Below are 110756 nucleotides of genomic sequence, written 5' to 3' on the forward strand. Positions count from 1 at the left end.
CATCGTGGTGCTATCGGGCAAGATGTCCGCGATCGGGGCGCTTACCGGTTTTACCCTGCCCGCATTGATCGGGAATGTGCTTGGCGGATCGGTATTCTTTACCGTTCTCACATGGGCGCAGATCAAGACCGAGCTGGAGGAGCCCAAGGAATGCCCGTGGCGCCATGAGGGGGATCCGCGCGCGAGACGGCGTAGCTGAGGGGCGCGGATGCGGAATGGAAAGGGGCCCGGCAGGGCCCCTTGACTTAATGTTATGCCGCATTTGCGGTGTCATCATAGCCGGAGCCCGCGACGCGGAACTGGGTGATTGCCTCGTTCAGCGATTTTGCCTCTTGCGAGAGGGCCAGAGAGGCTGCTGATGTTTCCTCGAACATCGCCGCGTTCTGCTGGGTCATCTGGTCAAGCTGGGCGGTCGCCGAGTTGATTTCCCGAACGGCATGGGATTGTTCCTCGACCGAGTTGGCCACGCTGGAAATATTGGTCGCAATCTCGGCAATTGAGTCGGCAATACGCTGCAGGGCGGTATCGGTCTGGCCGACAAGATCTACGCCGATCTTCACGCTATCGGAGCTTTCCGAAATCAACCCGCCAATCTCGCTCGCCGCTTCCGACGAGCGCTGTGCAAGGGCCCGGACTTCGGAGGCCACGACCGCAAAGCCGCGCCCCGCATCGCCCGCTCGCGCAGCTTCCACGCCGGCATTGAGTGCCAGAAGGTTGGTCTGGAAGGCGATATCGTCGATCACACCAATGATCCGCGTGATCCGGTTGGAGCTTTCGGCGATGGAATTCATCGCAGCGACCGCCTGTGCCATAATATCGCGTGACGCAAGGGTTTCCGATTTCGAGCTATGTACGACCTTTTCGGTCCGGCGGCTGTTATCGGCGGCGGAAGCGGTGTTGGCCGCGAGTTCCTCGACCGCGGCCGCCGTTTCCTCAAGGGTCGCCGCCGTGCTTTCGGTGCGGTGCGACAGGTCGGTCGCGGCCTGACTGACCTCGGAGGCATTGTTGAGGATGTGGCTGACGCTCGACTGGATCGAACCTACCAGATGGCTGAGCGAGTCGATACTGCGGTTGTAATCCGCGCGCAGGGCCTCGTAGCTCTCGGGGAAGCGGGTCTCGATGCGCTGGGTCAGATCGCCTTGCGAAAGACGGCCAAGGGCCTTCGCGAGGGTGGAGACAACCTGCTCCTGCTCTGCCGCGCGCTCGGCGCGCTCGGCCTCGGCCAGTTCGGCAAGGCGCTGTTTCTCGGCCGCGGCGGCGTGCTCGCGCTCCATGTGTTCGCGTTCCTCGCGGGCCTTACGTTCCATCTCTGTACGCTCTGCCTCAAGCTTGCGCTGGGCTTCCGCCTCACGCTCGGCGGCCTCACGGGCCTCGGCCTCGCGCTGCTGTTCCTCCAACTCGCGATTGGCGAGAATGTTCTGCCTGAAGATCTGGAGCGCTTCGATCATCGCCCCCAGTTCGCCCCCGCGTTTTTTCGTGCCTTCGAGCGCATCGATATTGCCCTCGGCCAGATCGCGGGTGCGTCGGGTCAGATCCCGCAACGGGCGTACCAGAACCATCTGCAGGAAGCCGATCGTTACCATGAGCACGAGAAGCGAGGCACCGATCGCAAGCTCCATATTTCTGGTCGCCTTACCGATCTGGCTATCCAGAACGCCGGCGCGAGCGCTTACGCCGTCAAGGGCTTCGCCTCCCACTGCGGCAGCGCCCGCACTGAGCTGTGTGATCTCGCTCAGCGCCGCACTCGAGGCGGCAGCCCCCGCCGCCAGCGCTTCGAGTTCGTTGCCGCGCCGTGCGATTACCCCGGTTTCGGGGTCGATCAGGTCATGCAGCATTGCGACATCGGTCTCATACCCATCGCCGAGGCTGAAGATCAGCAGTTTTGCCTGACCCTCGACAGAGGCCTTATACCGGTCCAGACCGATCAGATCCCCCTCCATCGACACCGTAACGATCTGGCGAAGCAGGGATTGCGCATCGGCGCGGGCTTGGGGCGGACCCATCAGTTCAAGTTGCGAGACGAGGATCTCGAGCTTGCTGAGATCCTGACGGACGGCTGTATGCGCAAGCGAGGCATCCTCGCGGGCCGCCGCCAGCTGCAGGAGTTGCAGCTTGAATTCGGACATGCGGTCGGCGAGATCAATGGCCTGACGCGGCGGGCGCTGGCGGGCCAGTTCGAAGAAGGCGGCAAAGCGCTGCTCCGAGGTCTTCAGGACCTCATCGATCTCGGCGGGTGTATTGGCCAGAAGCAGCGCGGTGATCAGCTCGGGCAGGCGGTTGGCGCTTACCATGATATCGCTGGTATTGCGTAGATCGGGGACATTGTCTTCGGCCAGTTCGTGCATGCTCGTCGAAAACTGTTGGAAGACAAGCCATGCAACGGTGATGGCGGCGCCGAGAATAGTAACGAGGAGGATCTGGCTGAACGCGAGGCGCGGACCGATCCCAGCGAAGAAGTTATTGAATTTCGTAAGCATTTAGGTCTCCGCCGCCGGTCAGTTCATTGCGACCGACGCATCGGCCGGTTTCACGAGTTCAAAGGGTATCCAGACTTGCGGGGGCAGGGTCTCGCCCGCCAGAAGCTGCTGCGCGGAGACGATGGCGCCACGGGCCTGCTCGGCGGCGTTTTGCAATACCGTGACGTCGAGCTTGCCTTCGGTCATTGCCTTTCGGGCGGTGGCGGTGCCGTCAATGCCGCCGATCAGGATTGTGCTGTGATCGATACCTGCCTCGTCGAGAGCGGCAATCGCCCCTAGCGCCATATCATCATTATTAGCCACGACCGCATCGGGCAGGGGCCCCTCGGCCAGCCATTTCTCCATGATGGCACGTCCACCATCCACCGACCAGTTGCCAAAAGCTTCGGCCTGGATGGTGACGCCCGAGCAATGATCGGTGGCCAGTTCACTGTAATAGGCCTTGGTCCGCTCGCGCGCTGCTTCCGACACCAGATCGCCGACAAGGATCGACACCGTGCCCGTATTGCCCAATGCATCGCAGACATAGCCTACCTCGAGGCTGCCCGATTGGGTTTCGGGCGAGCCGACATAGACCTGCGGACCCTGCAGGACCTCCCAGTTCAGGGGTTTCGCATTTACGAAGACCAGAGGAATGCGGGCCTTCTGGGCCATACGCGAGATGGTCAGGCCGGAATCGGCGCTTACGGCATTCACGATCAGAGCATCGACCTTCATGTCGATGAGCTTCTGCACCTGTTCGAGCTGCGTTTCGGTGCTGTTCTGCGCATCCATGATCTCGAGATCCGTATTGGGCATGGAGGCTGCCGCATCGGTGAAGCCGCCCTCCAAAGCCTTGATGAAGATCTGGGATCTATCGATTAACGTTACCCCGTATGTCGCGGCCGCGAGCGGACTGGCGACACATAGGAGGACCGGAAAGAGCAGGCGCGCAAACATCAACTACCTCGTGCAAAGGACTGGCCGGAAAGTGATTCCCGGGGATTGACCTTCAGGGGTAGCAGTCGCGGCCTAAGAAAGTGCTTATTTCACCAAAAGATAGCTAAAATGCGATGTTATGGCAGGAAAACGGCCTGAAATCCGCTTGCCTTGCCGGGGATCGGGCTGTGCAGCTCGAGCGTTGCCCCCGACCTCTCGGCGATCACATGGGCAATCGCGAGACCCAACCCCGTGCCGTCTCCGGCACCATCCCCGCGGGCAAACCTGTCGGAGATGCGCGCCAGCTGCTCCGGCGGCAGGGCAGGCGCATCATTGCGGACGGTAAGCCTGCCATCGGGGCTGAGGCTTATCTCTACGCCGCCCGTCCCATGTTTGCGCGCGTTCTCGATGAGATTGCGCGCAAGGATTGCGAAGGCATCAGGGTCGAGATCACTCATCACGGGGCGGTCAGGACGGTTCACGTCCAGCCCGGCCGCGATTGCCGGATCGGCGCGGCGCATATCATCGAGCAGGATGTCGAGGATCATCCGCAGATCGTTTTTTCCGTCCAGACGGAGCTGCGCCCCTTCGGCGCGCGCCATCTGCATAAGCTTCTCGGAGAGGCGCGACAGACGCTTCAGCCCGCCCTCGATCTCCAGTGCCCGCGAGATCGCGACCGGATCGCTACTCTCGGCGCGCAGCCGCTGGGCCTGTGCGATGGCACCGGCCACGGGTGTGCGCATCTCATGCGCGGCATTGGAGGCAAAGCTGCGCTCGGAGTCGAAGGCGGCCTTGAGGCGCGACAAAACGGCATTGATTCCGTCGGCGATCGGGCGCAGCTCGGAGACCATGTGCTCGCTCTCCAACGGATCGAGACGCTGCGGCCCGCGAAGAGCCAGATCGTGCTCCAATTGGCGCACAGGATTGAGTGCCCGCCGCACCGCCCAGAAGATCCCGCCCAGCCCGAGGGGCAACGCGATCAGCAGCGGTAGCGACAGCAGCAGGATCATATTGCGTCGCACCGCCTGCCGGTGGTCGAGCGGCTCTGCCACGGTGATCGACAGGCCCGCGCGGGGAGAATAATCGGTAAAAGTGCGATAGCCCGACAAGGTCAGGAAACCGGGCGTGATATCGTCGGAGATGGCGATGTCCTCGCTGCCATCGGTTTGCAACAGAACATCACCGGCCTGATTGCGCACGATGAATTCGACGGTGTCGGGCCGGTCATCCAGCCGTGCCACCGCGCGGTTTTCGGGCGGCGGCGGCGGCCAGAGGCGGTCGTTGGGCGAGCGGTCATTGCGCTGCGGGTCGGGTCGGGAGCGCGCATTTGGCGACTGGTTCTCGCGGGTGCTGTGATCACGCGTGCCCTGCTGGACCTCACCGGAGTTGCGCGCCCGCAGGCGTTGTTCGCGCAGAGCGAAAGGCAGGATGCGCTGCGCGGTATCGCTCAGTTCGCGGTCGAAGACGCGGTTCATCTCGCGGCTCATGAGCCCTGCGGTGACCACGGCGGCCGCCAGCCACAGGACCGCGACGCCCGCACCGATGAGAAGCGCGATGCGCAGTCCCAGAGAACGGGGCAGCCTCATTGTGCCACCAGTCGGTAGCCCAGCCCGCGCTCGGTCTGGATGCGGTCACGGCCCAGTTTCTTGCGAAGGTGGCTGACATGGACCTCGATCGTATTGGAGCCGATCTCGTCATCGAAACTGTAGAGAGCCTCTTCCAGCTGGGCTTTGGACAAAAGCTGGCCCGGACGGGCGAGAAACGCCTCGAACAGCGCCCATTCGCGCCCCGTCAGGGTTACGGGAAGCCCCTCGCGGGTCACCGATTTTGCAGGCAGGTCGATGCGCAGATCGGCAATATCCACCGTCGGGTTCGGATTGCCGCTATAGCGCCGTGCGACCGATCCGATGCGCGCTGATAGCTCGTCCAGATCGAAGGGCTTGACCAGATAGTCATCTGCCCCCGCATTCAGCCCCGCGATGCGGTCGCTGACCTGATCGAGGGCGGTCAGGATGATCACCGGCACCGTGGAGCCGCCCGTCCGCTGGTCTTTCAGAAACGGAATGCCGCGCCCGTCGGGCAGCATGAGGTCCAGCAGGATGAGGTCGAAACGCGAGATCTTTGTCAGATCACGCGCCTCCTCCAGCGTCTGGGCCCAGTCGAGCGAATGCCCGTCCGCGCGGATCTGGTCGCTGACGGCACTGCCGAGGCTCTGATCGTCTTCGACAAGAAGAATGCGCATGGGGGCGGGTCCTTTCGGCTACGGATCGGGGGTGGTTCAAGGGATGCCGTCTGCGCGCGTTTATTGCAAGAGCAGGCGGGCGATGGCATCGACCTGCGCACCGGCGCCTTGGGCGATCTCGGCGGGCGACTGCTCGGGCGTGCCGCTATAGCCCGCCGCTTGCAGGCGCGTCAGCAGGGCGGTGCTGTCACTGTCCAGAACCGGCGCGATCTCCGAGATCGGGGCGTCGAGCAGCTTCTGTGCAAGGGCGAATTGCGGGGGACGCCCGCCCTTGGCGGTGCTTTCCGAACTGATCGGCAGGGCGAATGCCACGGCCGCAATCAGCGAGGCCACGAGGGCAAGCAGCATCGGCGGCGCCTTGAAATAGGCTTTCAGGGGTCGCCAGTTGCGCCACAGATGCAGAACGAAGGGAATGACGAGCACCATCGACAGCCATTCATGCATGCTGTGGAACCAGCCCATCTGCCAATGGAAGAACAGGGCGACGCCCGAGACGAGGGAAACGAGGAATAATCCGGTGATGAGTGGTGTCGCATAGCGGAAAAGGGTCTGGCGCATAATAAACTCCGGAGAAAGCGGGCCTGTCTCCGGAGCGTAGCGTGCGAGTCTGATGCGAAGCTGAAGCTTACATCGATTTGTCGCTGGAATCGGCCTGACCCTTGATCCAGTAGCCTGCGGCCTTCATCCAGGGCAGGGGATGGCCGCGCTGCTCCAATGCGTCGCGGATGGCGCGCGCGACAGCGGCCTCTGCGGCGATCCAGACAAAGGTGCCCTCTGGCAGATCGAGCGAGGCGAGCCGCTCGATGAAGGGCGCAGGGTCCGTCGGATCGTCGCGATGGATCCACAGCGCCAATGTCTGCGCGGGAGAGGGCAGGGGCTGTTCGTCCTCGGGGCCCTGTACGGCAACGAGGCTGGTGGCCGGAATATCGGCGGGAAGCTCCGCAAGGCGGCGGCCGATGGCGGGCAGGGCGGTCTCGTCGCCGATCAGCAGCCAGCTGCGGATCGGGCCCGTGATAGTCTGCGATCCGCGTGGCCCGCCGATCCGCGCTTCGTCCCCGACGGACACCGATTTGGCCCAGAGCGTGGCGGGGCCTGCATCATGTAGCGCGAAATCGACGGTCAGCGTGAGGGTTTCGGGGTCGAAGACGCGGGGCGTATATTCACGCATCACCGGCTCGCCATCCGCATCGGGTACGATCAGTTTGAAATGGTCGTCGGGAGCGGTCGAGGTGAACCCCTCTAGCTCGGGCCCCGAGAAGACGAGGCGCAGCATATTGGGAGTGAGCCGGGTGATCTCGGAGACGGTCAGCGTGCGACGGACAAGCTCGTGACGCTGACGCTCAATGCGCGGTAAGGTATCTGATGTGGTCATGGGAAATCCTGGATTGCAATCTATGCGGGGGCCGGATGGCGCCTGCACATTTCCTGATTAAAAAAATCGAGAATTAGGCCCGGGTCAAGGCGTCCGGTTGCGAGGCGGTTGTGCATATGGTCACAGGTCAGCCGCGGTAGCGCTGGTTGAGAAAGATTTTGCGAGTTTCAAGTTGTGACATGCTCTAAAGGCATGACGTGTGTTCATAACCGGCATGCAAAATTGTAAAATTGCCGTGATTAAAAAAGTGAACTTTGCCTAGTGTCTTCTGCCCGAAAATTATACAGATTTGATACGGATCAGTTTTGTCAACTCACGTCTCCATGAGTTGTCACGCAGTGCAGATCAAGAAAATTTTTATTCGAAAAATCAAGTTCATCATTAAAAAAATCTCTATTTTACATCCTCTTGAGGGGGCGTGTTGCGACGTTTTTACACAGGAATGCGATCTGATTCGTTTACCTGTATTTCAACCCAAGGAATCGGCTGCAAAAATCCTGCCGGAAATTCAGCGCGTCGGAATGTCGCATAGAGATTTAACCTGTTGATGCATAATGCAGGCTCTAGTCTTGTCTTGGCCCCCTGCTCGTGGCATGTGGTCCCGACTTTTACTACAAATTGCGGCGAGGGTGCTGCATTGCATGCCCGAAGCTGCAAAGCTGCAAGAGGCACGCATTGTTGAAACACCTCAAACTCCCGCTGATGCTGTTGGCGGCAGCGTCGCTGGCGGGATGTCAGTACGAAGTTCTTTTCCCCAGCGGCTGGGTCGCTGAGCAAGAGCGCGACCTACTGGTCATCTCGACAGTCCTGATGCTGCTGATCATCATCCCTGTTGTCATCATGACGGTCTATTTCCCCTGGAAATACCGCCACGATCGCGATGACCAGAGCGATTACGAGCCCGAATTCGCGCATTCGACCAAGATCGAAGTCGTTGTCTGGGGCATTCCGGTCATCATCGTCGCCATTCTCGGCGTCATCCTGGCGATCTATACCTATCGCCTCGACCCCTATCGTCCGCTCGACCATACCGAGAACATGGGCGCACCGGTCGAAGTCGAAGCGGTCTCGCTCGACTGGAAATGGCTGTTCATCTATCCCGAGCAGGGCGTGGCTTCCGTCAATGAACTGGTGATCCCCGAGGGACGCCCGATCAATATGAAGCTCTCCGGCTCGACCGTGATGAACACGTTCTGGGTTCCGGCGCTTGCGGGTATGGTCTACTCGATGGCTGGCATGGAAACCAAACTGCATTTCATCGCGGATGAAACCGGTGATTTCCAGTCGCGTTCCGCCCATTACTCGGGTCCCGGTTTCTCGAAGATGACGTTCACCACGCATGCCGTGAACGACGCCGATTTCGACGCATGGGTCGCCAAAGCCAAGGCGGAAGGCGAGCCTCTGACCCGCGAATCCTACTTGCAGCTTGAGCAGCCCACCATCGACGCACCCGTTAGCTACTACAGCTCCGTTGTGGACGGTCTGTTCGACCGTATCGTCGGGCTGTGTGTCGAAGAGAACAAGGTCTGTATGAACGAGATGATGATGCTCGACATGCATCGTGATCAGATCGCAGGCCATGAAGGCGAGAAAGCCGAAGGCGAGGGCGGCGAGCATGCCACCATCGGCATGCCCAAGCACCTGTTCGAATATGACGACCAGCGTGCGATCGACGGTCACGGTAACCTGATCTCGCTGCCGGCAGATACCTCCGAGGAGCACATGTCCGCACTCGACGCGCGTCAGATCATGGCGCAAGCCGCGCTTGGCGCCGATGGCCTCTGCCTCCCGAACCAGGAGTATAAAACCAATGTTAACTGAAGAAGCTCGCGTGGCGCAGGAGACGATCTCCCCGATCTTCGGGCGGCTCAGTCTCTCGTCCATTCCCTATCATGAGCCGATTCTGATCGCGACCTTCGCAGGTGTTGCCGTTGCAGGCATCATCGTTCTGGCGCTCATGACCTATTTCAAGGCATGGAAACCGCTCTGGACCGATTGGGTCACCACGATCGACCACAAGAAGATCGGCATCATGTATATGGTGCTCGGTTTCATCATGTTCGTGCGCGGCTTTGCCGACGCGCTGATGATGCGCGCGCAGCAGGCAATGGCTGCGGGCGGGGCAGAGGGCTACCTTCCGCCGCACCACTATGACCAGGTCTTCACCGCTCACGGCGTGATCATGATCTTCTTCGTGGCCATGGCCTTCATCACCGGTGTGATGAACTTCGTCATGCCCGTGCAGATCGGTGCCCGCGACGTGGCCTTCCCCTTCCTGAACAACTTTTCGTTCTGGATGACGGTGGCCGGCGCGCTTCTGGTCAACATCTCGCTGTTCATCGGTGAGTTCGCACGCGTCGGCTGGCTGGCCTTCCCGCCGCTATCGGGCGCTGCCTATTCGACCGGGCCGGGGATGGATTACTATCTCTGGGCGCTGAACATCGCGGGTATCGGGACAACGCTTTCGGGCGTGAACATGTGCGCCACCATCTTCAAGATGCGTGCGCCGGGCATGTCGCTGTTCCGTATGCCGGTCTTCACCTGGACCGCGCTGTGCACGAACATCCTGATCGTGGCGGCCTTCCCGGTTCTGACCGCAACCCTCGTGATGCTGACGCTCGACCGCTACATCGGTACGCATTTCTTCACCAACGACCTTGGTGGGAACGCGATGATGTATGTCAACCTGATCTGGATCTGGGGTCACCCGGAGGTCTACATCCTCATCCTGCCCTGCTTCGGGATCTTCTCGGAAGTCGTGGCGACCTTCTCCGGCAAGCCGCTCTTCGGCTACAAGACGATGGTCTGGGCAACGATGTCGATCATGGTTCTGTCCTTCATCGTGTGGCTGCACCACTTCTTCACGATGGGGTCGGGCGCTGCCGTGAATACCTTCTTCGGTATCACGACGATGATCATCGCCGTGCCGACGGGTGTGAAGATCTTCAACTGGATCTTCACCATGTATAAAGGCCGCGTGCGGTTCGAGACCCCGATGTACTGGGTGATCGGCGGTATCGTGACCTTCACCATCGGTGGTATGACCGGCGTCATGCTGGCAATCCCGCCGGTCGACTTCCAGCTCCACAACTCGCTGTTCCTGATCGCGCACTTCCATAACGTCATCATCGGTGGTGTTGTCTGGGCGATCTATGCAGCTGTCTACTTCTGGTGGCCCAAAGCCTTCGGCTTCAAGCTGCATGACGGTCTGGGTAAAGCGTCCTTCTGGTGCTGGTTCGTGGGCTTCTACCTTGCCTTCATGCCGCTCTACCTGCTGGGCTTCATCGGCGTGACGCGCCGGATCAACTCCTATTCGGATCCGTCCTGGCAGCCCTACTTCGTCGTTGCCGCCATCGGTGCACTGTTCATCCTGGCCGGCATCCTGCTGAGCTTCGCGAACTTCGCCTACTCGATCTACAAGCGTAAAGAATTGGCTTGTGGCTCGGACCCGTGGAATGCGCGTACGCTCGACTGGGCAACCTCGTCCCCGCCGGCGAAGTACAACTTCCCGCAGGATCTCCACATCAACGGGATCGACGAATTCTGGGCGATGAAACAGCGTGGGTTCAAGTGGTCAACCGACTACCAGCCGATCCACATGCCGCATTACACGCCCGCAGGGTTTGTCATTTCGGCGCTGGCCTTCATCTTCGGCTTCGCAATGATCTGGTATATCTGGTGGCTGGCTGTCGTAAGCTTCGTCGGTGTCGTCGCCTACACGATCTACCATACCTTCAACTACAACCGTGACTACTACATCCCCGTAGAAGAGATCGCGGAAACCGAAGCAAAGGGAAATGCAGCATGACGATGCTTGATACCCCCGTCACCGGCCCCATCAAGGGGCCGGAAGGTCCGGACCATCATCAGGACCATCATCATGTGAGCCCGACGCCGATCGGTTTCTGGCTCTACCTGATGTCGGACTGCATCATCTTCGGCACGCTCTTTGCGACCTATGCCGTTCTTGGTGGCAACTATGCCGGCGGCCCGGGCCCGAAAGATCTGTTCGAACCGTCACTGGTGCTGTGGGAAACCGCGCTGCTGTTGATCTCGTCGATCACCTTCGGTGTGGCCATGCTGAATGCGACTGCCCACAAGCTTGGCGGCACGATCATGTGGCTCATCATCACGCTGGCCTTCGGTCTGGGCTTCCTCGGCATCGAACTTTACGAATTCCATCACTTCATCAGCATTGGCGCAGGCCCCGATCGTTCGGCCTTCCTGTCCGCCTTCTTCCTGCTGGTGGGGACCCATGGTCTGCACGTAACCTTCGGGTCGATCTGGCTGATCACTCTGGTCTTCCAGCTCCGTAAGCACGGTCTGATCGAGGCGAATATGCGCCGCCTGTCGACCCTGTCGATGTTCTGGCACTTCCTCGACCTGATCTGGATCGGCGTCTTCTCCTTTGTCTATCTCGTGAGGCTCGTCTAATGGCTGAACATAGCTCGCATTCGCATGGCTCCATGGGCCAGCTGATGATCGGCTTCGTCCTTGCCGTCATCCTGTCGATCATCCCCTTCTATCTGGTGATGGCCGATGTGGATATGTCGCGGACGACCATCGTCGGGATCATCATGGGTCTGGGCGCCGTCCAGATCATCGTGCACCTCGTCTACTTCCTCCATGTCAACCGTTCGGTTGAAGAGGGCTGGACGCTGGCAGCCACCGTTCTGGCGGTCATCATCCTTGTTATCGTTCTCGCAGGCTCGCTCTGGGTCATGCACAATATGAACGAAAACATGCAGCCGATGCCGACCCAGGAACAGATGATGGAAATGATGAACCTCCAGAACCAGCAGGGCTGATCTGGGCATCATGACCGAATGACGGGGCCGGGAAACTGGCCCCGTTTTGCTATCTGCTTCTCTCTAGCAATCCGGAGACCTCCTATGACTACCGAAATCCGCTGGGTCCGTTTGGGCATCGCAACCGTTCTGGCTGCCGCTTTCGTCGCGCTTTTCATGTCGCTCGGCATCTGGCAGGTGCATAGGCTGCATTGGAAGCTCGATCTCATCGCGCGGGTCGATGCGCGGGTGGCGGCAGAGCCGGTGCCGGCGCCCGGCCCCGCGGACTGGGCGGGGATCACCCGCGAGGGAGATGAATACCGCCATGTCGAGGTGGATGGCACTTTCATGAACGAGGACGAGGTGCTGATCTACACGCCCTCAATGTTCGGACCGGGCTACTGGGTGCTGACGCCGCTCAAGCGCGATGACGGCACGATCGTGATGATCAACCGTGGCGTGGTCTCGGAGGAGAAGAAATCTCCCGACAGCCGCGTGGCGCCCGAGGGCGAGCAGCACATCACCGGCCTGCTGCGGATCACCGAGGATCACGGCTATCTCTTCAGCCAGAACGACCGTCCTGAGGATGGCGTCTGGTATCGCCGTGATATCGCTTCGATCACCAAAACCAAGGGGCTCGAAAACGCGGCTCCCTATTTCATCGATCAGGATCTGACCGATCCCGAGGGTTTCCCGCGCGGGGGCCAGACGGTGGTGAAATTCCGCAATTCTCATCTGAGCTACGCCATCACATGGTTTGCTATGGCGGCACTCAGCCTTGTGGGCTGGGTCGTCGTGCTGCGGCAAGAGCTGAAAAAGCGCGGCTGAGTGCCGCAATAATGTGCAATGCGAGCAGGTTTTCGGAAAAGCCGCCCTCCGCCCCAGCCGGAATATTGCGCGCTGTGAACAAACTCTGGTAATAGGAACCATGCGGCAACGACGTCGCGTCGACTTTCTAGGATTCCGGGCGAAGCTGCCTGACCCCCTGCATATGCGGTGAGGTCTGGCGGCTTTTTTGTTTTGAGGAACATGACGATGATGGGCCTTCCTATTGCTCTTCGCGACCGCATGCGCTGGTTCGGCATCGGTCTGGGTCTGGTCGATGCGCCGGTCCGGGCCAGTAGCGGGCGATCGCTTGCCGCAGGGCAGGGTCAAGAGGCACCGCGGCGCGGACATATCTCGCTTGTGGGGGCGGGGCCGGGAGCCGCCGACCTGCTGACTCTGCGGGCTGTGGATCATATCCGGCGAGCGGATGTCGTGCTCTATGACCGGTTGATCTCGGACGAAATCCTCGACCTGATCCCAAGCGGGATCGAGACTGTCTATGTTGGCAAGGCGGTGGGCGCCTGCGCCTGGCCGCAAGACAAGATCGACGCGCTGATCGTGGAGGAGGCTCTGAAAGGTCGGCGCGTGGTGCGGCTGAAATCCGGCGACCCGTCGATTTTCGGTCGGGCCTGCGAAGAGATCGCTGCCGCCCGTGCAGCCGATATTCCGGTCGAGATTATCCCCGGGATCACGGCGGCCTCGGCGGCGGCTGCGAGTCTGACGCGTCCGCTCACCTCGCGCGGGCTAACCGATACATTCGTTCTGACGACCGGCACCTGCCGCCCCGGCGACGCGCCCTCCGACCGGACCCGTTTTGCCCGTCCCGGCACCTCGATGGCCTTCTATATGGCGGTCGAGCGGGCAGGAGAGATCCAGCGCGATCTTCTGGAGGCCGGTGTGCCGCCCGAATGCGAGATCGACGTTGTAGCTTCGGTCAGCACGCCGCATGAGCGCAAGGGGCAGATGACGCTTGGCACGCTGACGCAGGAGATCGAGGCGCAGGATCTTCATAGCCCTGCTGTGATCTTCATCCGCTACCCCAAGACGATGGCGGTATCTGAAATACCGACGCAGGCGGGCTTGCAAGCCGTCGAATAATGCGCGTGACGCATTGTTTGGGACGGATAGAAACCGGGCTCGCGCCCGGTTTTCTTTTGGGTGTATTTTTAATGTGCTGTTTATTTTGTCAATTATGCAGCTTGTTGCTTAGTTTTGGGCAAGTTTTTCAATATCTCATGGGCGCTGCCAGATTTTTACGGAACGTCCTTCAAAATGGTTTGTGGAATCGTCATTCCGCGATAATGCTGAGTTTAAGGCCTGATTAAGGCCATCTGCCGCAATGGCGCGGCTCTTCCGAAAACGCCCCTAGGGGCCTGCGGCAATGGCGCTGCATTTCGCACTGATCTTCTTCAGAATGCGGGATGATGCCTGCCCGTCTATGCAGCTTCACTCCCGAACTCACTCGCCGCGACCATCGTGTCGCATGCCATTAGGGGTTCGTTATGACCAAGCAGAAACTCGTCATCGTCGGAAATGGTATGGCTCCTGGCCGGATGCTCGAACACCTGTTCGAGACTGCGCCGGACCTGTATGATGTAACCATCTTCAACGCCGAGCCGCGCGTCAATTATGACCGTATCATGCTCTCGCCCGTGCTTGCCGGCGATAAGAGCTATGAAGATATCATCATCCATAGCGAGGACTGGTATGCCTCGCATGGTGTCACGCTCCATATGGGCGAGCGCATCATCGGGATCGACCGTGACGCGAAAACCGTCACTTCGGCCAAAGACCGTGTCGTGCATTACGACAAGCTGGTCATCGCCACCGGCTCCAACCCGTTCATCATTCCGGTTCCGGGCCATCAACTGGAGGGCGTGCTGGCTTACCGCGACCTTGATGATACGCAGAACATGATCGCGGCAGCCGCGCGTGGTGGCCGTGCCGTGGTGATCGGCGGTGGTCTTCTGGGCCTCGAGGCTGCGGCCGGTCTGAAGAACCGCGGCATGGACGTAACCGTCCTGCATATCATGCCCTCGCTGATGGAGCGTCAGCTGGACCCGGCAGCGGGCCATCTGCTGCAACAGGCACTTGAGGCGCGCGGGATCGAGGTGCGCTGCAAGGCCAATACCAAGCAGATCCTCGGCACCGAGCGTGTGGAAGGTGTCGAGCTGGAAGATGGCACCATTCTGGACGCCGATCTGGTGGTCATGGCCGTGGGCATCCGCCCCAATACCGGCCTTGCGAAAGAGGCGGGGCTCGAGGTCAATCGCGGCATCGTCACCGATGACCAGATGCGCACCTCGGATGCTGCGATCTATTCGGTCGGCGAATGCGTCGAAGTGGGCGGCATGGTCTATGGCCTTGTCGCGCCGCTCTACGATATGGCCAAGATCGCTGCGGCCAATCTTGCCGGCGCACCGATCGCGGGCTTCAAACATGTCGATACGCCCACCAAGCTGAAAGTGACGGGCTGTGACCTCTATTCGGTCGGCCAGTTCGGCGAAGGCTATGAAGAGATCGTGCTGCGCGACGCGGCTCGCGGGTCTTACAAGCGCCTGATCGTGCAGGAGAACAAGATCGTCGGCGCGGTGCTTTATGGCGATGTGGCCGATGGTGGCTGGTATAACGAGATGCTGAAATCCGGCGCCTGCATCGAAGAGATGCGCCAGACCATCATCTTCGGCCAAGCCCATCAGGGCGGCGGCAATTTCGATCCGGTCGAAGCGGCGGCCGCGATGTCAGATGATGCCGAGATCTGCGGCTGTAACGGGATCTCCAAGGGCACCATCGTCAAGGCGATCAACGAGCAGGGTCTGACGACGCTGGCCGATGTGCGCGCCCATACCAAGGCATCGGCCTCTTGCGGCAGCTGCTCTAACCTCGTGGCCTGTGTCATGAAATCCGTGCTGGGCGAGAGCTTCGTGCAGAAAGCGGTCGAGCCCGTCTGCGGCTGTACCGAGCATGGCCACGAGATCGTGCGCGCCACTATCAAGAAGGCCGGTCTGAAATCCATTCAGGCCGTTTATCAGACGCTGGAATGGAAAACTTCCGAGGGCTGCGCCAAATGCCGCCCCGCGATCAACTATTACCTTCTGTCGGAATGGCCGGGCGAGTACGAGGACGATCAGCGCTCGCGTTTCGTCAACGAGCGTCTGCACGCCAATATCCAGAAGGATGGCACCTATTCGGTGGTTCCGCGGATGTTTGGCGGCATGACCACGCCCGACGAGCTGCGCGCGATTGCCGATGTGGCCGATAAATACAACATCCCCACCGTTAAGGTGACCGGCGGCCAGCGAATCGACCTGCTAGGCGTGAAGAAAGAAGACCTGATCCCCGTCTGGGCTGATCTGAACAAGGCGGGCATGGTCTCGGGGGCCGCATATGCCAAGGGTCTGCGCACTGTCAAAACCTGTGTGGGCAAGGACTGGTGCCGCTTTGGCACGCAAGACAGCACCGGGCTCGGCATCAAGCTCGAGAAGTTCCTCTGGGGCGCATGGTCTCCGGCCAAGCTGAAACTGGCGGTCACCGGCTGCCCGCGCAACTGCGCCGAGGCGACTTGCAAGGATATCGGGGTGATCTGCGTCGATAGCGGCTACGAGATCGTCTATGGCGGCGCGGCGGGCCTGCATATCCAAGGCACCACCAAGCTGGTGAATGTGGCGACCGAGGAAGAGGTCATCGAATATACCGGCGCGTTGACGCAATGGTATCGCGAGACGGGCTTCTATCTGGAGCGGATCTATAAATGGGCCAACCGTCTTGGCTATGACCATATTCAGGACGTTCTGGTCAACGACCCCGAGCAACGCCGCGCCTATTACGACCGCTTCGTCTACTCGCAGCAATTCGCACAGATCGATCCTTGGGCCGAATTTGTCGCCGGAAAAGGCGCGTCCGAGATCGAACCGATGGCAGAAATCAAACTGGAGGCCGCAGAATGAACGCCACCGCTACCAGCCTCACTTGGGTGGCCATCGGCCCCCTCAGCGCAATCCCCCGCCTTGGCGCACGCTGCGTCATCAAGGGCGATACCAGCATTGCCGTATTCCGTCTCAATGATGACCGGCTCTTTGCACTCGAAGACCGCTGCCCCAATGATAACGGGCCGCTCAGCCAGGGGATCGTGCATGACGGCCTCGTCACTTGCCCGATCTGCAATTGGGTGATCTCGCTTGAAACCGGCGCCGCCCAAGGCGCCGATCATGGCCAGACCGCTACCTTCCCCGTCAAGCTGGATGGCGAAACCATCTATCTCGGCGTCTGAACGACCAATCATAAAACAGGGATCTCATATCATGTCGTATATCCAACCCAAGGAATTCGCGGCCAAGATGGTCGATGCCGGTGAAGGCAAGATCTTCATGTCCACCAAGGACACGCTGATCCGTGCCTATATGGCAGGGGCCATTCTGGCGCTCGCGGCGGCCTTTGCCGTGACCATCACCGTCAATACCGGACAGCCGCTCGTGGGCGCGCTTCTGTTCCCCGTGGGCTTTTGCATGCTTTACCTGCTGGGCTTTGACTTGCTGACCGGCGTGTTCACCCTTGCGCCCTTGGCAGTGCTGGCCAAGCGTCCGGGTTGCACTTGGGGCGGGGTGCTGCGCAACTGGGGTCTGGTCTTTGTCGGCAATTTCGCCGGTGCCATGACCACTGCCGTGCTGATGGCGATTGTCTTCACCATGGGCTTCTCGGCAGAACCCAATGCCGTGGGCCAGAAGATCGGCCAGATCGGTGAGGCACGGACGCTGGGCTATGCCGCAGCCGGTGGAGCGGGTATGCTGACCGTTTTCGTCCGCGCCGTGCTGTGCAACTGGATGGTCTCGACCGGTGTGGTGGCCGCAATGATGTCGAACTCGGTCTCGGGAAAGATCATGGCGATGTGGATGCCGATCCTCGTGTTCTTCTACCTCGGTTTCGAGCATTCGATCGTCAACATGTTCCTGTTCCCGTCGGGGATCATGCTGGGTGGCCAGTTCACCTGGGCCGACTACCTGCTCTATAACGAGATCCCGGTTGTTCTGGGGAACCTCGTGGGCGGTCTGACCTTTGTGGGTGGCATGATCTACATGACCCACTTCAAGGAATCGCCCAAGCGCAACGCGACCATCTCGCGCAATGGCGACGCGACCGGCGTCGCCGCCGAGTAATCCCGCCGCTACCAGAGGCCCCGCCGCAAAGGTGGGGCCTTCCGCTTTCCGGAGATCTCCATGAAACCGATGCGCGCCTCTCTCAAGGTCACTCTGGGCCAGCTGTCCGTCGCGGGTGTGAAGCCCGAAAATCAGGACCGTGCCGGCGCCATGCTGAGCGATCTGGCGGGCCACGGGATCGGCCTCGTGCTGGCCGATGGGATCTCGACCTCCACTCTGGGGGCGGAGGCGGCGGAGTTCGCCGTGACCTCTTTTCTCAACGATTATTACGCCACGCCTTCGTCATGGCCGGTGGAGACCGCCGCGCGTGGTGTCATCTCGGCGATCAATGCAGCCCTCTGGGGGCAGAACGCGGCCCTTGCCGATATCGAGCGCGGCCATGTTACAACATTCGCGGCACTGGTGGTGAAAGACCGCATCGCGCATTGCCTGCATCTGGGCGATAGCCGGATCTCGCGTGTGGAAAACGGGCGCCTGATGCCGCTCACGCGTGACCACAAGACGGGGCGTTCGCTTGATCGGGCCTTGGGGATCGGTGCCAGAGCGGAGGCGGGATATGTTGCATTGCCGGTGGCGGAGGGGGAGCTGTTGGTGCTGACCACCGACGGCGTGCACGAGCATCTGTCGCCCGAGGCGCAGGACGTCGCGCTTGCGCTCCAAGATCCCCAAGAGATTGCGCAGATGCTGGTCGATCAGGCGCTTGTGGCAGGCAGCACCGACAATCTGACAGTTCAGGTCCTGCGCGTTGATAGCCTGCCCGAGGCCGATACGCCCCTGCCGCAGGATCTGGTTCTGCCATCCTTGCCGCGGGCGGGGGAGATGCTCGAGGGCTACCGGATCATCCGGCAGGTGCAATCCACTGCGCGCAGCCATATCTATCTGGCCGAAACGCCGGAGGGCGCACGGGTCGCACTGAAGATCCCGAGCGCCGAGATGGCCGAGGACGCGACCTTCCGCACCGGTTTTCTGGCCGAGGAATGGGCCGCGCGCAGGGTGCGCTCGGACCATGTGCTGCGCGTGCCGGAGCCGCGTCCGCGCCAGCATCTGTTCACCGTCTCCGAATGGGTCGAGGGGCAGAGCCTCCGGCAATGGATGACAGACAATCCACATCCCGAACTGGCACAGGTGCGCGCGCTTTTACGCCAGATCGTGCAGGGTGTGCGGGCGCTACACCGGCGCAACATGATCCATCAGGACCTACGTCCCGAGAATATCATGATCGATACCGAGGGCACCGTGAAGGTCATCGATCTCGGCTCCGTCGCGGTGACGGGGGTCGAGCGCACGGCCGCTGGCGGCTTGGGGCCTCAGGCGGGCACCTATCAATATACCGCGCCCGAATATCTCTCGGGCGATCAGGTCAGCTGGCGGTCGGATCAATATGCGATCGGGGTGATCGCTTATGAAATGCTGACGGGCCGTCTGCCTTATGGCGCACAAGTGGCCCGCATCCGCTCGCGCAAGGATCAGGCGGCGTTACGCTATGCCTCGGCCCGCGATGACGAGAGCGGTGTGCCAGCATGGGTGGATCAGGCATTGGCCCGCGCGCTCCACCCCGATCCGAGCCGCCGCTACGACGCGCTGACCGAGTTCCTCGTGGATATGGAGCGCCCGAATCCGGCATGGCGGTCCGGAGCGCATCGACCACTGATGGAACGCAATCCGGTTCTGTTCTGGCAGGGGGTCAGTGCCGTTCTGGCGCTTCTCTGCCTTTATCTTGCCGTCCGATGACGGCCAATCAGGGAGAGTGAGATGAAAGATCTGATGACCGAGAGCCTGACCAAGGAAGACGCGACCGCGCTGATCTTGCAGGCCAAGAAGCGCAAGGGTTTGACCTGGGAAGGCATCGCCGAGGCGATCTCCATGTCACCCGTCTGGACCCATTCGGCGGCGATGGGCATGAATGCTTTCCCCGAGCCCAAGGCGCGTGAGCTGATGGCGCTTCTGGACCTGCCAGCCGAGGCCATTGATGCGCTGACCGAAAGCCCCACCAAGATCTGGGATCAGGCCGTTCCGACCGACCCCTGCATCTACCGGCTCTATGAAATCGTGGGCGTCTATGGCCCGACGGTGAAGGCGCTTATCCACGAGAAATTCGGCGATGGCATTATGTCGGCCATCGACTTCGATATGAAGATCGACAGGGTTCCGAGCGAGAAAGGCGACCGTGTAAGGATCGAGATGTCGGGCAAATACCTGCAATATAACTGCTGGTGAGCCACCTGCCGGACCCATCCGGCCAGATTTCCCGAGAGTTTACCTCTGACTGGGCCCGGAGCAAGCTCCGGGCATTTTTCTGTCTCTGGCTCAGGGTCTGGCTTCAAGGTTCGGGGTCGAAGACCTGCCCGTCGAAGAAATGGTCGGGCGACAGAATTACGCGGCCCCTCTCGGAGGGGACGGCGGTGGGTTGCGAGATCGCGCCTTCGAGCTTTTCCGATGCGCCGGGCAGATCCGCCCCCAGATCGCGCAGGTGGCGGCGATAGATATCGGTGCGGAAACAGGCCTTGCCGGTCCTGATGGCCTCCGCCTCGTCCAGCCCCAGACGGCGTGCGATCCGCATCGCGATCCAGCCCGCCTGCGAGCGCCACGGGAAGCCCACGGCCCCCTCCTGGAATGTCAGGAAATGCGGATCCTGCCGGATCTCGCCCCCGCCCGAGATGAAGAAGCTGCCATTGAGCCCGCGTTCGATCAGGTTGACGGGCAGATCCAGATAATCGGGGCGCGCCATAATCTCGGCGGCGGTAGCGCGTTTGCGCGGACGGTCGAGCCATGTGCCCGCCCGCCAGAGCGCGCGCAACAGCTTGCCCGACAGCTCGGGGTTGTCGTCGGCCCAGCCCCCGCGCACGGCCAGCACCTTTTCGATGGCCGATCGCCGGATGGCGCTAGTGGGCAGCAGAAGCGTTCCGACGCCATTCTCCACCGACAGCGAGCCCCATGGCTCGCCCACGCAGAACGCGTCGATCTCGCCTGCGGCCAGCGCATCGGCCATCAATGGCGGCGGCACGGTATTGACCGCGAGCATCGCAGGATCGCTCAGCCCGCAGCTCTCGAGCCAGTAATAGAGAAGCTCGGCATGCATAGAGAAGGGGAAGGGCACACCCACGCGCAAAGGCTTACCGAGTGCCAGAAGGGTCTCGCCCGCCATGCGCGCATCGCGGAAATCGAAACCATGGCCGCCCGCCCGCATCTGTTCGGCGATAACATTGCTCACGCCGATCACATTGCCGCCGGTATTCATCGCGGCAATCGCCTCGATCCGGCCTTCGGGCCCACTGAGCCCCAGCGCCTTGGCCACCGGCACCGGTGACAGAAGGTGGGCGGTGTCGATCAGCCCCAGCATCAGATAGTCGCGCATCACCGACCAAGAGGGCAGTTTTACGAGATCCAGATCGAGCCCTTCCTCCGCGGCAAACCCCATCTCGCGGGCGACGATCAGCGGTGCGGCATCGGTCAGCGGCAAGAATCCCGCCTTAATGGTCTGTATCATGCCAGAAGCCCCGCCGTCGTCACCAGCGCCTCGGCCACTTCGGAGACCTTGCGCCCGCGATCCATCGCCGTTTTGCGCAGGAGGGCATAGGCCTCGTCCTCCGAGATGCCGCGCGCCTTCATCAGGATACCCTTGGCGCGGTCGATCAGCTTGCGCTCCTCGAGCGCGCGCTTGGTGGTCTCCAGTTCGGTCCGCATGCGATTGAACATATTGAACCGCGTGATCGCCGCATCGAGCACGGGGCGCACGCGATGCGCTTGTAGCCCGTCGACCACATAGGCCGAAACGCCCGCCTCGATGGCGGCGCGCGTCAGGCTATCGTCGGATTTGTCGACAAATATCGCAACGGGGCGCTCCAGCGGGCCGGAGGTCGCTGCGAGATCCTCGAGAATATCGCGCGAGGGGCTCGAGAGGTTGATCAGCACCACATCGGGATTGCGCTCCGCAATATGGCGCGCAAGCCCCGCGGATTCGGAGATGACCGCGATTTTCACGGACGTGTCCTGCGAGAGAAGATCGACGATCTGCATCGCGCGATCGCGGTCGGATTCGACCAGAAGAATGGAGAGCTCGGCTTTCATGAAGGCAATCTGTGCCAGTTTCGGCATAGGCGCAAGAACTGCGTGGAAAAACTGCGGGCGGGTTCGGAAACCCGCCGGTATTACTGGTGAAATAAGAGGCGTTTCAGGCTCTTAGCTTGGGGATTTCGGCTTTTGCGAGCAGCCCTGCCAGCTCGGAGCGGCACGACCCGCAATTGGTGCCGGCCTGCAGCGCGGCCCCGATCGCCTCGACGCTCATCAGATTTTGCGAGGTGATCGCCTCGAGGATCGTGTTCATGCCGACATTGAAGCAGGCACAGATGATCGGACCCGGATCGGGACGGTCTTCGGGAGCGCGGCCCGAGAGTGCCTGAGGGGCGGATTGGCCGGGCAGGGTGGTCAGATAATCGCGCATGACCGCCACCGGCTCGCGCGAGACAAAGAGCGCCGCTTGCAGCACGCCATTCTGATGGAAGGCCATACGGATCATGCCACGCGCCTCGTCGCGCAGGATCTGGACCGGACCCTCGGGCAGCCCGAACAGCGCGCGCGCCCATGCTTCCCAATCGGCGGGGCGGCGCGATCCGGCGAGTTCGGCGCGATAACCTGCCTGTGTGGGCGCATAGGCCTGATAGTCGCACTCTGCGCGCATCGGTTTCTGCGAGATCGCGAAACCATACCAGTCCGCCTCGAACCGATCGGCCCGGACCACGGCGGCCTTGCTTTCGGGTTGGCCCGAGACGGGGTCGGTGACCGAGGCCACCAGCGCATCCACACGGGCCGAGGGCGCGGTCTCGCCCGTCCAGTGGATCGGCGCAAAGACATCGCCCTTGCGGGTGGCCTCGGTGATCAGCGCACGGAAGATGCCCTGACCGGTGGGTGAGGTCAGCCGCACCAGATCAGCCGGTTTGATGCCCTTGGCCGCGGCGTCCTCGGGATGGATCTCCACAAAGGGTTCGCCCAGATGCGCCGAGAGCCGCGCGGTCTTGCCGGTGCGTGTCATCGTATGCCACTGGTCGCGGATACGGCCCGTATTGAGCCGCAGTGGATAGCGTTTCTCGGTTTTCGCAGCCGGTGCGCGATAGGTCACGGCCAAAGCACGGGCGCGGCCATCGGGGGTGAAGAACGTGCCATCGGCAAAGAAGCGGCCGCCCTGACGGGTGGCACTCACCGGCCAGCGGGTGGGTTCGAGCGCGTCGTAATCGCTTTGGGAAAGGCTCTCGAAGCCGGAGATATCGAAATCGCGGCCAAAGCGGGCGGCCACATGCGAGAGCGCGGCATATTCGCGGAAGATTTCGGCTGGGTGCTCGTAATCGAAAGCGCGGGGCCAACCCATTCGCCGGCCCACTTCGGCGATCTGACGCCAGTCCTCGCGGGCCTCGCCGGGGATCGGCAGGGCAGGGCGCTGGCGCGAGATCGTGCGGTCCGAATTGGTGACGGTGCCGTTCTTTTCGCCCCAGCCGGCGGCGGGCAGAAGCACATGTGCCAGACGCGCGGTATCGGTGGCACGGGTCACATCGGACACGACCACAAAGTCACAGCCTTTCAGCGCCTCGGCCACGCGGTCGGCATCGGGCATCGAGACCACCGGATTGGTATGGATGATCCAGACCGCCTTAATCTTGCCCTCGCCGATCGCGCGGAACATATCCACGGCCTTCAGACCTGCCGCGACCGGCATTTCGGGCGCATCCCAGAAGCTGCGCACCGCCGCGCGATGGTCGGCATTCTCCAGATCCAGATGGCAGGCGAGCATATTGGCAAGCCCGCCCACCTCGCGCCCGCCCATCGCATTGGGTTGGCCCGTGACGGAGAACGGGCCACAACCCGGCAGGCCGATACGGCCCGTGGCCAGATGGCAGTTGAGGATCGCATTCACTTTATCGGCGCCCGCCGAGGACTGGTTCACGCCCTGGCTGAAGATGGTGACCACCTTCTGCGTGCCGATCCACAGATCATGGAAACGCGCGATTTCCTCGGGCGAAAGGCCGGTGACGGCGGGGTCGTCCATCTCGGCATTGCCCACCGCCTCGTCGAGCCCGGCGATATGGGGCTCGAATTTGGGGTCGACCGCACCGCGCCGGGCGATCTCGGCGAGAAGCGAGTTGAAGAGCGCCACATCGGTGCCGGGCTTGAGCGCCAGATGCAGTTCGGCCTGATCGCAGCTCGCGGTGCGGCGCGGGTCGATCACGATGATCTTCATCTCGGGGCGCGCGGCTTTGGCGGCCATGATGCGCTGGTAGAGGACCGGATGGCACCAGGCGAGGTTCGAGCCCGTCAGCACGATCAGATCGGCCTCTTCCAAGTCGTCATAGGTGCCGGGCACGGTATCGGTGCCGAAGGCGCGTTTATGACCCGCCACGGTTGAGGCCATGCAGAGCCTTGAATTCGTGTCGATATTGGCGGTGCCGATAAAGCCCTTGGCGAGTTTGTTCACAAGGTAATAATCCTCGGTCAGGAGCTGCCCCGAGACATAGAAGGCCACCGAATCCGGCCCATGTGCGGCGATGGTCTCCTTGAAACGGGTCGCCACCAGATCCAGCGCCTGATCCCAGTCGGCGGGGCGGCCATGGATCTCGGGCGCGAGCAAGCGGCCCTCGAGCCCGACCGTCTCGGCAAGCGCCGAGCCTTTGGAGCACAGCCGCCCCTTATTGGCCGGATGGTCGGGATCGCCCTTCACCTCGAGGCCGAGGGCCGTATTGCGCAACAGCACGCCGCAGCCCACGCCGCAATAGGCGCAGGTCGAGCGGGTCCAAGGGGTGTCATTCAGGGACAGATGGGTGTCTTTCATGACCTTGATCCTTCTTAAGGAGGGGCTTAACCGGCGAGCGAGCACCGGCTTGGCTGGGCTGTGGCATTGGCCGAAACCGGCCCGAAGATCAGCGCTTCGCGCAGATCCGATATATCGGCCCCGTCACGGATCAGTCCGTAATAGAAACCGCCATGTTCGGTATCGCCATATATCACCGCGCCGACGAGTTTCTCGCCCGCGATGACGAGGCGCTTGTAGATCCCGTCTTCCGGCGCGCTGAGCAGGATTTCCTCGCGGTCCGGCCCATCGGCAAAACAGCCCGCCGAGAAGAGATCGCACCCGGTGACCTTCAGCTTGGTCGAGGTCTCTTTCGGGATGTAGCGTGTATCGCCGCCCATCAGATTGGCGGCCAGAACCTCGGCCTGATCGTAAAGAGGCGCGACCAGCCCGAATAGCGCACCATTCAGCTCGATACATTCGCCAAGCGCGAAAATGCTCGGATCCGAGCTGCGCAGATGGTCATCCACGGTGATCCCGCGGCCGACCGCGAGCCCTGCGGCCTGCGCCAGCGCCGTAGCGGGGCGGATGCCCACCGCCATCACCAGCAGATCACAGGGCAGGAGGGTGCCATCCTTGAGACGCAGCCCCGCCACGCGGCCATCGGGGCCTGCCACGATCTCTTCCGAGGCCGTATTGCAGCGGATCTTTAGACCCCGCGCCTCCAGCGTGCGGGCCAGCATTGCCCCCGCTGCCGGGTCGAGCTGGCGCTCCATCAGATGGCCTGCAATATGGATCACGGTCACATCCATACCCCGCGCGGCCATTCCGGCCGCAGCTTCCAGCCCCAGCACTCCGCCACCGATGACAATGGCGCGGGTGCCTTTTTTCTGGCCGATCATGACTTGCGTATCGTCCCAGTCACGCCACGAGATGACGCCGGGGAGATCATGGCCGGGCATGGGGATCACGAAGGGGTTGGACCCCGTCGCGATCACCAGCCTGTCATAGGGCACTGGGCCGTGCTCGCCCATGACAGTCTTCGACGTGCGGTCGATCGAGGTGACACGCTCGCCGAAGCGGGGGGTGATCCCGTGGCGCGCATACCACTCGGCATCATGGGTCACGATCTCTTCGTAGGTTTTCTCGCCCGCCAGAACGGGGGAGAGCATCAGCCGGTTGTAATTGCCGCGGTCTTCCGCGTTGAACAGGGTAATCTCGAAGGCGTCAGGGGCGGTGTTCACCAGATGCTCCAGCATCCGCCCCGAGGCCATTCCCGCACCGATAACGACCAGACGCGTTTTCATCGGCCCTTACTCCGCCGCGATCTTTGCGGGGCGCTTGGGCTTTGCGCCATGCTCGTATTCCTCGAGGAAATCGAGCACTTCCTGACGGTAGTGATAGTAGTCGCGGTGATCGAGCAGCGCCTTGCGGGTGCGCGGGCGCGGCAGTTTCACATCGGTGATCTTGCCGATGGTCGCCTGCGGGCCATTGGTCATCATCACCACGCGGTCGGCCAGCAGGATCGCCTCGTCCACATCATGGGTGACGCAGATCGCAGTGACCTTGGTGCGCGACCAGACCTCCATCAGCACCTCCTGCAGCTCCCAGCGGGTGAGGCTGTCGAGCATACCGAAGGGCTCATCGAGCAGCAGCAGCTTGGGCGAGAGGGCGAAGGCGCGCGCAATCCCCACACGCTGCTTCATGCCGTTCGACATATCGGAGGCGGATTTGTCCATCGCATCGGCGAGGCCCACGCGCTCGAGATAATATTCCACCACATCCTGACGCTCGGCGCGGCTGGCATTGGGATAGACCTTGTCCACACCGATCGCCACGTTCTCCTTGGCGGTCAGCCAGGGGAAGAGGTTGGGCGACTGGAATACCACTGCACGCTCGGGGTCGGCGCCCTCGACATGGATACCGTCGAGCTTGATCGCGCCCTTCGAGATGCCGTTGAGCCCCGCGCACATCGTCAGCACGGTGGATTTGCCGCAGCCCGAATGGCCGATGAGGCTGATGAACTCGCCCTTCTGCACATCGAGATTGAAATCCTCGACCACGGTCAGCGGGCCTTTCGGTGTGGGGTAGATTTTGTGGAGCTGCGAGAATTGCAGGTATTTCTCGTCATTCAGGCTGCGGCCTGCCTCTTCATAGGCTTTGGGCAGCGCGTGAATCGGGGTGACATTGGGCAGGCTGCGGGTGCCGGCAGCCGCCGCCTCGATCCCCGCATCCATCAGATATTTGGTGACGCGCGCGCGCAGGGCATGGAAGCCTTCGTCATGGTTCATCTCGGTCCGGTCACGCGGACGCGGGATCTCGACGCGGAACTCCTCGCCCAAAGTGCCATCGGGATTGAGCGCGATGATCCGGTCGGCCAGCAGGATTGCCTCGTCCACATCATTGGTGATCAGCACGCAGGTCTTCTTGTCGGCATCCCAGATCTGTTCGATCTCGTCGGCCAGATTGGCGCGGGTCAGCGCATCAAGCGCCGAGAGCGGCTCGTCAAGAAGCAGCACCTCGGGGTTCATGGCGAGCGCACGGGCCACGTTCACCCGCTGGCGCATGCCCCCCGACAGCTCGGCAGGGCGGCGGGTTTTGGCATGCGAGAGCCCCACCATCTTGATGAAATGGTCGACCTTGGCCTTTTTCTGGTCCTGCGTCAGGTTCGGGAAGACAGCATCCACCGCAAGGCGCACATTGCCATCCACCGTCAGCCAGGGCATCAGCGAGTAGTTCTGGAAGATCACGCCACGCTCGGGGCCAGGGCCGGTGATTTTCTGGCCGCGGAAGGTGACCTGACCGCGGGTGGGCGTATCAAGCCCCGCCATCAGATTGATCAGGGTGGTCTTGCCGGTGCCGGAGAAGCCGAGGAGCACGAGGAACTCGCCCTCTTCGACACTCAGGTTGATATTGCGCAGGACATGGGTGGCGTTGGTGCCGTCGCCATGGCTTTTCGAGACGTTCTGGAAGTCAATGATACCCATGGCGCTCACCGGTTGTTCGAGAAGGTGAAGAGCGACTGCAGAGCGAACATCACGCGATCAAGCAGGAAGCCGATGATGCCGATGGTGAGAACTGCGACGATGATCCGGGCCAGCGATTGCGAGGAGCCGTTCTGGAACTCGTCCCAGACGAATTTGCCAAGACCGGGGTTCTGCGCCAGCATCTCGGCGGCGATCAGCACCATCCAGCCCACACCCAGGGACAGACGCAGACCGGTGAAGATCAGCGGCAGGGCGGAGGGCAGAACCAGCTTGGTGATCTTGGTATAGGTGTTCATTTTCAGAACCTTGGAGACCGAGATCAGGTCCTTGTCGATGGAGGCCACACCGAGGGCCGTGTTGATCAGTGTGGGCCAGAGCGAGCAGAGCGTCACGGTGATGGCCGACACGAGGAAGGATTTGGCAAACAGCCCGTCATTGGTGGCATAGAGCGCCGAGACGACCATGGTCACAATCGGCAGCCATGCCAGCGGCGAGACCGGCTTGAAGATCTGCACCAGCGGGTTGATGGCCGCATTGGCATAGGGCGAGAGGCCGGCGAAGATGCCCAGCGGAATGGCGATGGCCGAGCCGATCAGGAAGCCGAAGAACACGGTTTTGATCGAGGTCCAGATCTGGTCGTAATAGGAGGGCGCGCCGGTATAGGGGATGTCCCTGACCTGATCGGCCTTGCCGGCCGCAATCAGTTTCTCGTTGCGGGCCTCGACGCGCGCGTAATGGCTGTCGCGTTTCTCGGCCTTGGCGATGGCGTCGTCATTCAGCGCCACAGCCTCGCCCCAGACGGCCACAGGGCCGGGGATCGCACCGAGCGAGGTCTGCACTTTGGGCGCCAGCGTGCCCCAAGCCACGAGGAAGGCCACGATGGCCAGAACCGGCACGCCCAGAAGCTTCCAGATCTCGCGCCCCTGGGTGCGGGGGTTGTCGCCTGCCATGATTTTCAGGATCGGGGTGATCCAGGCCAGACCCAGCACCTTGAACCAGCCATCGGCGCGGTTGATGCGGGTGAACATGCGGGCGCGGCGTTCTTCGCGGGCCTTGGTATCGGTCGTTTCAAGCGATTGCGGGTCGATGGCGGTCATGATCGGATCCTTTGGGGCGATATGGCGTCTGGATGCCGGAGGAATGGGGGGAATGTCCGGCGGGCTGGCCGCCGGACGGTGCGCTTAGCCTTTGACTTCGGCGCCTTCGACGGTCTGTGCGTCTTTCAGGCCGATGGGCAGGCTGTCGATATAGGCGTTGGGCTGTTTGCCGTCATAGCCGATGCCGTCGATGACATCCGCAGCAGGGGTCGGCGCCTTGTAGCCGTCGCTATCCCAGGGGAAGTCGGCCTCGCTGGCTTTGCCTTCCTCGACCAGCATACGGGCGGCTTTCAGGTAGATCTCGGGCTTGTAGACCGATTTCGCGACCTCGTCATACCAGGTGTCGGGATGGGCTTCGGGGATCTGGCCCCAGCGGCGCATCTGCGTCAGATACCATACCGCGTCCGAATAGAAGGGATAGGTCGCGTTGTGGCGGAAGAAGGTGTTGAAATCGGGGACGTCGCGCTTGTCGCCCTTCTCATACTCGAAGGTGCCGGTCATCGAGTTGGCGATGACCTCTGCATCGGCGCCGACATATTCGGGGCGCGAGAGGATTTCCACGGCCTCGGGACGGTTGGCGTTGTCGTTCTCGTCGAGCCAGATCGCGGCGCGGATCAGCGCCTTGGTGATGGCGATCGTCGTGTTGGGGTTCTGGTCGATGAACTCGGCGGTCAGGCCGAAGACCTTCTCGGGGTTGTTCTTCCAGATCTCGTAATCGGTAACGACCGGCACGCCGATGCCCTTAAACACGGCCTGCTGGTTCCACGGCTCGCCCACGCAATAGCCCGAGATGGTGCCTGCCTCGAGGGTCGCGGGCATTTGCGGCGGCGGGGTAACGGACAGGAAGACATCCGCGTCGATCTGGCCCTTCACGTCTTCGGGCGAGTAATAGCCCGGGTTCAGGCCACCAGCCGCCAGCCAGTAGCGCAGCTCGTAGTTATGGGTCGAGACGGGGAAGACCATGCCCATGTTGAAGGGCTTGCCTGCGGCTTTGTATTTTTCAACCACCGGCTTGAGCGCCTCGGCGGAGATCGGGTGCTTGATCTTGCCATCCGCGTCTTTCGGCAGATTGGCCTTCATCTCGTTCCAGACCTCGTTCGAGACGGTGATGCCGTTGCCGTTGAGATCCATCGAGAAGGGGGTGACGATATGGGCTTTGGTGCCATAGCCGATGGTCGCGGCGATCGGCTGGCCCGCCAGCATATGCGCCCCGTCGAGCGTGCCGGAGATCACGCCATCTAGCAGCACTTTCCAGTTGGCCTGCGCCTCAAGGGTGACAAAGAGGCCCTCATCATCGAAATAGCCCTTTTCATAGGCCACGGCGAGCGGTGCCATATCGGTCAGCTTGATGAAGCCGAAGGTCAGCTGGTCTTTTTCGAGATCCAGCATTTCTGCAAAAGTCGGGCTTGCAAGAAGGGTGCTGGCGGCGAGGCCGAGGAGAATTTTCTTCATGTCACTTCCTTTGCGGGCTGCCATGCAGCAAAGCCGAAAAATAAAAAAAGCCGCCGATGACCAGGCCATGTTTCGGGCCAGTATCATCGAGCGGCTTTGCTCATAGTCCCAGTCAGCGGGACGAAATTCTGTGTCGCGGCGCCATTGCCGGGCGACACGTTCTTTGTGACAGATTCGCGGGCTGCGCGGGGAGGAAATCTTAGCAGCTAGGAACGAATTTTCTAAAAAATCGCCATACAGATCAGATTTTCATGCAGATCGACACCAATCGTTCAAAAAAATGGCGCTTTGCAAATGGCGTGCGGAGAAAAATCCTGTCGAATTTGATGGGCCTGCTTCCTTTTCGGACGGTGCCACGACATAGCTCGGTTGCTGTTTCGACGAATGGATAGGGTAAAATGCGGTTCTCGATCGTTCTGGCAATGTGTGTGATTCCGTTTGTGGGGGCCGCGCAGGAGGCCTCCCTGCCAGTGCCTTCGGCTGCGGCAAAAACCTTCCTCGACCGGCTGGAGGTCTTCGGCGGGCACAAGGGGGAGGTCTATGCCGCCTGCTGCAAGACGTGTCATGCTGGTAAGGCCTGCGGGAATAGCTGTATCAGCCGTTCCAAACAGTGCCATAAAGGAGCGGGCTGCGCCTGCGACGGCTGATCAGGGCGCCAGCGCCGCAAAGAACCGCACCAGATCCTCGCGCAGATCGGCAGGGTCCTCCATGCCGATCGACAGCCGCAGATAGAGCCGTGGGTCGGGAGGAGTGCGCCCGTCGACGCTCATCGGTGCGATCAGGCTGCGCGTGCCGCCCCAAGAGGCGCCGATCGCGAAAACCTCCAGCGTATCGAGTGCACGGGGAAGGTGAGCTGCCTGCTCCGCGGTCAGCACCACCGAGAACAGCCCTGATCCGGCGCGGAAATCGCGCGCCCAGAGGGCGTGGTCGGGATGCGAGGGGAGGGCAGGGCAGAGCACCGGATAATCATGGCTGCTTTCGATCTCGCGCGCCAGTTCGGTTGCCACACGGCCCGCATGTGCGAGCCGCACCGCCATCGTCTCCAGCCCGCGCAGCACCAGCGAGACCGCATCGGGCGCGGTATGATAGCCCAGCATTCGCATCACATCGCGCAGGGCCTGATATTGGGCACGTTCGCGTACCGCCACCGACCCCATCAGCAGGTCGGAATGCCCGCCCGCATATTTGGTCAGCGCCTGCATCGAGAAATCCACCCCATGCGCCAGCGGTTTGAAGAGCAGGGGCGTGGCCCATGTATTGTCGATGCCGGTCTGGATGCCCTTCGCGCGGGCCACCGCTGTGATCGCGGGAATGTCTTCCAGTTCCATCGTCGTCGAGCCGGGGCTCTCCATCCAGATCAACCTTGTCTCGGGGCGGATATGGGCGGCGATCCCCGCACCGATGCGTGGCGGATAGCTGGACCATGTCACCCCGCGCGGCGCCAGAAAATTACGGCACAGGCCCGCCACGGGGGGATAGGCGGCCTCGGCGATAAGCACATGATCGCCCGGTTGCAGGCAGGCCAGAAACACCACGGCAATCGCCGCCTGTCCCGAGGGCAGGATCGCGCAATACGCGGCCCCCTCCAGCGCAGCCAGCTGCGCCTGCAGGATGCGCTGGGTGGGGGTGCCGTGCAACCCGTAGGAATAGCCATCCAGATCGCGCTTTGTGCGGTTGGTATAGTCCTGCGCGGTCTCGAAGACGATGGTCGATGCGCGCTGTGTGGCAGGGCTGAGCGAGGCATAGCCGCTGTCATCAATCGCGGGATGGTGGACGGTGCGGGTTGCGTCGCGCATAGGGGCCTCATTGGTTAGACCCCACACCAAGCCCTGACGCCGGACAATCGTCAAGCCTCTCCATGTCGGCCCCGCCCGAGACTGAGGAGGAAGAAGGCGGGGCCGCTTTCCGGGAGGAAAGGTCTTAGCGTTCGGGCATGCCCTTGATACGGCCCAGACGTTTCTGGGCGGCAATGCGGAACGGAGCATTCGGGCCCCCGAAGCCGCGATAGCCGGTGGCGCGCTGGACGAGTTCGAAGAACACCCCGCCGGCCATCTGCTTGGAGAAGATCTGGAAGAACTCGCCCCGTTCGTCGCGGTCATAGAGGATATTGGCGGCCTTCATACGCTCCAGCAGCTCGGGCTGGAAATCGAAACGGGCCGCAAGATCGGCATAGTAGTTGGGCGACATAGGCAGCGCCTCGAAACCGCGCGCGGCCAGATCGTCGGCGAGCGCGAAGAGGTCTTCGGTCTCGAAGGCGATGTGCTGGACCGAAGCACCAAAGCTGCGGGCAAGGAACTCGCCTGCCAGCGTGCGCTGGGTCTCGGCGCCGTTCAACGTGAGCCGCAGCGCGCCATCGGAGGCCTCGACAATCTGGCTGCGCACCAGCCCGTCGGGGTCGATCACATCCACCATCGGCGATTTCTGCATGTCGAAGAGCGTCGAGTAGAACAGCGTCCAGCTGAGCATCTCGTCATAGGACATGGTCTGGGCGAGGTGGTCGATGCGGGTCACGCCGAGGGCCGCGGGCTTTGCCCCTGCGATCGGCTCGAACTCGACATCCCAGACGCGGTCATGGCCTTCCTCGTCGCCGATGAAATGCACGACGGAACCACCGAGGCCGCGGATTGCGGGCAAAAGGATCTCGCCCGGAGCGATAGGCTGCTCGAATGTATGCGCGCCGAGTGCGGTGGCGCGGGCCACTGCATCGGCGGCAGAGCCGACCTTCAGCCCGATATCACAGACACAGGTGCCATTGGCGACCCACGCCTTGCCGGCATGCCCCTCGGTCTCGGCATTGATGACGATGCGCACATCTCCCAGCTGCCACAGATCGAGCGCCTTGTTGCGATGCTTGGCCATGCGGGTGAAACCAAGGGTGCCCAGCAGTTTGGCCAGATCATCGCGCGCCTCGCCTTGGGCGGCAAATTCGACAAAGGCGAAGCCCTTGGTGGGCACACGCGGCGGCATCGGCACAGGCTCGAGCGCAGGCGCCAGCGCCACATCGGGTTCGGCGCGGCGGACATCATCCATTAGCGCCACCAGCGAGCGGTAGCCATCGCGGGCGATGGTGCGGGGATTGCCGCCACGGAACTGGTCGTTGAAGATCTCGAGGCTGACAGCCCCCGAATAGCCGGTGGCTGCGACCGCGCGCATGAAGCGTTCGACCTCCAGATCGCCTTCGCCCGGCATATTGCGGAAATGGCGCGACCAATACAGCAGGTCCATATCGATTTTCGGCGCATCCGCCAGCTGTACGAAGAAGATCTTGTCGCCGGGGATGGAGCGGATGCTCTCGGGGTCGATGCCGCGGCCCAGCGTGTGGAAGCTGTCGAGGATCAGGCCGATATTGTCATGGTTCGCGCGGCGCACGATTTCCCATGCGTCACGGTGGTCGTTCACATGACGGCCCCATGCCAGCGCCTCATAGCCCACGCGCACGCCCATATCCTTCGCGATCACGCCCAGCTCGGCAAAATCATCGGCGGCGCGGTCGATGCCGCCCAGACTGCGCGGATGGCAGGACGAGCAGAAGAGCACCAGATCGGTGCCCAGCTCGCGCATCAGTTCGAATTTGCGTTTGGCGCGGTCGAAGGCCTTGGAGCGTTCGGGCTCGGGCAGACATTCGAAATCGCGGAAGGGTTGGAACAGCGTGATCTCGAGACCTTTGTCGCGGATCATCCGGCCCACTTCTTTCGGACCACCGTCAAATGCGAGAAAATCCTGTTCGAAGATCTCGATGCCGGAATAGCCCGCTTCGGCGATGGCCGACAGCTTTTCGGTGAGAGAGCCGGAGATCGAAACGGTCGCAATCGAGGTCTTCATGAATAACTCCAGAGGAATTTGAGGCGTAGAGGGGCGAAAAGGAGGGCCGTAGCCCTCCTTTTCCTATTAGTAACCGAGAATGGTCGGGAGGAAAGTCACCGTTTGCGGCACGAAGGTGAGGATCGCAAGCACCAGTACCTCGACAAAGAAGAAGGGCATGATCTGCTTGATGAGCCGTGCCATTCCGACTTGGGCGACCCCTTCGGCCACGAACAGACACAGGCCAAGCGGTGGCGTGATCAGGCCGATCATCAGGTTGAAGATCACGATGATCCCGAAATGGACCGGATCGACGCCAAGGCCCACCGCGATCGGATGCAGGATCGGCACCAGAACCAGCATTGCCGCGATCCCTTCGAGGAACAGACCCACCACCAGGAAGAGGACCATGACCGCCAGCAGGAAGGCCGTTTTGCTATCGACATTGGCCAGCACCCATTCCGTTAGCATATTGGGCAGGCGGTTATAGGTAAGGAGCCAGTTGGCCGCCGAGACGGCCCCGATGATGATCAGGATGACCGAGCTGTCGCGCATCGCATCGCGGAAGATGCGGGGTAGGGCGGAGATCTTGATATTGCGGTAGACGAAGACACCCAGGAACAGCGCATAGGCCACAGCAAAGCTTGCCGCTTCGGTTGGCGTCACGATACCCAGCAGGATGGACCCCACCACGAAGACCGGCATCAGGAGCGGCGGGATCCCCTGCAGGATTGCCTGCATCGCGGGTTGCTGCGGCAGATCGTTGGCAGGGGCGTTCTTGTCGATCTTCACGGTCAGCATGACCCAGATCGACAGGAAGATCGCCAGAAGGATGCCGGGCACCACGCCTGCCATGAACAGGGCAGGCACCGAGACGCCGGAGACGATCAGCGCATAGATGATGACGGGGATCGAGGGGGGAATGATCGGGCCGATCACCGAGGACGCGGCGGTGAGGGCGGCAGCATAGGCGCGGTCATAGCCGTGTTTTTCCATTTCGGGGATGAACACGCGGCCGATCGCCGAGGTATCAGCCACAGCCGAACCCGACAGGCCTGCAAAGATCACCGAGGCCCAGATATTGACCAGCGCCAGGCCGGCGCGCAGACGGCCTACGAGCACATTCGCGAAAGCGATGATACGCGAGGTGATACCGGATTCGGTCATCACTTCGCCTGCCAGCACGAAAAGCGGGATCGCCAGCAGCGGGAAGGAGTTCATGCCCTTGAACATTTCGGTCGCCACAAGGCGCATGGCATAGGGTGCCTCGCCCGTGGCCATGAAGAACATAAGGGCGGCGATGATGGAGACGGCAATCGGAACCCCGATCAGCAAACCGACGATGAGGATGATAAAGGCCATGTCAGAGGCTCCGCAGCGTGCCAAGACGCTCGATGAATTTCAGAACGGCGGCCACGGCCAGAAGCGCGCCCCCGATGGCGATGGCATATTGCCATGTGCCGACCTTGCCGACCCAGACGAGCGCGTCGATGCCGGTATGCTCGGCCAGCCAGTTGCCGGTGGATTTCAGCCCCGAAGCGGCCAGCTTGCCGCGTTTCATCGCGAAGCTATGGCCTGCATAGGCCAGCAGCAGGCCCGAGACGAAGGTGATCACATCGACGAAGAGATACAGGGTCTCGCGGGACTTGCGCGAGATCATGTCCACGAGGATCGTGAACCGGATATGGTTGTCGTTCAGATAGGCCAGCGCAAGGCCGAACATCACCCCGTAGATGGTCAGGTAGATCGGCAGCTCTTCGCCCCATGGGACCGATTGCCCCACAAGATAACGACGTAGCGAGTTGATGAAGATGATCGCGAAGACGAGGGCCATCGACAGACCGGCAAGGAAGCCGAGAATGCGACGGGCGCCATTGATCAGCGTCTGCATGGGGAAGGCCCTTCCTGGACGACAGTGGCCGGCGCGCCCGGACGCGCCAGCCTGACTTGTTACAAACGGATTATTCTTGCGTGTCGGCTACAGCCGTCTGCAGACGGTCGATCCATTCCGCATCCGGACCCAGTTCTCCGCGCAGGTAGTCGATCACGGCGGGTTGCGCCGCATCGGCGAAGGCCTTGATCTCCTCGGTGGTCGGCGAATAGACCTGCATGCCCTCTTCCTGCACCTTCTTCACGCCATCGGCGGTCGACCATTCCTGGATCGCGCGGCCCATGGTGCCCGCGATACGGGCGGCTTTCGATACGACTTCCTGATCGGCGGGGGAGAGGCCCTCATAGAACTCGTCCGAGATCACGATGAAGTCCGCGCCATAGACGTGGCCGTCGAGGGTCATGTATTTCTGCAGCTTGTGCAGGCCGTTGTTATAGATCGTGCCAACGGGGTTTTCCTGACCGTCAACCACGCCGGTGGACAGCGCGTTGGGCAGTTCGGTCCATGCGATCGGGGTCGGCTCGCCGCCCAGCGACTTCACCATTTCCAGATAGAGCGGGATCGGCTGCACACGGAACTTCAGGCCCTTCATATCCGCCGGAGATTTGATCTCGCGGGTATTGTTGGTGAAGTTGCGGAAACCCGTCTCGCCATAGGCCAGCGTGCGCAGGCCGGTCTCGTCGAGGCAGTGCTCTGCCAGATCCTTGCCGAACTGGCCGTCCAGCACATCCCATGCAACGGGGGCCGAGGAGAAGATATAGGGGATGTCGAGAACGGAGGCTGCGGGGCAGACCTTCGACATTGCGCCGGAGACGATCGCCACCTGGGTCAGGCCTTCTTGTGCCTGTGCAACAAGTTCGTCCTCGTTGCCGAGGGCGCCTGCGGGGAACAGCTCGACCTTTAGGTCGCTCTCGCCCTCGACGATATTCTTGAAGATCTGGGCCGCAGCGCCTTTTTTCGAGGTCTGCCAGTCATCGGGGTCCACATGGGCCACGCGAATGGTGGTTTCGGCCTGAGCCGCGCCTGCGAGACCGATGGTCAGTGCGGCCAGTGCCGCGGTTGCTTTGAGATTGAAACGCATGTCATCCTCCCTAGATTGCGTTCGGGTCTCCACTCATCTCCCTGAAGAGTGAAGCTTTACTTATCGAATTCCTCGAACCGTGCCTTCATCCGCGCACCATCGGCGGTGCGGCCGGTGAACAGTTTGAAGGCATCGATGGCTTGCCCCACAGTCATTCCCGAGCCGGGCATCACGCGTGCGCCAACTGCGCGCGCTTTGGCCAGAAGCTCGGTTTCGAGCGGGAAATAGACGATATCGGCCACCCACATATCGGCGCCCAGGAAGCTCTCCGGCACCGACATGCCCGGCAGTTTGGCCATGCCCATCGGCGTGGCGTTGACCATGCCCTGCGGGCGGTTCGCACCGGTCAGCTCGTCGGTCGAGGCAACGGCCACAACTTGGGTCGCCGGGCGGTTCTTGGCGACCTGCGCGGCCAGAGCCTGCGCACGCGCGGGGTCCACATCGGTGATCGACAGGCGCTTGGCACCGCAATCGCACAGCGCATGGGCCACGGCCACGCCCGCACCACCGGCACCCACCAGCAGCACATGGTCATTTGGCGCATCGCCCAGACCGGCACGGTAGCCCGCGGCAAAACCCGTCATGTCGGTATTATGCCCGATGCGGCGGCCATCCTTGAAGACCACGGTATTCACCGCACCTACGGAACGCGCGCCCTCGGACAACTCGTCCAGAAGCGCAATCACTTCCTGCTTGTAGGGGTAGGTGATGTTGAGCCCGTCATAGCCCGCCTTCTCGGCGCCGACCAGCATCTGCTCGAGGGTCATCCCCTCGCGTAGCGGGTCGTCCATATCAAGTTTGTTATACAGACCGACCATGCCCTGCGCCTTTGCTTCGGCCATATGCATCGCGGGGGTGCGCGACTGGCCGATGCCGCGGCCGATCAGGCCTGCCAGCAGGGTATCCTTGGTCTGGATTGCGGTATTCATGTGTAATGTCCTCCCGCGTCGGGACTCCCGATCCGACGTGTTGACATAGTGATGGACCAGCGGGTTAATTTCGTCAAGAAGAATGTACCCGCCGGTCCATTGTAGAGTCTGGCGGTTATGAAGAGGGAGGAGAAAGTTATGGGTGTCGGAGGAAACCCCCGTGGCTGGAAGCAGAACCCAGAGGCTGTGAAAGCCGATATTCTGGCGGCGGCGCAGGAGGAGTTCGCGCGCCATGGTCTCTCGCGGGCGAGGCTGCAGGATATTGCCGAGAGAACGAAGACATCGAAGCGGATGATCTTCTATTACTTCAAGGATAAAGAGGCGCTTTATCAAGAGGTTCTCGAGAATGCCTATCGCAAGGTGCGCGAAGGCGAATGTGCTTTGGATGTGGACAACCTACCGCCCATCGAGGCGCTGGAGAAGCTGATCGGGTTCACATTCGACCACCATAAGGCGAACCCCGATTTTGTGCGTTTGGTTATGATTGAGAATATCCATGACGGTCGCCACATCCGCCAGATGGCCGAGATGCCGCATACCAATAAGCCAGCGGTTTTGCTTCTGGAGCGAATCTGTCAGGCGGGAATCGCGCAGGGTGTTTTCCGTGAGGATGTCGATCCGCTACGGGTTCACTGGCAGATTTCGGCGGCGAGCGTGTTCAATGTCGCCAACGAGATTACGTTTTCGGCAAATTTCGGGAATAATTTCTATACCCCCGAGGGACAGAGCTGGATGCGGGCCGAGGTGATCCGCACCATCGTGCTGTCGGTCCTGAAGGCGGGCACGCCGATTCCTTCGCCCAAGTAACCGAAAAGGCCCGCCGATGGGGCGGGCCTTTCCTTATCCGATACGATTGATCCGCTCGCAGATGGTCTGGGCGGCAGCCGTCGCGCGGCCTGTGGCCTGTGCGATCTGCGGCAGCACCATCCATTCGAGCGTCCAGGCCGTGCCCGAGCGTTCCTGTTCGTGGATCATTGCCTGATGCATGGCCGAGACCTGCACCGCGTTGAACCGTGCCAGCGTCACCAGTAGTTCGGGCAGAACGGGATTCTGCTTATGCGGCATGGCCGACGACCCGCCGCCGCCCGACATGGCGATCTCGTCAATGCCTTGCTGGGCCATCAGGCAGATGTCCTGCCCCATCTTTCCCAGAGTGCCGGTAATCAGCGCCATCAAACTGGCGGCTTCGGTCACCGAGCCGCGCATCGCATGCCATGCCCGTGGCGCATCTTCCAGATCCAGCGCCTGTGCCATATCGGCAGAGACCATCGCGGCCTTGTCTTTCAGTGCCTTACGGTCGCCAGACGCACCGCCCAGCTGCACCCGTGCAACCCGCGGCATCAGCGCGTCGATGCGTTCGATATGGGTGGCCAGCGGCATCATCCACGGCGCGATCCGGTCGGCCACGGTAATCTCGGTCGCGGCCTGCATACGGGTGCGGCCCATCAGGGGCTTGGCGCCATAGACCTGCACCAGCGTGTCCATCGCGTCCTGCAGCCTCTCGAGCCGTGCACGCAACAGGCGCAACGTATCACGCAGGCTGAGGATCATTGCGGTGTCGATAACATCCTGCGAGGTCGCGCCCTTATGGACCGCCTCCGAGGCATGGCCCGTAGCCTTTTTCAGTTCGGCCACCAATGCCGGCACCACAACGCCGTCATTTTCCTGCCCCTTGCGCAGGGCCGCCATATCGGGCGTGGCAGTCTCGATCCTGCTGGCGGCTTCATCGGCCAGATCGGCATCGAACAGTCCCGCCCGGCCCATAGCGCGGCTGAAGGCGGCCTCAAAAGCCAGCATATTCGCAAGCTGACGCTCCGGAGACCAGAGCGCCATGACTTCGGCATCGGCAAAAGAGCCCGAGAGCCATGGGTGGCCGAACACATCGGCCGCCCCGTTTTGAACCAGATCAGATGTCAAGGAACACCGTCTCCCCTTCGCCCTGAAGGCGGATGTTGAAGCGGTATTTGCCATCCGCTTCCTTTTTGGCGATCAGCGTCTCGACGCGCGGGCGCTGTTCGATGCGTTTCAAGAGCGGGTCCTCCGAGTTGTCCTCATCCTCGAAATAGATCCGTGTCTGAAGCCCGATATTGATCCCGCGGGCAACGACCCACAGCGAGATATGCGGCGCGCCAAAGCCACCGCCCCGCAGCGCCACCTTGCCCGGTTTGACCGTGCGCAGAGTGAATTCACCGGTCTCGGCATCAGCGGCAAAACGGCACCAGCCCGAGACTTTGGGGTCGGCGCCCTCCTGACCTGCAAACTTGCCGGAGGCATCGGGCTGCCAGCTCTCGATGAGCGCATCGCGCAACGTCCAGCCGGTGCCGTCAATGACTTCACCGACGATCTCGATGATCTCGCCTTCGGCGCCCTCCTCGATGGGCGAATGGCCCAGTTCGCTGTCATAGATCTGGCCGTTGCCTGTATAGCTGGGCATCAGGCCGATATGGACATAGGGGCCTGCGGTCTGCGAGGCGCTTTCCTGAAGAGTGTCGAGTTGTTGAACCATGATTACATCCCCTCGATACGGTTTTCGAACATGGTCTGGCGGCGACCGCGCAGCACGATGTCGAACTTGTAGGCAAGATAGTCCAGCGGGCGCGAATGCGCCATGTCGAGCGGAGCCACGAGACGGTCGAGCGAAGCGCGGTCCTTCACCGTTTTGGCGATCGGGCAGAGATTGATCAGCGGATCACCCTCGAAATACATCTGGGTGATCAGGCGCTGGCCGAAGCTGTGGCCGAAGACCGAGACGTGGATATGCATCGGGCGCCAGTCATTGCCGCGGTTGGGCCAGGGATAGGCGCCGGGGCGGATGGTCAGGAACTGGTAATAGCCGTTCTCGTCGGTCAGCGTGCGTCCGCAGCCGCCGAAATTGGGGTCGAGCGGCGCCAGATAGCCGTCTTTCTTGTGGCGGTAGCGGCCACCGGCATTGGCCTGCCAGATCTCGACCAGAGTGTTGCGCACCGGGCGGGCGTTTTCATCCAGCACGCGGCCATGCATCATGATCCGCTCGCCGATGGCGGGGGCGGCGCCACGGTTCCAGTTGAGGATCAGGTTGTTATCATATTGCCCGAAAGCCGAGTGGCCGAAGGTCGGACCGGTTTCCTCCGAGAGGCCCGATTCCATCGACAGAAGCGGCTGGTTCGGCGAGCGCGCCACGGAAGTCTTGTAGCCCGGATCATAGGGATCGGGATGGATCTCGCGGTTGCGCGGGATCAGCGGGCCTTGATCGGCCTGCATCTGTGCCAGCGGGTGGGTCATTTGTTGCCTTCCTCCTCCTGTTCGGCAAAGACCTGCTTTGCCAATTTGATCGCATGGTTGGCTTTCGGCACGCCTGCGTAAACCGCGACATGCAGGAAGGCTTCCATGATATCGTCACGCGACGCGCCGGTATTGGCGGTCGCGCGCACATGCATCGGGATCTCCTCGAAATTTCCCGTGGCGGCCAGAAGCGCCAGTGTCAGCATCGAGCGTTCGCGTTTGGTAATTTTATCCGACGACCAGACATTGCCCCAAGCGGTCTCGGTGATCAGCGTCTGGAAGGGCTCGTCAAACGGAGTTTTGCCCGCTTCGGCGCGGTCCACATGGGCATCGCCCAGCACGGAGCGGCGGGTTTCCATGCCTTTGTCATAGCGGAAGCTTTTCTCGGTCATGGTCAGATCCTGTTGAAGAAGGCCGCGATAAGCTCGGCCGTGTGTTTGGGGTGTTCGACGCAGGGCAGGTGGCCCGCATTATCGATCAGATGGAACTCGGCATTGCACAATGCGGCCGTCGCCCGCACCAGATCGGGCGGGGTGGAGCCATCCTGATCGCCCGCCATTGCCATCACCGGCAGGGTCAGGGCGCGGGTGCTCTCGGTGAGGTCCGCCGCCGCAATCGCCGCACAGCAGGCGGTATAGCCGAAGTCATCGGTGCGGATCAGCATGTTGCGCCATAGCGCGAACTGGTCGGTCTTGCGGAAGGCGGGCACGAACCAGCGCTCGAGGATCGCGGCCTCGAGCGACACGATCCCGTTCTCGCGGATCGCGTTGATGCGGGTGGTCCACATCTCGGGCGTGCCGATCTTGGCGGCGGTATCCATCAGCACCAGCGCGCGCATCAGATCGGGGCGGGTAGCGGCCAGTTCTTGGCCGATCATGCCGCCGATCGACAGGCCCACGAAGTTGAGATCCCTTAGCCCATAGGCGTCGCAGAGCGCCGCGATATCTTCGGCCAGCTCGGCAATCGTCAGATCGGCTGCGGGCGCATCGCTCAGGCCGTGCCCCGGTTTATCCAGACGCAGCACACGCCATTGGCCCGGAAGGGCCGCCAAAAACGCGTCCCAGACCCGGAGATCGGTGCCGAGAGAATTCGACAGCACCAGAACGGGTGCGTCTTCCGGCCCGTCAAGCCGGTAATGGACCTTGCGGCCCATACGATCAAAACTGTGCATGAATAGTCCTCCGAGCGTTGTTTTTTCATAAGCCCGCGTGTGGGGCCAATACAAAGCACGGAGGGAAATATAACAAGGGGGTTATGGTTCAAGCTGTCTTTCGCGCGGCAGCTCCAGCCCCGACAGCATGATCTGGTGACGCAAAGCCTCGGCCAGCCCGCCAATCTCGAACCTGTCCGCAGTGCTTTGCTTCATGGTCAGCCCGACCGATCCCGCAAGGAAGGGCGCTCCCAGATCTATTACCTCCAGCGTGCCGCTTTCAATCTCGCGGCGCACCACGCCGCGCGAGATGAACCACAAGAGATCCGAGGATTCGACCAGCCCCAGACCGGGTGCCAGAGAAACCGTCTCGAAGCGCATCTTCGGTTCGGTGATTCCCGCCGACAGCAGGAAGCGGTCCACTGTAGACCGGATGATGGATTTCTGCGTGGGCAGGATCAGCTCTGCCTGTTGCAGCACCTGTGCGCCGCTTGCGCCCGCCAGCGGGTGGCCTGCGCGCCCCACCAGCACGATTTCCTCGTGATAGAGGAAATCGAAACGCAATCCCGGCATGTCTTCGGGTGCAGGCATCCGGCCTACCATGAGATCGATCCGCCCGTCGCGCAGCTGGCCCAGCAGGAACCCGTGCGGTCCTGTCAGCATCGACATCCGGAGCCCCGGATGATCCTTGGCAAATTCGAGTGCGGCACGGGGGAAGATGCCGCCCGATACGGTGGGCAGAAGGCCCACATTGAGCATATCCGAAGAGGTGCCTCCCTGGGCCGCCACCACGGCGGTGTCCAGCTGCTGCAGCGCTTGCAGGGCGTGACGGCGGAAGGCGCGGCCTGCGGGCGTCAGGCCCACGCTGCGGCCCTCGCGCGACAGAAGCTCCACCTCCAGCATCGCCTCCAGCTCGGCCAATGTCTTCGACAGTGCAGGCTGTGAAATGCCCTGACCGCGCGCGGCCGCCGAAATCGAGCCTTGGTCGATCACATCCAGAAATGCCCGCACATGGCGCAGCTTGACCCCCCGATGCAGCCCCATCGCTTTTTGCCCCCTCGAAATTCCTCACGACGGACATTGTTACCATCGCGGCACAAAACACAATGCGCGCCTCCGCGCAGGCGCTGTTCCATGACGGAAATCCTAAGGACGCCGGAATTTGCAGGGGATTGGAGATGTGGAAAAGATCCGCTCCGGAAACGGATGAGCACAGCTATACTCGCTCAAATCGGTTTCTGTGAGGTGGCTTTAGTGGTGCTGCCGGAGAGATTTGAACTCTCGACCTCTCCCTTACCAAGGGAGTGCTCTACCCCTGAGCTACGGCAGCATCTTTTGTCGTCCGGTGCGGTGCTTTTCAGTGCCGCCCTTCGACCGTGAGCGGGGATTTAGAGGAGCTCGCCGCAGGGCGCAAGAGAAAAAATGACATATCTCGACAGATTTTTTTCCTGACGCTACAGAAGGCCCATGGCACATGATCCGAAGAACCCCCAGAATGGGTCGAAAGACCACAGATCGGCACGCGAAGATCGCCTGCGCGCGGCCTTGCGCGCGAATCTTCAACGCCGTAAGGCGCAGGCACGCGGTCGCAAGGCCGACCCTATAGAAACACAGACAGATGGTGCAGGGTCTCACGACGCGCCGCCACTGGACGAGCAGAACGAGAAGGACAGCTGATGGACCGCATTATCGTGCGCGGCAAGGGGCCGCTTTCGGGGCAGATCCCAATCGCGGGCGCCAAGAACGCCTGTCTGGCCCTGATGCCCGCGACACTCCTGTCGGAGGAGCCGCTGACGCTGACCAACGCGCCGCGCCTGTCCGACATCCGCACCATGACCGATCTTCTGGCCAGCCTCGGGGCGGAAGTGACCCAGCTCCAGGACGGCAAGGTTCTGGCCTCGGCGTGCCATGGCGTGATCAATCCGGTGGCGGATTACGACATCGTGCGCAAGATGCGGGCCTCGAACCTCGTGCTCGGCCCGCTTCTGGCGCGTCTGGGCCATGCGGTTGTGTCGCTGCCGGGTGGCTGTGCGATCGGCGCGCGCCCGATGGATATCCATATCGATGCGCTGACTGCGCTCGGGGCGGAGATCGAGCTGAAAGAGGGCTATCTGCATGCCAAGGTTGCCGGTGGCCGCCTGAAGGGCGCGGTGCACGAGATGCGCTTTGCCTCCGTGGGCGCGACCGAGAACTTCCTGATGGCGGCGTCGCTGGCCAAAGGCACCTCGGTGCTGAAGAACGCGGCCCGCGAGCCGGAGATTGTCGATCTGGCCGATTGTTTGCGGGCGATGGGCGCGCAGATCTCGGGTGATGGCACCTCGACCATCGAGATCCAGGGCGTGGACCGTCTGCATGGCGCGACCCATCCCGTGGTCACCGACCGGATCGAGCTGGGCACCTATATGCTGGCCCCCGCGATCTGCGGTGGCGAGGTCGAGCTGCTGGGCGGCAAGATCGCACTGGTCGAGTCCTTCTGCGAGAAGCTCGATGCGGCGGGTATCCATGTCGAGGAGACCAAGGACGGCCTCAAGGTCAAACGTCGTGGCGATATCGTCAATGCGGTGGATGTGGTCACCGAGCCCTATCCGGGCTTCCCGACCGACCTTCAGGCGCAGATGATGGCGCTTCTGTGCACCGCCGAGGGCACTTCGGTGCTGGAGGAGAAAATCTTCGAGAACCGCTTCATGCATGCGCCCGAACTGGTGCGGATGGGCGCCAATATCGAGGTCCATGGCGGTCATGCCACCGTGCATGGTGTGAAAAAGCTGAAGGGGGCGCCGGTGATGGCGACCGATCTGCGCGCCTCGGTCTCGCTGATTCTCGCGGGTCTGGCTGCCGAGGGCGAGACAGTGGTGAACCGCGTCTATCACCTTGATCGCGGTTACGAGCGTTTGGTGCGCAAGCTGAAGGCCGTGGGCGCCGATATCGAGCGCGTGTCCGAATAACTCCTCTGGACGGGCGGTGGCGCCCGTCTACCTTACCGCCAGCACAGTGTTACGGAGGCGATCATGGCAGATGCAAGATTCGAGGATGGGGCAGAGCAGGCGCTGAGCCTGCGGGCCGAGACGGCCGAGGATCTGCCGGTGATCTCGGCGCTGGTGCAGGATTGTGTGCTGCCGGTGACCGAAATCCGTTTCGACCGTGCCCGCCGCAAGCTGGCGCTTCTGGTCAACCGCTTCCGCTGGGAAGATCGCGAGGCCGCCGAGGCCGAGGGCCGTCCCTATGAGCGCGTGCAATCGCTTCTGGTGGTGTCGGAGGTTCTGTCGGTGCGCTCGCAGGGGGTGGACCGGTCGGAAAAGGATATGGTCCTGTCGATCCTCGATCTCGTCTGGACGCCTGCCGCCGATGGTGCGGGCGAGCTGGTGCTGACGCTGGCGGGGGATGGGGCGATCGCGCTTTCGGTCGAAGCCCTGGCCGTCGATCTGCGTGATGTGACCAAACCCTATCGGGCGGTCTCGGGCAAGGTGCCCTCGCATCGCGAGTAATTCCCTCTGCAAAGGTCATTCCGGCGCGTCGCTCCGGCTTTTGTGACGCTCTGCTCCGGCAGGGCGTTTTTTGTGTCATGAAAATTTCATAAGGCGAATCCCCATATTTCGTATATCCGCGAAATATGGAAAAAGAAGTTGCAGAAACCCTCGCCGTACTTGGTCACCCGCAGCGCCTTGCGCTGTTCCGGCTCTTGATGCGGCGCTATCCCGACCGGCTACCTGCAGGCGAGATCGCTCAGATATTGGGGCTGAAGCCCAGTACGCTCTCGGCCTATCTGGCCGCTCTCATGCAGGTGGGGCTGTTGGGCAAAGAGCGCGTCGGAACGTCGCTTCTCTATAGTATCGAGATGGGGGCGGTGCGGGAGACCTTCGGGTTTCTGCTCGATGACTGCTGTCGGGGCAGGGTGTCGGACTGTCTGCCGGCCCCTGCCTCCACCACTCCCCGCAGGTTCCGCGTGCTGTTTGTCTGCACCGGGAATTCAGCGCGCTCGCTGATGGCCGAGGCATTGTTACGCGCGCTGAGCGGTGACAGGTTCGAGGTCCATTCCGCAGGCACGCATCCGGCCTCCGGCCCCAACCCGCAGGCGCTTGCGCTTCTGGAGGGCCAGCAGCATGGCACGAGCGGCCTCTATTCCAAGGATTTCGGGTCGCTCGCCTCGGAGCCGCCCTTCGATTTCGTCTTTACTGTCTGTGACAGGGCCGCCAACGAGGAATGTCCCGCCTTGCCCGGTCATCCGGTCAGCGGCCATTGGGGGGTGCCCGATCCGGTTATCGAGGCGGCCCGCGCCCGCACCCCCGCTGAAGCGGCACTGGCCTTCCGCGCGGCCTATGGCGCATTGCGGAACCGTATCGAAGCCTTCGCAGCGCTTCCCTTCGAGACACTCGATCGCAGGGCGCTTCAGTCCGCCGTCGATGATATCGCCCGTTATGGAGAGAACTGAAATGGTCACTTACGCGCTGAACGGCCTTGGCCGGATGGGAAAACTCGCCTTGCAGCCGCTTCTGGCCGCAGGGGCCGAGATCGCATGGATCAATGATGCGGTGGGCAGCCCCGAGATGCAGGCGCATCTGCTGGAATTCGACACGGTGCACGGGCGGTGGAATGCCAGTTTCCGCCATGACGGGACATCGGTGACCATCGATGGTGTCAGGCTGCCCTTTATCGGGACAAAATCACTCGCGGATCTGCCGTTGGATGGTGTGGATGTGGTCATCGACTGCACCGGCAAGTTCAAGACGGACGCCGATCTGGCACCCTATTTCGCCGCTGGCGCGAAAAAGGTGGTTGTCTCCGCGCCGGTCAAGGATGGGCCGACCGCCAATATCGTCTATGGTGTGAATAACGACAGCTACGATCCCGCGCGCCATCATATCGTGACGGCAGCCAGTTGCACGACCAATTGCCTCGCACCCGTGGTGAAGGTGATCCATGAGGGGCTGGGGATCAGGCATGGCGCGATCACCACGTTGCATAACGTGACCAATACCCAGACCATCGTGGACCGCCCCGCCAAGGACCTGCGGCGCGCGCGCTCGGCGCTCAATTCGCTGATCCCCACCACCACGGGTTCGGCCACGGCTATCACGCTGATCTATCCCGAGTTGAAGGGGCGTTTGAACGGCCATGCGGTCAGGGTGCCTTTGCTCAACGGGTCGCTGACCGATTGCGTCTTCGAGGTCGAGCGAGAGACCAGCGTGGACGAGGTGAATGCCCTCCTCGAAGCGGCCTCGCAAGGCGAGCTGAAGGGGATACTGGGCTACGAGACGCGGCCCTTGGTCTCGGCCGATTACGTCAATGACAAGCGCTCCTCGATCATTGATGCGCCCTCGACCATGGTGGTCGATGGCACGCAGGTGAAGATCTATGCGTGGTATGACAATGAATATGGCTATGCGCACCGGCTGGTGGATGTGGCGCTGATGGTCGGGCAGTCGCTATGACTGCTTCGCGCATGAGGGAAGGGCTTTCCGCCTATATCGCGGTGACGGCGGCCTATTGGGCCTTCATGCTGAGCGACGGGGCCTTGCGGATGCTGGTGCTGCTGCATTTCCACGGCCTCGGGTTCTCGCCGGTGCAGCTTGCCTATCTGTTCCTCCTTTACGAGGTGGCGGGGATGGTCACCAATCTTTGCGCGGGCTGGATCGCGGCACGTTTCGGGCTGGCCTCTACGCTTTATGCGGGGCTCGGACTGCAGGTGGTGGCGCTTCTGGCGCTGACGGGGCTTGATCCCGATTGGGGTGTCACGGCCTCGGTGATCTATGTGATGGCGGTGCAGGGCGCTTCGGGCGTGGCCAAGGATCTGGCGAAGATGTCGTCCAAATCCGCAGTCAAGCTGTTGGCACCTTCGGCGCAAGGCGGGCTCTTTGCCTGGGTGGCTGTGCTGACAGGGTCCAAGAACGCGGTGAAAGGTGTGGGCTTCCTCCTCGGGGCGGGGCTTCTGGCGCTGCTGGGCTTTACGGGGTCGATCGTTGCCATGGCGCTGGTGCTGGCGGTGATTTTGGTGGCCATCGCGATCGCCATGCCCAAAGGGCTGCCGCAAGGGCGAAAGGGTACGAAATTCTCGGAAGTGTTCTCGAAATCGGCCAATGTGAACCGGCTCTCGGCGGCACGGGTGTTCCTGTTTGGCGCGCGCGATGTATGGTTTGTGGTGGGCATCCCGATCTATTTTACCGCCGTGTTCTCGGATGGTACCGAGGCGGGCGACCGCGCGGCCTTCTTTCTGATCGGTGGCTTCATGGCGGGCTGGGTCATCCTCTACGGGCTGGTGCAGGGACTTGCGCCAAAGATCCTGCGGGCCAAGACCCGCGCGCCAGAGGAGCTGGTGGCGGATGCGAAACTTTGGGCCTGGGGGCTTTGTGTGATACCTGCGGGGCTGACCATTGCCGCGCTGGGCTTGGGCGGGCAGGGGCTGACCGTGGCGCTGGTCATCGGGCTGCTGGTCTTTGGCGCGGTCTTTGCGGTGAATTCCTCGCTGCATTCCTATCTGATCCTCGCCTTCACCAAATCCGAGCGCGTCACGATGGATGTGGGGTTCTACTATATGGCCAATGCGGGCGGGCGGCTTCTGGGAACGTTGGCCTCGGGGCTGAGTTACCAGCTGGGTGGGCTGGCCCTGATGCTGGGGGTGGCAACGGTGATGGTGGGCCTCTCGGCGGTCATGGCGGGGCGTTTGTCTGCGCAGTAGTGCTTGCCCACAGGCGGCGGCTGGACTATCCCCGATCTGACTTATGGAGACTCCGATGCCGCATTTCCTGACCACGACCGCTGCCGATTTCGAGACCCGTTTCACCGCACTGATGGGCATGAAACGCGAGGATAGCCCCGATGTGGATGCGGCGGTGGGCCAGATCATCGCCGATGTGCGCGCGCGGGGCGATGCGGCGGTGCTGGAGTTGACCGCGAAATTCGACCGGCTCGAGCTGACGCCCGACAGCATGCGGTTTTCCGAAGCCGAGATCGAGGCCGAAATCGCCCGTGTGCCGGATGTCGAGCGCGAGGCGCTGGAACTGGCCGCCGAACGCATTCGCGTCTATCACGCCCGCCAGATGCCGCCCAATGCGATGTGGGAAGAGGAAAGCGGCGCGAAGCTCGGCTGGCGTTTCACACCGGTCTCGGCGGCGGGTCTCTATGTGCCGGGCGGGCTGGCCAGCTATCCGTCCTCGGTGCTGATGAATGCGATCCCTGCCAAAGTGGCGGGTGTCGGGCGTCTGGTGGTGGTCTGCCCCACGCCCGATGGTAAGGTGAACCCGCTGGTTCTGCTGGCCTGCCAGATTGCGGGCGTGGACGAGATCTACCGTATCGGCGGCGCGCAAGCGGTTGCGGCCTTGGCCTATGGCACGGATACCATCCACCCCGTGGATAAGATCACCGGTCCGGGCAATGCCTTTGTGGCCGCCGCCAAGCGTCGTGTGTTCGGCAAGGTGGGGATCGATATGATCGCCGGTCCCTCGGAAATCCTCGTGATTGCCGATGGCCAGAATGACCCCGACTGGATCGCGCTCGATCTGCTGTCGCAGGCTGAACATGACGCCTCGGCACAATCGATCCTGATCACCCCCGATGAGGGCTTTGCCAACAGGGTCGTTGCGGCGGTGGAAAAACGCCTCGAGACGCTGGAGCGCCGCGAGATCGCAGGGGCGAGCTGGCGGGATTTCGGCGCGGTGGTCATCACCCGCGATCTGGCCGAAGCGGCAGAGCTGTCGAACCGCGTAGCGCCCGAACACCTCGAACTGTGCGTAGATGACCCCGAGGCTCTGGCGCAGGAGATCACCCATGCGGGCGCGATCTTCATGGGGGCCTGGACGCCCGAGGCGATTGGCGATTACATCGGCGGGCCGAACCATGTTCTGCCCACCGCGCGCTCGGCGCGTTTCTCTTCGGGGCTGTCGGTCTTCGATTTCGTCAAGCGCACCACGCTGTCGATGATGACCCCCGAAGCGCTGCGCCGGATCGGTCCGGGGGCGGAGACACTCGCCAAATCGGAAAGCCTTGAAGCGCATGGGCTTTCTGTCCGCGCGCGTCTGGATGCCCTTAACAGGTAACGGCCAATAAATAACCATAGGTCGCAATCGCGCCCGCCTCTGTCGCGGGACGCGGTTGCGCAGGGACGAGACACCGTCTAGCCTTCTCCGACGACGCCTTGTCGGCCCGAGGGAGAAGAGTGCCATGGCCCATATCGCAAAGCTTGAAGTCGATGATTCCGGTCTGCCCGCCCCGAGCGCGGAGATCGAACAGGAACGTCGCGTCGCGATTTTCGATCTTCTCGAGGATAATCACTTCACCTTGCCGGGCAAGGGCGAGGCGCCCGGATATGAGGGGCCGTTCCATCTGTTTCTGGCGGTGCGTGACGGGCGGTTGGTGTTTGACACCCGCAACGACGCCGACGAGCCGCTGGCCGAGTTTCACCTGTCCTTCGGTCCGTTCCGGCAGGTGATCAAAGATTACTTCCAGATCTGCGAGAGCTATTTCGAGGCAGTGAAAAACATGCCGCCCAGCCAGATCGAGGCCATCGATATGGCGCGGCGCGGGATCCATAACGAGGGCGCGCGCATTCTCGAGGAACGTCTGGAGGGCAAGGCCGAGCTGGATCTAGCGACCGCAAGGCGGCTTTTCACTCTCGTCTGCGTCCTGTCGCCGGTGAAATAATGACGGATCTGCCGCAGTCGGTGCTCTTCTGTTGCGATTATAACGCCACGCGGTCCCCGATGGCCGAAGGGATGATGAAGCGTTTCTACGGTCCCGATGTCTATGTGCAGTCGGCGGGTGTGAAATCCGAACTGGATATCGACGGTTTCACGATCACGGTGATGCATGAACTGGGTGTCGATCTGGAGCGTCACCGTGTGCGCAGCTTCGAGGACATGCAGGAATGGGGCGATGATATCTCGACATTCGATCTTATTGTCGCGCTATCTCCGGCCAGCCAGCGGCAGGCGCTGGAACTGACGCGCTTCTACCATCTTGATATCGAATACTGGCCGGTGATGGACCCCACTGGCATTGGTGAGGGGCGCGAGGCCAAGTTGGCCGCCTATCGCCAGACCCGCGACCAGATCCGCGAGCGGATGATTGCCCGTTTCGGGCCGCCGCTGGACCTAGAATAACACTATCCAACAGGAAGAACCCATGTCACGCCTCGAGGCTATTGAGACCCTGAAAACCTATTACGATGCCTTCAACGCCGGTGATACCGACGGAATGGAGGCCCTGCTGGCGGATGATTTCGAGCATCACGTCAACGAGGGTACTATCCGCCGTGGAGCCGAGGCCTTCCGCGAGTTCAATGCCCATATGACGCGTTGCTACCGCGAAACGCTGACCGATATCTGTGTCATGGCCAATGACGCGGGCACGCGGGCGGCGGCGGAGTTTGTCGTGAACGGCACCTATCTGAAAACCGACGAGGGCCTGCCCGAGGCGCGGGGCCAGAGCTACCGTCTGCCCGCCGGCACGTTCTTCGACCTCAAGGATGGCAAGATCGCGCGGGTGACCACCTATTATAACCTCTCCGACTGGATCAAGCAGGTCTCCTGATGGAGGTGAGCGTATTGACGGGGGCGGCGCTCGATGCCGCCCTTGACAATGTGGCGGCGCTGCGCATCCGCGTATTCCGTGACTGGCCCTATATCTATGACGGCTCGCTGGACTATGAGCGGCGCTATCTGGAGAGCTATCGCCTTTCCGGGGATGCAGTCGTTGTGGGGGCCTTTGATGGCACGCGCCTTGTCGGGGCGGCCACCGGCACGCCGCTGGAAGACCATGCCGAGGATTTCGCGGTGCCTTTTGCGGCAACGGGACTGGCGCTGGAGGATGTCTTTTACTGCGCGGAATCGGTCCTGTTGCCGGAGTATCGCGGGCAGGGTCTGGGGCATGCCTTTTTCGACGCGCGCGAAGCCCATGCGCGCAAACTTGGGCGCGCATATAGCGCCTTCTGTTCGGTGATCCGCCAGGGTAACCATCCTTTGAAGCCCGCAGGCTACCGCCCGCTCGACGGGTTCTGGCATAAACGCGGCTATCGGCCGATGCCGGGTGTGATCGCCGATTTCCGCTGGACGGATCTGGGCGAGACTGCTGAAACGGTGAAACAATTACAATTCTGGGGGTGTGCCCTATGAGCAAGATCCAAATCGCTACGGCGGCCTATCCGCTCGATTGGCATGACAGCTGGGATGCCTATGAGGACAAGCTGACCCGCTGGGTCGAGGAGGCCGTGGCCGAGGGGGCCCAGCTTCTGGTCTTTCCCGAATATGGCGCGATGGAGCTGGCCTCCTTGGGCGGGGCCGAGGCCGCGCGCGATCTGGAGGCGGCGCTTCAGGTCGTGGCGCGCTACCGCCCCGAGATGGAGACGCTGTTTGTCGATCTGGCCTTCCGTCACCGTGTGCATATCCTCGCGCCCTCGGGGCCGGTGATCGAGACGCATAATGGCGCCGATATCCGCACCAACCGCGCTACACTGGTTGGCCCCAACGGACTGATCGGCCATCAGGACAAGGCCGTAATGACGCGGTTCGAGCGGGAGGACTGGCATATCGGCGCGGGCGAGGGGTTGCAGGTGTTCGATACCGCTCTGGGGCGGATCGGCATCACCATCTGCTATGATAGCGAATTCCCGCTTCTGGCGCGTGCGCTATGCGAGAAGGGTGCCGAGATGATCCTCGTCCCGTCCTGCACCGATACGCTCGCAGGCTATTCGCGGGTCCGGATCGGGGCGCAGGGGCGGGCGCTGGAAAACCAGTGCGTCACCGTGCAATCGCCCACCGTGGGCCCCGCTGACTGGTGCCCCGCGATTGACGAGAACCGCGGGGCGGCTGGTGTCTTCGGCCCGCCCGATACCGGCTGGCCCGAAACGGGGGTGATTGCCGAGGGCGCGCTTGATTCTCCGGGCTGGGTCTATGCGCAGGTCGATCTGGAGCAGGTGCGGCAATCGCGCCATGATGGCGGGGTTTTGCTCTTCCAGCATTGGCCCGAGAGCCTGGATCAGGCTCAAACGGTTGCGATTGTGCGCGAATCTGTCCCGCAGGGCTGACATAACGCTTGAATTTTAAGGCAAGCAGGCGCATTTAAGCGCCACGATGGCGCGTTTCTGCGCCTTTACGCAATTATGGAGTGACCATGGCCAAGGAAGAAATGCTCGAATTCCCCGGCGTCGTGAAGGAACTCCTGCCAAATGCGACGTTTCGGGTCGAGCTAGAAAACGGCCATGAAATCATCGCACATATGGCAGGGAAGATGCGCAAGAACCGCATCCGCGTTCTCGCCGGCGACAAAGTTCAAGTCGAAATGAACACTTACGACCTTTCGAAGGGTCGCATCAACTACCGCTTCAAGTAAGCCTATGAAACTGATCCTAGGCTCCGCGAGCCCGAGGCGACGCGAGCTACTGGACCAGCTAGGTCTGGTGCCCGACGCCGTGCGGGCACCCGATATCGACGAGACCCCCCGTAAGGCAGAGCGTCCCCGTGACTATGTCGCGCGGATGGCCCGCGAGAAAGCCATGGCGCTGGATCTTGCGGCGGATGAGGTTATTCTCTGTGCCGATACCACCGTCACCTGTGGCCGCCGCATTCTGGGTAAACCCGAAGATGCTGCCGAGGCCGCTGAATTCCTCTTTATGCTGTCAGGCCGCCGTCACCATGTGCTGACGGCTGTTGCCGTGCGCGGTGCCTTCGGTATCCGCGAGCGGCTGGTCGATACGGTGGTGAAATTCCGCCCGCTGTCCAATGAAGATGTGAACGCCTATCTCGCCTCGGGTGAGTGGCAGGGCAAAGCTGGCGGTTATGCCATTCAGGGTCTGGGCGGGGCGTTTGTCCCGTGGATCCAGGGGTCCTATACCGGCGTCGTCGGCCTGCCTTTGGCCGAGACCGCAACCCTACTGACATCGGCGGGCGTGACCGCCAAGGAGGCCGTATGAAGGGTCGTACTATCATTCTGGGCAGTTACAAGGAACTGGAAGCTGCCGCTCTCATGGTGGACGGACAGCTCGAGGATCTGCTGATCGACGCCTCCGATGTGCAGCCGCTTGCCCCCGGTGCGATCCTGCGCGCCAAGGTGGGCCGCCAGATGAAGGGGCAGGGCGGGGTCTTCCTCGATCTGCCCGACGGTCAGCGCGGCTTCCTGCGCGAGGTCAAAGGCCTCGCGCCCGGCCAGAATGTGATCTGCATGGTCACCGGCGGCACCGAGGCAGGCAAGGCCGTTCCGGTCTCGCTACGGGTGCTGTTCAAATCGCGCTACTGCATCGTGACGCCCGGTGCGCCCGGCATCAATATCTCGCGGCGTATCCGTGAGGAAGATGTGCGCGAGGGGCTGAAATCTCTGGCCGATGTGGTGATGGATGGCTCCGATATGGGGCTGATCCTGCGTTCTGCCGCGCCGCTGGCTGAGGATGGCGAGCTGGCCGAGGATATCAATGCCATGCGCGAGCTCGCCGAGGCGGTCATGAATGACCTCTCGGGCGAGCCCGAACTGCTGGTCGATGTGCCGGATCCGCATGAGGAGGCGTGGCGCGATTGGGCAGAGCCCGCGCCCGATGAAGTGATCGAGGGCGATTTCGAGGAGCATGGTGTGCTGGACCAGCTGGATGCGCTCATGCGCGCCCGTGTGGACCTGCCTAACGGTGCCCATATGATGATCGAGCCAACGCGTGCGCTGATCGCGGTGGATGTGAATACCGGCAATGATACGTCGCCTGCGGCCAGCCTGAAGGCCAATATCGCCGCCGCCCGCGAGCTGCCGCGTCAATTGCGTCTGCGTGGGCTTGGCGGGCAGATCGTTGTCGATTTCGCGCCCATGCCCAAGCGCGATCGCCAGCCGCTCGAGCAGCAGATGAAGACCGCGTTCAAGGGCGAGGCGGAGGCCTCGCTTGCGGGCTGGACGCCGCTTGGAAATTACGAGCTGCAACGCAAGCGCGACCGCGTCTCGCTGGAGGCGCTGGTCGGAAAGGGGGCAGCATGAGCTGTCCCGTTTGCGGTAAGGAAACCGATCCGAAATTCCGGCCTTTCTGCTCCAAACGCTGCGCCGACGTTGATTTGGCGAAATGGCTCAACGGCTCTTATGTGATTCCGGGCGACATCGCCGAGGAAGAGGAACGTGCCCCCGAAGATTGGGCACCAGACCAGAAACCTCATTGATCCAGAGGCCCTCACTGGTCTGAAAAGATAGGGAAATTCGGGAAAAATCAGGGTGTGGGAAGGAAAGTTGAAAAAACTTCAAATTCCCTCTGGACACCGCTGCCGAGCTTCTCTAAACACCGCCCTACCGAAGCAGAGAGCACCGCTCGAAGCTGAAAGTGCCCGGATAGCTCAGTTGGTAGAGCAGCGGATTGAAAATCCGCGTGTCGGTGGTTCAAATCCGCCTCCGGGCACCATTTATCTCTTTTATAATTGGTTGCCTTCTCTGTCGAATGACAGATGTATCCGCTCTGCCGCTCTGCCGCTCTGCCGCTCTGCCGCTATGGCTTGGCGGTTTTCCATGTTGGTCCGGCCGTCGCCCACCGGATGTCTTATGCCATGAAAAAGGCCCGCATCGCGCGTGGCGAAGCGGGCCTTTTGCGGAAGAGGTTGGGGGCGTCAGACCTTGGGTTCGCGCACCAGCATGATCAGCGCGCCGCTGAGCAGATAGAGCACCACGAAGGCCCACATCACACCTTCCAGACCGAAGAGCGGGCGCATGGCCGCGACCACGATCGGACCGACCCATGTGGCAGCACCGGCACCGAGGCTGACAACCGCCAGCGCACCCGCCTTGTCATGCGGCAGCACCATCGGCATCAGAGCCGAGAGAGGCACATAGCCGCCGAGCATGATCCCGTAGAAGATGGCAACCAGCGAGGCGATGGCGAAATTGCCCGGTGCCATTTGCGGCACATAGAAGACCGCGAGAATACCCAACGAGGTGCCGATGGCGCCCATCAGGGCGATGGTGTTGCGCAGCCCGATCTTCTTGCCGATATAGCCCGAGGCCAGATTGCCGACCAGATTGCCGAGGAACATGATCGTCAGGAGGCGTAGCCATTCCTCGAGCGAGAAGCCGATGGTGGTCATGAAGAAGCCCGGCATGACGATGAAGAAGGCGTATTGCGACGAGGTATTTACCGTGCGCACCAGCCCGCCGACTGTCGAGATCGGCTCACGCCACATGATCGAGATCGAGCGACCCATCGCGGCAAAGGGGCTTTCGGCGGTTTTGGTCAGCGGTTCGCCGCCTTTGGTCTTGGCCATGGCCATCAGCGATAGCGCGCCGCCCACGACCACCAGAACCAGCGAAAGCCAGAGTGTCCCCATCGTTCCGATCGCAGGGATCGCGATGGAGGCTGTCAGCGAGCCAAGCGTCGGCAGACCTGCGGCATAGGCGAACCAGAACCAGCTGGCGGCCATGCCAAGGCGCTTGGCGGGGGTGGCAGCGGCGATCCACACAAGGAAACCATAGGCGAAGAGCGGATAGCCGAAACCACGCAGCGCATAGGTCACCAGCATCAGCGGATAGTTGAGGGTAGAGATACCGAGGGTCAGGAAGGCCACTTCCAGCACCCCCCAGATCGCGAGGCCCGCCCACATGACCTTGCGGGGGCCATAGACCTGGCTCATCGGGCCCGAGAGCCATGAGGAAATGGCAACGGTGATCCCGTAGACGGTGAAGAGGAGTGCGACCTGGCCTTGGCCAAGGCCCTTGCCTTCAAGATACGGGGCCAGATATCCGAGTTCGACGCCATCGCCGATCATGAATACCAGTAGCCCGAGGAAGCCCCATTTTAGGGTGCTGGGCAGGCCGATTTTATCGAAGAAACCTAAGCGTTCAGTCTTGGAATGAGGAGAGGAAGGATTGGCGGGAGTGTTTGATATATCTGGTGTCGAGGTCACTATGCTTGCCGGTCAAAACCGGATTTTGTTACTGTTTATCTCCCTTATGTGCCTAGATCAGCCCTCCAGCAGCTTTGCTTCTCCCTGCAAAATGATCATAAGCGACATTAAAACGACCATAGTCGACCTGATGTGTGCATAATAGTAAATAACCCCCATCTGCGACATTATGTCTGTCAGTTTTTGCATAGATCGCTATTTTTGCGGGAATATTATGCATAGATGCTATATGCATGCTTATTTATTGGAATAGTGCCCGATGTTTCTGGCCAGATCTACGTTGGGCCGAGAGGAAAATAGTTCGTTTCTACGAAGTAATATGATGAACCGTTGGGCGTTCAGGCGGCGGTCGAGCGGTTTGCCCCGAGCCGTGCCTTGGCCGTTTGCGCAGTGATTCTGGCGATCTGACGCAGAAGTGGGACCATGTAGGAGCTGCGCCGCCAGACCATGCCGATCTGCCGTCCGGGGGTCGGCGTGTCAGCCAGAGGGATCAGGCTCATGCTGGTGCTTTGGGCCATCGGGCCCTCGGTTGCCAGCTGTGGCAGCAGGGTAATTCCCATGCCCGCGGCCACCATCTGCCGCAATGTCTCGAGGCTGGTGGCGCGGAAGCCCTCGATCTCGTCGAGGCCCCAGCGGTTGCAGATGCTCACCGCCTGATCGCGCAGGCAATGCCCGTCCTCCAGAAGCATCATCTCTTCGGCGCCCAGATCGGCCAGATGTAGTGGTCCGCTGCTGGCCAGACGATGGCCCCGCGGCACGGCCAGAAGAAACGGTTCCTCGAAGAGGGGGGTGGTCTGCAGGGTCGGATCCTCGATCGGCAGCGCCAGAAGCGCCGCATCCAGATCACCGCTGCGCAAAAGGCCCAGCAGGGTCTCGCTCTTCTCCTCGAAAAGCTGCAATTGCAGGTTCGGGAAGCCGCGCGCGATCTCGGGAAGGAGGGCCGGCAGGATATAGGGACCAAGCGTGGGGAAGGCACCCAGACGCAGGCGGCCGGTATCGGGGGCACGGTTGCGCTCGGCAATGGCGCGGATGTCGCGCGCCTCATCCAGCATCTTCTGCGCGCGCGCCACGATTTCCTCGCCGACGGGGGTCAGAAGAACCTGCTGTTTGCTCCGCTCGACCAATTGCACGCCCAGACTTTCCTCCAGCTTGCGCAACTGGGTCGAGAGCGTCGGCTGACTGACATTGCAGACCTCTGCCGCGCGGCGGAAGTTCCGCAGGCGGGCAAGTTCGACCAGATACTGGAGTTCGCGCAATGTCATGCGCAAAGGACTGTGCCAAATCCCTGCCTGTGTAAAGAGGGCGCGGAAGCGGGCATGAAAAAGCCGCGCCTTCGGGGCGACCCAAAGGCGCGGCGAGAGCGCGAGTGCTACCTTATTCGGCAGCAACCGCTTCTTTTTTCTCGGTCTGGACCGAGCTGCGGATCATGTAATCGAACGCCCCGAGGGCCGCCGTTGCCCCCAGACCCATCGCGATGACGATCTGCTTGTAGGGGGTGGTGGTGCAATCGCCTGCGGCAAACACGCCCTCCATCGAGGTCGCACCATGGGCATCGATCATGATCTCGCCGCGCGGGGTCAGATCCAGCGTGCCTTTCAGGAAATCGGTGTTGGGCAGCAGGCCGATCTGCACGAAGATCCCCTCGAGTTCGATATGATGGTCCTCGCCGGTGGTGCGGTCGCGGTAAGCCAGCCCGTTCACCTTTGCGCCGTCACCGGTCACTTCGGTGGTCGCCGCATTCATGATGATCGTGACATTCGGCAGGCTCTTGAGCTTGTCCTGCAGAACCTGATCGGCGCGCAGTTTCGTATCGAACTCGATCAGGGTCACATGCGACACGATACCGGCCAGATCGATCGCCGCCTCGACGCCCGAATTGCCGCCGCCGATGACTGCGGTGCGCTTGCCTTTGAACAGCGGGCCGTCACAGTGGGGGCAGTAGGCCACGCCCTTGTTCTTGTATTCGACCTCACCGGGCACACCCATCTGGCGCCAGCGGGCACCGGTCGACAGGATGACCGATTTCGATTTCAGCACGGCACCGCTTTCCAGCGTGACTTCCACCAGATCGCCCTTACGTTCAAGGCCGGTCGCGGTCTGCAGGTTCATGATATCCACGTCATATTCCTTGACGTGCTGTTCCAGCGCGGTGGCCAGTTTCGGACCTTCGGTATGGGGCACCGAGATCAGGTTCTCGATGGACATGGTGTCGAGCACCTGACCGCCGAACCGCTGGGCAGCCACACCGGTGCGGATGCCTTTGCGCGCGGCATAGACGGCGGCTGCGGCACCGGCGGGGCCACCACCGACCACGAGCACGTCGAACGCATCCTTGGCATTGATCTTGGCGGCGGCCTTATCGGCCGAGCCGGTGTCGATCTTGGCCACGATCTCGCCCAGCTCCATGCGGCCCTGGCCGAAGACCTCGCCATTCAGATAGACGGTGGGGACGCTCATCACTTCGCGGGCGTTCACCTCATCCTGAAAATCCGAGCCGTCGATGGCGACGTGCTTCACATTGGGGTTGAGCACGGCCATCAGGTTCAACGCTTGCACCACATCGGGGCAGTTCTGGCACGATTGCGAGAAATAGGTCTCGAAGACGAACTCGCCCTCGACCTCTTTCACCTGATCGATCAGCTCCTGCTCGACCTTCGGCGGATAGCCACCAACCTGCAGCAGTGCCAGCACCAGCGAGGTGAATTCGTGGCCCATCGGCAGACCCGCGAAGGTCAGCGAGATGTCCTCGCCCGGCGAGGCGATGGTGAAGGAGGGTTTGCGAGTGTCATTTCCGTCCAGAGCGACGGTAACTTTGTCGTTGAGCTCCGCGATCTCGGTCAGCAGCTCGACCATCTCGGCGGAACGGGCCGAGTCATTGGTGGAGGCGGTCAGGACGACCGGACGCACCAGCCGTTCGAGATAGGCGGAAAGTTGGGTCTTGAGCGTGCTGTCGAGCATGGGAGAACTCCGAATGTCTGGGGGGGAGGGGCCTCAATGTCCGTCACACGCGTCTGTGGCGCATTGACCGGTGTCAAATCGGGGCCGGAGGGGAGGCTCTGCGCGGGGTGCCCCGCGCAGAGAGAGGTCGGATCGCGAAAGATCAGATCTTGCCGACGAGTTCGAGCGACGGTGCGAGGGTTTTCTCGCCTTCTTTCCACTTGGCGGGGCAAACCTCGCCCGGATGCGCGCGCACGTATTGCGCGGCTTTGATCTTGCGCACGAGGTCGGAGGCGTCGCGGCCGATGCCTTCTGCGGTGATTTCCATCGCCTGGATGATCCCGTCGGGGTCGACGATGAAGGTTGCGCGATCTGCAAGGCCTTCATCTTCGCGCATCGCGTCGAAGTTACGGGTGATGGTGCCGGTCGGGTCGCCGATCATGCCGTATTGGATCTTCACGATGGTATCGGAGGATTCGTGCCATGCCTTGTGGGTGAAGTGGGTGTCGGTCGAGACGGAGAACACTTCCACGCCCATTTTCTGCAGTTCTGCATAATGGTCGGCCACATCGCCCAGTTCGGTCGGGCAGACGAAGGTGAAGTCAGCGGGATAGAAGAAGAAGATGGCCCATTTGCCGGCGATGTCGGCTTCGGTGACGTCGATGAATTTGCCTTGTTTGAATGCCGTGGCAGCGAAAGGTTTGATCTTGGTATTGATGAGAGCCATGTCGTCCTCGTCTTTCGTTTGGGGAGGCGGTTCTTGTGAACCGGTTGGGGTCTTATCCCTTGAACGTAATCTACGTCCTTCGGGGGCTTAGGTGAAATTGATTATTATACGATTTCTGATAGACGCTATCTATCACTCGGATTTCAGGAGCGGCGCCAGCTCATGCGCGGCATGGATCAGCTTGGCGTCCTCGTGTGTGGCTGCAATCAGCATCAGCCCCGTGCCCGGCGTGGGGAGCGGCAGCGAGATCGAGCAGCCATCTATCACATTGGCCATGGTGGTGTTGCGCAGCGCCAATAGATTGAGCCGGTTGAAGCTCTCGTCCTCCTCCAGTGCGCTCAGCTGCGGCGGCAGGATTGGTGCGGTCGGCAGCACGATGGCGCGTCCCAGCAGCTCGCGTTTTGCATCCCGCGCGATCGCCTCGCGCAGGAGCAGCGTGCGGGCATAATCGGGCGCGCTCGCGGTATCGGCGCGGGCCATGCGCGTGGTTACACGTGAATCAATCTGGTCCTGTCTGTCGTCGTAATCGGCCTTGTGATGGACACGCGATTCGACCGCCGAGAATTGCCAGACGGCCAGCTCCTGATAGAGGGTGAAATAGGGCAGGTCGGTCTCGATGATGCGGTAGCCCGCGTCTTTCAGGGTCTCGAGAGCCGCGTCGAAGGCCTGCGCCACCTCGGGGTCCAGCCCGTCGCGCCCGAAACTGCGCGGCAAGATCAGCTCCTGCGGGAGTTCGGTTTCCTCATAGGGCGCATCGCGCAAGACCTCCATTGCGGCCTGCACGGTCAGCACATCACGCGCCATGACGCCCACGGAATCGAGCGTATGCGAGAGGGGCACCACGCCCTCGCGCGGCACATCGGAGGCGGTGGGTTTGAACCCGATCAGCCCGCAGAAGGCCGCCGGAATGCGCAGCGAGCCGCCCGTATCGGTGCCAAGCGCGATATCGGCCACGCCGCGCGCCACGCTTGACGCCCCGCCCGAGGTCGAGCCGCCGGCAATCGCGCCCTCGATCAGCGGCGTCAGGGGCGTGCCGTAATGCGGGTTCTGGCCAAGGCCCGAATAGGCGAATTCGGTCATGTTGGTATGGCCGATGAGCCCCGCTCCGGCCTCGCGCAGCCGCGCGATGACGGTTGCGTCCTTTTCGGCCACCGGGCGGTTCGCGCGGGCCTTCGATCCGGCCCGTGTCTGGTATCCCGTCACATCAAACAGGTCCTTCACCGCTACGGTCAGCCCGTTCAGGGGGCCGTCCGAGGGACCGGGCACAGGGCCGGTAAAGACTTGGGTGAAATCGGGCGCTTTCGCGCGGGAGCGGGCAAGGCTGAGCGGATCGGTGGTCATCGGGGCACTTTCAGGCTCGGGCCATGTTGCGCATCACGACACGCGATCCGGCATGGCCCATGGATGTCGCCCCACTTTCTGAGCCAGCTTTGCAGTGAAGTCCAGACCCCCGAGGTGTTCCGTCCCATCGCTCCCTCGTCTGTTGGTCCTGGGCATGGAAAAAGGGCAGCCACGGGGCTGCCCTTCCTGTTGTTCAGACCTTGGTTTCTGCCGCGGCGGGCGGCGGGGTCGGGTCCGACCCGTAAAGATCGCCGGGCAGTTCGGGCGGCATCGCGTGGTCTGCCTCCTCGTCATTGCGGTAGACCTGATTGTGGCGATAGATCATCAGCGTATCCCAGCGCAGCGCCTTCAGAAGCCCGATCAGGATCAGGAAACAGACGACCGCGAAGGGGAAACCCGCGACCACTGCGGCTGCCTGAAGCGCGTTCAGACCGCCCGCGACCAGCAGCACCGCTGCCACACAGCCCTCGGTCACGGCCCAGAAGATCCGCTGGATCTTGGGCGGGTTCGGGTCGCCACCTGCGGTGAGCATATCGATCACGAAGGAGCCCGAATCCGAGGAGGTCACGAACCACATCACGATCAGGACCATCGCGAAACCGGAGGTCAGGTCCGACATCGGGAAATAGTCCAGAAGGCTGAACATCGCCTGTCCGTAGGCTTCCTTGGTGGCATCGACGAGCGTGCTGTCCCCGCCCATCGAGATGCTGATGGCCGTGCCACCAAAGGCGCAGAACCAGAAGAACATGATCGAGCTGGGCAGCAGCATCACGCCGAGGACGAATTCGCGGATGGTCCGACCGCGCGAGATGCGCGCGATGAACACGCCGACGAAGGGCGACCAGCTGACCCACCATGCCCAGTAGAAGATCGTCCAGCTGTTCTGCCAGGTGCTTTCCTCGTTATAGGCTTCGGTCCAAGTGGCCCAGCTGATGAAGCGCGAGATGTAATCGCCATAGCTTTGCACATAGAGATCGAGGATGAAGATGGTCGGGCCCACGATCAGCATGAACAGCAGGAAGACCATCGACAGGCCGATATTGAGGTTCGAGAGACGTTTGATCCCCGCATCGAGCCCCGCCACGACCGAGATGGTGGCCGCGAGCGTGATAAGGGCGATGATGATGACCTGAGTGACCACCGACTGCTCCCAGCCGAACAACTCGCCCAGACCCGAATTGATCTGCATCGCGCCGAGGCCCAGCGAGGTGACGATCCCGAACATCGTGCCGAACACGGCCAGAATATCCACCGCATCGCCCCATTTTCCGAAGATACGCTCACCCAGAATGGGGTAGAGCGCCGAGCGGATGGTCAGCGGCAGGCCCTTGCGGAAGTGGAAATAGGCCAGCGCCAGACCGACAACCGCATAGATCGCCCAGCCGTGGAAGCCCCAATGCAGGAAGGAGATGACCATCGCCTGTTTGGCGGCCTCCTCGGTTTCCGGTGCACCGACGGGGGGCGCGAAATAGTGGTAGAGCGGCTCGGCCACACCCCAGTAGATCAGGCCGATCCCGATGCCTGCCGAAAACAGCATGGCGGTCCAGCTGAAGAGGCCATAGGCGGGTTTCTCATTCATCCGGCCCAGCCGGATATCGCCGAAGCGCCCGAAGGCCAGATAGATCGCGGCGATGACGAAAAGATTCATCTCGATGATGATGGCCCAGCCGAGATTGGTGGCGAACCAGCTCTGGATGCCTCCGAACAGCGCATTGGCCTGTTCGTTGAAAAGCGCCCCGTAGATGATGAACCCGACGATCAGGATCGCTGAAACCGAGAAAACCCGCTTGTGGACTTTCGGAAAGAACAGCAGGCGTTCCTGCTGAAGATTATCTGCCATATCTGGCCTGTCCCCTTGTTATTCACCGGGTATGGTCCGGCGTTACAGACAAGGGAACGGGCCAGTTTCGAATAGGTTCCCGAAAAAGTCATGGAACCTCACGCGGGGGTGTCTCAGTCCCGCGCGATGTCAACGACGACCGACAGGCCCGGCACCAGTTTCTCGGCCTCGTCCTGCCCCGGATCGATGGAGATCCGCACCGGAACACGCTGGGCGATCTTGGTGAAGTTACCGGTGGCATTGGAGCTCGACAGCACCGAGAATTCGGATCCTGTGGCAGGCGAGAAGGCTTCCAGATGGCCGGTGAAGCGCTTGCCACCCAGAGCATCCACGGTAAAGCTGACCGATTGGCCGACCTGCATCCCGTTCAGCTTGGTCTCCTTGAAATTGGCGATGACCCAGGCATCGGTCCCCACAAGGCTCATGAGTGTCGTGCCCGCGCTGACATATTGCCCGCCGCGCACGCCAAGCTGGCCCAGTCGTCCGTCGATGGGCGCGGTGATGGTGGTATGCTCGAGATCGATCTTGGCAAGCTCCAGTGCCGCCTGCGCGCTTTCGACGCTGGCCTGCAGGGTCTGGCTGTCCATCTTCACCGACTTCAGATCTTCCTCGGCCACATGACGGGCCGCAATAGCCTCTTCGAGCGAGGCTTGGGCCTGTTGCAGGGCAAGCTGTGCGTCATCCGCATCCGATTGCGAGAGGTAGCTTTTGTTCTGCAGCTGCTGCGCGCGTTCCCATTCGCGCTGGGTGGTGGCGACGGACGCTTCTGCCGAATCCTGCGAGGCTTTCTTCGACTCGATCGTTGCCTCCGCCGAACGGATATCCTGCGCATTATTGGCCAGTGCCGCCTTGGCGCTGTCCAGCTCGGCCTGCGCCTGATTGACGGCCTGTACATATTGGCGATCGTCGATCTTGGCCAGCACGTCGCCTTTCTTGACGGTCTGGAAATCGTGCACCGGCACATCGGTGATAAAGCCCGAGAGCTGCGGTGCGATGGAGGTCAGACGACCGCGCACATAGGCGTCATTGGTCTGCGCCACCGAACTCTGGAAGGGAGGGATCTGCCATGCGTAGAGAATGATGCACAGGCCGATCAGCCCGAAGGCAACGGCGATGATAGAGGGGAGGAAACGTTTTACGGACATAGATGGCTCATGCGGGTTGGCTCTGAAGGCGCTCTTTGCGCTTGGTCCAGAGATAGTTGATGATCAGGCAGCTCAGAGTGAACAGGGCCAGATAGAGAAGGGCGTGGAAGGCATCGGCATAGGCCAGAACATTCGCCTGCACGCTGACATTACTGGAAAGCTGCGACAAAGCCTCGGATTTGATGACGGTCGGGTCTGCCGAGGTCGCGGCATAAAGCTGTTTGAGCTGGGCGATGGTGCTGGTGACCATTGGGTTCCCTTCCATCAGCTGGCCGTTGAGAAGCTCGGTATGGAATGTGGTGCGCAGCTGCACGGTCGAACGAAAAATTCCCGAGCCGATGACCGCACCGAGGCTCTGGCTGGCCAGAAACACGGCGATGAAGCTCAGCAGATAGTTCGGGCTACGGCGGAAGGCGTTCATGATCCCGTTGGCCATCGCGGTCGGCAGGAAGATGGTAGAGGCAAAGCCCAGCAACGCCTGACTGACATAGAATTGCTGCGGCCCCCATTGTGCATTCACGCGTGTGTCGAGCGCAAGGCCGAGTGCCATCATGGCCAGCGCGGCCATATGCATCTCCGGCATACGCTCCATCTTGAAGGTCAGCACACATACGATGCCGCCGGAGATGGTGGCGATCGTGATGATCAGGAACAAGAGCCATAGCTGGTCATAGCTATAGCCGATGGTCGAGAGCAGTCGCGGAATGCCCACGGTCTGTTCGCTCAGCAGCATCCGCATCAGGAAGAGCGCCGCCGCCAGCCGCAGGATCGGCCAGGAGACGAGCCAGCGCAGATCGATCAGCGGGCGATCGCGTTTCAGCTCGATCGCGACGAAGGCGCTCAGGCAGAGAAGCGCCAGACAGGCGACGACGCCGAGCCACATCGCATCGGTCCACCACACGGTCGTGCCCCAGAAGAACACCACCACCACCGAGCCGAAGCCTATGGCCAGCAGGCTGAAGGTGATGACATCCATCACCGAGATCACCGGCACGCGCGGCATCGGTGTCAGCGGCAGGGTATAGATCAGGCCGATCATCAGGAGCGACAGGCCGAATTCCATCTGCCGCAACGAGAGATAGTTGAAGTGATGGTAGAGGGCGGGGGAAATGGCATAGGCCAAAGGGGTGCCGACAAGGATGAAGGTCATCACGAGCGGTATCCCGAAGGTCATTTTCTTGGGCAGCGGAAGCACTTCGAGCATGTAGAGCACGGCGACCGATGCCAGAGGTGCCGAGGCACAACCCGCGAAGAACTGTACGACAATCGCGCTATGCAGGCCGTCCACCCAGAGTGTCGCGAAATTGACCAGCGCGAAACAGGCCACCGAAAGGATGGCGAAGTTCCGCAGCCCGTATTGCGTGCGCAGCTTCACCAGCATCAGGCTGAGCGAGGCCCGCGGGATCATATAGGCCGCCGTGAGCCAGAGGGATTCGGTCTGGCTCGCGCCCAGATCACCCGCGATGCGCTGCGCATTGGCCGTGGTGAAGCCCTGGCTCAGCGACATCGCGATCGCGACGACGATCGATGCAACTATGTATCCCAAGACGTGCAGGCGCGGTTTCGGCTCGAAAGGCGGCGGCGGGCGCTGCTCTTTGGGCGAAGGATCGCTCGGGTTGGGGTTCACGCCCGGAATATGTAGATGCGGTGTTTCAGGCATTTTTCGCCATATCGTCAAGGTTTACATGGAGGCGGCTGACCAGCTCGTAGAGCTGTTCGAACTCGCCGTCTGAAAGGTCATGGAAGAGTTCGTGACGCAAGGTGTTGGTATATTCCAGAATGTCCTTTGCCTTGTCCTTCGACAGGTCGGTCAGGAAAACGCGGCGTACACGACGGTCCCCCTCCACAGCACGACGCTCAATGAAGCCGGTTTGTTCCAGACTATCGAGTGTGCGGTTAAGGGTTGGTGTCTCGATCTTTAACGCTTCGGCCAGCTCGGTCTGGCTGCTGCCTTCGGTGCGCGCGATCTGCAAAAGGGCCTGCGCGCGGGCGAAGGTCAGGCCCATGGCACTGGCACGCGAATCGAAAGCCTTCCGCAAACGGCGGTTCAGGAAAATGATACTGTTCAGGACCATCCGGTCATCCAAGCGGGTCATAACACTCCTCTGCGCTTTTTATATCGCTAATTATTAGCAAGCTTATATGTGGGACATGTATATGAATTTCGAGATTTGCCAACGTAAATTTACACTATATTCTGTGCCGGCACGAACACCGCTTGCGCAATCATGACGAAATGCTACAAAAATGATCAGCTTGCGAACGAGCGGCTCGCCAGCGCCAGCCCGTCGATAACTGCGGTGAAGGCCTCGGCCTTGCGCAGTTCGGCATTCGGACAGGTCGCCTGTGCCTCCTCGGCCACCAGCCCCATCAGGCTCGAGCCGCCCACCAGCACGATGCAATCGAGCATCTGCGGGGCCATCTGAGCCTGCATCAGGGTCTGGTAGATCGCGTTGCGCAACGCCTCGCGGTGCTGCGAGAGCGCGCCGTTGAGCATACCGCGCGTCAGGCGCACTTCCAGCTTCGGCTCGACCATCCCCATCGCGATGGCAGCCTGCGCATCATCCGAATTGGCGGCGATCTTGCCACTTTCGACCGCAAAGGCCAGCTCGTGCCCGAGCTGTTCCTCGATCACATGGGCCAGCCGTCCGATCCGCTTGGGATCGGTGGCGTTGCGCTCCATATCGGCGACCAGGCGGCGGGTTTCGGGGGTGTAGACGAAGGGGATCTTCTCCCAGCGCGACAGATCCACATAGATCCCGCGCGGCACCGGCAGCAGACCGTCACCCATCTCGCGCTTCAATTCTCCGCCCAGCCCCAGTTCGGGCATGGCCTTGGCCAGTGACAGCGCATGATCGAAATCCGTGCCCCCCAGCCGGATGCCGTGACTGGCAAGGATACGGATCTCTTCGCCCTCGCGCTGGTAGACGGAGAAATCCGAGGTGCCACCGCCGATATCGACGATCAGGCCGGTCTCGCGGTTGCGCTGCGAATGGCCAGCCGCAAGGGCAGCGGCTTCGGGCTCGGGCAGGAATTCGACCGTGTCGAACCCTGCCGCATGGTAGCAGGCGCGTAGGTCGGCTTCGGCGCGGGCGTGACGTTCGGGGTTGTCATGGAAGGCCACGGGGCGGCCAGACAGGGCGGTGGGGATCTTCAGGCCGGTTTGCGCCTCGGCCTCGGCTTTCAGATGGGCGAGAAAGATGGTGATGATCTGCGCGATGCTCTGCCGCTTGCGCCCGATCCGGCGCTCTTCATGGAGCAATTCGGTGCCGAGCACGCTTTTCAGCGCCCGCATATACCGGCCCGGATCGCCCTCGATCAGCGCCTCGCCTGCCGCGCGTCCGATCAGCATCCCGCTACCATCCTCGGGGAAGAAGACCGCCGTGGGCAGGGTATCGTGATGCCCCTCTACCGAAAGCCTGCGGACCGCGCCATTTTCCAGCACGGCCATTGCGCTGTTGGAGGTTCCGAAGTCGATAGCAAGGCAAGGCATAGCGGTACTTTCGTTCAAAGAGCAGAAGGGAGCGAGCGTGCCAGCTAATGAGTTCGGATCGTGGAGGCAAGAGGCGCTGTGTCTAAAACCCTGCCTATCATGAGGCAATGGCGGGCGAGCCCGCTTCCGCGCGGCACGGTGACAAAAAGTCAGGTGCAAGGGGCTTGCATCCGGATCAGGGCTTCTGTATCCACACTGTCACAACGCGGGCGTTGTGTAATGGTAAGACCTTAGCCTTCCAAGCTAATGACGCGGGTTCGATTCCCGCCGCCCGCTCCAACCCCCCCTATCGCAAAAAACAGACGTGACCCCGCCGCGGGTGCGATCCGTGCAGGTGCTGTCCTGTCTGCGCGGGGGGCTTGCCGCCGTGGGCCCATCACGGCAGGCACCTGTCGCCGGAGCCGCGAAGCTTTGGGCGCACCGGACACCTCCACGAAAAAAGGGAACGTCTCGTGATGAGACATTCCCTATGAGACAATGGTTCTGGAAAAGGTCACTCGTGTCGGGCTGTGCCTCACTTCGTCAGGATCAGCTTGCCCGCGCGGGTGATGCGCAGCGTGTAGACCTGACCGTTGAGAAGGATGTTGGCCTGATTGCCCCCTTGGGTCAGCTCTTCGGCAGCATGAGCGGGCAGGGCTTGGGTGAAGCTGGGCGAAATGGTCATTGGTTTCTCTCAATTCTGTCTAGCATGTGGTCGATTGCGCCAGTGCGCGGGCTGAGGCCGTCGCAGAGCGCCTGCACGAGATCTGCAAGGGTGATCGGGGTCAGTTTACCCTGTCGTGCCTGCGAGGCAGGGCGGAGGGCCGGGTGGTGGGGCATGTCCATATCCTTTTTGGCAAGCAGCTGGTGGGGTCACTGGCGATGTGTGGTTAATCTGAGTGAAATTCTCGGGCTTGTAAAGCCTGATAGTTATAGTCAGGTATTAAATTCGCAATTTTCTGCCCAAAGACCGGTGCAGACAAAGCCCGCCGCAGCGTTTATGGTCATTCCATGAGCATAAACCGCGATCTTTCTGCCGATAATGCCCTGGATGCGTCGCATCCTCTGGGGCTCGAGGATTCGGCATGGACCGAGGTGCTCACGGCGATGGACCGGACCTATGCCGAACTCGTCGATTATCAGGCCCAGCTCGAGGACCAGAGCCATGCACTCGAGGAGATGCGCTCCTATCTGGGTTCTATCATGTCCTCGGTTTCGGATGCGCTGATTGTCGTCTCGCGTCAGGGACGCGTCGAGGATACCTCGCATTCGGTGGCGCATATGACCGGGCGACCCGCACGCAGTCTGGCACAGATGGATGTGCTGGATCTGGTGGCAGGCGAGTCGCGCCAGCGTCTGATCGCTGCACTGGCGGACTGCACCGGAAACCGTGCGCCGGTGACGTGCGAGCTGAGCCTTGGCGGTGTCTCGGGGGATGTCCTTCTGGAGATGTCGATCAATCCGCGTTTCGATGATCGGGGGCGTCTCACGGGGCATGTGCTGACGGGCCGTCCGGTGGGAGAGCTGCGCCGTGCCTATTCGGAGCTTGCGCAGAGCCATAACGCACTGAAATCGACGCAGGCGCTTCTGGTTCAGAACGAGAAACTGGCTTCACTGGGGCGGCTTCTGGCAGGGGTGGCACACGAGCTGAACAATCCGATCAGCTTCGTCTATGCCAATACCCACGCGATGGAGCGCTATGCCACCAAGTTCGAGACCTATTTCAACGAGGTCCAGCAGGGTGCCACGCGCGAGCGGCTGACCGCACTGCGCGAGGAGCTGCGCCTCGACCGCGAGGTGCGCAACCTGCGCGAGGCCATTGCCGGAGCGCGCGACGGCGCGGAAAGGGTGCGCGATATCGTCGAGGATCTGCGGCGCCTGTCGTCGGATGGCTCGGGCGAGAGTGTGATCTTCGATCTGGTCACCGTGGCGCGCACTGCCGCCCATTGGGTGGCCCGTGGGGCGGATCGAGGGATTGCACTCCGATTCGTGGGACTGCCCATGGTGCAGGCCATGGGCCGTGCGGGCCATATCCAGCAGATCATCATGAACCTCGTGCAGAATGCCGCCGATGCGCTCGCCGGTATCGAGGAGCCGCAGATTACCTTCCATGCCAGTCAGGAAAATGGCATCGCGCGGTTGAGCGTCTGCGATAATGGCACGGGCATTCCCGAGGAGGTGGCGCGTTCGATCTTTGATCCGTTCTTCACCACCAAGGAAGTCGGACAGGGCACGGGTCTGGGGCTTGCGATCAGCTACCGTATTGCTGCAGATCATGGCGGCAGTCTATCCTACCGGCCGAACGGAACGGGCGGGGCCTGCTTCACTCTCGATTTGCCACAAAGTAGATTACCGGACACCAAGACGACGGGGTCACACGAAGTATGAATGTTCTCTGGCTGCAATCCTCGGGCTGCGGTGGCTGCACGATGTCGCTTCTATGCGCCGAAGGTCCGACGCTTTTCGACCGTCTGGAAGGGGCGGGGATCGAGATGCTCTGGCATCCCTCGCTCAGCCTCGAAACCGGCGCCGAGGCGCGTCGCCTTCTGGAACGTGTGGAGGCGGGTGCGATCGCGCTGGATGTGCTCTGCGTCGAGGGGGCGATCGCCCGCGGACCGCGGGGCACGGGCAAGTTCCAGATCCTTGCTGGTACGGGGCGGTCGATGCTCGACTGGGTCTGTTCGCTTGCGGGCCTTGCGCGCCATGTGGTGGCGGTTGGCACCTGCGCGGCCTATGGCGGGATCACCTCGGCGGGCGAGAACCCGTCAGATGCCTGCGGGCTGCAATATGAGGGCTCGCATGAAGGGGGTGTGCTGCCCGCAAGTTTCCGCGCCAAAGGGGGGCTGCCGGTGATCAATGTGGCGGGATGCCCGACCCATCCCGACTGGGTGACCGAAACGCTGATGATGCTGGCCGAGAACCGGCTGGGCGCGGACGATCTCGATGGTCTCGGGCGGCCTTTGTTCTATACAAGCCATTTGGTCCATCACGGCTGTCCGAAAAACGAGTTTTACGAATATAAGGCCTCGGCGGTGGCGCTTTCCGATATCGGCTGCATGATGGAGAATCTGGGGTGTATCGGCACGCAAGCGGTGGGCGATTGCAATATCCGGCCTTGGAATGGCACTGGCTCCTGCACGCGGGGCAATTATCCCTGTATCAACTGCACCGCGCCCGAGTTCGAGGAGCCGCGCCACAGCTTCACCGAGACGCCGAAGATTGCCGGTATTCCGGTGGGGCTGCCGACCGATATGCCCAAGGCTTGGTTCATGGCGCTGGCCTCGCTGTCCAAGGCCGCAACCCCCGACCGGCTGGCGCGCAATGCAGTGGCCGACCGTGTGGATGTGCCGCCCACGCTACGGGTGCGGGGCCGCAAATGACCACGCTGGTGATGGGCCCGTTCAACAGGGTCGAAGGTGATCTGGAGGTGCAGCTCGATGTCGCGGAGGGCGCGGTGACGCAGGCGCGGGTGAACGCGCCGCTTTATCGCGGCTTCGAGCGGATGCTTTTGGGCAAGGCCCCGCAGGATGCGCTGACCATCACACCGCGGATCTGCGGGATCTGCTCGATCAGCCAATCGGCCGCTGCGGCGCGGGCCTTGGGCGCCGCGATGGGGCTCTCGCCCACGCCGCAGGGTGCGATGATGGCGGCGCTCATCCATGCGGTCGAGAATGTCTCGGACCATCTGACCCATTTCAACCTCTTCTTCATGCCGGATTTCACTCGCCCTGTTTATGCGGGCCGTGCCTGGCATGCGCGCGCGCTCCGGCGGTTCACGCCAATGGAGGGCTCGGCCCAGCGGGCGGCGATCGCGGCGCGGGCCGAATTGATGCATATCCTCGGGTTAATGGCCGGAAAATGGCCACATACGCTGGCGATCCAGCCGGGCGGGGTCACCCGCGCGCCGGGGCCGAGCGAGCGGATGCGGATCAGATCGGTGCTGCGCGGGTTCCGGCGCTATCTCGAGGAGGTGGTGTTTGGCGCGCCGCTCGATGAGTTCGCGGCGCTGGGCAGCCTGTCCGGTCTCATGGCATGGCGGACAGGCGATGCGGGACTGTTTCTCGAGATAGCGCAGGATCTGGATCTGGGGGCCGCGGGGCGCGGGCAGGGGCGCTATCTGAGCTTCGGGGCCTATCCGCTGGCCGAGGGGTTCGGGTTTGCACAAGGCGTCTGGGATGGGGCGCTGGCGCCTCTGGATCTGAGCGGGCTGGTGGAAGACCCCGCGCATGCATGGATGCTCGGGAATGCCAGCCATCCAGCGCATGGCGAGACCCGCCCCGACGAGATGATGCGCGAGGACGCCTATAGCTGGTGCAAGGCGCCGCGCCTTGACGGGCGGGTGTTCGAGACCGGTGCTCTGGCGCGGCAGGTCATCGACGGGCATCCTCTGGCACGGGAGGTGGCGGGCGCGGGGGTGCTGGGACGCGTAGCGGGGCGGCTTCTGGAATTGGCGCGCACGCAGGTCTTGATGGAAGCATGGGCCGAGGCCATCGACCCGCAGGCGCGGTTCATGGAGCGCGGTGAGGTGCCAAAAGAGGGCGTGGGTGTCGGTCTGGTCGAGGCCGCGCGGGGGGCTCTGGGGCACTGGCTGCGGATCGAGCGCGGGGTGATCGCGGGCTATCAGATCATCGCGCCAACGACATGGAATTTCAGCCCCCGCGATGTACAGGGTGTGCCCGGGGCACTGGAAGCCGCACTTGTAGGTGCGCCTGTGGCCGAGGGGGAGGAAACACCTGTCTCGGTGCAGCATATCGTGCGCAGTTTCGACCCCTGTATGGCCTGCACCGTCCATTGAGCGGGTTCTGAGCGCAGGTGCAGGTGTAGGGGCAAGGGGCTCTGCCCCTCTTGGGGCCTGACGGCCCCAATTCACCCCGGGATATTTAGGGACACTGGAAGATGGAGAGCGTCGAGATCCGCGTGCGGGGGCAGGTTCAGGGGGTGGGGTTCCGCCCCTTTGTCTGGCGGCTGGCGCATGATCTGGGTTTTGCGGGTCATGTCCTGAATGATGCGCAAGGGGTGGTTATCCGTGCGCGGGGTGCGCGGCTTGCGGAGTTTGTGGAGGCGCTTCGCGCGCAGGCGCCGGTTCTGGCACGGGTGGATGCGGTGGAGGTGGCGCCTTTTGCGGGCGAGTTGGGTGAGGGGTTCGAGATCGTGGCCTCGGAAGCGGGGGCCGTGCGCACGCGGGTGACGCCGGATGCCGCGACCTGTCCCGACTGTCTGGCCGAGACATTGGGCACGGGGCGCCGCGGTGGCTATGGTTTCACCAATTGCACCCATTGCGGGCCGCGCTTCTCGATCGTGACGGGGCTCCCCTATGATCGGGCGCAGACCACGATGGCAGAGTTTCCGCTTTGTGCGGATTGCAGGGGCGAGTATCTTGACCCGTCGGACCGGCGCTTCCATGCGCAGCCCGTGGCCTGTCCGATTTGTGGTCCGAGGATCTGGACTGTTCCAGAGAGTGCGGATTGGCTGAAGGAGGCTGCAGCGCGGCTCCGTGGGGGAGATATTCTTGCGATCAAGGGGTTGGGCGGGTTCCATCTGGCCTGTGATGCGGGAAATGCGGCGGCAATCGCGCGGTTGCGGGCGCGCAAGAATCGCCCGACCAAGCCGCTGGCGGTGATGGGGGATCTGGCCATGATCGGGGCCGCTTGCCATCTGGACGCGCTGGAGCGCGCGCGGCTGGCCGCGCCGGCCGCTCCGATCATCGTGCTGGCGCTGCGTGACGAGCCTGTTGAGGTCTGTGCCGGAGCGCTTGCTCCGGGACAGGACAGCTTGGGCTGGATGCTGCCCTATACGCCGTTGCACCATCTGCTGATCCGGGCTGTCGCGCGGCCTCTGGTGATGACCTCGGGCAATGGCTCGGGGCAGCCGCAGGTGATTTCCAACGAGGCGGCGCTGGCCGAGCTGGCCGAAATTGCGGACGGGTTCGTGCTGCATGATCGCGCCATTGCGCGCAGGCTCGATGACAGTGTCGAGCGGATCACTCCGCAAGGGCCAATGGTGCTACGCCATGCGCGGGGGCGGGTGCCCGATGTGCTGGATCTGCCCGCAGGCTTCGGGCAGGGACCGCAGGTGGTGGCCTATGGCGGGCAGATGAAGGGCGCGATCTGTCTGACCCGGGACGGTCAGGCGCTGCTGGGCCATCACTTGGGCGATCTGGATAATGTGGCCAATATCGAGGCGTTCGAGGCAGCGGATCGCGATTATCGGGCGTTATTCGACCATGTGCCCGAGGTTGTCGCGGTCGATCTGCATCCCGGGTTCCGGGCGACGCTGTATGGCGAGCGGGCTGCGGGCACGCGCCCCCTGATCCGTGTGCAGCATCACCATGCGCATCTGGCCGCCTGTCTGGGCGAGAATGGATGGGGTCTGGAGGACGGGCCGGTTGCGGGGATCATCCTTGACGGGCTGGGGCTCGGGGAAGATGGAACGATCTGGGGGGGCGAGTTGCTGCTGGGCGATTACCGTCATGTGGCGCGTGTGGCGCATCTGACGCCGGTGCCGATGCCCGGAGGGGATCGCGCCAGCCGCGATCCATGGCGCAATCTTCTGGCGCAGCTCGACCATGCGGGGCTTCAGGCGCAGGCGGACAGGTTGCTGGCAGGCCAGCCGGTCGGGCTTCTGCGTCAGGCGATGGCCAAGGGGATGAACGCGCCGCTGACCTCCTCGGCAGGACGCCTGTTTGATGCCTTTGCGGCTGCGGCGGGGTTTGTCGGCAGCCAGAGCTATGAGGGCGAGGCAGCGATGGGGCTGGAGTCTCTGGCCCGCAAGGCGGGGGATACAGGCGCGGGCTATCCGTTCGGGGAGGGCGCGCAGATCGATCCGGCGCCGATGTGGCGGGCATGGGCCGATGATCCGGACCCTGTAGAAGCGAAAGCGCGGCGCTTCCATCGCGGGCTGGCGCGGGCCTTTGCGGGGCGCGCGCGGGATCTGGTTGTGCAGGGCGCGGCGCGCGCCGTGGTGTTGTCGGGCGGTGTTTTGCAGAATGTCGTGTTGCAGGAGGAGTTGATGACAGCCCTCGGCGATGTGCCGGTGCTTTTGCATCACAAGGTGCCGGCCAATGACGGTGGGCTTGCCCTGGGGCAGGCGTTGGTCGCCATGGCGCGGGTCATGGGCGGACGGTGATGGCCGTATGGCTTCCAGATAACGGAAACTCTGGCAACCATCTATCCGGTCAATTCTATAGCGTTTTGTGAATTTTAGACGCAAGGCATTATTATAAAATAATAAAAACAGCCTGTGACATTTTGTCATTTTCTTCGCGCGCCGTGGGAGCCTGCTATGGCATCCAAAGGCATACCACGCGCGGACCGGGCCTATCCCGCCTCCGCAGCCAGGCAGCAGGGAGCGAAGGTCTTGTCTAATCTCGAGACATTCTACGATGTTATGCGCCGTCAGGGGATCACCCGGCGCAGCTTTATGAAATATTGCTCGCTCACTGCGGCAGCCTTGGGTCTGGGGCCGGCCTTCGTGCCGAAGATCGCCCATGCGATGGAAACCAAACCCCGCACGCCGGTCATTTGGGTGCATGGTCTGGAATGCACCTGCTGCTCGGAGAGCTTCATCCGCTCTGCCCACCCGCTGGCCAAAGACGTCGTGCTCTCGATGATCTCGCTCGATTATGACGATACGCTGATGGCCGCGGCAGGCCATGCTGCCGAAGCCGCGCTGCAGGACACGATCGAGAAATACAAGGGCAATTACATCCTCGCCGTCGAGGGCAACCCGCCGCTCAACGAGGATGGAATGTATTGCATCATCGGTGGCAAACCTTTTACCGAGCAGCTCAAACATGCCGCCGAACATGCCAAGGCCATCATCAGCTGGGGCGCCTGTGCCTCCTATGGCTGTGTGCAGGCAGCGGCCCCGAACCCGACCCGTGCCACCCCCGTGCACAAGGTCATTACCGACAAGCCGATCATCAAGGTGCCGGGCTGTCCGCCCATCGCCGAGGTCATGACCGGCGTTATCACCTATATGCTTACCTTCGATCGCCTCCCCGAGCTCGATCGTCAAGGTCGGCCGGCGATGTTTTACTCTCAGCGTATCCATGACAAGTGCTATCGCCGGCCACATTTCGATGCAGGGCAGTTCGTCGAACATTGGGATGACGAGAATGCCCGCAAGGGCTACTGCCTTTACAAGATGGGCTGTAAGGGCCCGACCACCTATAACGCCTGTTCCACCGTGCGCTGGAATGATGGGGTCAGTTTCCCGATCCAGTCGGGCCATGGCTGTATCGGCTGCTCGGAGGACGGGTTCTGGGATCAGGGCTCCTTCTATGACCGCCTGACCAATATCAAACAATTCGGGATCGAGGCCAATGCCGACAAGGTCGGTGGTGTTGCCGCAGGCGTCGTGGGGGCAAGCGTGGCCGTGCATGCCGCCGTGACCGCGCTCAAACGCGCCCAGAAGAAAAACGAGGAAGTCTGAGCATGAGCGTTCTCAATACCCCCAACGGCTATGCCATGGACAATTCGGGCAAGCGGATCGTTGTTGATCCGGTGACCCGTATCGAAGGTCATATGCGCTGCGAAGTGAATGTGGACGAGAATGGCGTGATCCGCAACGCGGTCTCGACCGGGACCATGTGGCGTGGGCTGGAGGTCATCGTAAAGGGCCGCGACCCGCGTGACGCATGGGCCTTCGTGGAGCGGATCTGCGGTGTGTGCACCGGCACCCATGCGCTGACATCGTGCCGCGCGGTGGAGGATGCGCTGGGGATCCAGATCCCCGATAACGCCAATTCCATCCGCAACCTGATGCAGCTTGCACTACAGATCCACGATCATATCGTGCATTTCTACCACCTGCATGCGCTCGATTGGGTCAACCCGATCAATGCGCTCAAGGCCGACCCCAAAGCGACCTCGGAGCTGCAGCAGATGGTGGGCCCGAACCACCCGCTCTCCAGCCCCGGCTATTTCCGCGATGTGCAGAACCGTCTGAAGAAATTTGTCGAGAGCGGGCAGCTTGGCCTCTTCAAGAACGGCTATTGGGACAATCCCGCCTATAAGCTGCCGCCCGAGGCGGATCTCATGGCGACTACCCATTATCTGGAGGCGCTGGATCTCCAGAAAGAGGTGGTGAAACTGCACACCATCTTCGGCGGTAAGAACCCGCATCCCAACTGGCTGGTGGGCGGTGTGCCATGCCCGATCAATATCGATGGCGTGGGCTCGGTCGGCGCGATCAATATGGAACGCCTGAACCTTGTGAAATCGATCATCGACAAGGGGCTGGAGTTCAACCGCAACGTCTATATCCCCGACGTGATCGCGATCGGCGGCTTCTACAAGAACTGGCTCTATGGCGGCGGTCTGTCTTCCAAGGCCTGCCTCGCCTATGGCGATATCCCCGAGAATGCCAATGATTTCTCGCCCGAACAGCTGCATCTGCCGCGCGGCGCGATCATCAATGGCAAGCTCGACGAGGTCCATGATGTCGATGTGCGCGACCCCGAGCAGGTGCAGGAATTCGTCGACCACTCCTGGTATGAATATGGCGAGCCGGGCCTCGGCCTGCATCCATGGGACGGCGAGACCAATCCGAAATTCGAGCTGGGTCCGAATGCCAAGGGCACCAAGACCAATATCGAAGAGCTCGACGAGGGCGCGAAATACAGCTGGATCAAGGCACCGCGCTGGCGTGGCCACGCGATGGAGACCGGTCCGCTGGCGCGCTATATCATCGGCTATGCCAAAGGACATGAGGATATCAAGGGGCAGGTCGATGGCCTCCTGCGCGATATGGATCTGCCCTTCGAGGGCATCTTCTCGACGCTGGGCCGGACTGCCGCACGGGCGCTTGAATCCGAATATTGCTCGCGCCTGCAGCTGCATTTCTATGACAAGCTGATCAACCGTATCAAATCGGGCGACCAGTCCACCGCCAATATCGAGAAATGGGACCCGAGCACCTGGCCGAAAGAAGCCAAGGGTGTGGGCATGACCGAGGCGCCGCGCGGCGCGCTGGGGCACTGGATCCGCATCAAGGACGGGCGTATCGACAATTACCAATGCGTGGTGCCCACGACATGGAACGCCTCGCCGCGCGATGTGCAGGGCAATATCGGGGCCTATGAGGCAAGCCTCATGAACACGCCGATGGAGCGCCCCGAGGAGCCGGTGGAGCTGCTGCGCACGCTGCATTCCTTCGATCCCTGTCTCGCGTGCTCGACCCATGTCATGTCGGATGACGGGCAGGAGCTGACCACGGTCAAGGTGCGCTAAAGGGAGGAAAGACCATGAAATATCTCGCTATACTGGCCGTTTGGGCCGCCACGCCTGCACTGGCCCATGAGGGTCACCCCACGGCTTCTGGCCCGTTCGGGCACGAGATCTCGCATCTCGTTCTGGGCGCGGTGGCGATCGGGGTGGTCTATCTGGTGGTGGAACTGGCGCGGAAGGTCTTCGGCAAGTCCAAGGAGGACTGAGCCATGGCCGAGAAGCATATCCACCAGCCTGCGGCCGACGCCTCCGAGATCATGCCGGGCGCACGGCTGACCGGAGACGCCACGGCGGCCGATATCGAATCCATCCGCCGCCAGAATTCGGTCTATGTCTACGAGGCGCCGGTCCGGCTCTGGCATTGGGTCAATGCCGCCTGCATCACGATCCTCTGCGTCACCGGCTATTTCATCGGCGCGCCGCTGCCCTCGATGCAGATCGGCGAGGCGACGGAGCAGTTTGTCATGGGGTATATCCGCTTTGCGCATTTCGCGGCGGCGATGATCGTGACGGTCGGTTTCTTCGGGCGCATCTACTGGGCGATGGTGGGCAATCATCATGCCAAGCAGATGTTCTATGTGCCGGTCTTCAACCTGCATTTCTGGAAGGAGGTGCTGTTCGAGCTGCGCTGGTATCTGTTCATCGAGAAGAAGCCAAAGAAGTATGTGGGGCATAACCCGCTCGCGCAGCTTGCGATGTTCTTTTTCATCACGATCGGGCTGACCTTCATGCTGGTCACCGGCTGGGCGCTTTATGCTGAGGGCGCGGGGCAGGGCTCGCTGCCCGATACGCTGATGGGCTGGGTGCTGGGGATCGTGCAGAACAGCCAGCGTCTGCACACGCTGCATCATCTGGGGATGTGGGCGATCATTATCTTCATGATCATCCATATCTATGTGGCGATCCGCGAGGATATCATGTCGCGCCAGTCGATGGTCTCGACGATGATCTCGGGTCACCGCACCTTCAAGGACGACGAAATAGAGTGATTTCATAAGTCATTTAAGTATGCCGCGAGGCGTCGGAGGTGGTGCTCCGGCGCCTTTTTTCGCGTCTTCGTGAGGGGGCTTTGCGGGAACGTGTCTGTCGCGCGCGCGTTGGTTGGTCAAAGGAATTTTCAGGAGATCTATCATGGCTGACCAATCCGATCTGAAGGCAGGTGTCCGTTTTGAGACGCTTGAAGAGAACCAACCGCTAACCGGCAGCTTCGGCGATCAGGAGGTCACCGTGGTCCGGCAGGGGGATCGCGCCTTCGCTGTCTCGGCACGCTGTACCCATCTGGGTGCCGATCTGGGCACTGGTATCGTGGCGGAAGGCGAGATCCGCTGCCCCTTCCACCATGCGCGGTTTGACCTCGAGACCGGCGAGGCCACCGGTGCGCCCGCCATCACGCCTCTTGGCTGTTACAAGGTCGAGATCGCGGGGGGGATCTTGCGTGTCACCGGCAAGCAGGGCCAGCCCGAAGCGCCGGATGCTTCCGGCAGCCGTGAGAGGATCGTGGTGGTGGGCGCGGGGGCCGCGGGCCATGCCGTGGCCGACCATTTCGTGACGGCAGGCGAGGGTGCGCGTGTGACGCTGATCACCGAGGATCTCGATGCGCCTTATGACCGGACCTTTGTCTCCAAACAGGTGCTTTCGGGTGCGAAAAGCCCCGAGGAGGCCGCACTCCCCTTCGGCCATCCGCACAATCCGCGCCCCACGATCCTGCGTGGGGTGAAGGCCGAGGCGATCAACCGTCAGAAAAAACAGCTGCGCCTGTCGGACGGGCAGACGCTGCCTTACGAGACGCTGGTTCTGGCCACCGGTGCCACGCCGATTACGCCCGAATTCGACGGTGCCGACCATGAGGCGGTTTTCACTCTTCGCAGCCTAGCCGATGCCCGCGCCATCCTCGGGCGCGCGGAACGGGCGAAATCGATCGTGGTGCTCGGTTCGTCCTTTATCGGGCTTGAGGCGGCAGGGGCGCTTGCCTCCGAGGATCGCAAGGTCCATGTGGTCACACAGGACAAGGTGCCGATGGAGAAGACCCTTGGCGCAGAGATCGGTCACTTCGTTCAGAGCCAGCACGAGGCGGATGGGGTCAGTTTCCATCTGGAAACGACGCTGACCAGCTATGACGGCGCACAGGTCACGCTGAAGGATGGCCGCAAGATTGACGCTGATATGGTCGTGCTGGGTGTAGGCGTGAAGCCCGATCTGGCGCTGGCCAAGGCGGCGGGGCTGGAGCTGGCCGAGAAAGAGAACGGTGTGCAGGTGGATACCTATTTCCGCACCTCCGATCCCGCGATTTACGCGATTGGCGATATCGCCAACTATCCCGCCTGTGACGGTTCGGGCCGGTTGCGCATCGAGCATTGGGCCCATGCGGGCGATCAGGGCGCACATCTTGCGGCCTTCCTTCTGGGTGAGACCGACGGGGGCTTCGACCGGATTCCGTTCTTCTGGACCAAGCAGGGCGATGCGCAGTTGCGCTATGTCGGCCACGGCTCGCCTGCGGACGGAGTGCGGATTGACGGCAAGCTCGAGGAAAAGGATTTTGCCGCCCATTTCAAGGGGAGCTTCCTGCAAGGTGCGCTCGTGACCTGCAACCGCGATGTAGAGGCACTGGAGACCGAACGCGATTGGGAGCGCTGATCCGCAAGCTGGATAGTTTGCAGCCTCTTTCCGAGTAAACTGGAAAGCTACATTCTACCTAAGTTGGGCGCAGGATGTAGCTTTTCATGTTTTATTTATGAATAACAACATCATAATTAAATAACGCGATTAATGGCGATGGGCTCCTTTTTTGGGGACCTGCTGGATATGGTCACATAACGACCGGAGGCGCAAAGCCTCTTGCCAGCGGGCGAAAGGAGGACGCCATGCCAGCCACCACCACGCAGATACCGCGTAATATCCTGGTTCTGGGAATCGGGAATGTGCTCTGGGCCGATGAGGGCTTCGGGGTGCGCTGCGTCGAGACGATGGCGCAGACCCATGCTGTGCCCGCGAATGTGCGGCTGATGGATGGCGGCACGCAGGGTCTGTATCTGCTGCCCTTCATCGAGGATTGCGACGCGCTGATCGTGTTCGATGCCGTGGATTTCGGGCTGGAGCCCGGCACGCTGGTCACGCTGCGCGACCGCGATGTGCCCGCTTTCATGGGCGCCAAGAAGATGAGCCTGCACCAGACGGGGTTTCAGGACGTGCTGGCAACGGCCGAGCTGATGGGCCATGCGCCCGATTACATCACGCTGATCGGTTGCCAGCCCGAGGAGATCGAGGATTATGGTGGCGGATTGCGGGCCGTGACCTCGGCCCAGATCCTGCCTGCCATTGACGAATGTATCCGCGAGCTGGGTCGCTGGGATATCGGCGTGACCGAAGGCCGCACCGAGAGTGGAGATCTCGCCGATATCTCCATCCAGCGCAGCGCCTATGAGGGGGGCCGCCCCGACGCGGAAGATGCCTGCCGTATCGGTGATCACCGCTTCTTTCCTCCGGCCGCCAAGGGGCGCGCCTGATGTGTGTCGGTGTGCCTTTGCAGCTGCTTGCGCGGGACGGCATCTGCGGTGATGTGATTGAGGATGGCCAGCCACAGATCATCGACCTGTCGCTGACCCCCGAGGCCGAGGCCGGTGACTGGCTTCTGGTCTTTCTGGGGGCGGCACGCGAGGTGATTTCGGCCGGCGAGGCGGCCAAGATTTCGGCGGCCCTGGATGGCCTGCGCGCGCTGATGACCGGCGGCGATCTGGGGGCGGCATTTGCCGATCTGGAAGCCCGCACCCCCGAACTTCCCCCCCATCTCGCTGCTGCTGCCGCGCAGGGCCGCAAGACCGCCTGAAGGATTATCCCATGCATGATTTCGTAATGCCCAGTGACGTGACGCCCTCGGGAGAGGTCCATCCCCTCGTGCAGCGTTTGAGTAACGAGTTCTCCTATCCCCGCCTTGCCACGATGGAGGCGGTGGCCGAGTTCACCGGCGCCGAAGGGGTGCACTGCCTCTTTGTGCCCGGGGATGCCAAGCGCAATCTGGAGACGCCCGATGCGGCGGTGGTTCTGCCCGAGCTGCGGATGACCTTCCAGAACATGTTCGACTGTGCGGTGATCGATGACGCGATCGAGGCCGAGCTACGCCAGGAGACCCGCGCGCTGAAGACCCCGGGCTTCCTGTTTTACCGCGACGGCACCTATCTGGGGGCCATCGAGAAAGTGCGTGACTGGGATGACTATATCGCCCGCACCTCGCATATCCTTGATCTGAAAGGTTGATCCCATGGTGAGTAACTTCCATCTGCCGCCTATGGGCTTTGGTCCTGGCTCTCAGGAAACCGGCGAGGAGCTGGAATATATGGAGTTGCCCTCGGGTATGCGCACCTATTCTGCGCATATGCCCGAGGTCGATGACCCCTCCGCTGTGACCCCTGCGCTGAAGACGCTGGCCGATATCGCCAAGGCCGCCGAGGCCTGTGCCAGAGGCGGTATGGCGAGCTTCGATCTGTCGGGGCTGGATGCGCCCAACCGCGCCCTGATCGCCGAGACGATGGGGCAGGGCGAAGTTTCCATGAAGATCCGTGGCATCCCTGCACTGATGGTGCAGGAGAGCGTCTTTGCCGGTGTCTGGTCGGTCGCAGGAGCGGGTGTGGACCGGATCGAGGTGGGCCCTGTGCCAGCGGTCTCGATGACCCGCGCCTTCGAGCCTTACCGCGAGGCGCAGGGGCCGCAGGCCGCGCGCCCCAATGGCGTGGTCAATGCGCCCGCGCTGGTGGCCGAGCTTTACGATAAATCCGAGACCTATCGTGGTGGGCTGCCGCATGTGGTCAATCTGACCCTGCTGCCCCATACCGAGGAGGATCTGGTCTGGCTCGACCGCGTGCTGGGCGAGGGCGCGGTTACCATCCTGTCGCGTGGCTACGGTAATTGCCGCATCACGGCCTCCGCGCTGCGCAATGTCTGGCGGGTGCAGTTCTTCAACTCGATGGATACGCTGATCCTTGATACGTTCGAGGTGACCGATATGCCCGAGGTCGCTCTGGCAGCGCCCGAGGATCTGGAAGACAGCGCCGAGCGCATCCGCGAAGTGCTGGAGGCAATTCGGTGAGCGGGTCGATGAGCGCGCCGGTGACCGGCTTCGAGGGCAGCTATATGGGCGCCTATGACCGGATTTCGGATCAGGCGCTGATGGAATGCAAGATCTGCTGGTCGACCTATGATCCGGCGATTGGCGATGATTTCCGGCAGGTTCTGCCCGGAACGCCGTTCAATGCGCTGCCCGATGACTGGAAATGCCCCAATTGCGACGCGCCCAAGGCACAGTTCATGGTCCGAGAGGATCCGGGCGCGCCGATGATGATCGAGCAGCGCCGCATCGACGAACAGGTGCGCAACCTGATCGCCGATTTCCGCGAGATCTGGAATTCGACCATGCGCGATGTGCCCTTGTCGAACAAGGCGCTCTCGGTCGAGGCGGTGGGGTTCCGCGCCCATGAGGGGCGCGGGCTCGGGGTTCTGTTCAGCCCGTGGTTCATGAATCTGGTCCTGTTGCCGGGGGCCGATGAGGATTGGTCGGGGCTGAAGGCCGGTGCCAAGGAAATGGTCGACTTCCCCTCGGGCTGCTACGAATTTATCCATAATACGCGCGCGCAGACCGGCGGATACAAGGCCTGTTCGCTCTTCTCGCCAATGGAGGAATTCCAGACGCAGATACAGGCGCGGGAGGTGGCGCAGGCCATTATGGCCGAACTGTTCAAACAGGAGAACCGTGCCGAGACAGACCGGCGCTCGGAAATCCGTTCCTCGCGCGAGGCGGAGCTTGCCGAAGCCCGCGCGAATGAGGCACACTCTCTCGAGGAGACCCCGATTGCAGAGGGTGCCGGTCTGACGATCCCGTCGCGCAGGCAGATCATCTCGGCCGGACTGGCCAGCGAGGTGATGGCCATCGAGCCTCCGGTTGCGGGGGTGGAGAGGGAAGCGGAATGAAACAGGTTCTGGGTATCGGGTTGGAACGCCATGGCGATATGATCGCGCCGAAGCTGGTTCTGCCTGCGCCCATGCCTGTGGGTGAGGTCATGCGCGGCCGCGATCCGGAGGCGGTGGCCCAGATGATGGGCCGGCTCTTCAATCTATGCGGGGCGGCGCAATCGCAGGCCGTGCGGCTGTCGCTGGGCCTGCCCGCAGATGATGACGACACCCGCCGCGAGATCCTGCGCGATCATATGGCCAAGCTGTTTCTCTTTTGGCCCAAGGCGTTGGGCCATGCGTCCCCACCCATGCCCGAGGGCTGGCAGCGGGCTCAGCCCGCGCTTCTGCGCGACCTCTGGGGGATGGGCGAGATCCGTGACCTCGACGCGTGGCTGGTTTCGGGGCAGGGGCTGTCGCCCCTGATTTCGGCGATCGACCGGCTCTTTGCGCCGCATGAGGCGGTAGCACGGGTGGCCGATCTGTTCGACCCGATGCTGAAAATGGCGCAGGAGAATTCTCCCGCCGGTCGTATGGCTTTCCACCCGCTGATGAAACAGGCCGAGGAAACTCGTGGGCGCGGGCCGCTCTGGCGTGCTCTGGGCCGGCTTCTGGATCTGACGCGGATCATCACGCGGCCTGCAGGCCCTGTCCTGCGCCCCGACAATACCGCACTCGTCGCGGCGGCCCGCGGCACCTATGCGCTGCGTGGGCATCTTGCAGGCGGGGTGGTGGAGACGCTCGAACGGGTGACGCCCACCGACCATCTTCTGGCTCCGGGCGGGGCGATGGAACTGTCGCTGGCCACATTGCCATGGCGCAAGGCGGGGCTCGCGGCGCTGGTCGTCGATATTCTCGATCCTTGCATTGCGGTCGAGATCAAGGGGGTGCCCCATGCATGAGATGGCGATTGCCGAAGGGATCCGTGGCGTGGTCGAGGACGCGGCGCGGGCCAATGACGTGCGCAAGATCACCAGGCTGCGTCTGGAGATCGGACGTTTTGCAGGCGTCGAGAAACACGCGCTGGAATTCGCCTTCGAGGTGGTGATGCGCGGCTGCCCTGCCGAAGGGGCGGTGCTGGAGATTATCGATCTTCCCGGTCGGGCGCTGTGCTACGACTGTATGGAAGAGGTGGAGATCATGGATCGTCTGGACCCATGCCCGCTTTGCGGCAGCGGCAAGCTGATGCCTCAGGGCGGAGACGAGATGCGGATCAAGGATATGGAGGTGGCGTGATGTGCACGGTATGTGGTTGCAGCGGTCATACGATCGAGGATGAATTCAAGGCCCATCTGGCAAAGCAGGGGGCGGATCTGGCGCGCGGCCAGCGCCCCTTCGAATGGCCCACGCTGGCGCCCGCCAAGGCGATGGCGCAGCCCCAGGCCCGCAAGCAGACGCAACAGCCGGTTGTCTCCGACGGGTTCGATATCCATTGCGGCCATGGCTCGGCGGGCGTCGAGGTGCCCGGTTTCTCGCAGGCCCGCCTGATCGAGATCGAGACCGGCATCCTGTCGAAAAACGATATGTTCGCGCGGGGAAACCGTGTGCGTCTGGCGCAGGACGGGATCTTTGCCACCAATCTCGTATCCTCGCCCGGTTCGGGCAAGACGACCCTTCTGTGCCGCACCATCGAGATGCTGGCGGACCAGCCTCTGGCGGTGATCGAGGGCGACCAGCAAACCACCAATGATGCCGACCGTATCCGTGCCACCGGCGCGCAGGCCATTCAGGTGAATACCGGAAAGGGCTGCCATCTGGATGGCAAGATGGTGGAAACCGCGCTCGACCGTCTGGGTCTGGGCCGCAACGCGCTTCTGTTCATCGAGAATGTCGGCAATCTGGTTTGCCCTGCAGCCTTCGATCTGGGCGAGGATGCCAAGGTCGCGATCCTCTCGGTCACCGAGGGAGAGGACAAGCCACTGAAATATCCCGATATGTTCACTGCCGCCAAGATCGCTCTGCTCAACAAGGTCGATCTGGCCCCCTATTGCGATGTCGATCTGGATCTCTACGAGGCCAATCTGCGCCGCGTGAACCCCGATCTCGCCATCCTGCGCGTCTCGGCGCGCACGGGCGAGGGGATGCAGGCCTGGCTCGACTGGCTGATGGCGGGGCTTGCCCGCAAGGCTGTCTAATGGCCCCCGCACCTCTGCCATCGGTTCTTCTGGTCGATGACGAGCCGCATTCGCTGACGGCGATGAAGCTCGCGCTGGAAGATGAGTTCGAGATTTTCACCGCCCCCGATGCGGGTGCGGCTCTGGGCGTGCTTGAAAACGAATGGATCCAGGCGATCCTGTGCGACCAGCGCATGCCGGGCCGGACGGGGGTGGATTTTCTGACCGAGGTGCGCGAGCGCTGGCCCGAGACCGTGCGTATGATGATCACCGGCTATACCGACAGCACCTCGATGGTGGCGGCGATCAACGAGGCGGGTGTGCACCAGTTCATCGCGAAACCATGGCATCCCGAGCAGCTGTTGATGGCGGTGCGCAATGCGGTAAAGCTGTTCCAGCTGGCGCGTGATAACGAGCGGATGCAGCTGGAGATGCGCTTCCTGTCCAGCACGTCGGAAAGCCGTCTGGAAAAGCGCCGCCGTGCGCTGCGCGAGGGGATGGGGTTCGAGACCATCCTGCGCAGCCCCAATTCCGCGATGAACGACACGGTGGCCATCGCGCGGCAATATGCCAGTTTTGACATCCCTGTCTTGCTTGGCGGCGAGGCGGGCACCGGCAAGGCGCAGCTGGCACGGGCGATGCATTATGGCAGCCTGCGTGCGGAAAAGCCGTTTTACGAGTTCAATCTTGCTGGCGTGCCCGAAGAGCTGGCGATGGTCGAGCTGTTCGGGGCCAAGCGTGGCGTGCTGCCGGGCGGCGTGAACCGCATCGGGCTGATGCAGAAGGCCGATCGCGGGACGCTCTATCTGGCGGGGGTCGATGAGGCATCCCCCGCGATGCAGCTGGCGCTGTTGCGGGTGCTGACCGAAGGCTCGATCACGCCTCTGGGCGGGCAGGAAACCGTGGGCACCAATCTGCGGCTGATCTGCGGGTCGAATGTGGATCTGCGCAGCAAGGTCGCCGATGGGGCCTTCCGCAGTGATCTTTATTATGCGCTGTCGGTGGGCGAGATCGGGCTTCTGCCGCTGCGTGCGCGGCGCGGCGATGTAGCGATGCTGGCCCAGCATATTCTGGCCGAGGCGGCCTCGATCCATTCGAAGCCCGTGATGGGATTTGAGGCTCCGGCGCTGGAGTTTCTGGAGAATTACGACTGGCCGGGCAATCTGCGGGAGCTGACCAACGAGGTCACGCGCATGCTGATTTTCGCGCAGGAGAATGTGCTGGGGGCCGAGCTGATCTCGCGCCATATCCTGCAGGCGGCACCCTCTGAGGAGGGCGCGGACCGTTCTGCCGAGGAAGACGCGTTGCAGGCCAATGGCCAGCTGAAGGACCGGATCGAGTTGATGGAAATGCGGATCCTGCGCGAGACGCTGACCCGCCATCGCTGGAACAAGAGCCGTGCGGCCGCCGAGCTGGGCCTTAGTCGTGTCGGGCTCAGGGCGAAGCTCGACCGGTACGGGATTATGGGCCCTCAGGCCCGCGTGGAAGAGGAGGATGACTGATGTGTTTGGGCATTCCGGGACAGATCGTCGAGATCAGTGACGAGGCGCGGATGATGGCCGTGGCCGAGGTGTCGGGGGTGCGGCGCGCGGTCAATGTGGCCTGTATCGCCGACGGGCCGCTTGACGGGCTGATCGGCGAATGGGCGCTGATCCATGTGGGTTTTGCCATGGCGCGGATCGACGAAGACGAGGCCGCGCAGACTTTGGCGGCACTCCACGAGCTGGGCGAGACGCAGGAGGCGCTTGAACAGATGGCGGCCGGTGATGCGGCTCTGGAAGGGCGGGTGTGAGATGGCGTTGAAATTTGCCTCCGAATTCCGCGATCCGAAACTGGCCCGCGCGTTGTTGCAAGCCATCGCCGAGAAGGCCGATGCCATAGGCGCTACCCGCGAAAAGCCCATCCATATCATGGAGATCTGCGGCGGTCATACGCATTCTATCTTCCGCTACGGGCTCGATAAGCTGATCCATGAGGGGGTGGAGTTCATCCACGGTCCGGGCTGTCCGGTCTGCGTTCTGCCACGTGCGCGGGTTGATGAATGTATCGAATTGGCCGAGCGTCCGGAGGTGATCTTCACCACGTTCGGGGATGCGATGCGGGTGCCTGGCTCGACCAAGTCGCTCATTCAGGCCAAGGCCGATGGGGCCGATATCCGCATGGTCTATAGCCCGCTCGATGCGCTGGAACTTGCGCGCCGCAATCCCGACCGCGAGGTGGTCTTCTTCGGGCTGGGGTTCGAGACAACCACCCCCTCGACCGCGCTGGCGATCCAGCAGGCAGCGCGCGAAGGGCTCGCAAACTTCTCGGTCTTCTGCAACCACATCACTGTGCCCGAACCGATCAAGGCGCTACTCGATGACCCCTATATGATGCTCGACGGGTTCATCGGGCCGGGCCATGTGTCGATGGTGATCGGTATCCACCCCTATGATTTCATCGCGCAAGATTATGGCAAGCCGATTGTGGTGGCAGGGTTCGAGCCGACCGATCTTCTCCAATCCGTGCTGATGGTGCTGACCCAGATCGAGGCAGGTCAGGCCCGTGTCGAGAACCAGTATGGCCGCGTGGTGCCCGAGCATGGCAATTCTGTTTCCATTGCCGCCATCAATGATGTCTACGAGAAGCGCCCTTCCTTCGAGTGGCGCGGCTTGGGCGAGATCGACGCCTCCGGCATGCGTATCCGTGATGCCTACCGCGCCTATGACGCCGAGGAGAAATTCGGGATCGGCTATGCGGTGGGTCGCCGTGAGGTGCCCGAGGTCGAAGGCTGCGCCTGCGGTCAGGTCATGACGGGGCGGATCAAGCCGACCCAGTGCCCGCAATTCGGCAAGGGCTGCACACCGGAAACCGCGCTTGGCGCACTGATGGTCAGCTCCGAGGGCGCCTGCGCGGCCTATTGGCAATATGGCGGTGCCCGCACGGCGGCTGAATAACTGAAATCATAGGCGGGATCGGAGGCGCGAGCCTCCGGCGGCGCAAGCGGGGCTCGATGCCCCGTTGCGGCGCAGCTCCCCTCAAAGGACAAGACTTATGGCACTAAGAGGCGAACGCGTCACATTGGCCCATGGTGGCGGTGGCCGGGCAATGCGCGATCTGATCGAGGAGATTTTCACCTCCGTTTTCGCACCGCCCGGCATGGAAGATCAGGCCCGCCTGATGTCGGACGCCCTGCACGACCCGGGCGCGCGGCTCGCTTTCACCACCGACGGGTTCGTGGTCACGCCAATGGAATTTCCGGGTGGTAACATCGGCAAGCTCGCCGTCTGTGGCACCGTCAATGATCTGGCCGTAGGCGGGGCAACCCCACTCTGGCTCTCGGCCGCTTTCATTATCGAGGAGGGCACCGAATTCGCCGTTCTGCGCCGGATTGTGGCCACCATGGCGCGCGAGGCCGAAGCGGCGGGCGTGCGCATCGTCACCGGCGATACCAAAGTGGTCGAGCGCGGCGCTTGCGATGGTGTCTTCATCACCACCTCGGGCATCGGGGTGATCCCTGCCTCGCGCGATATGGCGGCCTGCCATGTCCGTGCGGGCGATGTGGCCATCGTCAACGGGGTCTTGGGCGATCACGGCGCAACCATCCTTGCGGCCCGCGGCGATCTGGCGCTCTCTTCGGCGATCGAGAGCGATTGCGCAGCGCTGGGGCATCTGATGGAGGCTGCTCTGAGTGCCGCCCCCGAAGCCCGTGCCGCCCGCGACCTGACCCGAGGCGGTCTTGCCTCCGCGCTCAACGAGATTGCCGAAGAGGCGGGCTGTGGCATTGTGATCGACGAGGATGCGCTGCCGCTGAGGGCCGAGGTGGTGGGCATGTGCGAGATTCTGGGGCTCGATCCGCTCTATCTCGCCAATGAGGGGCGTTTGGTGCTGTTTGTCCCCGCAGACCAAGCCGAGGCCGCGCTGGCCGCCATGCAGGCCCTGCCCGAGGGCGAAGGCGCGGCGATCATCGGGCGGGCGGTGGCGGATCATGCGGGTCAGGTGCGGATGCGCACCGCATTCGGTGGCACCCGCATCGTTGATATGCTGGTGGGCGAACAGCTCCCCCGTATCTGTTAGGGGCGTATCTGCGAGGCTATTCGCGGATCGTCACGAACCATGCAAAGCGGGCGGTCTCGCCCGCGCCCAGGCTCATCGTATAGGGCCGGTCCTCGATTTTTGCCCCCGCCCCATGCCATGCCGCCATCCCGTGCCACGGCTCGATGCACAAAAACGGCGCGCCGGGCGGTTGCCAGAGCGCGAGGTTCGGCAGATTGGCAAAGCGGAAATCGAGGCTCGGGCCGGTTTCCCCCTGATAGCGCAGCGCCTCGCCCGTGCCTTCGGGGAAAATCGCGGCATTCTTGGCAAAAAGATCGTGGGAAAGCGTGAGGCTTCCCTGATGGAAGGGCGAGGCTTCCGTCTCGCGCGAGATCAGCCCCTTCACCACGCGGTTCATCACGGGCTCCGCGCCATTGGCCAGCTCGATCTTATGGGCACCGGTGGCATCGGGCAGCGGCCAGCGGAAGGCCGGATGAAAGCCCAGACCGAAGGGCATGGGCACGCTATCCTCATTGGTGACGGTGGCTGCGACCTCGAGCGTCGGGCCGGTTACGCGATGGGTCAGCTGCAGGCGGAACTTGTAGGGGTAGCTTTCGGTCGCCTCCGAGGGCACCAGCTCATGCGTCACATGCGCCTCGTCTTGCGCGACAACCGTAAAGGGCAGGCGGCGGGCAAGCCCGTGCTGGGGCATGTCATAGGTCTGGCCACGGATCTCGATCCTATCGTCGGGCGCACGGCCCACGATGGGAAACAGGACCGGCGAGCGCCCCGTCCACCATTCGGCATCGCCATTCCAGAGGAACTCCGCCCCACGGAAGACAAGCGACTGCATCTCGGCGCCCATATCGGAGACGGTCACGGTGAGGTCGGGGGAGGTGATGGTGGTCATGGTCTCACTCTTCGAAATAATCATCATCCAATGTTTTCAGGGTGTAAGTCTTCCCCAATCGAATACCTACATTATGCAAGATCATCAGTTCTGCAAGTCGCGCTCCGTTCAGTAGCACAACCCGCTGCTGAACCCGTGATACATAGTCGATGGCTTCTCGTGAGAAATCGGATGTCGTCACGAATACGCCTTTATTCGCGCCTTCTCCATTCAGGCTTCCGATGAATTGCTGGATTGCAGGCCGCCCGATCTTATTGTCGGGTTGATAGCGTTTCGCCTGAATATAGACGGCATCAAGGCCGAGCGCATCTTCGTTGATAACCCCATCAATGCCGCCATCACCAGTGGCTCGGGTCATTTGCGCCCGTTGTATGTCGCCGCCGCCATAGCCCATCGCACTGAGTAGATCGAGGATCAGCCGCTCGAATTTTGCGGGCGAGATTTGCAACATCGCTTCCAACAGGTCGTCTCGAAGCGCACCAAGCAAGGTAGAGTAAGCGGTTTCAATCGCGTCATCTGGCGTTCTATCTTCGGTGAGGTGATTTGGTGCGACAGCCTGATCCACCGGGGTTCGGGAAGTTTCTTTCCATTCCACGAAATCGGCAAAGTCAGAAAGTGTTTCGTTGTCGATACTGGTTGGATTTTGAGCCAGAAGCACGCGTCCTTTGGGTGTGATCTGGTGAAAATTTCGACGTGGGGAATGCAATAGACCCGCTTTACCCATGTAGACGCGTGCCCAATGAGCTCGATTATACAAGCGTGTGCTTTTGCCTGTCGGTAACAATTCTTGTGCTTCTTCATCCGAAATAGCGAAGTGTGTTTGCAACTCGGGCAGACATTCGCGCACGTTTGTCTTTCCTGCCGCAAAGAGTTTCAGCATTGGCAGCATGAAGGTCTGGTAATCGGGTATCGGCAAAGGATTATTCCTGAAAAGAAAAGCAGGCCCGAGGGCCTGCCGCTAATCACACATCCAATTCCTCAACGAACTGGGCGTTTTCGGTGATATACTGGAAGCGCAGCTCGGGTTTCTTGCCCATCAGGCGCTCCACGAGGTCGGCCGTCTCGCCGCCCAGATCGTCGTCGATGGTGACGCGGATCAGCTTGCGGGTGGCGGGGTCCATCGTGGTTTCTTTCAGGTCCTTGGCATCCATCTCGCCCAAGCCTTTGAAGCGCTGCACGTCGATCTTGCCCTTTCCACCCAGGCCCTTGGCCAGCCATTCCTCTTTCTCGGCGTCGGAGGCCACATACATGCGCTTGGCGCCTTGGGTCAGGCGGTAGAGCGGCGGGCAGGCCAGATAGAGGTGGCCTTGGTCGATCAGCGGACGCATCTGGGTGAAGAAGAAGGTCATCAGGAGGGAGGCGATATGCGCGCCATCGACATCGGCATCGGTCATGATGATGATCTTGTCGTAGCGCAGGTCTTCGACGTTGAACTTGGTGCCGAGCCCCACGCCCAATGCCTCGCACAGATCGCTGATCTCCTGATTGGTGCCGAGTTTGGACGAGGCCGCGCCCAGCACGTTCAGGATCTTGCCCTTGAGCGGCAAAAGCGCCTGCGTTTCGCGTTTGCGCGCGCCTTTGGCCGAGCCACCTGCCGAGTCGCCCTCGACGATGAAGAGTTCCGTATTGGCGCGGTTTTTTGCGGTGCAATCGGTCAGCTTGCCGGGCAGGCGCAACTTTTTGGTGGCCGATTTGCGGGCGGTTTCCTTTTCCTGACGGCGGCGCAGACGCTCCTCGGCGCGCAGCACGAGGAAATCGAGGATGGCGCCTGCGGATTTGGTGTCAGAGGCCAGCCAGTTGTCGAAATGGTCGCGCACCGCGCCCTCGACCAGACGCTGGGCTTCGGTGGTGGCCAGACGGTCCTTGGTCTGGCCCACGAATTCCGGCTCGCGGATGAAGCAGGACACCAGCGCGCAGCCGCCGGTGATGAGGTCATCGCGGGTGATGTTTGACGCTTTCTTGTTGTTGATCAGCTCGCCATAGGCCCGGATGCCCTTGAGGATCGCCGACCAGAAGCCCGCCTCATGGGTGCCGCCCTCGGGCGTGGGGACGGTGTTACAATAGGACTGGATGTAGCCATCGCGCGAGGGGGTCCAGTTGATCGCCCATTCGACCGAGCCCGGCACGTTGAACTTCTCGCGGAACTCGACTTTACCGGCGAAGGGGCGCTCGGCATAGGTCATCGCCTTGCCCAGCGTCTCCATCAGATAGTCCGAGAGGCCGCCGGGGAAGTGGAAGACCGCCTCGGTGGGCGTTTCGCCATCGTCGATCGCCGATTTCCAGCGGATCTCGACACCCGAGAAGAGATAGGCTTTTGAGCGCACCATCTTGATCAGGCGGGCGGGTTTGAAGCGGTGATGGCCGAAGATCTGCTCATCGGCATGGAAGACCACCTGCGTGCCGCGGCGGTTGGGGGCGGCGCCGATCTCGGCGACGGGGCCTTGCGGGATGCCGCGCGAGAAACGCTGCTCGTAGAGCTTCTTGTTCTTGGCGACCTGCACCACCATCAGATCGGACAGCGCATTCACCACCGACGCGCCCACCCCATGAAGGCCGCCCGAGGTCGCATAGGCATCGCCCGAGAACTTGCCGCCCGCATGGAGCGTGCACAGGATCACCTCGAGCGCCGATTTTCCGGGGAATTTGGGGTGCGGGTCGATCGGGATGCCGCGACCATTATCGCGCACGGTAATCGAGTAATCCTCGTTCAGCTCCACCTCGATGCGGCTGGCATGGCCTGCCACGGCTTCGTCCATCGAGTTGTCGAGGATTTCGGCGAGCATATGGTGCAGCGCACGTTCATCCGTGCCGCCGATATACATGCCGGGACGTTTGCGAACAGGTTCCAGACCTTCCAGCACCTCGATGGAGGAGGCGTCATATTCGGTCTCGGACTGGGTGGAGAGAAGATCGTCTGCCATCTGCTCGCTTTCTTTAGTAGGGTTGGCGTCGATCAATACATCATTTGGGACAAAATCGGCAAGCACCGAGCCGAAAGCGTCCACAGGAAGTTGCAGGTGGCGCGCTGCGGCGGCGGGCGTGAAGTTTGCGCTGCGCCTCATTTACGGGCGGGCGCTATAAAAACCGCCTATTGCAAAGCCGGAATGATCTTCGTGGATTTTCTCGAGAACACAATTCGCTACGTCAACTTGTCGGGGGTCGGTCGAGTGACAATTTGAGACCAACGATAAGAATGATAATGAAGGAGGAGGAGATGTGGGATCAGCGTTTTACGGATGCGGAATATGTCTTCGGAACGGAGCCTGCGGATTTCGTGCGCAGACAGGCGGAGCGGCTGACGCCGGGCATGCGGCTTTTGTCGATTGCCGAGGGCGAGGGGCGTAACGCCGTTTTTCTGGCTGAGAGGGGCATTAAGGTTACCGGCGTCGAGCTGTCGGCGCCTGCGCGGGAGAAGGCGCAGCGGCTGGCTCTGTCGCGCGGGGTCAGTATCGACCTTCTGGCCGAGGATCTTCGCGGTTGGGACTGGCCCGTGGGCGAATATGACGCGCTTCTGGCCTGCTTCATCCAGTTTGCCGATCCTGCCTTCCGCGAGGATATTTTTGACGGGATCCGCCGTGCGGTTGCACCGGGAGGTCTGGTGATGATCCACGGTTTCGCGCGTCGCCAGCCGCGTTACGGCACGGGCGGGCCGCAAATGGTCGAGCAGCTTTACGATCTGGATCTGCTGCGCGAGGCCTTCCCGCGCTGGAAGATCCTCCATCAGGCCGATTACGATGCCGATATCCACGAGGGCGAAGGCCATTGTGGTCGCGCGGCGCTGATCGATTTCGTGATGCAGCGACCCTCGTGATATAGCCATAACGGCTTTGTCAGATGACAGGGTGCAGCCCTTGGATGAAACTCGATCCGAGGGCTTTTGTATCGGGAGGAGGCGTCATGACCGATCAGTTCGCCGCTGCACCGGAGGAAACGGTCTTCGAGACCGTGCCGGTCTGGGATCCGTTCGTGCGGGCTTTCCACTGGGCGCTTGTGGTGCTGGTCTGCGGGGCATGGGGGCTCGGGAAATGGGGCCCTGCGGATATGAGCCTGCATTTCCTGCTGGGTTATTTTATTGGCGGGCTGGTCGTTGCGCGGGTGCTCTGGGGCTTTGTCGGCCCGCGCACGGCGCGGTTTGCCAGTTTCGTCAAAGGGCCGGGCGCGATTGCGCGCTATGGCCGCAAGCTGGTCTCGCGCAAGCCTTCCTATACGCGGGGGCACAATCCGCTGGGCGGGCTGTCGGTGGTGCTGATCCTCGGTCTGCTGGCGGTGCAGGTTGGCACGGGACTGGTCTCCGACCCGGAGGATTATCTCAATGTCGGCCCCTTTGCCGATTGGGTGGGCTATGACAGGGCGGTGCAGGCGGTGGATCTGCATGAGACGGTGGCAAATCTTCTGCTGATCCTTACGCTGGTCCACGTGGGGGCGATCCTGTGGTATCGCCTCTGGAAGCGCGAGAATCTTGTGACACCGATGATCACCGGGCGCGCGCGCCTGCCTGTCGGACCGGCTGCAGAGCCCCGCAAGTAACGTTGCGCTTTTCGGGCCGGAGGTGCCCTGAGGCTTGACGGGTCAACGGGGGCGTGGCACGGGCTGGATATTGACCACCTGATCAGGATTGTGCCATGGCCAGCCCCGTTATGACCCAGCCGGAAAAACCCGTCGATACCTCGATGGGTGTGTTCGGCCATATGCGCGCCATCCTCACGCTCGGATTGCCGCTCGTGGGCTCGAACCTCGCGGCGGCGGGGCTGGGCGTGACCGATACGGTCATGATGGGCTGGTACGGGGTGCCGGAGCTGGCCGCCGTGGTGCTGGGCAGCAATTACCTGTTCTTCTTCTTCCTCTTCGGGACCGGCTTTGCCAATGCGATCATCGGGCGCGTCTCGATGGCGCTCGGTGCCGATGACGAGACACAGGCGCGGCGCGATACGCGCATGGCGCTCTGGCTCTCGATCCTGACGGGGCTGCTGTCGATCCCCTGCATGTGGTATTCGAGCGCGGTTTTACAGGCGCTGGGGCAGAACCCCGTCACCGCCGATCTGGCGCAGGACTATCTGCGGATCGGGGGCTTCGGTATCGTGCCGATGCTGGTTGTGGCGGTGCTGCGCAGCTATCTGTCGGCCTTCGAGCGCACGCAGGTCGTGCTCTGGGTCACGCTGGGCGCGGTCGGGCTGAATATCGTGCTCAACTGGGTCTTCATCTTCGGCCATCTGGGGGTTCCCGAGATGGGCGTGCGCGGCGCAGCGCTGGCATCCGTTCTGGTGCAGCTGGCGGTCATGGGGGTGCTGATGATCTATGCCCATCGCGCCCGCGGTCTGTCGCATGTGGCACTTTGGGCGCGGTTCTGGCGGCCCGACTGGCCAGCCTTCGGAGCGGTGGCGCGGATGGGGATCCCGATCGGGCTGACCATTCTGGCCGAGGCCACCATGTTCCAGATGGCGACGCTGATGATGGGGTGGCTCGGCACGCGCGAGCTGGCGGCCAACGGGATCGTGCTGGAGATCTCGGTGCTGGCCTTCATGTTGCATATGGGGCTCGCCAATGCCGCCACGGTGCGGGCAGGGCGGGCTTATGGCGCTGGCGCGCCCGAGCATCTGCGGCGCGGGGCCTTCACCGTGATCTGCATGTCGCTGGTGGTCGTGGCGCTGACCATCACCGCTTTCCTGAGTATCCCCGAGGATATCGTGCGGCTCTTCGTGAAACCGGGCGAGGAGACAGCGCAGATCGTCCTTCTGGCCAGCGGCCTTCTGGCGCTGGCGGCCTTTTTCCAGCTCTTCGATGCGATGCAGGTTCTGGCGATGGGCCTCTTGCGCGGGTTGCAGGATACCCGCGTGCCGATGTGGATCGCGCTGGCGAGCTACTGGCTGGTGGGGATCCCCGCAGGCTATGGGCTGGCCTTCCACACCACGCTGCAATCGCACGGGGTCTGGCTGGGGCTTGCGGCGGGGCTTGCAACGGCCTCCGCGCTGCTGATGTATCGCTTCTGGGTGGTACGCGGTGGCGGACGGAACCCCGCTTAATCCTCGCCTGTCGACGGGGCTCGGCCCATCAGCCGCTCGGCCTTCTTGCGCACCAGCACGCTGCGCAGGTCATGCATCGCCAGCAGGAGCGCATCCGTCACATGCTCGAGCTGCTCGTCGGTGCCTTTGGATTGTGCCCATTGCGTGGTGAGATTGAGGTAATCCACCGCGCGGTGGATATCATCGATATCGCGCTGCGCCAGAAGGGCCACGCGTTCGGCCATCCATTGGGTGATCCGCGCCATATCGGTAGGGGTCAGCTCGCGCCCGCCCTGCGGTTTGATCTCGCCGTTCCTGATATTGACCACCGCGATCTGGTCCATCTCGATCCGCCGCTGGCGGTTCTGGGTGTCCACACGGAAGACGGCGGCACCATTCTCGCGGATACGGAAGTAATATTCGGGCAGATCAAGGCTCATCAGGCGGGGTCCGGTCGCTAGGGGCGTGTCCCGATTAACGATATCTGCGAGGCAGGATCAACCGTGCTGCGCGGCCTTGGTGCAAATATCGGAAGGGTGGGGTGCCGGAGGAGCGTCTCCGGCACCCCACGCGGTTATTTCAAGCCGGCGCAGAAGGCCTTGATGCGGTTGCAGGCCTCGGTCAGCACCTCGTCGGAGGTTGCATAGCTGATGCGGAAGTTCGGGCTCAGGCCGAAGGCTGCACCGAACACGGTGGCCACGCCAGTCTCTTCCAGAAGGGCCGTGCAGAAGGCCTCGTCATCGGTGATCGCGATGCCCGTGGCCGAGGTCTTGCCGATGCACGCCGCAATCGACGGATAGACATAGAAGGCGCCTTCGGGGGTGGGGCAGGTGATGCCCTCACAGGCGTTGAGCCCGGCCACCACCAGATCGCGGCGGCGGTGGAAGGCCTCGCGGCTCTGTGCGATGTAATCCTGCGCGCCATTCAGCGCCTCGACGGCGGCCCATTGGCTGATCGTGCAGGGGTTCGACGTCGATTGCGACTGCATCTTGCGCATCGCCGCGATCAGCTCCACCGGACCACCGGCATAGCCGATCCGCCAGCCGGTCATGGCATAGGCTTTCGATACGCCATTGACGGTCAGCGTGCGGTCATAGAGCGCGGGCTCGACCTCGGCGGGGGTGCAGAACTCGAACCCGTCGAAGACGAGATGCTCGTACATATCATCGGTCATCACCCAGACATGCGGGTGGCGCATCAATACGTCGGTCAGCGCCTTCAATTCCGCGCGCGTATAGCCCGCGCCCGAAGGGTTGGAGGGCGAGTTGAAGAGGAACCATTTGGTGTTTGGCGTGATCGCGGCCTCGAGCGCTTCGGGCGTGATCTTGTAGCCCATCTCGGGATTGCCCTGCACGAAGACGGGCGTGCCCCCGCCGATCAGCACCATATCGGGATAGCTCACCCAATAGGGCGTGGGGATGATCACCTCGTCACCGGGATTGAGCGTGGCCATGAACGCGTTGAACAGCACCTGCTTGCCGCCCGAGGACACGCTGATCTGCGCGGGCGTGTAGGTCAGCCCGTTCTCGCGGGCGAACTTGTCGCAGATGGCCTGTTTCAGCTCGGCGATCCCGTCCACGGTGGTGTATTTGGTGCGGCCCTCAGTAATTGCGCGGGCGCCCGCATCCTTGATGTTCTGCGGCGTGTCGAAATCGGGCTCGCCCGCCGAGAGGCTGATGATGTCGCGCCCTGCAGCCTTCAGCTCAGCCGCCTTGCCGGTCATGGCCACGGTGGGCGAGGGTTTCACGCGGGCGAGGCTGTCGGAGAGAAAGGCCATGAGGGGCTCCGTTCGGATGGGTTTGTAACTTGTGTGGTCATGTCTTACGCTCGGGCCAAATGGCGATCAAGAGGAGCCCTCATGGCGGATGACTGGTATGGCGAAGATGCCGCGACCTTTGGCGACAGGCTGGAGGGCGCGCGTGAGGCTGCCGGACTGAGCCAGACCGAGCTGGCCGAGAAGCTGGGGGTGCGGCTGGAAACACTGCAGGCCTGGGAAGAGGATATGGCCGATCCGCGGGCCAACAAGCTGCAGATGGTTGCCGGAGTTTTGAACGTTTCGTTGATGTGGCTGCTCAATGGCGAGGGTGCCGGTCTTGACGGGCCGCCGCAAGCGGTAGATGAGGCAGAGCGAGAGCGGGAGATCTTGCGCGAGATACGCGAGGCCCGCGCGGTGATCAAAGACCTCGATGCGCGGCTGGAACGGCTCGAGCGCAGGGTCAAAGCGGGAGAGAGCCAATGACCGGACAGGTGCAGGAAACGGCCGAGGCGCGGCTGAAGCGGATGACGATGCGCAGCTGGCGGCGCGGGATGAAAGAGATGGATATGGTGCTTGGCCCGTTCGCCGATAGCGAACTTGCCAAGATGGATCCGGCCACTCTGGACCTCTATGACGCGCTTCTGGAGGAATATGACCAGGATCTGTATCTCTGGGTCTCGGGTGCCAAACCCTGCCCCCCGGAATATCTGCAGCTCCTGCAAGTCATTGCTGCATTTGCAAAAAAGCGCCACGCAGTCGAGTGAGGTGAAGTGTGGCGGGCGGGGTGTTCTGCCTCCGTTCCGCCACGTTATCTGAAAATTCTCGTCAGATTTGCAATAGATTTAATTCGCTTAACCGAAATTTTGGCATTTTTCCGCATCCTGCATCCCGGGGCATAGATGATGCGGAGAATGAAATGAGTATAGAACCCCCTATGGGCCAGATGGGCGGCGCGGTCGCGGACCGTGCGATGCAGCAAGGGCTCATGACCGGGTATCTCGAGACGCTGGCCCTTGTGGAACGGCTTCACCGGCTGTTGCTCGATGTCATCAAGGACGAATTCGAGCGGCTGGCGATTATCGAGATCAATCCGGTTCAGGCATTGTTGTTGTTCAATGTGGGCGACAACGAGGTGACAGCGGGCGAGCTGAAAAGCCGTGGCTATTATCAGGGCTCGAATGTGAGCTACAATCTGAAGAAGCTGGTGGAAAACGGCTATATGCATCACCAGCGATGTGATGTGGACCGCCGTTCGGTCCGCGTGAAGCTGACCGATAAAGGCTGCAAGCTGCATGATGCGGTGCGCGAGTTGTTCGAACGTCATGCCGAGGGCATGGGCACGCGCGGCGTGATCGATTTCGAGCAAATGGACGAGATGAACCGGACCCTCAAGCGCATGGAGCGCTACTGGATGGACCAGATCCGGTATATCTACTGATCAAATGGGGCGGCACGGGGGTGCTGCCCTTTTTCTTTGCCGTCGCGCTTGACTTGCGCAGTCTTCGGGGCGCAGGCTGAAAGGGTGCGATGAGGGGAGGACGGGATGGAACAGGAACTATCGGTGAATGTCTTGGGCGGCCCGCTCGAGCCCTGTTCGCTCGCGCCGCTCACAGGATTTTTTCGTGACGGTCACTGCAACACATGCGCGCAGGATCGGGGCTCGCATACGGTTTGCGCCATCATGACCAAGGAATTTCTCGCGTGGTCGGCCTATATCGGCAATGACCTTTCGACCCCGCGGCCCGAATACGGCTTTGGTGGGTTGAAGCCCGGGGATCGCTGGTGCCTCTGTGCGGGGCGGTTCCTCGAGGCGCATGACGAGGGCTGCGCGCCCGAGATCGTGCTGGAGGCGACCCATCAGCGGGCGTTGGATGTGGTGCCGATCGAGGTTTTGCGCCTGCACCGGCATCTGTCGCCCTTCCAGTGAGGGGGCTTGCGGTAGTGCTGGCCCTTTGGGGGGGGTGCGGCTGCGGCGCAACCTGTGATCGATGGTCCGGTGGTGGCGGAATATCACCTCGATACCGATGGCGACGGACAGGATGAGCTGGTGACCGATGTCACCACCAGCGCGCAGGACCGTTATGTGATCCTGTCGGATGACAGCGCCGCGCCGTTGGTGATCGGGCCGCTCTGGGCCAGCCATCTGGGCGAGGCGGGGATTGCTTCGGCCAAGGCCGGAACCCTGACGATCCTCATGGGCTGTGATACCTGCGGGCGTTCTGGGCATCGGCGGGAATGGCATATTGTCTTCCGTGAGGGCGCCTATCTTCTGGCAGGGCTGACCGAGATCCAATGGGACAGGCTCTTTGCCGAGAGTGCAAGCTGTGATGCCAATCTGTTGTCCGGTCGGGCGGATATCTCGCGTGACCCCGATCTGACGGGCGCACGTGTCAAGATCGCCGAGGCGGCTCCGCCGCTTGCGGGGCTGCCGGTGACGTTTCAACCTGCCGCCTGCCGCGAGCTTATGGACGGGTTCTGGGCCGCGCGATAGGGCTCCAGAGGATATCGTCGATATGCGGCGCGCCGGTGGCCAGCATCACCAGCCGGTCAAACCCGAGCGCGATGCCCGAAGCGTCGGGCATCAGCTCCAGCGCTTGCAGGAACTCCTCATCGAGCGGATAGCGCTCGCCATAGATCCGCTCCTTCTCGTCCATCTCCGCCTCGAACCGGCGGCGTTGTTCGGCGGGGTCGGTCAGCTCGCCGAAGGCATTGGCCAGCTCTACCCCGCAGGCATAGAGCTCGAACCGCTCCGCCTCGCGTGGGTCATCGGCGCAGGGGCGGGCAAGGGCGGCCTCGGCGGTGGGATAGCGGTCGAGCACGGTGATCCGGCCATGGCCCAGATGCGGCTCGACACGGTCCACCAGCACTTTTGACACGATGTCCGACCAGCCATCATCCTCGGCAATCGCAAAGCCCACTCGCGCGCATTCGGCGGCCAATGCTGCGCGGTCGGTGGTGCCATCGGCATGGCAGCTCGCCAGCAGATCTATGCCCGCATAGGTTTGGAAGGCTTGCGCCACCGAGATCCGTTCGACCGGCGCGAAAGGATCGCAGGTCATGCCGCGATATTGCAGGTGATCCGCCCCGCAGGCCCGCGTGGCAATGGCCAGCATCGCGTGGGCATCCTCGATCAGCCGGTCATAGGGCTCGCCCGCGCGATACCATTCGAGCATGGTGAATTCGGCGCTATGGCGGGTGCCTGCCTCGCGGTTGCGCCAGACATGGGCGAAGGCGAAGATCCGTGGCTCGCCCGCCGCCAGGATCTTCTTCATCGTGAATTCGGGAGAGGTATGCAGATACATCCGGTGCGCCACCCCGTCATGGCCGAGGAGGTCGGTGGCAAAGGCATGCAGATGGGCTTCGTTTCCGGGGCTGGTCTGCAGGCAGGCTGGATCGGTCTCGAGAAAGTCCTGATCGGCAAACCACTGCCGGAGCGCTGCCTGAATCCGGTTGCGCGCCAGCAGAAGCGGGCGGCGGTCCGCATGGCGATGGGGGTGCCACCAGGGTGTTTCGGTCATCTCTTGCACTTTCGAACAGGCTTTGAACTGGAAATCCGTCTCCAGATGGTTTAGGCGACGGGGCATCCGGGCGCCAGTCTTCACGCAGTGCCTGAGCCTCATTTGCCCAAGCGGGCATTCGTTCAAAGGAAATGCAATGGTTAAAGTCATCGCCTCGCAGCTGCGCAAGGGCAATGTCGTCGAAATCGACAGCCACCTTTATGTCGTTCTGACGGCTGAAAGCTTCCACCCCGGCAAGGGCACCCCGGTGACCCAAGTCAACATGCGTCGTATTTCGGATGGCACCAAGGTCTCCGAACGCTGGAAGACCACCGAAGGCGTGGAGCGCGCGCATGTGGAAGAGCGTGAATTCGACTTCCTCTACGAGGATGGCGAAGGCTATCACTTCATGGAACCCACCACCTACGAGCAGGTTGCCGTGTCCGATGACGTGATCGGCGATGCGAAAGTGTTCCTGCGTGATGGTCTGCGCGTCTGGCTGAAAACCTATAATGATGGCGTGATCGCGATCGAACTGCCGCAGAAGGTCACCGTGGAAGTCGAGGAGACCGAGCCGGTTGTCAAAGGCCAGACCGCTTCCTCGTCCTACAAACCCTCGACCTGCACCGGTGGTATCCGTGTGATGGTGCCGCCGCATATCGGCGCAGGCACCCGCATCGTGATCAACACCGATGATCTGGCCTATCAGGAACGTGCGAAAGACTGATTTCGCTACGGTGTAAGACAGCGAGAGGCGTCCCGAACGGGGCGCCTTTTTTCATGTAGGCTGGCGAATGGCGGCGTGCAGGCAATGCGCCAGATCAAAGAGCCGGAACTGTAACGGTTCTATGACGTTCATCAGAAGACCCTTCAGGAGATCCTCTGTCATGATGTCCGACAGCCTGCACTATTTCGCAAATCGCCTGACGGACCGTCCGCTGGGTCCGTTCCATCTGCAAGACATCTACGGGCCGCAATGGGCGGCATTTTCGGCCGAGGACCGGCTGCGACTGGGGCGCGACTTTCTGGCGCATGTGCGTCAGGGGGCGATCCCGCAGGTGCATGATAGCGGTGAGTGCGACCCGCAGGGGCGGGTCTTCAGGAAGGATTGAGCAGGTGCGCCGTCACAGCTTGCGCAGACGCACCACCACATCCACCGATGCGATCTCGTAACCTTCGGGGGGCTTGGGCAGCTGGGTGATCTTCATCTCTTCCTTGGGAGCATCCGAGATACGCGCCTCGTCTTCCCAGAAGAAATGCGGGTGATCGTCCATGCGGGTGTCGAAATAGCTGCGTGTGCCATCAACGGTGACTTCGTGCATGAGCCCCGCATCACAGAACGCCCGCAGCGTATTGTAGACAGTGGCCAGAGAGACGCGCTCTCCTGCATCCTGCGCGGATGTATGCAGCATCTCGGCGGTGACATGCCGGTTCTCGCCATCGCCCACGAGCAAAGACGCCAGCGAAACCCGCTGACGGGTGGGGCGTAATCCCCCTTTGGCAAGCCATTGCTGGCCACGGTCGCGTGCGTTGGGTGCCATAGGTCGTCTATCTCCTGAGGCCCAATATGCGCCCTGAGGGCCGGAGATTCAATCGAGCTTGGCGAAAACTTCGTGAAATTCTCGGTCTTCGGCCGGGGCTTGTCTTCGGGACCGGTCGTTCTTAGCTCCATTTCACCCATGCCCGAGGGTGCGAGCAGCCTTGCGTCCGCGCCCAGACGGGTGTTAGAGGGAACGAAACTAGACCCAAGGGGGGAATGATATTCCATGGCAGGCTTTCCGACGAGCTTCGACCGGGACGAACTACTGAAATGCGCAAGGGGCGAACTGTTCGGCCCCGGCAACGCGCAATTGCCCGAACCGCCCATGCTGATGATGGACCGTATCACCGATATCTCGGGCGATGGCGGCGAATTCGGCAAGGGGCATGTTGTGGCCGAGTTCGACATCAAACCCGACCTGTGGTTCTTTGACTGCCACTTCCCCGGCAACCCGATCATGCCGGGCTGTCTGGGCCTTGACGGTTTGTGGCAGCTGACGGGCTTCAACCTCGGCTGGCGTGGCTGGCAGGGGCGCGGCTATGCGCTGGGTGTGGGCGAGGTCAAGCTGACCGGTATGGTCCGTCCCGACCGCAAAATGCTGACCTACAAGGTTGATTTCACCAAAGCCGTGCAGACCCGCCGTCTGACCATGGGTGTGGCCAACGGGATCGTCGAAGCCGATGGCGAGGTGATCTACCAGGTCAAGGATATGAAGGTCGCTCTTTCCGAGAGCTGATAGCCAGAAATTACGAGGAGGCCTGCTATGCGCCGTGTCGTTATTACCGGTCTGGGCGTTGTCAGCCCGATCGGCAACTCCGCCGAAGAAGTCACCGCGAGCCTGCGCGCAGGCAAATCGGGGATCACCTTCCAGCAAGACTATGCCGATCGCGGGTTCCGCAGTCAGGTTGCCGGTGTGCCGGAAGTGGACTTCGAGGCGCTGATCGACAAGCGCCAGCTGCGCTTCATGGGCCCGACGGCGGCCTATGCCTATATCGCCATGCAACAGGCGATTGCGGATTCGGGTCTCGCCGAAGATCAGGTCTCGAACGAGCGCACGGGTCTCGTGGCAGGCTCGGGTGGCCCGTCCACCTCGAGCGTGTTCCAGGCGCATACGATCACCGTCGAGAAGGGTAGCCCCAAACGTATGGGCCCGTTCATGGTGACCAAAGCCATGTCCTCGACCGTCTCGGCCTGTCTCGCGACGCCGTTCAAGATCAAGGGTGTGAACTACTCGATCACCTCGGCTTGCTCGACCTCGGCGCATTGCATCGGCAACGCGGCCGAGCTTATCCAGATGGGCAAGCAGGATGTCGTGTTCGCCGGTGGCGGCGAGGAGGTCGATTGGACGCTTTCGTGCCTCTTCGATGCGATGGGCGCGATGTCGTCCAAATATAACGACGCACCGGCCACCGCTGCACGCGCGTTTGATGCAACCCGTGACGGGTTTGTTATTGGCGGCGGCGGCGGCATTCTGGTGCTCGAAGAGCTGGAGCATGCCAAGGCCCGTGGCGCCAAGATCTATGCCGAAGTGACCGGCTATGGCGCGACCTCGGATGGCTACGACATGGTGGCCCCTTCGGGGGAGGGTGGCGAGCGCGCGATGCGGCTGGCGACCTCGACCCTGCCGGCAGGCCGCAAGATCACCTATATCAATGCGCATGGCACCTCGACCCCCGTGGGCGATGTGCGCGAGGTCGAAGCTGTCCGCCGCGTGCTGGGCGAAGACCATGCACCGATCTCCTCGACCAAGTCGATGACCGGCCATGCGCTCGGGGCGGCGGGCGTCAACGAGGCGATCTATTCGCTTCTGATGCTGCAGGGGGGCTTTATCGCGCCCTCGATCAACGTGACCGAGCTTGATCCCGCGCTGCGTCCCGAAGAGATCGCGACCCAGATGATCGACAATGTCGACCATGATTCTGTTCTGTCCAACAGCTTCGGCTTTGGCGGCACCAACGCATCGCTCGTCATGAGCAAGTTCCAAGAGTAAGAGGACGCCATATGGCCGAGTTGATGAAGGGCAAGCGCGGGCTTGTCATGGGGGTGGCGAATGACCGCTCCATCGCATGGGGGATCGCCAAGGCTCTGGCCGAAGAGGGGGCCGAGCTGGCCTTCTCCTATCAGGGCGATGCGTTCGGCAAGCGCGTGCAGCCCTTGGCGGAATCGCTGGGCTCTTCCTTCCTGGTCGATGTCGATGTGACCGATGATGCGTCGATGGATGCCGCTTTTGCCCGTCTGAAAGACGAGTGGGGCAGCCTTGATTTCATCGTCCATGCGATCGCCTATTCCGACAAGAACGAGCTGGCGGGCCGTTTCATCAACACCACCCGCGAGAACTTCAAGAACTCGCTCTCGATCAGCTGCTTCAGCCTGATCGATATCGGTCGCCGTGCCGAGGAACTGATGCCGAATGGCGGCTCGATCATCACGCTGACCTATGCCGGTTCCAACCGTGTGACGCCCTTCTACAACGTGATGGGTGTGGCCAAGGCCGCGCTCGAATCCTCGGTGCGCTATCTGGCCAATGATCTGGGCCCGCAGGGCATCCGCGTGAATGCGATCTCGCCCGGTCCGATGAAGACGCTGGCAGGGGCGGCCATCGGTGGCGCGCGTAAGACTTTCCGCCATACCGAAGCCAATAGCCCGCTGCGCTCCAACGCGACGCTGGAATCGATCGGCGGCACGGCAGTGTGGCTGTCGTCGGATTACGGTGCCTGCACCACCGGCGAGACCATCATGGTGGATTGCGGTTATCACGTTCTGGGTATGCCGCAGAGCGAGAACCTGTAATCGGGTAGATGGAATTGAAAAGGCCCCGAGGAAACTCGGGGCCTTTTTCATGAGGTGACGGAAACCGCAGCAACCGTTGGGAGGTTGAATTTCCCGAGGACCTGAAAAATCAGGTGGGCGCCAGGTAACAAGGCCAAGACCCTGACAGAGCCAGCTCCCTCGGAATCGGTATAGGCCACTGGAAAGACGTTCCCGTTACGAGAAGAGCAGTAACCGTCTCCCCACAGATAGGAAAGCGCGCGGGGCTTCGCAAGCCCCCTCGTTCAATCTTACGCGCTTTCGTGAGGGGGCAGGGGCTGGACTTATGTTCGCGCTTCGTTCATCCTGCAGTGCATGTCCGATATGCAGACCCTCTCCGAAATGCAGCCCGGCCAGATTCTGGCCCGTGGCATGGCGCGCGCGCTGACCGATCTGGGGCTGGCCTCGGTGCTGGAAATGCCCCTGCGCCCGCGACTGCGCGCCGATGTGATGGCGCTCTCGCGCAAGGGCGAGATCTGGATCATCGAGTGCAAATCGAGCCGTGCCGATTTCATGTCGGATCATAAATGGCAGGGCTATCTGGACTGGTGTGACCGCTATTACTGGGCCGTGGATGCCGATTTTCCGCAGGAGCTTCTTCCGGAGGAGACGGGGCTGTTCATTGCGGACGGATATGGGGCGGAAATGCTGCGCGAGGCGCCCGAGGCGCGGCTCGCGCCCGCCCGCCGGAAGGCTTTGACGCTGGATTTTGCGCGGATCGCTGCAGCGCGGCTTCAGGGCTATCGGGATCCGGCTGTGCCGGTCCTGCCCGAGGCCGCGCGCTGAGATTATTTCTTTTTCTTGCCGGATTTGCCGGAGCTGGCTTCGGAGGCGATCAGACGTGCGGCATCGGCGGCTGCGCGCAGTTCCTCGGCGATTTCCTCGGCCTCATCGGGGTCGAAATCCATCGGCAGGTCGATGCCGTCGCCTTCGAGGTAGATTCGCACCATGCCGAGATCGGTCGGGCCGATCTGGAGATTGGCACTGGTGTCGTGTTCGCTATTGATGCTCATAACGGTGCTCCGGTTGTGGCTTTGCGCGTTGCCTAGACGTGATTATTCCATGAGGCAAGGAAAATGCCAAAAACCTGTTACACCCCCCTTGCAATCCCCATTCGTAATCGGTAAATCCCGCCTCACGGTGCCGCTTTAGCTCAGTTGGTTAGAGCGCTGGATTGTGGATCCAGAGGTCCCCTGTTCAAGCCAGGGAAGCGGTACCATTTTTCAATAACTTAGCTGAAACGTCGCTCCGAGTTGTAACGGGTTGTATCCGTTTGTTGTGACGTTGTGACCGCGCCTGATTCACGTGGAACGGCGCAGTTTCACCACCTCGGCCACCGAAACATTTTTCTCTCTGATATAGCGGTCGGTCGTGCGCATGTTGGTGTGGTTCGCCTGATGTTGCAGCTGAATCGGTGTGGCGCCATGGCGCTTGGCATCGTTGATCGCACCGGCCCGCGCATCCATCATTTTCAGCTCCTTCGGCAGCCCCGCCGCCCGGGCCGCCAGCCGGAACATCCGCGCCCAGTGGTGGCGGTCGAAGGGCATCCCGTTCTTGTCGACAAAGACCGGCCCCGTGCGGTCATTGACCGGCGTCTCGTCGAGGCGCGCCCGCAGCTCGGGCACCGCGGTGAGATCGAAGACCATCGCATCCGAATCGTTGCGCTCGGTCTTGGAGGGCGTCTTGCGGATCTGGGTGAGATCCGCATCGATCATGTCCCATGTGAGCCCGTCCTGCCAGCGCCGGCCGCCGCGCATGATCCCGGTCCGCTCGTCATCCGTCGGGCGCAGATACTGCCCGCGCACATCTACCGCCCTGAGCGCGAACCACCATTGCATCATGTAGCCCGTGGCAAAGGCGCGATAGCCCAGCTCGTCGGCCTTCTCGATCACGGCGGCAATCTGCTCGGCCGTGGGCGCGATGGTGCGGGGCTTGGGGGATTTGAAGCGCGTCTTCGAGAGGATCAGCGAGAGTTTCGCCGCTCCCTCGAATTCGATCTGCACGCCGTAATTCACGAAGATCCGCAGCATGCGGAAGGAGGTGGCGATGAAATGGATGCTGCGCCCGTTCTCCTTCATCGCCTTCTCCCAGCGCCGGATCGCCGCGTAATCGGCATCCACCACCAGCATGTCGCCGATCGCGCCGCGCCAGTAATTGCCATAGTGGCGGTATTGCTCGCGGGTGTTCTGTTTCACATCGCGGATGGGCGAGATCTCGTCGCTCAGGTAGCGGGCGATGAGGTGGTGGAAGGTGCCGGGCTCGAGGCGCGTCTCGTTCTCGGCCTTCTCCATCCAGCGCACCATGTCGCGGGTCAGCTCGCGGGCGATCGTGGCGCGTTCCTCGTCGCGGTTGTCACCCGCGATCCCGGGCAGGGCAACCGGCCCCACGACATAGCCCATGCCCTGCGCGGTCTTGGTGGCGCGCCAGTAGACGCGACCTTTCGATTTGACGGTGCAGGGGGCGTAGAGCGGGTCGGACCCGTCCCAGAGCGCAGGTTTAAAACGCATTCTTTCTTTCCTTCAGTCGTTGGGCCGTTTCGGCGGGCGCCGACGCGGTCATGCCGTCGCTCACGCGGCGGCGTTTCTCGATCCATGCGATGACATCGGCCTTGATGGTGAGGCCGGTCAGCGGATCACGTTTGGGGAAGCCCTCGCGCCCGAGCTTGTCGCGATGGCTGCGGAACCAGGTGATCCGGCGGCCGAGCGTGGCCGCGACCCATTGATCCGAGCCATAGGCCGATACGGGGGCGAAGGTCGCATCCGGGGCGATGTCGGATCCGTGGAAATTGTGGTCATGTTCTCCCATCAGCGGCTTCCTTCGAATAGCAGGAGAATGGTGAGGCAGGCGGCAAAGGCCGCGCCGGCGATGATGGCGATCAGCATGCGGGGCTCAGAAGTCGATCTCGGTCGGCTCCTGCTCCTCGCGCAGCCGCCGGAGCTCCTCGGCCACGGTCCTGCGGACCATGTTGCCAAGCGCCCGCCCGCTGGGTTTCTGGGGGCTTTGCGCCTGGCGGAGGGTGGCTTGGCGCGGAGCTGTCTCCGGACGCGCGGCCAGAAGGCTCTGGGCGCTGTCCCACGGCGCGCGCGAGAGGCTCACTTGCCGTGTCGAATGTTCTGTCTTGCCCAGCCCGTCGGGGATGGTCACCGCGCGTCTGTCCTGGCGGCGCGGTTTGTCTTGTGGGGTGGCATGTGTCTGCATTGGCCGTCCTTTCGATCAAGGCAGCGGAAGCGGCGAACCGGTGAGGATATGTCGGGCAAAAGGCCGCTTGCGCCTTTCGGTCCCGCACGAGGGCGGGACGGGGTGGAGCTTGGGGCGGTGCCTCGCAGGGCGCTGGCCGAAGCCCGTAAGGGCGGGTGGTGCTGGCCCTTGTCCCGTTGCAGCACCACCCGATCTGGCCCCGTGGAAACGCCGGAAAACGCGGGGCCAAATTCTGTCAGTCCATCCCGAGT

113 protein-coding genes, 4 tRNA genes and 1 other RNA gene (2 of these 118 cut by a window edge) are annotated in these 110756 nt (G+C 62.1%); 68 read left to right on the forward strand and 50 right to left on the reverse strand.

The window, feature by feature from the left end:
* Positions 1-199 carry the final stretch of a formate/nitrite transporter family protein gene (locus ABEB22_RS08105; RefSeq protein WP_339113383.1) on the forward strand. Its footprint begins 719 nt before the window's first position, so only the last 199 of its 918 coding nucleotides appear in the window; its start codon lies beyond the left edge, outside the window; its stop codon occupies positions 197-199.
* A 52-nt stretch (positions 200-251) separates the two neighbouring features.
* Here ABEB22_RS08105 and ABEB22_RS08110 read toward each other — a convergent pair whose 3' ends face one another.
* From ABEB22_RS08110 to ABEB22_RS08135, 6 genes are all read right to left on the reverse strand, one after another.
* Complete coding sequence (locus ABEB22_RS08110) at positions 252-2477, reverse strand: methyl-accepting chemotaxis protein (protein WP_406870034.1); 2226 nt, start codon at positions 2475-2477, stop codon at positions 252-254.
* An 18-nt stretch (positions 2478-2495) separates the two neighbouring features.
* On the reverse strand, positions 2496-3416 hold the full coding sequence (locus ABEB22_RS08115; protein WP_406870035.1) for a substrate-binding domain-containing protein: 921 nt from the start codon (positions 3414-3416) through the stop codon (positions 2496-2498).
* Between the two features lie 116 nt (positions 3417-3532).
* Positions 3533-4981 (reverse strand): HAMP domain-containing sensor histidine kinase, encoded by a 1449-nt coding sequence (locus ABEB22_RS08120; protein WP_339113380.1) that lies wholly within the window; start codon positions 4979-4981, stop codon positions 3533-3535.
* Complete coding sequence (locus tag ABEB22_RS08125; RefSeq protein WP_339113379.1) at positions 4978-5637, reverse strand: response regulator transcription factor; 660 nt, start codon at positions 5635-5637, stop codon at positions 4978-4980. The genes ABEB22_RS08120 and ABEB22_RS08125 overlap by 4 nt, the downstream gene beginning before the upstream one ends.
* A 60-nt stretch (positions 5638-5697) precedes the next feature.
* On the reverse strand, positions 5698-6195 hold the full coding sequence (locus tag ABEB22_RS08130) for a DUF4405 domain-containing protein (protein ID WP_339113378.1): 498 nt from the start codon (positions 6193-6195) through the stop codon (positions 5698-5700).
* A gap of 67 nt (positions 6196-6262) precedes the next feature.
* On the reverse strand, positions 6263-7009 hold the full coding sequence (locus ABEB22_RS08135; protein ID WP_350935127.1) for a siderophore-interacting protein: 747 nt from the start codon (positions 7007-7009) through the stop codon (positions 6263-6265).
* Positions 7010-7684: 675 nt separating this feature from the next.
* Between ABEB22_RS08135 and cyoA the strand changes: the two genes are divergently transcribed.
* The 11 genes from cyoA (at position 7685) to cynS (ending at position 19991) form a co-directional block, all read left to right on the forward strand.
* Positions 7685-8830 (forward strand): ubiquinol oxidase subunit II, encoded by a 1146-nt coding sequence (gene cyoA / locus ABEB22_RS08140; RefSeq protein WP_350935129.1) that lies wholly within the window; start codon positions 7685-7687, stop codon positions 8828-8830.
* Positions 8820-10817, forward strand: a complete 1998-nt coding sequence (gene cyoB / locus ABEB22_RS08145) for a cytochrome o ubiquinol oxidase subunit I (RefSeq protein WP_339113375.1) — start codon at positions 8820-8822, stop codon at positions 10815-10817. The genes cyoA and cyoB overlap by 11 nt, the downstream gene beginning before the upstream one ends.
* A gap of 2 nt (positions 10818-10819) precedes the next feature.
* The gene (gene cyoC, locus ABEB22_RS08150; RefSeq protein WP_339114425.1) at positions 10820-11443 is read left to right on the forward strand and encodes a cytochrome o ubiquinol oxidase subunit III; all 624 of its coding nucleotides are present in this window, start codon (positions 10820-10822) and stop codon (positions 11441-11443) included.
* Positions 11443-11817 carry a cytochrome o ubiquinol oxidase subunit IV gene (gene cyoD / locus ABEB22_RS08155; protein ID WP_339113374.1) on the forward strand — a complete coding sequence of 125 codons (375 nt, stop codon included), beginning with the start codon at positions 11443-11445 and terminating at the stop codon, positions 11815-11817. Before cyoC ends, cyoD begins: the two co-directional genes overlap by 1 nt.
* An 84-nt stretch (positions 11818-11901) precedes the next feature.
* Positions 11902-12624, forward strand: coding sequence for an SURF1 family protein (locus ABEB22_RS08160; protein WP_406870036.1), 723 nt, complete (start codon positions 11902-11904; stop codon positions 12622-12624).
* A gap of 207 nt (positions 12625-12831) precedes the next feature.
* Positions 12832-13719, forward strand: coding sequence for a uroporphyrinogen-III C-methyltransferase (gene cobA, locus ABEB22_RS08165; protein WP_406870037.1), 888 nt, complete (start codon positions 12832-12834; stop codon positions 13717-13719).
* A 404-nt stretch (positions 13720-14123) separates the two neighbouring features.
* Positions 14124-16568: a nitrite reductase large subunit NirB gene (gene nirB / locus ABEB22_RS08170; RefSeq protein ID WP_406870038.1), complete on the forward strand. Its 2445-nt coding sequence runs from the start codon at positions 14124-14126 to the stop codon at positions 16566-16568.
* Positions 16565-16891 (forward strand): nitrite reductase small subunit NirD, encoded by a 327-nt coding sequence (gene nirD / locus ABEB22_RS08175; protein WP_339113370.1) that lies wholly within the window; start codon positions 16565-16567, stop codon positions 16889-16891. Before nirB ends, nirD begins: the two co-directional genes overlap by 4 nt.
* Before the next feature lie 31 nt (positions 16892-16922).
* Entirely contained in the window at positions 16923-17774 is an 852-nt protein-coding gene (locus tag ABEB22_RS08180) for a formate/nitrite transporter family protein (protein ID WP_339113369.1), read from the forward strand.
* A 60-nt stretch (positions 17775-17834) separates the two neighbouring features.
* Positions 17835-19505, forward strand: coding sequence for a protein kinase domain-containing protein (locus ABEB22_RS08185; RefSeq protein ID WP_406870039.1), 1671 nt, complete (start codon positions 17835-17837; stop codon positions 19503-19505).
* A 21-nt stretch (positions 19506-19526) separates the two neighbouring features.
* Complete coding sequence (cynS, locus tag ABEB22_RS08190; RefSeq protein ID WP_339113367.1) at positions 19527-19991, forward strand: cyanase; 465 nt, start codon at positions 19527-19529, stop codon at positions 19989-19991.
* A gap of 103 nt (positions 19992-20094) precedes the next feature.
* Here the strand turns inward: cynS and ABEB22_RS08195 are convergent, their stop codons facing one another.
* From ABEB22_RS08195 to ABEB22_RS08225, 7 genes are all read right to left on the reverse strand, one after another.
* Positions 20095-21261, reverse strand: coding sequence for an ABC transporter substrate-binding protein (locus ABEB22_RS08195; protein ID WP_406870040.1), 1167 nt, complete (start codon positions 21259-21261; stop codon positions 20095-20097).
* Entirely contained in the window at positions 21258-21842 is a 585-nt protein-coding gene (locus tag ABEB22_RS08200) for an ANTAR domain-containing protein (protein WP_339114424.1), read from the reverse strand. Before ABEB22_RS08200 ends, ABEB22_RS08195 begins: the two co-directional genes overlap by 4 nt.
* Before the next feature lie 103 nt (positions 21843-21945).
* A complete protein-coding gene (locus ABEB22_RS08205; RefSeq protein ID WP_350935148.1) occupies positions 21946-24591 on the reverse strand; it encodes a molybdopterin-dependent oxidoreductase in 2646 nt (881 codons plus the stop codon).
* A gap of 26 nt (positions 24592-24617) precedes the next feature.
* Positions 24618-25856 (reverse strand): FAD-dependent oxidoreductase, encoded by a 1239-nt coding sequence (locus ABEB22_RS08210; RefSeq protein ID WP_350935150.1) that lies wholly within the window; start codon positions 25854-25856, stop codon positions 24618-24620.
* Positions 25857-25862: 6 nt separating this feature from the next.
* Positions 25863-27536, reverse strand: a complete 1674-nt coding sequence (locus ABEB22_RS08215; RefSeq protein WP_339113363.1) for an ABC transporter ATP-binding protein — start codon at positions 27534-27536, stop codon at positions 25863-25865.
* Between the two features lie 5 nt (positions 27537-27541).
* A complete protein-coding gene (locus tag ABEB22_RS08220) occupies positions 27542-28633 on the reverse strand; it encodes an ABC transporter permease (protein WP_339113362.1) in 1092 nt (363 codons plus the stop codon).
* Between the two features lie 84 nt (positions 28634-28717).
* The gene (locus ABEB22_RS08225; protein WP_339113361.1) at positions 28718-30085 is read right to left on the reverse strand and encodes a CmpA/NrtA family ABC transporter substrate-binding protein; all 1368 of its coding nucleotides are present in this window, start codon (positions 30083-30085) and stop codon (positions 28718-28720) included.
* Positions 30086-30483: 398 nt separating this feature from the next.
* Between ABEB22_RS08225 and ABEB22_RS08230 the strand changes: the two genes are divergently transcribed.
* The gene (locus ABEB22_RS08230) at positions 30484-30732 is read left to right on the forward strand and encodes a hypothetical protein (protein ID WP_339113360.1); all 249 of its coding nucleotides are present in this window, start codon (positions 30484-30486) and stop codon (positions 30730-30732) included.
* On the opposite strand, the gene ABEB22_RS08235 is transcribed toward ABEB22_RS08230, so the two are convergent.
* From ABEB22_RS08235 to ABEB22_RS08260, 6 genes are all read right to left on the reverse strand, one after another.
* Positions 30733-31881, reverse strand: a complete 1149-nt coding sequence (locus ABEB22_RS08235; RefSeq protein WP_406870041.1) for a trans-sulfuration enzyme family protein — start codon at positions 31879-31881, stop codon at positions 30733-30735.
* A 124-nt stretch (positions 31882-32005) separates the two neighbouring features.
* Positions 32006-33907 (reverse strand): TIM barrel protein, encoded by a 1902-nt coding sequence (locus tag ABEB22_RS08240; RefSeq protein ID WP_350935157.1) that lies wholly within the window; start codon positions 33905-33907, stop codon positions 32006-32008.
* Positions 33908-33973: 66 nt separating this feature from the next.
* A complete protein-coding gene (locus ABEB22_RS08245) occupies positions 33974-35248 on the reverse strand; it encodes a TRAP transporter large permease (RefSeq protein ID WP_406870042.1) in 1275 nt (424 codons plus the stop codon).
* A 1-nt stretch (position 35249) separates the two neighbouring features.
* Positions 35250-35777: a TRAP transporter small permease gene (locus ABEB22_RS08250; protein ID WP_406870043.1), complete on the reverse strand. Its 528-nt coding sequence runs from the start codon at positions 35775-35777 to the stop codon at positions 35250-35252.
* A 70-nt stretch (positions 35778-35847) separates the two neighbouring features.
* Positions 35848-36858 carry a TRAP transporter substrate-binding protein DctP gene (dctP, locus tag ABEB22_RS08255; protein ID WP_339113355.1) on the reverse strand — a complete coding sequence of 337 codons (1011 nt, stop codon included), beginning with the start codon at positions 36856-36858 and terminating at the stop codon, positions 35848-35850.
* 56 nt (positions 36859-36914) lie between these two features.
* Entirely contained in the window at positions 36915-37787 is an 873-nt protein-coding gene (locus ABEB22_RS08260) for a shikimate dehydrogenase (RefSeq protein ID WP_339113354.1), read from the reverse strand.
* A gap of 138 nt (positions 37788-37925) precedes the next feature.
* On the opposite strand from ABEB22_RS08260, the gene ABEB22_RS08265 reads away from it, so the two are divergent.
* Entirely contained in the window at positions 37926-38594 is a 669-nt protein-coding gene (locus ABEB22_RS08265; protein ID WP_339113353.1) for a TetR/AcrR family transcriptional regulator, read from the forward strand.
* Positions 38595-38627: 33 nt separating this feature from the next.
* Here ABEB22_RS08265 and ABEB22_RS08270 read toward each other — a convergent pair whose 3' ends face one another.
* The 7 genes from ABEB22_RS08270 to ABEB22_RS08300 form a co-directional block, all read right to left on the reverse strand.
* Positions 38628-39704, reverse strand: a complete 1077-nt coding sequence (locus ABEB22_RS08270) for a 3-carboxy-cis,cis-muconate cycloisomerase (RefSeq protein ID WP_339113352.1) — start codon at positions 39702-39704, stop codon at positions 38628-38630.
* The gene (pcaG, locus tag ABEB22_RS08275; protein ID WP_406870044.1) at positions 39694-40293 is read right to left on the reverse strand and encodes a protocatechuate 3,4-dioxygenase subunit alpha; all 600 of its coding nucleotides are present in this window, start codon (positions 40291-40293) and stop codon (positions 39694-39696) included. The genes ABEB22_RS08270 and pcaG overlap by 11 nt, the downstream gene beginning before the upstream one ends.
* 2 nt (positions 40294-40295) lie before the next feature.
* Positions 40296-41048, reverse strand: coding sequence for a protocatechuate 3,4-dioxygenase subunit beta (gene pcaH / locus ABEB22_RS08280; protein ID WP_406870045.1), 753 nt, complete (start codon positions 41046-41048; stop codon positions 40296-40298).
* Entirely contained in the window at positions 41045-41440 is a 396-nt protein-coding gene (gene pcaC, locus ABEB22_RS08285) for a 4-carboxymuconolactone decarboxylase (protein WP_406870046.1), read from the reverse strand. The genes pcaH and pcaC overlap by 4 nt, the downstream gene beginning before the upstream one ends.
* Before the next feature lie 2 nt (positions 41441-41442).
* Positions 41443-42219 carry a 3-oxoadipate enol-lactonase gene (pcaD, locus tag ABEB22_RS08290; RefSeq protein WP_406870047.1) on the reverse strand — a complete coding sequence of 259 codons (777 nt, stop codon included), beginning with the start codon at positions 42217-42219 and terminating at the stop codon, positions 41443-41445.
* An 81-nt stretch (positions 42220-42300) separates the two neighbouring features.
* Positions 42301-43242 (reverse strand): LysR substrate-binding domain-containing protein, encoded by a 942-nt coding sequence (locus ABEB22_RS08295; protein WP_350935169.1) that lies wholly within the window; start codon positions 43240-43242, stop codon positions 42301-42303.
* A 211-nt stretch (positions 43243-43453) separates the two neighbouring features.
* A tRNA-Thr gene (locus ABEB22_RS08300) sits at positions 43454-43528 on the reverse strand.
* Positions 43529-43665: 137 nt separating this feature from the next.
* On the opposite strand from ABEB22_RS08300, the gene ABEB22_RS08305 reads away from it, so the two are divergent.
* The 17 genes from ABEB22_RS08305 to ABEB22_RS08385 all read left to right on the forward strand — a co-directional run bounded on the left by ABEB22_RS08305 (position 43666) and on the right by ABEB22_RS08385 (position 55549).
* Complete coding sequence (locus tag ABEB22_RS08305; RefSeq protein WP_339113346.1) at positions 43666-43875, forward strand: hypothetical protein; 210 nt, start codon at positions 43666-43668, stop codon at positions 43873-43875.
* The gene (murA, locus tag ABEB22_RS08310; protein WP_350938775.1) at positions 43875-45143 is read left to right on the forward strand and encodes a UDP-N-acetylglucosamine 1-carboxyvinyltransferase; all 1269 of its coding nucleotides are present in this window, start codon (positions 43875-43877) and stop codon (positions 45141-45143) included. The genes ABEB22_RS08305 and murA overlap by 1 nt, the downstream gene beginning before the upstream one ends.
* 63 nt (positions 45144-45206) lie before the next feature.
* Positions 45207-45683, forward strand: coding sequence for a DUF2948 family protein (locus ABEB22_RS08315; RefSeq protein ID WP_350938773.1), 477 nt, complete (start codon positions 45207-45209; stop codon positions 45681-45683).
* Between the two features lie 125 nt (positions 45684-45808).
* Entirely contained in the window at positions 45809-46627 is an 819-nt protein-coding gene (locus ABEB22_RS08320; RefSeq protein WP_406870048.1) for a helix-turn-helix domain-containing protein, read from the forward strand.
* A gap of 1 nt (position 46628) precedes the next feature.
* Complete coding sequence (locus ABEB22_RS08325; protein ID WP_406870049.1) at positions 46629-47627, forward strand: ArsJ-associated glyceraldehyde-3-phosphate dehydrogenase; 999 nt, start codon at positions 46629-46631, stop codon at positions 47625-47627.
* The gene (arsJ, locus tag ABEB22_RS08330) at positions 47624-48871 is read left to right on the forward strand and encodes an organoarsenical effux MFS transporter ArsJ (RefSeq protein ID WP_406870050.1); all 1248 of its coding nucleotides are present in this window, start codon (positions 47624-47626) and stop codon (positions 48869-48871) included. The genes ABEB22_RS08325 and arsJ overlap by 4 nt, the downstream gene beginning before the upstream one ends.
* Before the next feature lie 55 nt (positions 48872-48926).
* Positions 48927-50228 carry a histidinol dehydrogenase gene (gene hisD / locus ABEB22_RS08335; RefSeq protein WP_350938765.1) on the forward strand — a complete coding sequence of 434 codons (1302 nt, stop codon included), beginning with the start codon at positions 48927-48929 and terminating at the stop codon, positions 50226-50228.
* Positions 50229-50352: 124 nt separating this feature from the next.
* Entirely contained in the window at positions 50353-50832 is a 480-nt protein-coding gene (locus tag ABEB22_RS08340; protein ID WP_339113339.1) for a UPF0262 family protein, read from the forward strand.
* Positions 50832-51290 (forward strand): low molecular weight phosphatase family protein, encoded by a 459-nt coding sequence (locus ABEB22_RS08345; RefSeq protein ID WP_339113338.1) that lies wholly within the window; start codon positions 50832-50834, stop codon positions 51288-51290. The genes ABEB22_RS08340 and ABEB22_RS08345 overlap by 1 nt, the downstream gene beginning before the upstream one ends.
* Positions 51291-51312: 22 nt before the next feature.
* The gene (locus tag ABEB22_RS08350; RefSeq protein WP_406870051.1) at positions 51313-51720 is read left to right on the forward strand and encodes a ketosteroid isomerase-related protein; all 408 of its coding nucleotides are present in this window, start codon (positions 51313-51315) and stop codon (positions 51718-51720) included.
* Entirely contained in the window at positions 51720-52301 is a 582-nt protein-coding gene (locus ABEB22_RS08355) for a GNAT family N-acetyltransferase (RefSeq protein WP_406870052.1), read from the forward strand. The genes ABEB22_RS08350 and ABEB22_RS08355 overlap by 1 nt, the downstream gene beginning before the upstream one ends.
* 5 nt (positions 52302-52306) lie before the next feature.
* Positions 52307-53212: a carbon-nitrogen hydrolase family protein gene (locus ABEB22_RS08360; RefSeq protein WP_339114423.1), complete on the forward strand. Its 906-nt coding sequence runs from the start codon at positions 52307-52309 to the stop codon at positions 53210-53212.
* Between the two features lie 86 nt (positions 53213-53298).
* The gene (gene infA, locus ABEB22_RS08365; RefSeq protein ID WP_036636451.1) at positions 53299-53517 is read left to right on the forward strand and encodes a translation initiation factor IF-1; all 219 of its coding nucleotides are present in this window, start codon (positions 53299-53301) and stop codon (positions 53515-53517) included.
* A 4-nt stretch (positions 53518-53521) separates the two neighbouring features.
* The gene (locus tag ABEB22_RS08370; RefSeq protein ID WP_339113335.1) at positions 53522-54097 is read left to right on the forward strand and encodes a Maf family protein; all 576 of its coding nucleotides are present in this window, start codon (positions 53522-53524) and stop codon (positions 54095-54097) included.
* Positions 54094-55137: a ribonuclease E/G gene (locus ABEB22_RS08375; RefSeq protein ID WP_350938754.1), complete on the forward strand. Its 1044-nt coding sequence runs from the start codon at positions 54094-54096 to the stop codon at positions 55135-55137. Before ABEB22_RS08370 ends, ABEB22_RS08375 begins: the two co-directional genes overlap by 4 nt.
* On the forward strand, positions 55134-55313 hold the full coding sequence (locus ABEB22_RS08380; protein WP_339113333.1) for a DNA gyrase inhibitor YacG: 180 nt from the start codon (positions 55134-55136) through the stop codon (positions 55311-55313). Before ABEB22_RS08375 ends, ABEB22_RS08380 begins: the two co-directional genes overlap by 4 nt.
* A gap of 160 nt (positions 55314-55473) precedes the next feature.
* Positions 55474-55549: transfer RNA gene (locus ABEB22_RS08385), tRNA-Phe, on the forward strand.
* 202 nt (positions 55550-55751) lie between these two features.
* Here ABEB22_RS08385 and ABEB22_RS08390 read toward each other — a convergent pair.
* The 10 genes from ABEB22_RS08390 to ABEB22_RS08435 all read right to left on the reverse strand — a co-directional run bounded on the left by ABEB22_RS08390 (position 55752) and on the right by ABEB22_RS08435 (position 68524).
* Positions 55752-57041 (reverse strand): MFS transporter, encoded by a 1290-nt coding sequence (locus ABEB22_RS08390; RefSeq protein WP_406870053.1) that lies wholly within the window; start codon positions 57039-57041, stop codon positions 55752-55754.
* A gap of 338 nt (positions 57042-57379) precedes the next feature.
* Entirely contained in the window at positions 57380-58303 is a 924-nt protein-coding gene (locus tag ABEB22_RS08395; protein WP_350938743.1) for a LysR substrate-binding domain-containing protein, read from the reverse strand.
* 112 nt (positions 58304-58415) lie between these two features.
* Positions 58416-59999, reverse strand: a complete 1584-nt coding sequence (gene ahpF, locus ABEB22_RS08400; RefSeq protein ID WP_406870054.1) for an alkyl hydroperoxide reductase subunit F — start codon at positions 59997-59999, stop codon at positions 58416-58418.
* A 142-nt stretch (positions 60000-60141) separates the two neighbouring features.
* The gene (ahpC, locus tag ABEB22_RS08405; RefSeq protein WP_406870055.1) at positions 60142-60705 is read right to left on the reverse strand and encodes an alkyl hydroperoxide reductase subunit C; all 564 of its coding nucleotides are present in this window, start codon (positions 60703-60705) and stop codon (positions 60142-60144) included.
* Positions 60706-60837: 132 nt separating this feature from the next.
* On the reverse strand, positions 60838-62046 hold the full coding sequence (locus ABEB22_RS08410) for an amidase family protein (protein WP_406870056.1): 1209 nt from the start codon (positions 62044-62046) through the stop codon (positions 60838-60840).
* A 193-nt stretch (positions 62047-62239) separates the two neighbouring features.
* On the reverse strand, positions 62240-63886 hold the full coding sequence (locus ABEB22_RS08415) for a BCCT family transporter (protein WP_350938735.1): 1647 nt from the start codon (positions 63884-63886) through the stop codon (positions 62240-62242).
* A 113-nt stretch (positions 63887-63999) separates the two neighbouring features.
* Positions 64000-65031 carry an HlyD family secretion protein gene (locus tag ABEB22_RS08420; RefSeq protein WP_339113326.1) on the reverse strand — a complete coding sequence of 344 codons (1032 nt, stop codon included), beginning with the start codon at positions 65029-65031 and terminating at the stop codon, positions 64000-64002.
* 7 nt (positions 65032-65038) lie between these two features.
* Positions 65039-66691: an MFS transporter gene (locus ABEB22_RS08425; RefSeq protein ID WP_339113325.1), complete on the reverse strand. Its 1653-nt coding sequence runs from the start codon at positions 66689-66691 to the stop codon at positions 65039-65041.
* The gene (locus ABEB22_RS08430; protein ID WP_406870057.1) at positions 66684-67118 is read right to left on the reverse strand and encodes a MarR family winged helix-turn-helix transcriptional regulator; all 435 of its coding nucleotides are present in this window, start codon (positions 67116-67118) and stop codon (positions 66684-66686) included. Before ABEB22_RS08430 ends, ABEB22_RS08425 begins: the two co-directional genes overlap by 8 nt.
* 164 nt (positions 67119-67282) lie before the next feature.
* The gene (locus ABEB22_RS08435; protein WP_406870058.1) at positions 67283-68524 is read right to left on the reverse strand and encodes an Hsp70 family protein; all 1242 of its coding nucleotides are present in this window, start codon (positions 68522-68524) and stop codon (positions 67283-67285) included.
* A 205-nt stretch (positions 68525-68729) separates the two neighbouring features.
* On the opposite strand from ABEB22_RS08435, the gene ABEB22_RS08440 reads away from it, so the two are divergent.
* A tRNA-Gly gene (locus ABEB22_RS08440) sits at positions 68730-68803 on the forward strand.
* A gap of 235 nt (positions 68804-69038) precedes the next feature.
* On the opposite strand, the gene hemP is transcribed toward ABEB22_RS08440, so the two are convergent.
* Positions 69039-69188 (reverse strand): hemin uptake protein HemP, encoded by a 150-nt coding sequence (gene hemP / locus ABEB22_RS08445; RefSeq protein WP_339113322.1) that lies wholly within the window; start codon positions 69186-69188, stop codon positions 69039-69041.
* Between the two features lie 326 nt (positions 69189-69514).
* Here hemP and ABEB22_RS08450 point away from each other — a divergent pair, with 326 nt between their 5' ends.
* The 21 genes from ABEB22_RS08450 to hypE all read left to right on the forward strand — a co-directional run bounded on the left by ABEB22_RS08450 (position 69515) and on the right by hypE (position 90839).
* Complete coding sequence (locus ABEB22_RS08450; protein ID WP_350938728.1) at positions 69515-70891, forward strand: ATP-binding protein; 1377 nt, start codon at positions 69515-69517, stop codon at positions 70889-70891.
* Positions 70888-71883 carry a HupU protein gene (locus tag ABEB22_RS08455; RefSeq protein WP_339113320.1) on the forward strand — a complete coding sequence of 332 codons (996 nt, stop codon included), beginning with the start codon at positions 70888-70890 and terminating at the stop codon, positions 71881-71883. The genes ABEB22_RS08450 and ABEB22_RS08455 overlap by 4 nt, the downstream gene beginning before the upstream one ends.
* Positions 71880-73298, forward strand: coding sequence for a nickel-dependent hydrogenase large subunit (locus ABEB22_RS08460; protein WP_350938724.1), 1419 nt, complete (start codon positions 71880-71882; stop codon positions 73296-73298). The genes ABEB22_RS08455 and ABEB22_RS08460 overlap by 4 nt, the downstream gene beginning before the upstream one ends.
* Positions 73299-73399: 101 nt before the next feature.
* On the forward strand, positions 73400-75628 hold the full coding sequence (gene hypF, locus ABEB22_RS08465) for a carbamoyltransferase HypF (RefSeq protein ID WP_406870059.1): 2229 nt from the start codon (positions 73400-73402) through the stop codon (positions 75626-75628).
* A 231-nt stretch (positions 75629-75859) separates the two neighbouring features.
* The gene (locus ABEB22_RS08470) at positions 75860-76936 is read left to right on the forward strand and encodes a hydrogenase small subunit (RefSeq protein ID WP_339113317.1); all 1077 of its coding nucleotides are present in this window, start codon (positions 75860-75862) and stop codon (positions 76934-76936) included.
* A 2-nt stretch (positions 76937-76938) separates the two neighbouring features.
* Positions 76939-78735: a nickel-dependent hydrogenase large subunit gene (locus tag ABEB22_RS08475; protein WP_339113316.1), complete on the forward strand. Its 1797-nt coding sequence runs from the start codon at positions 76939-76941 to the stop codon at positions 78733-78735.
* Positions 78736-78749: 14 nt separating this feature from the next.
* Complete coding sequence (locus ABEB22_RS08480; protein ID WP_339113315.1) at positions 78750-78938, forward strand: hypothetical protein; 189 nt, start codon at positions 78750-78752, stop codon at positions 78936-78938.
* A 3-nt stretch (positions 78939-78941) separates the two neighbouring features.
* A complete protein-coding gene (gene cybH, locus ABEB22_RS08485) occupies positions 78942-79721 on the forward strand; it encodes a Ni/Fe-hydrogenase, b-type cytochrome subunit (RefSeq protein WP_406870060.1) in 780 nt (259 codons plus the stop codon).
* A 142-nt stretch (positions 79722-79863) separates the two neighbouring features.
* Positions 79864-81366 (forward strand): FAD-dependent oxidoreductase, encoded by a 1503-nt coding sequence (locus ABEB22_RS08490; RefSeq protein WP_406870061.1) that lies wholly within the window; start codon positions 79864-79866, stop codon positions 81364-81366.
* Positions 81367-81593: 227 nt separating this feature from the next.
* Entirely contained in the window at positions 81594-82235 is a 642-nt protein-coding gene (locus ABEB22_RS08495; protein ID WP_339113312.1) for a HyaD/HybD family hydrogenase maturation endopeptidase, read from the forward strand.
* A complete protein-coding gene (locus ABEB22_RS08500; RefSeq protein WP_339113311.1) occupies positions 82235-82555 on the forward strand; it encodes a HypC/HybG/HupF family hydrogenase formation chaperone in 321 nt (106 codons plus the stop codon). The genes ABEB22_RS08495 and ABEB22_RS08500 overlap by 1 nt, the downstream gene beginning before the upstream one ends.
* Positions 82556-82566: 11 nt before the next feature.
* The gene (locus ABEB22_RS08505; protein ID WP_339113310.1) at positions 82567-82983 is read left to right on the forward strand and encodes a hydrogenase accessory protein; all 417 of its coding nucleotides are present in this window, start codon (positions 82567-82569) and stop codon (positions 82981-82983) included.
* Between the two features lie 4 nt (positions 82984-82987).
* A complete protein-coding gene (locus ABEB22_RS08510) occupies positions 82988-83812 on the forward strand; it encodes a hydrogenase expression/formation protein (RefSeq protein WP_406870062.1) in 825 nt (274 codons plus the stop codon).
* Positions 83813-83832: 20 nt separating this feature from the next.
* Positions 83833-84690, forward strand: a complete 858-nt coding sequence (gene hybE, locus ABEB22_RS08515) for a [NiFe]-hydrogenase assembly chaperone HybE (protein ID WP_350938792.1) — start codon at positions 83833-83835, stop codon at positions 84688-84690.
* Complete coding sequence (locus ABEB22_RS08520) at positions 84687-85571, forward strand: HupK protein (protein ID WP_350938711.1); 885 nt, start codon at positions 84687-84689, stop codon at positions 85569-85571. The genes hybE and ABEB22_RS08520 overlap by 4 nt, the downstream gene beginning before the upstream one ends.
* Positions 85564-85905: a hydrogenase maturation nickel metallochaperone HypA gene (gene hypA / locus ABEB22_RS08525; protein ID WP_406870063.1), complete on the forward strand. Its 342-nt coding sequence runs from the start codon at positions 85564-85566 to the stop codon at positions 85903-85905. The genes ABEB22_RS08520 and hypA overlap by 8 nt, the downstream gene beginning before the upstream one ends.
* On the forward strand, positions 85905-86804 hold the full coding sequence (hypB, locus tag ABEB22_RS08530; RefSeq protein WP_339113306.1) for a hydrogenase nickel incorporation protein HypB: 900 nt from the start codon (positions 85905-85907) through the stop codon (positions 86802-86804). The genes hypA and hypB overlap by 1 nt, the downstream gene beginning before the upstream one ends.
* Positions 86804-88285, forward strand: a complete 1482-nt coding sequence (locus tag ABEB22_RS08535; protein WP_406870064.1) for a sigma-54-dependent transcriptional regulator — start codon at positions 86804-86806, stop codon at positions 88283-88285. Before hypB ends, ABEB22_RS08535 begins: the two co-directional genes overlap by 1 nt.
* The gene (hypC, locus tag ABEB22_RS08540; RefSeq protein WP_350938703.1) at positions 88285-88575 is read left to right on the forward strand and encodes a HypC/HybG/HupF family hydrogenase formation chaperone; all 291 of its coding nucleotides are present in this window, start codon (positions 88285-88287) and stop codon (positions 88573-88575) included. Before ABEB22_RS08535 ends, hypC begins: the two co-directional genes overlap by 1 nt.
* 7 nt (positions 88576-88582) lie before the next feature.
* Positions 88583-89719 carry a hydrogenase formation protein HypD gene (gene hypD / locus ABEB22_RS08545; RefSeq protein WP_406871137.1) on the forward strand — a complete coding sequence of 379 codons (1137 nt, stop codon included), beginning with the start codon at positions 88583-88585 and terminating at the stop codon, positions 89717-89719.
* A 97-nt stretch (positions 89720-89816) separates the two neighbouring features.
* Positions 89817-90839 (forward strand): hydrogenase expression/formation protein HypE, encoded by a 1023-nt coding sequence (hypE, locus tag ABEB22_RS08550; protein WP_406870065.1) that lies wholly within the window; start codon positions 89817-89819, stop codon positions 90837-90839.
* A gap of 16 nt (positions 90840-90855) precedes the next feature.
* Here hypE and ABEB22_RS08555 read toward each other — a convergent pair whose 3' ends face one another.
* The 3 genes from ABEB22_RS08555 to parE are packed head-to-tail and all read right to left on the reverse strand — an operon-like array spanning position 90856 to position 94628.
* Positions 90856-91707: an aldose 1-epimerase family protein gene (locus tag ABEB22_RS08555; protein WP_406870066.1), complete on the reverse strand. Its 852-nt coding sequence runs from the start codon at positions 91705-91707 to the stop codon at positions 90856-90858.
* 4 nt (positions 91708-91711) lie between these two features.
* Positions 91712-92623 (reverse strand): restriction endonuclease, encoded by a 912-nt coding sequence (locus ABEB22_RS08560; RefSeq protein ID WP_339113301.1) that lies wholly within the window; start codon positions 92621-92623, stop codon positions 91712-91714.
* 46 nt (positions 92624-92669) lie between these two features.
* Entirely contained in the window at positions 92670-94628 is a 1959-nt protein-coding gene (parE, locus tag ABEB22_RS08565) for a DNA topoisomerase IV subunit B (RefSeq protein ID WP_339113300.1), read from the reverse strand.
* 293 nt (positions 94629-94921) lie between these two features.
* Here parE and ABEB22_RS08570 point away from each other — a divergent pair, with 293 nt between their 5' ends.
* The 3 genes from ABEB22_RS08570 to ABEB22_RS08580 all read left to right on the forward strand — a co-directional run bounded on the left by ABEB22_RS08570 (position 94922) and on the right by ABEB22_RS08580 (position 97727).
* Positions 94922-95518: a class I SAM-dependent methyltransferase gene (locus ABEB22_RS08570; protein WP_339113299.1), complete on the forward strand. Its 597-nt coding sequence runs from the start codon at positions 94922-94924 to the stop codon at positions 95516-95518.
* 86 nt (positions 95519-95604) lie between these two features.
* The gene (locus ABEB22_RS08575; protein ID WP_406870067.1) at positions 95605-96234 is read left to right on the forward strand and encodes a cytochrome b/b6 domain-containing protein; all 630 of its coding nucleotides are present in this window, start codon (positions 95605-95607) and stop codon (positions 96232-96234) included.
* A 110-nt stretch (positions 96235-96344) separates the two neighbouring features.
* Positions 96345-97727: an MATE family efflux transporter gene (locus tag ABEB22_RS08580; protein WP_406871138.1), complete on the forward strand. Its 1383-nt coding sequence runs from the start codon at positions 96345-96347 to the stop codon at positions 97725-97727.
* Here ABEB22_RS08580 and ABEB22_RS08585 read toward each other — a convergent pair.
* Both ABEB22_RS08585 and ABEB22_RS08590 read right to left on the reverse strand, forming a co-directional pair.
* Positions 97724-98146: a hypothetical protein gene (locus tag ABEB22_RS08585; protein WP_339113297.1), complete on the reverse strand. Its 423-nt coding sequence runs from the start codon at positions 98144-98146 to the stop codon at positions 97724-97726. The two genes, ABEB22_RS08580 and ABEB22_RS08585, sit on opposite strands and share 4 nt — an antisense overlap.
* A 134-nt stretch (positions 98147-98280) precedes the next feature.
* Positions 98281-99483, reverse strand: a complete 1203-nt coding sequence (locus ABEB22_RS08590; protein WP_406870068.1) for a pyridoxal phosphate-dependent aminotransferase — start codon at positions 99481-99483, stop codon at positions 98281-98283.
* An 81-nt stretch (positions 99484-99564) separates the two neighbouring features.
* Between ABEB22_RS08590 and ABEB22_RS08595 the strand changes: the two genes are divergently transcribed.
* The 5 genes from ABEB22_RS08595 (at position 99565) to ABEB22_RS08615 (ending at position 101953) form a co-directional block, all read left to right on the forward strand.
* Complete coding sequence (locus ABEB22_RS08595; RefSeq protein ID WP_339113295.1) at positions 99565-99945, forward strand: helix-turn-helix transcriptional regulator; 381 nt, start codon at positions 99565-99567, stop codon at positions 99943-99945.
* A complete protein-coding gene (locus ABEB22_RS08600; protein ID WP_406870069.1) occupies positions 99942-100226 on the forward strand; it encodes a succinate dehydrogenase assembly factor 2 in 285 nt (94 codons plus the stop codon). Before ABEB22_RS08595 ends, ABEB22_RS08600 begins: the two co-directional genes overlap by 4 nt.
* Before the next feature lie 152 nt (positions 100227-100378).
* Positions 100379-100900, forward strand: coding sequence for a MarR family winged helix-turn-helix transcriptional regulator (locus ABEB22_RS08605; protein WP_406870070.1), 522 nt, complete (start codon positions 100379-100381; stop codon positions 100898-100900).
* 105 nt (positions 100901-101005) lie between these two features.
* Complete coding sequence (locus ABEB22_RS08610) at positions 101006-101389, forward strand: DUF2237 domain-containing protein (RefSeq protein ID WP_339113294.1); 384 nt, start codon at positions 101006-101008, stop codon at positions 101387-101389.
* Positions 101390-101443: 54 nt separating this feature from the next.
* Entirely contained in the window at positions 101444-101953 is a 510-nt protein-coding gene (locus tag ABEB22_RS08615) for a hypothetical protein (protein WP_406870071.1), read from the forward strand.
* On the opposite strand, the gene epmA is transcribed toward ABEB22_RS08615, so the two are convergent.
* On the reverse strand, positions 101925-102980 hold the full coding sequence (epmA, locus tag ABEB22_RS08620) for an EF-P lysine aminoacylase EpmA (RefSeq protein ID WP_406871139.1): 1056 nt from the start codon (positions 102978-102980) through the stop codon (positions 101925-101927). The two genes, ABEB22_RS08615 and epmA, sit on opposite strands and share 29 nt — an antisense overlap.
* A gap of 136 nt (positions 102981-103116) precedes the next feature.
* Between epmA and efp the strand changes: the two genes are divergently transcribed.
* Entirely contained in the window at positions 103117-103686 is a 570-nt protein-coding gene (gene efp / locus ABEB22_RS08625) for an elongation factor P (RefSeq protein ID WP_339113292.1), read from the forward strand.
* Between the two features lie 160 nt (positions 103687-103846).
* Complete coding sequence (locus ABEB22_RS08630; protein WP_339113291.1) at positions 103847-104071, forward strand: DUF1413 domain-containing protein; 225 nt, start codon at positions 103847-103849, stop codon at positions 104069-104071.
* A gap of 12 nt (positions 104072-104083) precedes the next feature.
* On the opposite strand, the gene irr is transcribed toward ABEB22_RS08630, so the two are convergent.
* Positions 104084-104500 carry a Fur family transcriptional regulator Irr gene (gene irr, locus ABEB22_RS08635; protein WP_339113290.1) on the reverse strand — a complete coding sequence of 139 codons (417 nt, stop codon included), beginning with the start codon at positions 104498-104500 and terminating at the stop codon, positions 104084-104086.
* A 225-nt stretch (positions 104501-104725) separates the two neighbouring features.
* Here irr and fabA point away from each other — a divergent pair, with 225 nt between their 5' ends.
* The 3 genes from fabA to ABEB22_RS08650 are packed head-to-tail and all read left to right on the forward strand — an operon-like array spanning position 104726 to position 107289.
* Positions 104726-105235: a bifunctional 3-hydroxydecanoyl-ACP dehydratase/trans-2-decenoyl-ACP isomerase gene (fabA, locus tag ABEB22_RS08640; protein ID WP_339113289.1), complete on the forward strand. Its 510-nt coding sequence runs from the start codon at positions 104726-104728 to the stop codon at positions 105233-105235.
* A gap of 27 nt (positions 105236-105262) precedes the next feature.
* Positions 105263-106489 carry a beta-ketoacyl-ACP synthase I gene (fabB, locus tag ABEB22_RS08645; RefSeq protein WP_339113288.1) on the forward strand — a complete coding sequence of 409 codons (1227 nt, stop codon included), beginning with the start codon at positions 105263-105265 and terminating at the stop codon, positions 106487-106489.
* A gap of 11 nt (positions 106490-106500) precedes the next feature.
* Positions 106501-107289 carry an enoyl-ACP reductase gene (locus ABEB22_RS08650; RefSeq protein WP_406870072.1) on the forward strand — a complete coding sequence of 263 codons (789 nt, stop codon included), beginning with the start codon at positions 106501-106503 and terminating at the stop codon, positions 107287-107289.
* Between the two features lie 57 nt (positions 107290-107346).
* Here ABEB22_RS08650 and ssrS read toward each other — a convergent pair.
* Positions 107347-107505: non-coding RNA, 6S RNA (ssrS, locus tag ABEB22_RS08655), on the reverse strand.
* A gap of 117 nt (positions 107506-107622) precedes the next feature.
* Here ssrS and ABEB22_RS08660 point away from each other — a divergent pair.
* Positions 107623-108093 carry an MmcB family DNA repair protein gene (locus ABEB22_RS08660; protein ID WP_406870073.1) on the forward strand — a complete coding sequence of 157 codons (471 nt, stop codon included), beginning with the start codon at positions 107623-107625 and terminating at the stop codon, positions 108091-108093.
* A gap of 2 nt (positions 108094-108095) precedes the next feature.
* Here ABEB22_RS08660 and ABEB22_RS08665 read toward each other — a convergent pair whose 3' ends face one another.
* Entirely contained in the window at positions 108096-108320 is a 225-nt protein-coding gene (locus ABEB22_RS08665) for a DUF6324 family protein (protein WP_339113285.1), read from the reverse strand.
* A 129-nt stretch (positions 108321-108449) separates the two neighbouring features.
* Here ABEB22_RS08665 and ABEB22_RS08670 point away from each other — a divergent pair.
* Positions 108450-108526 (forward strand) — tRNA-His (locus ABEB22_RS08670).
* 82 nt (positions 108527-108608) lie between these two features.
* On the opposite strand, the gene ABEB22_RS08675 is transcribed toward ABEB22_RS08670, so the two are convergent.
* The 4 genes from ABEB22_RS08675 to ABEB22_RS08690 all read right to left on the reverse strand — a co-directional run.
* Entirely contained in the window at positions 108609-109814 is a 1206-nt protein-coding gene (locus ABEB22_RS08675) for a tyrosine-type recombinase/integrase (RefSeq protein WP_406870074.1), read from the reverse strand.
* Positions 109804-110112 carry a hypothetical protein gene (locus ABEB22_RS08680; RefSeq protein ID WP_406870075.1) on the reverse strand — a complete coding sequence of 103 codons (309 nt, stop codon included), beginning with the start codon at positions 110110-110112 and terminating at the stop codon, positions 109804-109806. The genes ABEB22_RS08675 and ABEB22_RS08680 overlap by 11 nt, the downstream gene beginning before the upstream one ends.
* A gap of 84 nt (positions 110113-110196) precedes the next feature.
* The gene (locus ABEB22_RS08685; protein ID WP_406870076.1) at positions 110197-110505 is read right to left on the reverse strand and encodes a hypothetical protein; all 309 of its coding nucleotides are present in this window, start codon (positions 110503-110505) and stop codon (positions 110197-110199) included.
* A gap of 235 nt (positions 110506-110740) precedes the next feature.
* A protein-coding gene (locus ABEB22_RS08690; RefSeq protein WP_406871140.1) for a DUF2312 domain-containing protein crosses the window boundary here: on the reverse strand, positions 110741-110756 show its 3' portion. Its footprint extends 290 nt past the window's final position; only the last 16 of its 306 coding nucleotides appear in the window; its start codon lies off the right edge, out of view — the gene reads right to left on this strand; the stop codon is at positions 110741-110743.

The sequence above is a fragment of the Thioclava sp. 'Guangxiensis' genome, from assembly GCF_045348365.1.
In the GTDB taxonomy this organism is placed as follows: Bacteria; Pseudomonadota; Alphaproteobacteria; order Rhodobacterales; family Rhodobacteraceae; genus Thioclava; species Thioclava kandeliae.

Bases quoted from the DNA above. Each gene is read 5' to 3' on its own strand.
- ABEB22_RS08110 (WP_406870034.1), bottom strand. From the start codon at position 2,477: ATGCTTACGAAATTCAATAACTTCTTCGCTGGGATCGGTCCGCGCCTC.
- ABEB22_RS08115 (WP_406870035.1), bottom strand. From the start codon at position 3,416: ATGTTTGCGCGCCTGCTCTTTCCGGTCCTCCTATGTGTCGCCAGTCCG.
- ABEB22_RS08120 (WP_339113380.1), bottom strand. From the start codon at position 4,981: ATGAGGCTGCCCCGTTCTCTGGGACTGCGCATCGCGCTTCTCATCGGT.
- ABEB22_RS08125 (WP_339113379.1), bottom strand. From the start codon at position 5,637: ATGCGCATTCTTCTTGTCGAAGACGATCAGAGCCTCGGCAGTGCCGTC.
- ABEB22_RS08130 (WP_339113378.1), bottom strand. From the start codon at position 6,195: ATGCGCCAGACCCTTTTCCGCTATGCGACACCACTCATCACCGGATTA.
- ABEB22_RS08135 (WP_350935127.1), bottom strand. From the start codon at position 7,009: ATGACCACATCAGATACCTTACCGCGCATTGAGCGTCAGCGTCACGAG.
- cyoB (WP_339113375.1), top strand. From the start codon at position 8,820: ATGTTAACTGAAGAAGCTCGCGTGGCGCAGGAGACGATCTCCCCGATC.
- cyoC (WP_339114425.1), top strand. From the start codon at position 10,820: ATGCTTGATACCCCCGTCACCGGCCCCATCAAGGGGCCGGAAGGTCCG.
- cyoD (WP_339113374.1), top strand. From the start codon at position 11,443: ATGGCTGAACATAGCTCGCATTCGCATGGCTCCATGGGCCAGCTGATG.
- ABEB22_RS08160 (WP_406870036.1), top strand. From the start codon at position 11,902: ATGACTACCGAAATCCGCTGGGTCCGTTTGGGCATCGCAACCGTTCTG.
- cobA (WP_406870037.1), top strand. From the start codon at position 12,832: ATGATGGGCCTTCCTATTGCTCTTCGCGACCGCATGCGCTGGTTCGGC.
- nirB (WP_406870038.1), top strand. From the start codon at position 14,124: ATGACCAAGCAGAAACTCGTCATCGTCGGAAATGGTATGGCTCCTGGC.
- nirD (WP_339113370.1), top strand. From the start codon at position 16,565: ATGAACGCCACCGCTACCAGCCTCACTTGGGTGGCCATCGGCCCCCTC.
- ABEB22_RS08180 (WP_339113369.1), top strand. From the start codon at position 16,923: ATGTCGTATATCCAACCCAAGGAATTCGCGGCCAAGATGGTCGATGCC.
- ABEB22_RS08185 (WP_406870039.1), top strand. From the start codon at position 17,835: ATGAAACCGATGCGCGCCTCTCTCAAGGTCACTCTGGGCCAGCTGTCC.
- cynS (WP_339113367.1), top strand. From the start codon at position 19,527: ATGAAAGATCTGATGACCGAGAGCCTGACCAAGGAAGACGCGACCGCG.
- ABEB22_RS08195 (WP_406870040.1), bottom strand. From the start codon at position 21,261: ATGATACAGACCATTAAGGCGGGATTCTTGCCGCTGACCGATGCCGCA.
- ABEB22_RS08200 (WP_339114424.1), bottom strand. From the start codon at position 21,842: ATGAAAGCCGAGCTCTCCATTCTTCTGGTCGAATCCGACCGCGATCGC.
- ABEB22_RS08205 (WP_350935148.1), bottom strand. From the start codon at position 24,591: ATGAAAGACACCCATCTGTCCCTGAATGACACCCCTTGGACCCGCTCG.
- ABEB22_RS08210 (WP_350935150.1), bottom strand. From the start codon at position 25,856: ATGAAAACGCGTCTGGTCGTTATCGGTGCGGGAATGGCCTCGGGGCGG.
- ABEB22_RS08215 (WP_339113363.1), bottom strand. From the start codon at position 27,536: ATGGGTATCATTGACTTCCAGAACGTCTCGAAAAGCCATGGCGACGGC.
- ABEB22_RS08220 (WP_339113362.1), bottom strand. From the start codon at position 28,633: ATGACCGCCATCGACCCGCAATCGCTTGAAACGACCGATACCAAGGCC.
- ABEB22_RS08225 (WP_339113361.1), bottom strand. From the start codon at position 30,085: ATGAAGAAAATTCTCCTCGGCCTCGCCGCCAGCACCCTTCTTGCAAGC.
- ABEB22_RS08230 (WP_339113360.1), top strand. From the start codon at position 30,484: ATGCGGTTCTCGATCGTTCTGGCAATGTGTGTGATTCCGTTTGTGGGG.
- ABEB22_RS08235 (WP_406870041.1), bottom strand. From the start codon at position 31,881: ATGCGCGACGCAACCCGCACCGTCCACCATCCCGCGATTGATGACAGC.
- ABEB22_RS08240 (WP_350935157.1), bottom strand. From the start codon at position 33,907: ATGAAGACCTCGATTGCGACCGTTTCGATCTCCGGCTCTCTCACCGAA.
- ABEB22_RS08245 (WP_406870042.1), bottom strand. From the start codon at position 35,248: ATGGCCTTTATCATCCTCATCGTCGGTTTGCTGATCGGGGTTCCGATT.
- ABEB22_RS08250 (WP_406870043.1), bottom strand. From the start codon at position 35,777: ATGCAGACGCTGATCAATGGCGCCCGTCGCATTCTCGGCTTCCTTGCC.
- dctP (WP_339113355.1), bottom strand. From the start codon at position 36,858: ATGCGTTTCAATCTCAAAGCAACCGCGGCACTGGCCGCACTGACCATC.
- ABEB22_RS08260 (WP_339113354.1), bottom strand. From the start codon at position 37,787: ATGAATACCGCAATCCAGACCAAGGATACCCTGCTGGCAGGCCTGATC.
- ABEB22_RS08265 (WP_339113353.1), top strand. From the start codon at position 37,926: ATGGGTGTCGGAGGAAACCCCCGTGGCTGGAAGCAGAACCCAGAGGCT.
- pcaG (WP_406870044.1), bottom strand. From the start codon at position 40,293: ATGGTTCAACAACTCGACACTCTTCAGGAAAGCGCCTCGCAGACCGCA.
- pcaH (WP_406870045.1), bottom strand. From the start codon at position 41,048: ATGACCCACCCGCTGGCACAGATGCAGGCCGATCAAGGCCCGCTGATC.
- pcaC (WP_406870046.1), bottom strand. From the start codon at position 41,440: ATGACCGAGAAAAGCTTCCGCTATGACAAAGGCATGGAAACCCGCCGC.
- pcaD (WP_406870047.1), bottom strand. From the start codon at position 42,219: ATGCACAGTTTTGATCGTATGGGCCGCAAGGTCCATTACCGGCTTGAC.
- ABEB22_RS08295 (WP_350935169.1), bottom strand. From the start codon at position 43,242: ATGGGGCTGCATCGGGGGGTCAAGCTGCGCCATGTGCGGGCATTTCTG.
- ABEB22_RS08305 (WP_339113346.1), top strand. From the start codon at position 43,666: ATGGCACATGATCCGAAGAACCCCCAGAATGGGTCGAAAGACCACAGA.
- murA (WP_350938775.1), top strand. From the start codon at position 43,875: ATGGACCGCATTATCGTGCGCGGCAAGGGGCCGCTTTCGGGGCAGATC.
- ABEB22_RS08315 (WP_350938773.1), top strand. From the start codon at position 45,207: ATGGCAGATGCAAGATTCGAGGATGGGGCAGAGCAGGCGCTGAGCCTG.
- ABEB22_RS08320 (WP_406870048.1), top strand. From the start codon at position 45,809: ATGGAAAAAGAAGTTGCAGAAACCCTCGCCGTACTTGGTCACCCGCAG.
- ABEB22_RS08325 (WP_406870049.1), top strand. From the start codon at position 46,629: ATGGTCACTTACGCGCTGAACGGCCTTGGCCGGATGGGAAAACTCGCC.
- arsJ (WP_406870050.1), top strand. From the start codon at position 47,624: ATGACTGCTTCGCGCATGAGGGAAGGGCTTTCCGCCTATATCGCGGTG.
- hisD (WP_350938765.1), top strand. From the start codon at position 48,927: ATGCCGCATTTCCTGACCACGACCGCTGCCGATTTCGAGACCCGTTTC.
- ABEB22_RS08340 (WP_339113339.1), top strand. From the start codon at position 50,353: ATGGCCCATATCGCAAAGCTTGAAGTCGATGATTCCGGTCTGCCCGCC.
- ABEB22_RS08345 (WP_339113338.1), top strand. From the start codon at position 50,832: ATGACGGATCTGCCGCAGTCGGTGCTCTTCTGTTGCGATTATAACGCC.
- ABEB22_RS08350 (WP_406870051.1), top strand. From the start codon at position 51,313: ATGTCACGCCTCGAGGCTATTGAGACCCTGAAAACCTATTACGATGCC.
- ABEB22_RS08355 (WP_406870052.1), top strand. From the start codon at position 51,720: ATGGAGGTGAGCGTATTGACGGGGGCGGCGCTCGATGCCGCCCTTGAC.
- infA (WP_036636451.1), top strand. From the start codon at position 53,299: ATGGCCAAGGAAGAAATGCTCGAATTCCCCGGCGTCGTGAAGGAACTC.
- ABEB22_RS08370 (WP_339113335.1), top strand. From the start codon at position 53,522: ATGAAACTGATCCTAGGCTCCGCGAGCCCGAGGCGACGCGAGCTACTG.
- ABEB22_RS08375 (WP_350938754.1), top strand. From the start codon at position 54,094: ATGAAGGGTCGTACTATCATTCTGGGCAGTTACAAGGAACTGGAAGCT.
- ABEB22_RS08380 (WP_339113333.1), top strand. From the start codon at position 55,134: ATGAGCTGTCCCGTTTGCGGTAAGGAAACCGATCCGAAATTCCGGCCT.
- ABEB22_RS08395 (WP_350938743.1), bottom strand. From the start codon at position 58,303: ATGACATTGCGCGAACTCCAGTATCTGGTCGAACTTGCCCGCCTGCGG.
- ahpF (WP_406870054.1), bottom strand. From the start codon at position 59,999: ATGCTCGACAGCACGCTCAAGACCCAACTTTCCGCCTATCTCGAACGG.
- ahpC (WP_406870055.1), bottom strand. From the start codon at position 60,705: ATGGCTCTCATCAATACCAAGATCAAACCTTTCGCTGCCACGGCATTC.
- ABEB22_RS08410 (WP_406870056.1), bottom strand. From the start codon at position 62,046: ATGACCACCGATCCGCTCAGCCTTGCCCGCTCCCGCGCGAAAGCGCCC.
- ABEB22_RS08415 (WP_350938735.1), bottom strand. From the start codon at position 63,886: ATGGCAGATAATCTTCAGCAGGAACGCCTGCTGTTCTTTCCGAAAGTC.
- ABEB22_RS08420 (WP_339113326.1), bottom strand. From the start codon at position 65,031: ATGTCCGTAAAACGTTTCCTCCCCTCTATCATCGCCGTTGCCTTCGGG.
- ABEB22_RS08425 (WP_339113325.1), bottom strand. From the start codon at position 66,691: ATGCCTGAAACACCGCATCTACATATTCCGGGCGTGAACCCCAACCCG.
- ABEB22_RS08435 (WP_406870058.1), bottom strand. From the start codon at position 68,524: ATGCCTTGCCTTGCTATCGACTTCGGAACCTCCAACAGCGCAATGGCC.
- hemP (WP_339113322.1), bottom strand. From the start codon at position 69,188: ATGACCATTTCGCCCAGCTTCACCCAAGCCCTGCCCGCTCATGCTGCC.
- ABEB22_RS08450 (WP_350938728.1), top strand. From the start codon at position 69,515: ATGAGCATAAACCGCGATCTTTCTGCCGATAATGCCCTGGATGCGTCG.
- ABEB22_RS08455 (WP_339113320.1), top strand. From the start codon at position 70,888: ATGAATGTTCTCTGGCTGCAATCCTCGGGCTGCGGTGGCTGCACGATG.
- ABEB22_RS08460 (WP_350938724.1), top strand. From the start codon at position 71,880: ATGACCACGCTGGTGATGGGCCCGTTCAACAGGGTCGAAGGTGATCTG.
- hypF (WP_406870059.1), top strand. From the start codon at position 73,400: ATGGAGAGCGTCGAGATCCGCGTGCGGGGGCAGGTTCAGGGGGTGGGG.
- ABEB22_RS08475 (WP_339113316.1), top strand. From the start codon at position 76,939: ATGAGCGTTCTCAATACCCCCAACGGCTATGCCATGGACAATTCGGGC.
- ABEB22_RS08480 (WP_339113315.1), top strand. From the start codon at position 78,750: ATGAAATATCTCGCTATACTGGCCGTTTGGGCCGCCACGCCTGCACTG.
- cybH (WP_406870060.1), top strand. From the start codon at position 78,942: ATGGCCGAGAAGCATATCCACCAGCCTGCGGCCGACGCCTCCGAGATC.
- ABEB22_RS08490 (WP_406870061.1), top strand. From the start codon at position 79,864: ATGGCTGACCAATCCGATCTGAAGGCAGGTGTCCGTTTTGAGACGCTT.
- ABEB22_RS08495 (WP_339113312.1), top strand. From the start codon at position 81,594: ATGCCAGCCACCACCACGCAGATACCGCGTAATATCCTGGTTCTGGGA.
- ABEB22_RS08500 (WP_339113311.1), top strand. From the start codon at position 82,235: ATGTGTGTCGGTGTGCCTTTGCAGCTGCTTGCGCGGGACGGCATCTGC.
- ABEB22_RS08505 (WP_339113310.1), top strand. From the start codon at position 82,567: ATGCATGATTTCGTAATGCCCAGTGACGTGACGCCCTCGGGAGAGGTC.
- ABEB22_RS08510 (WP_406870062.1), top strand. From the start codon at position 82,988: ATGGTGAGTAACTTCCATCTGCCGCCTATGGGCTTTGGTCCTGGCTCT.
- ABEB22_RS08520 (WP_350938711.1), top strand. From the start codon at position 84,687: ATGAAACAGGTTCTGGGTATCGGGTTGGAACGCCATGGCGATATGATC.
- hypA (WP_406870063.1), top strand. From the start codon at position 85,564: ATGCATGAGATGGCGATTGCCGAAGGGATCCGTGGCGTGGTCGAGGAC.
- hypB (WP_339113306.1), top strand. From the start codon at position 85,905: ATGTGCACGGTATGTGGTTGCAGCGGTCATACGATCGAGGATGAATTC.
- ABEB22_RS08535 (WP_406870064.1), top strand. From the start codon at position 86,804: ATGGCCCCCGCACCTCTGCCATCGGTTCTTCTGGTCGATGACGAGCCG.
- hypC (WP_350938703.1), top strand. From the start codon at position 88,285: ATGTGTTTGGGCATTCCGGGACAGATCGTCGAGATCAGTGACGAGGCG.
- hypE (WP_406870065.1), top strand. From the start codon at position 89,817: ATGGCACTAAGAGGCGAACGCGTCACATTGGCCCATGGTGGCGGTGGC.
- ABEB22_RS08555 (WP_406870066.1), bottom strand. From the start codon at position 91,707: ATGACCACCATCACCTCCCCCGACCTCACCGTGACCGTCTCCGATATG.
- parE (WP_339113300.1), bottom strand. From the start codon at position 94,628: ATGGCAGACGATCTTCTCTCCACCCAGTCCGAGACCGAATATGACGCC.
- ABEB22_RS08570 (WP_339113299.1), top strand. From the start codon at position 94,922: ATGTGGGATCAGCGTTTTACGGATGCGGAATATGTCTTCGGAACGGAG.
- ABEB22_RS08575 (WP_406870067.1), top strand. From the start codon at position 95,605: ATGACCGATCAGTTCGCCGCTGCACCGGAGGAAACGGTCTTCGAGACC.
- ABEB22_RS08580 (WP_406871138.1), top strand. From the start codon at position 96,345: ATGACCCAGCCGGAAAAACCCGTCGATACCTCGATGGGTGTGTTCGGC.
- ABEB22_RS08585 (WP_339113297.1), bottom strand. From the start codon at position 98,146: ATGAGCCTTGATCTGCCCGAATATTACTTCCGTATCCGCGAGAATGGT.
- ABEB22_RS08590 (WP_406870068.1), bottom strand. From the start codon at position 99,483: ATGGCCTTTCTCTCCGACAGCCTCGCCCGCGTGAAACCCTCGCCCACC.
- ABEB22_RS08595 (WP_339113295.1), top strand. From the start codon at position 99,565: ATGGCGGATGACTGGTATGGCGAAGATGCCGCGACCTTTGGCGACAGG.
- ABEB22_RS08600 (WP_406870069.1), top strand. From the start codon at position 99,942: ATGACCGGACAGGTGCAGGAAACGGCCGAGGCGCGGCTGAAGCGGATG.
- ABEB22_RS08605 (WP_406870070.1), top strand. From the start codon at position 100,379: ATGAGTATAGAACCCCCTATGGGCCAGATGGGCGGCGCGGTCGCGGAC.
- ABEB22_RS08610 (WP_339113294.1), top strand. From the start codon at position 101,006: ATGGAACAGGAACTATCGGTGAATGTCTTGGGCGGCCCGCTCGAGCCC.
- epmA (WP_406871139.1), bottom strand. From the start codon at position 102,980: ATGACCGAAACACCCTGGTGGCACCCCCATCGCCATGCGGACCGCCGC.
- efp (WP_339113292.1), top strand. From the start codon at position 103,117: ATGGTTAAAGTCATCGCCTCGCAGCTGCGCAAGGGCAATGTCGTCGAA.
- ABEB22_RS08630 (WP_339113291.1), top strand. From the start codon at position 103,847: ATGATGTCCGACAGCCTGCACTATTTCGCAAATCGCCTGACGGACCGT.
- irr (WP_339113290.1), bottom strand. From the start codon at position 104,500: ATGGCACCCAACGCACGCGACCGTGGCCAGCAATGGCTTGCCAAAGGG.
- fabA (WP_339113289.1), top strand. From the start codon at position 104,726: ATGGCAGGCTTTCCGACGAGCTTCGACCGGGACGAACTACTGAAATGC.
- fabB (WP_339113288.1), top strand. From the start codon at position 105,263: ATGCGCCGTGTCGTTATTACCGGTCTGGGCGTTGTCAGCCCGATCGGC.
- ABEB22_RS08650 (WP_406870072.1), top strand. From the start codon at position 106,501: ATGGCCGAGTTGATGAAGGGCAAGCGCGGGCTTGTCATGGGGGTGGCG.
- ABEB22_RS08660 (WP_406870073.1), top strand. From the start codon at position 107,623: ATGTCCGATATGCAGACCCTCTCCGAAATGCAGCCCGGCCAGATTCTG.
- ABEB22_RS08665 (WP_339113285.1), bottom strand. From the start codon at position 108,320: ATGAGCATCAATAGCGAACACGACACCAGTGCCAATCTCCAGATCGGC.
- ABEB22_RS08675 (WP_406870074.1), bottom strand. From the start codon at position 109,814: ATGCGTTTTAAACCTGCGCTCTGGGACGGGTCCGACCCGCTCTACGCC.
- ABEB22_RS08680 (WP_406870075.1), bottom strand. From the start codon at position 110,112: ATGGGAGAACATGACCACAATTTCCACGGATCCGACATCGCCCCGGAT.
- ABEB22_RS08685 (WP_406870076.1), bottom strand. From the start codon at position 110,505: ATGCAGACACATGCCACCCCACAAGACAAACCGCGCCGCCAGGACAGA.